92 protein-coding genes and 2 pseudogenes are annotated in these 85,448 nt (G+C 37.4%); 35 read left to right on the forward strand and 59 right to left on the reverse strand.

What is annotated here, in order from left to right; all coding sequences use genetic code 11:
• Window positions 1–208 precede the first annotated feature (208 nt).
• The 7 genes and pseudogenes from HYG88_RS06780 to argC form a co-directional block, all read right to left on the reverse strand.
• Complete coding sequence (locus tag HYG88_RS06780; RefSeq protein WP_005160067.1) at window positions 209–1,246, reverse strand: 3-deoxy-7-phosphoheptulonate synthase; 1,038 nt, start codon at window positions 1,244–1,246, stop codon at window positions 209–211.
• A gap of 399 nt (window positions 1,247–1,645) precedes the next feature.
• The gene (locus HYG88_RS06785; RefSeq protein ID WP_005160065.1) at window positions 1,646–2,008 is read right to left on the reverse strand and encodes a YnfA family protein; all 363 of its coding nucleotides are present in this window, start codon (window positions 2,006–2,008) and stop codon (window positions 1,646–1,648) included.
• Window positions 2,008–4,293 carry an ATP-dependent Clp protease ATP-binding subunit ClpA gene (gene clpA / locus HYG88_RS06790; RefSeq protein WP_005160063.1) on the reverse strand — a complete coding sequence of 762 codons (2,286 nt, stop codon included), beginning with the start codon at window positions 4,291–4,293 and terminating at the stop codon, window positions 2,008–2,010. Before clpA ends, HYG88_RS06785 begins: the two co-directional genes overlap by 1 nt.
• Before the next feature lie 41 nt (window positions 4,294–4,334).
• Window positions 4,335–4,493 (reverse strand): annotated as a pseudogene (locus HYG88_RS15425) (ATP-dependent Clp protease adaptor ClpS); the annotation flags it as partial.
• 458 nt (window positions 4,494–4,951) lie between these two features.
• The gene (gene clpS, locus HYG88_RS06800; protein WP_005160061.1) at window positions 4,952–5,365 is read right to left on the reverse strand and encodes an ATP-dependent Clp protease adapter ClpS; all 414 of its coding nucleotides are present in this window, start codon (window positions 5,363–5,365) and stop codon (window positions 4,952–4,954) included.
• Window positions 5,366–5,384: 19 nt separating this feature from the next.
• A complete protein-coding gene (locus HYG88_RS06805; protein WP_005160059.1) occupies window positions 5,385–6,134 on the reverse strand; it encodes a DUF6776 family protein in 750 nt (249 codons plus the stop codon).
• A gap of 81 nt (window positions 6,135–6,215) precedes the next feature.
• Window positions 6,216–7,265 (reverse strand): N-acetyl-gamma-glutamyl-phosphate reductase, encoded by a 1,050-nt coding sequence (argC, locus tag HYG88_RS06810; RefSeq protein WP_005160056.1) that lies wholly within the window; start codon window positions 7,263–7,265, stop codon window positions 6,216–6,218.
• A 248-nt stretch (window positions 7,266–7,513) separates the two neighbouring features.
• Between argC and HYG88_RS06815 the strand changes: the two are divergent.
• Window positions 7,514–7,810, forward strand: a pseudogene (locus HYG88_RS06815) (hypothetical protein); the annotation flags it as partial.
• 1 nt (window position 7,811) lies between these two features.
• On the opposite strand, the gene HYG88_RS06820 reads toward HYG88_RS06815, so the two are convergent.
• Entirely contained in the window at window positions 7,812–8,498 is a 687-nt protein-coding gene (locus tag HYG88_RS06820) for a M48 family metallopeptidase (RefSeq protein ID WP_005160053.1), read from the reverse strand.
• Complete coding sequence (gene rpiA / locus HYG88_RS06825) at window positions 8,498–9,169, reverse strand: ribose-5-phosphate isomerase RpiA (RefSeq protein WP_005160051.1); 672 nt, start codon at window positions 9,167–9,169, stop codon at window positions 8,498–8,500. Before rpiA ends, HYG88_RS06820 begins: the two co-directional genes overlap by 1 nt.
• A gap of 98 nt (window positions 9,170–9,267) precedes the next feature.
• Between rpiA and ilvA the strand changes: the two genes are divergently transcribed.
• The 3 genes from ilvA (at window position 9,268) to HYG88_RS06840 (ending at window position 12,961) form a co-directional block, all read left to right on the forward strand.
• Window positions 9,268–10,812, forward strand: a complete 1,545-nt coding sequence (gene ilvA, locus HYG88_RS06830; protein WP_171063558.1) for a threonine ammonia-lyase, biosynthetic — start codon at window positions 9,268–9,270, stop codon at window positions 10,810–10,812.
• A 159-nt stretch (window positions 10,813–10,971) separates the two neighbouring features.
• The gene (locus tag HYG88_RS06835; protein WP_005160048.1) at window positions 10,972–11,622 is read left to right on the forward strand and encodes a TrkA family potassium uptake protein; all 651 of its coding nucleotides are present in this window, start codon (window positions 10,972–10,974) and stop codon (window positions 11,620–11,622) included.
• 1 nt (window position 11,623) lies between these two features.
• On the forward strand, window positions 11,624–12,961 hold the full coding sequence (locus tag HYG88_RS06840) for a TrkH family potassium uptake protein (protein WP_005160045.1): 1,338 nt from the start codon (window positions 11,624–11,626) through the stop codon (window positions 12,959–12,961).
• On the opposite strand, the gene HYG88_RS06845 is transcribed toward HYG88_RS06840, so the two are convergent.
• The 4 genes from HYG88_RS06845 to HYG88_RS06860 all read right to left on the reverse strand — a co-directional run bounded on the left by HYG88_RS06845 (window position 12,949) and on the right by HYG88_RS06860 (window position 18,548).
• The gene (locus HYG88_RS06845; protein WP_005160040.1) at window positions 12,949–13,476 is read right to left on the reverse strand and encodes a cysteine peptidase family C39 domain-containing protein; all 528 of its coding nucleotides are present in this window, start codon (window positions 13,474–13,476) and stop codon (window positions 12,949–12,951) included. The two genes, HYG88_RS06840 and HYG88_RS06845, sit on opposite strands and share 13 nt — an antisense overlap.
• Window positions 13,477–14,646: a phospholipase A gene (locus HYG88_RS06850; RefSeq protein ID WP_005160038.1), complete on the reverse strand. Its 1,170-nt coding sequence runs from the start codon at window positions 14,644–14,646 to the stop codon at window positions 13,477–13,479. It lies immediately after the preceding gene.
• Window positions 14,647–14,666: 20 nt separating this feature from the next.
• Window positions 14,667–17,606 carry an insulinase family protein gene (locus tag HYG88_RS06855; RefSeq protein ID WP_005160037.1) on the reverse strand — a complete coding sequence of 980 codons (2,940 nt, stop codon included), beginning with the start codon at window positions 17,604–17,606 and terminating at the stop codon, window positions 14,667–14,669.
• Window positions 17,607–17,768: 162 nt separating this feature from the next.
• Entirely contained in the window at window positions 17,769–18,548 is a 780-nt protein-coding gene (locus HYG88_RS06860; RefSeq protein ID WP_005160030.1) for a hypothetical protein, read from the reverse strand.
• Window positions 18,549–18,729: 181 nt separating this feature from the next.
• On the opposite strand from HYG88_RS06860, the gene HYG88_RS06865 reads away from it, so the two are divergent.
• From HYG88_RS06865 to HYG88_RS06900, 8 genes are all read left to right on the forward strand, one after another.
• On the forward strand, window positions 18,730–19,743 hold the full coding sequence (locus tag HYG88_RS06865; RefSeq protein WP_005160027.1) for an adenosine kinase: 1,014 nt from the start codon (window positions 18,730–18,732) through the stop codon (window positions 19,741–19,743).
• Between the two features lie 16 nt (window positions 19,744–19,759).
• On the forward strand, window positions 19,760–20,065 hold the full coding sequence (locus tag HYG88_RS06870) for a Rieske (2Fe-2S) protein (RefSeq protein WP_087545480.1): 306 nt from the start codon (window positions 19,760–19,762) through the stop codon (window positions 20,063–20,065).
• Window positions 20,066–20,087: 22 nt separating this feature from the next.
• On the forward strand, window positions 20,088–20,699 hold the full coding sequence (locus HYG88_RS06875; RefSeq protein WP_171062101.1) for an OB-fold-containig protein: 612 nt from the start codon (window positions 20,088–20,090) through the stop codon (window positions 20,697–20,699).
• 567 nt (window positions 20,700–21,266) lie between these two features.
• Entirely contained in the window at window positions 21,267–21,458 is a 192-nt protein-coding gene (cydP, locus tag HYG88_RS06880) for a cytochrome oxidase putative small subunit CydP (RefSeq protein ID WP_005160022.1), read from the forward strand.
• Window positions 21,458–23,035, forward strand: a complete 1,578-nt coding sequence (locus tag HYG88_RS06885) for a cytochrome ubiquinol oxidase subunit I (RefSeq protein WP_005160020.1) — start codon at window positions 21,458–21,460, stop codon at window positions 23,033–23,035. The genes cydP and HYG88_RS06885 overlap by 1 nt, the downstream gene beginning before the upstream one ends.
• Window positions 23,032–24,177: a cytochrome d ubiquinol oxidase subunit II gene (cydB, locus tag HYG88_RS06890; RefSeq protein ID WP_005160018.1), complete on the forward strand. Its 1,146-nt coding sequence runs from the start codon at window positions 23,032–23,034 to the stop codon at window positions 24,175–24,177. Before HYG88_RS06885 ends, cydB begins: the two co-directional genes overlap by 4 nt.
• A gap of 14 nt (window positions 24,178–24,191) precedes the next feature.
• A complete protein-coding gene (cydX, locus tag HYG88_RS06895) occupies window positions 24,192–24,293 on the forward strand; it encodes a cytochrome bd-I oxidase subunit CydX (RefSeq protein ID WP_002120988.1) in 102 nt (33 codons plus the stop codon).
• A 4-nt stretch (window positions 24,294–24,297) separates the two neighbouring features.
• Window positions 24,298–24,594: a cyd operon YbgE family protein gene (locus HYG88_RS06900; protein ID WP_005160016.1), complete on the forward strand. Its 297-nt coding sequence runs from the start codon at window positions 24,298–24,300 to the stop codon at window positions 24,592–24,594.
• A gap of 141 nt (window positions 24,595–24,735) precedes the next feature.
• Here HYG88_RS06900 and HYG88_RS06905 read toward each other — a convergent pair whose 3' ends face one another.
• The 6 genes from HYG88_RS06905 to HYG88_RS06930 all read right to left on the reverse strand — a co-directional run bounded on the left by HYG88_RS06905 (window position 24,736) and on the right by HYG88_RS06930 (window position 29,026).
• Window positions 24,736–25,257, reverse strand: a complete 522-nt coding sequence (locus HYG88_RS06905; protein ID WP_005160014.1) for a GNAT family N-acetyltransferase — start codon at window positions 25,255–25,257, stop codon at window positions 24,736–24,738.
• Window positions 25,258–25,318: 61 nt separating this feature from the next.
• Window positions 25,319–25,996, reverse strand: a complete 678-nt coding sequence (locus HYG88_RS06910) for a DUF2057 domain-containing protein (RefSeq protein WP_005160013.1) — start codon at window positions 25,994–25,996, stop codon at window positions 25,319–25,321.
• 223 nt (window positions 25,997–26,219) lie between these two features.
• Complete coding sequence (locus tag HYG88_RS06915) at window positions 26,220–26,816, reverse strand: nitroreductase family protein (protein WP_004662314.1); 597 nt, start codon at window positions 26,814–26,816, stop codon at window positions 26,220–26,222.
• A 175-nt stretch (window positions 26,817–26,991) separates the two neighbouring features.
• Window positions 26,992–28,110, reverse strand: a complete 1,119-nt coding sequence (ftsY, locus tag HYG88_RS06920; protein ID WP_005160012.1) for a signal recognition particle-docking protein FtsY — start codon at window positions 28,108–28,110, stop codon at window positions 26,992–26,994.
• 119 nt (window positions 28,111–28,229) lie between these two features.
• On the reverse strand, window positions 28,230–28,559 hold the full coding sequence (locus tag HYG88_RS06925; protein WP_005160011.1) for a hypothetical protein: 330 nt from the start codon (window positions 28,557–28,559) through the stop codon (window positions 28,230–28,232).
• A gap of 107 nt (window positions 28,560–28,666) precedes the next feature.
• Complete coding sequence (locus HYG88_RS06930) at window positions 28,667–29,026, reverse strand: hypothetical protein (protein WP_005160009.1); 360 nt, start codon at window positions 29,024–29,026, stop codon at window positions 28,667–28,669.
• 233 nt (window positions 29,027–29,259) lie between these two features.
• Here HYG88_RS06930 and HYG88_RS06935 point away from each other — a divergent pair, with 233 nt between their 5' ends.
• From HYG88_RS06935 to HYG88_RS06945, 3 genes are all read left to right on the forward strand, one after another.
• Complete coding sequence (locus tag HYG88_RS06935; RefSeq protein ID WP_004662320.1) at window positions 29,260–29,493, forward strand: hypothetical protein; 234 nt, start codon at window positions 29,260–29,262, stop codon at window positions 29,491–29,493.
• A 300-nt stretch (window positions 29,494–29,793) separates the two neighbouring features.
• The gene (locus tag HYG88_RS06940; protein ID WP_005160000.1) at window positions 29,794–30,165 is read left to right on the forward strand and encodes a DUF2750 domain-containing protein; all 372 of its coding nucleotides are present in this window, start codon (window positions 29,794–29,796) and stop codon (window positions 30,163–30,165) included.
• 139 nt (window positions 30,166–30,304) lie between these two features.
• Window positions 30,305–30,736 (forward strand): CBS domain-containing protein, encoded by a 432-nt coding sequence (locus tag HYG88_RS06945; protein WP_005159997.1) that lies wholly within the window; start codon window positions 30,305–30,307, stop codon window positions 30,734–30,736.
• 62 nt (window positions 30,737–30,798) lie between these two features.
• Here the strand turns inward: HYG88_RS06945 and HYG88_RS06950 are convergent, their stop codons facing one another.
• A complete protein-coding gene (locus tag HYG88_RS06950) occupies window positions 30,799–32,013 on the reverse strand; it encodes an aspartate aminotransferase family protein (protein WP_005159994.1) in 1,215 nt (404 codons plus the stop codon).
• 163 nt (window positions 32,014–32,176) lie between these two features.
• On the opposite strand from HYG88_RS06950, the gene grxD reads away from it, so the two are divergent.
• Window positions 32,177–32,518 carry a Grx4 family monothiol glutaredoxin gene (gene grxD / locus HYG88_RS06955; protein WP_004662328.1) on the forward strand — a complete coding sequence of 114 codons (342 nt, stop codon included), beginning with the start codon at window positions 32,177–32,179 and terminating at the stop codon, window positions 32,516–32,518.
• Window positions 32,519–32,569: 51 nt separating this feature from the next.
• Here grxD and HYG88_RS06960 read toward each other — a convergent pair whose 3' ends face one another.
• Window positions 32,570–32,893 (reverse strand): hypothetical protein, encoded by a 324-nt coding sequence (locus HYG88_RS06960; RefSeq protein ID WP_005159991.1) that lies wholly within the window; start codon window positions 32,891–32,893, stop codon window positions 32,570–32,572.
• 81 nt (window positions 32,894–32,974) lie between these two features.
• Here HYG88_RS06960 and HYG88_RS06965 point away from each other — a divergent pair, with 81 nt between their 5' ends.
• Window positions 32,975–33,403, forward strand: a complete 429-nt coding sequence (locus HYG88_RS06965) for an HD domain-containing protein (RefSeq protein WP_004662331.1) — start codon at window positions 32,975–32,977, stop codon at window positions 33,401–33,403.
• A gap of 54 nt (window positions 33,404–33,457) precedes the next feature.
• Window positions 33,458–34,375, forward strand: a complete 918-nt coding sequence (locus tag HYG88_RS06970) for a LysR family transcriptional regulator (protein ID WP_005159989.1) — start codon at window positions 33,458–33,460, stop codon at window positions 34,373–34,375.
• A 26-nt stretch (window positions 34,376–34,401) separates the two neighbouring features.
• On the opposite strand, the gene map is transcribed toward HYG88_RS06970, so the two are convergent.
• The gene (gene map, locus HYG88_RS06975; RefSeq protein WP_005159988.1) at window positions 34,402–35,196 is read right to left on the reverse strand and encodes a type I methionyl aminopeptidase; all 795 of its coding nucleotides are present in this window, start codon (window positions 35,194–35,196) and stop codon (window positions 34,402–34,404) included.
• A gap of 351 nt (window positions 35,197–35,547) precedes the next feature.
• On the opposite strand from map, the gene brnQ reads away from it, so the two are divergent.
• On the forward strand, window positions 35,548–36,858 hold the full coding sequence (gene brnQ, locus HYG88_RS06980) for a branched-chain amino acid transport system II carrier protein (RefSeq protein WP_005159986.1): 1,311 nt from the start codon (window positions 35,548–35,550) through the stop codon (window positions 36,856–36,858).
• Between the two features lie 402 nt (window positions 36,859–37,260).
• Entirely contained in the window at window positions 37,261–37,503 is a 243-nt protein-coding gene (locus tag HYG88_RS06985) for a hypothetical protein (protein ID WP_005159983.1), read from the forward strand.
• Between the two features lie 32 nt (window positions 37,504–37,535).
• Here the strand turns inward: HYG88_RS06985 and HYG88_RS06990 are convergent, their stop codons facing one another.
• Entirely contained in the window at window positions 37,536–37,991 is a 456-nt protein-coding gene (locus tag HYG88_RS06990) for a hypothetical protein (RefSeq protein ID WP_005159981.1), read from the reverse strand.
• Window positions 37,992–38,124: 133 nt separating this feature from the next.
• Here HYG88_RS06990 and HYG88_RS06995 point away from each other — a divergent pair, with 133 nt between their 5' ends.
• Window positions 38,125–38,982, forward strand: a complete 858-nt coding sequence (locus tag HYG88_RS06995) for an alpha/beta fold hydrolase (protein WP_005159979.1) — start codon at window positions 38,125–38,127, stop codon at window positions 38,980–38,982.
• 699 nt (window positions 38,983–39,681) lie between these two features.
• Window positions 39,682–40,146: a MarR family winged helix-turn-helix transcriptional regulator gene (locus HYG88_RS07000; RefSeq protein WP_004662340.1), complete on the forward strand. Its 465-nt coding sequence runs from the start codon at window positions 39,682–39,684 to the stop codon at window positions 40,144–40,146.
• Between the two features lie 45 nt (window positions 40,147–40,191).
• On the opposite strand, the gene HYG88_RS07005 is transcribed toward HYG88_RS07000, so the two are convergent.
• From HYG88_RS07005 to HYG88_RS07020, 4 genes are all read right to left on the reverse strand, one after another.
• On the reverse strand, window positions 40,192–40,860 hold the full coding sequence (locus HYG88_RS07005) for an SOS response-associated peptidase (RefSeq protein WP_005159978.1): 669 nt from the start codon (window positions 40,858–40,860) through the stop codon (window positions 40,192–40,194).
• Window positions 40,861–40,921: 61 nt separating this feature from the next.
• Window positions 40,922–43,084, reverse strand: a complete 2,163-nt coding sequence (locus HYG88_RS07010; protein ID WP_005159964.1) for a malate synthase G — start codon at window positions 43,082–43,084, stop codon at window positions 40,922–40,924.
• Between the two features lie 285 nt (window positions 43,085–43,369).
• Complete coding sequence (zapE, locus tag HYG88_RS07015; RefSeq protein ID WP_005159962.1) at window positions 43,370–44,515, reverse strand: cell division protein ZapE; 1,146 nt, start codon at window positions 44,513–44,515, stop codon at window positions 43,370–43,372.
• A gap of 120 nt (window positions 44,516–44,635) precedes the next feature.
• Entirely contained in the window at window positions 44,636–45,655 is a 1,020-nt protein-coding gene (locus HYG88_RS07020; protein WP_005159957.1) for an AraC family transcriptional regulator, read from the reverse strand.
• Window positions 45,656–45,810: 155 nt separating this feature from the next.
• Between HYG88_RS07020 and HYG88_RS07025 the strand changes: the two genes are divergently transcribed.
• Together HYG88_RS07025 and HYG88_RS07030 are read left to right on the forward strand one after the other, a co-directional pair.
• Entirely contained in the window at window positions 45,811–47,325 is a 1,515-nt protein-coding gene (locus HYG88_RS07025) for an NAD(P)/FAD-dependent oxidoreductase (protein ID WP_005159954.1), read from the forward strand.
• 47 nt (window positions 47,326–47,372) lie between these two features.
• Window positions 47,373–48,290 (forward strand): lysine exporter LysO family protein, encoded by a 918-nt coding sequence (locus tag HYG88_RS07030; RefSeq protein WP_005159951.1) that lies wholly within the window; start codon window positions 47,373–47,375, stop codon window positions 48,288–48,290.
• A gap of 22 nt (window positions 48,291–48,312) precedes the next feature.
• Here the strand turns inward: HYG88_RS07030 and pyrF are convergent, their stop codons facing one another.
• The 28 genes from pyrF to HYG88_RS07170 all read right to left on the reverse strand — a co-directional run bounded on the left by pyrF (window position 48,313) and on the right by HYG88_RS07170 (window position 71,143).
• A complete protein-coding gene (gene pyrF, locus HYG88_RS07035) occupies window positions 48,313–48,993 on the reverse strand; it encodes an orotidine-5'-phosphate decarboxylase (RefSeq protein WP_005159948.1) in 681 nt (226 codons plus the stop codon).
• Between the two features lie 758 nt (window positions 48,994–49,751).
• Window positions 49,752–50,105, reverse strand: coding sequence for a lipopolysaccharide assembly protein LapA domain-containing protein (locus tag HYG88_RS07040; protein ID WP_005159942.1), 354 nt, complete (start codon window positions 50,103–50,105; stop codon window positions 49,752–49,754).
• Window positions 50,106–50,123: 18 nt separating this feature from the next.
• Entirely contained in the window at window positions 50,124–50,426 is a 303-nt protein-coding gene (locus HYG88_RS07045) for an integration host factor subunit beta (RefSeq protein ID WP_005159938.1), read from the reverse strand.
• Between the two features lie 156 nt (window positions 50,427–50,582).
• A complete protein-coding gene (gene rpsA / locus HYG88_RS07050) occupies window positions 50,583–52,262 on the reverse strand; it encodes a 30S ribosomal protein S1 (protein WP_178882809.1) in 1,680 nt (559 codons plus the stop codon).
• Between the two features lie 115 nt (window positions 52,263–52,377).
• The gene (gene cmk / locus HYG88_RS07055) at window positions 52,378–53,058 is read right to left on the reverse strand and encodes a (d)CMP kinase (RefSeq protein WP_005159932.1); all 681 of its coding nucleotides are present in this window, start codon (window positions 53,056–53,058) and stop codon (window positions 52,378–52,380) included.
• Between the two features lie 9 nt (window positions 53,059–53,067).
• On the reverse strand, window positions 53,068–53,508 hold the full coding sequence (locus tag HYG88_RS07060) for an SRPBCC family protein (RefSeq protein WP_005159930.1): 441 nt from the start codon (window positions 53,506–53,508) through the stop codon (window positions 53,068–53,070).
• Window positions 53,509–53,574: 66 nt separating this feature from the next.
• Entirely contained in the window at window positions 53,575–54,099 is a 525-nt protein-coding gene (gene tadA / locus HYG88_RS07065; RefSeq protein WP_005159927.1) for a tRNA adenosine(34) deaminase TadA, read from the reverse strand.
• Between the two features lie 5 nt (window positions 54,100–54,104).
• Window positions 54,105–55,229: an enoyl-CoA hydratase/isomerase family protein gene (locus HYG88_RS07070; protein ID WP_171063574.1), complete on the reverse strand. Its 1,125-nt coding sequence runs from the start codon at window positions 55,227–55,229 to the stop codon at window positions 54,105–54,107.
• Window positions 55,226–55,939: a uracil-DNA glycosylase gene (ung, locus tag HYG88_RS07075; RefSeq protein WP_005159919.1), complete on the reverse strand. Its 714-nt coding sequence runs from the start codon at window positions 55,937–55,939 to the stop codon at window positions 55,226–55,228. The genes HYG88_RS07070 and ung overlap by 4 nt, the downstream gene beginning before the upstream one ends.
• 45 nt (window positions 55,940–55,984) lie before the next feature.
• Window positions 55,985–56,581: a 6-carboxytetrahydropterin synthase gene (locus HYG88_RS07080; protein WP_005159917.1), complete on the reverse strand. Its 597-nt coding sequence runs from the start codon at window positions 56,579–56,581 to the stop codon at window positions 55,985–55,987.
• Between the two features lie 110 nt (window positions 56,582–56,691).
• Window positions 56,692–57,648: a type II secretion system minor pseudopilin GspK gene (gspK, locus tag HYG88_RS07085; RefSeq protein ID WP_005159915.1), complete on the reverse strand. Its 957-nt coding sequence runs from the start codon at window positions 57,646–57,648 to the stop codon at window positions 56,692–56,694.
• The gene (gspJ, locus tag HYG88_RS07090; RefSeq protein WP_034602826.1) at window positions 57,645–58,274 is read right to left on the reverse strand and encodes a type II secretion system minor pseudopilin GspJ; all 630 of its coding nucleotides are present in this window, start codon (window positions 58,272–58,274) and stop codon (window positions 57,645–57,647) included. The genes gspK and gspJ overlap by 4 nt, the downstream gene beginning before the upstream one ends.
• The gene (gene gspI / locus HYG88_RS07095) at window positions 58,274–58,660 is read right to left on the reverse strand and encodes a type II secretion system minor pseudopilin GspI (RefSeq protein WP_034602687.1); all 387 of its coding nucleotides are present in this window, start codon (window positions 58,658–58,660) and stop codon (window positions 58,274–58,276) included. Before gspI ends, gspJ begins: the two co-directional genes overlap by 1 nt.
• Window positions 58,647–59,198 (reverse strand): prepilin-type N-terminal cleavage/methylation domain-containing protein, encoded by a 552-nt coding sequence (locus HYG88_RS07100; RefSeq protein ID WP_005159908.1) that lies wholly within the window; start codon window positions 59,196–59,198, stop codon window positions 58,647–58,649. Before HYG88_RS07100 ends, gspI begins: the two co-directional genes overlap by 14 nt.
• Window positions 59,199–59,206: 8 nt before the next feature.
• Window positions 59,207–59,818, reverse strand: a complete 612-nt coding sequence (locus tag HYG88_RS07105) for a TetR/AcrR family transcriptional regulator (RefSeq protein ID WP_034601445.1) — start codon at window positions 59,816–59,818, stop codon at window positions 59,207–59,209.
• 40 nt (window positions 59,819–59,858) lie between these two features.
• The gene (locus HYG88_RS07110; RefSeq protein WP_005159901.1) at window positions 59,859–60,632 is read right to left on the reverse strand and encodes a TatD family hydrolase; all 774 of its coding nucleotides are present in this window, start codon (window positions 60,630–60,632) and stop codon (window positions 59,859–59,861) included.
• 17 nt (window positions 60,633–60,649) lie between these two features.
• Window positions 60,650–60,994, reverse strand: coding sequence for a PilZ domain-containing protein (locus HYG88_RS07115; RefSeq protein WP_005159897.1), 345 nt, complete (start codon window positions 60,992–60,994; stop codon window positions 60,650–60,652).
• A gap of 338 nt (window positions 60,995–61,332) precedes the next feature.
• The gene (locus HYG88_RS07120) at window positions 61,333–62,316 is read right to left on the reverse strand and encodes a DNA polymerase III, delta' subunit (protein WP_005159891.1); all 984 of its coding nucleotides are present in this window, start codon (window positions 62,314–62,316) and stop codon (window positions 61,333–61,335) included.
• 2 nt (window positions 62,317–62,318) lie between these two features.
• Window positions 62,319–63,080 (reverse strand): 3-deoxy-manno-octulosonate cytidylyltransferase, encoded by a 762-nt coding sequence (gene kdsB / locus HYG88_RS07125; protein WP_178882810.1) that lies wholly within the window; start codon window positions 63,078–63,080, stop codon window positions 62,319–62,321.
• Between the two features lie 9 nt (window positions 63,081–63,089).
• Window positions 63,090–64,097 (reverse strand): tetraacyldisaccharide 4'-kinase, encoded by a 1,008-nt coding sequence (gene lpxK, locus HYG88_RS07130; RefSeq protein ID WP_005159886.1) that lies wholly within the window; start codon window positions 64,095–64,097, stop codon window positions 63,090–63,092.
• Between the two features lie 2 nt (window positions 64,098–64,099).
• The gene (msbA, locus tag HYG88_RS07135) at window positions 64,100–65,827 is read right to left on the reverse strand and encodes a lipid A export permease/ATP-binding protein MsbA (RefSeq protein WP_005159885.1); all 1,728 of its coding nucleotides are present in this window, start codon (window positions 65,825–65,827) and stop codon (window positions 64,100–64,102) included.
• Complete coding sequence (locus tag HYG88_RS07140) at window positions 65,824–66,252, reverse strand: biopolymer transporter ExbD (protein WP_005159883.1); 429 nt, start codon at window positions 66,250–66,252, stop codon at window positions 65,824–65,826. The genes msbA and HYG88_RS07140 overlap by 4 nt, the downstream gene beginning before the upstream one ends.
• Window positions 66,253–66,266: 14 nt before the next feature.
• A complete protein-coding gene (locus tag HYG88_RS07145; protein WP_005159881.1) occupies window positions 66,267–66,896 on the reverse strand; it encodes a MotA/TolQ/ExbB proton channel family protein in 630 nt (209 codons plus the stop codon).
• A 47-nt stretch (window positions 66,897–66,943) separates the two neighbouring features.
• Window positions 66,944–67,831: a ParB/RepB/Spo0J family partition protein gene (locus HYG88_RS07150; RefSeq protein ID WP_005159879.1), complete on the reverse strand. Its 888-nt coding sequence runs from the start codon at window positions 67,829–67,831 to the stop codon at window positions 66,944–66,946.
• On the reverse strand, window positions 67,828–68,610 hold the full coding sequence (locus HYG88_RS07155) for a ParA family protein (RefSeq protein WP_005159877.1): 783 nt from the start codon (window positions 68,608–68,610) through the stop codon (window positions 67,828–67,830). Before HYG88_RS07155 ends, HYG88_RS07150 begins: the two co-directional genes overlap by 4 nt.
• An 18-nt stretch (window positions 68,611–68,628) precedes the next feature.
• Window positions 68,629–69,264, reverse strand: coding sequence for a 16S rRNA (guanine(527)-N(7))-methyltransferase RsmG (gene rsmG, locus HYG88_RS07160; protein ID WP_005159868.1), 636 nt, complete (start codon window positions 69,262–69,264; stop codon window positions 68,629–68,631).
• Window positions 69,265–69,440: 176 nt separating this feature from the next.
• Complete coding sequence (murU, locus tag HYG88_RS07165; RefSeq protein ID WP_005159865.1) at window positions 69,441–70,130, reverse strand: N-acetylmuramate alpha-1-phosphate uridylyltransferase MurU; 690 nt, start codon at window positions 70,128–70,130, stop codon at window positions 69,441–69,443.
• Window positions 70,130–71,143: an aminoglycoside phosphotransferase family protein gene (locus HYG88_RS07170; protein WP_005159863.1), complete on the reverse strand. Its 1,014-nt coding sequence runs from the start codon at window positions 71,141–71,143 to the stop codon at window positions 70,130–70,132. Before HYG88_RS07170 ends, murU begins: the two co-directional genes overlap by 1 nt.
• 118 nt (window positions 71,144–71,261) lie before the next feature.
• On the opposite strand from HYG88_RS07170, the gene HYG88_RS07175 reads away from it, so the two are divergent.
• Both HYG88_RS07175 and HYG88_RS07180 read left to right on the forward strand, forming a co-directional pair.
• Complete coding sequence (locus HYG88_RS07175; RefSeq protein ID WP_005159861.1) at window positions 71,262–73,727, forward strand: LPS-assembly protein LptD; 2,466 nt, start codon at window positions 71,262–71,264, stop codon at window positions 73,725–73,727.
• Window positions 73,727–75,037, forward strand: a complete 1,311-nt coding sequence (locus tag HYG88_RS07180; protein ID WP_005159859.1) for a peptidylprolyl isomerase — start codon at window positions 73,727–73,729, stop codon at window positions 75,035–75,037. Before HYG88_RS07175 ends, HYG88_RS07180 begins: the two co-directional genes overlap by 1 nt.
• Window positions 75,038–75,136: 99 nt before the next feature.
• Here HYG88_RS07180 and fba read toward each other — a convergent pair whose 3' ends face one another.
• The 3 genes from fba to HYG88_RS07195 all read right to left on the reverse strand — a co-directional run bounded on the left by fba (window position 75,137) and on the right by HYG88_RS07195 (window position 77,838).
• Entirely contained in the window at window positions 75,137–76,174 is a 1,038-nt protein-coding gene (fba, locus tag HYG88_RS07185; protein WP_004662410.1) for a class II fructose-bisphosphate aldolase, read from the reverse strand.
• 199 nt (window positions 76,175–76,373) lie between these two features.
• Window positions 76,374–77,525: an ATP-dependent RNA helicase RhlB gene (rhlB, locus tag HYG88_RS07190; RefSeq protein ID WP_005159857.1), complete on the reverse strand. Its 1,152-nt coding sequence runs from the start codon at window positions 77,523–77,525 to the stop codon at window positions 76,374–76,376.
• Between the two features lie 100 nt (window positions 77,526–77,625).
• The gene (locus HYG88_RS07195) at window positions 77,626–77,838 is read right to left on the reverse strand and encodes a cold-shock protein (RefSeq protein WP_004653893.1); all 213 of its coding nucleotides are present in this window, start codon (window positions 77,836–77,838) and stop codon (window positions 77,626–77,628) included.
• 564 nt (window positions 77,839–78,402) lie between these two features.
• Here HYG88_RS07195 and HYG88_RS07200 point away from each other — a divergent pair.
• From HYG88_RS07200 to HYG88_RS07240, 9 genes are all read left to right on the forward strand, one after another.
• Window positions 78,403–78,642, forward strand: a complete 240-nt coding sequence (locus tag HYG88_RS07200; protein WP_005159855.1) for a sulfurtransferase TusA family protein — start codon at window positions 78,403–78,405, stop codon at window positions 78,640–78,642.
• A 131-nt stretch (window positions 78,643–78,773) separates the two neighbouring features.
• On the forward strand, window positions 78,774–79,643 hold the full coding sequence (gene rpoH, locus HYG88_RS07205) for an RNA polymerase sigma factor RpoH (protein ID WP_004662417.1): 870 nt from the start codon (window positions 78,774–78,776) through the stop codon (window positions 79,641–79,643).
• Window positions 79,644–79,750: 107 nt separating this feature from the next.
• Window positions 79,751–80,116 (forward strand): DUF423 domain-containing protein, encoded by a 366-nt coding sequence (locus HYG88_RS07210; protein WP_005159854.1) that lies wholly within the window; start codon window positions 79,751–79,753, stop codon window positions 80,114–80,116.
• Between the two features lie 9 nt (window positions 80,117–80,125).
• Window positions 80,126–80,323, forward strand: a complete 198-nt coding sequence (gene thiS / locus HYG88_RS07215; protein WP_005159852.1) for a sulfur carrier protein ThiS — start codon at window positions 80,126–80,128, stop codon at window positions 80,321–80,323.
• A gap of 23 nt (window positions 80,324–80,346) precedes the next feature.
• Complete coding sequence (locus HYG88_RS07220) at window positions 80,347–81,132, forward strand: thiazole synthase (protein ID WP_004639328.1); 786 nt, start codon at window positions 80,347–80,349, stop codon at window positions 81,130–81,132.
• 424 nt (window positions 81,133–81,556) lie between these two features.
• Complete coding sequence (sstT, locus tag HYG88_RS07225; protein WP_005159847.1) at window positions 81,557–82,756, forward strand: serine/threonine transporter SstT; 1,200 nt, start codon at window positions 81,557–81,559, stop codon at window positions 82,754–82,756.
• Between the two features lie 9 nt (window positions 82,757–82,765).
• Entirely contained in the window at window positions 82,766–83,446 is a 681-nt protein-coding gene (locus HYG88_RS07230; RefSeq protein ID WP_005159845.1) for a YoaK family protein, read from the forward strand.
• 3 nt (window positions 83,447–83,449) lie between these two features.
• Window positions 83,450–83,989, forward strand: coding sequence for a DUF2058 domain-containing protein (locus HYG88_RS07235; RefSeq protein ID WP_005159842.1), 540 nt, complete (start codon window positions 83,450–83,452; stop codon window positions 83,987–83,989).
• Between the two features lie 117 nt (window positions 83,990–84,106).
• Window positions 84,107–85,327, forward strand: coding sequence for a mechanosensitive ion channel family protein (locus HYG88_RS07240; RefSeq protein ID WP_178882811.1), 1,221 nt, complete (start codon window positions 84,107–84,109; stop codon window positions 85,325–85,327).
• 24 nt (window positions 85,328–85,351) lie between these two features.
• On the opposite strand, the gene HYG88_RS07245 is transcribed toward HYG88_RS07240, so the two are convergent.
• Window positions 85,352–85,448 (reverse strand): transposase domain-containing protein (locus tag HYG88_RS07245; protein WP_151711067.1); only part of this gene is annotated, 97 nt, incomplete at its 5' end.

Genomic DNA, 85,448 nt, shown 5'->3' on the forward strand with positions numbered 1-85,448 from the left:
CTTTTTTTGCGTTGGTGCACTGTCTATAACTGTCTTTAAATCCATAAATAGGTGTCCACTTATTGGTTAGTGGACACTATCGGGGGATTGATCCACTAAAAATAGTGGTGATTCACTGGAGGCTTACAATGCTCAATCTAAACATGCTGCCTAAATCAACATAGATATAAAAAAGCCAATCTCAATGATTGGCTTTTTTATATAAATTTTACTTTCGCATCCGCTCAGCAATATCCAATAAAGCTTGTGCTGTTTTATCCCAGCCTAAACAGCCATCGGTTACTGATTGCCCATATGTCATATCGCAAGAAATCTTTTGATTCCCATCCACTAAATGACTTTCAATCATCACACCACGAACTTTCGACTCAGCACGTTCTGCAATGATCTGCTTTAAAACATTCGGTTGTTGTAATGGGTCTTTGCCACTATTGCCATGACTACAATCAATCACCAGTGCCGGTAATTGCTTATGTTTGAAATGCATGGCTTGGATCGAAGCTAAATCATAATTAGTTCCATGATTTGAACCACGTAAAATCAAATGTGGTAAAGGATTTCCATTGCTATGCAAAATTGCAGGTAAACCTTGTTGGGTCATACCTAAGAATTGATGACCATGCAGTGCAGACTGAATCGCATCCAAAGCAATTTGGATTGAACCATCTGTACCATTTTTGAAGCCGATACTGTACGGCATATGGCTAGAAATTTCACGATGAATCTGTGATTCACTGGTACGTGCACCTATTGCACCCCAAGCCAGTAAATCATCAAAATAACCTGTTGCCATTGGGCTTAAAATTTCGCTGGCAATCGGCAAGCCTTTTTCGATGAGTTGTAAGTATAGCGCACGAGACTTTTCTAAACCGAGTTGTAAATCTGATGATCCATCTAAATTTGGATCATATAAGAAACCTTTCCAACCCACTGTAGTACGCGGTTTTTCAATATATGCACGCATCACCAAGAATATTTGATCTTTTACTTGTTCTTGTAGTTGTTGGAGGCGATCAGCATATTCGAGTACCGCGATAGGATCATGAATCGAACAAGGACCCGTAATCACCATTAAGCGATGATCATGTCCAGATAAAATATTCTGAATCGTTTGGCGATGTTTTGAAATTTGCTGCGCTAAAGTTGCAGACAAGGGATACTGTGCTTTGAGTTGTGATGGCAAGCTAAGTATTAATTCTTTTGAATGAGTGTGTGGTTGTGTCAAAGCAGTATTTAAAGCATTCATTTTCAATTCCTTTGGACTGACCTTCTTCGCAGTCCTATCATTTATTTGAGCAAGTGTGATCTAAGTGATGTTGATTTTTTTGCAAAGTAAAACCAAGAAATCTTGCTAAAATATGAATAATTAAATGTATACATGGTATTTCTCCTAAAATCATGATTGTTAAAGCATAAAAAAACCTGATCGGTGTTGCCGATCAGGTATTAACTGGTTGGGCAACCCTTTTTTGCTGCCCAAAACACATCAGGCAACTACATATATTGCCAAAAATAAAAGTATGCGTTTGTGTTTACAGTATGCTTTAACATGTTTATTTCAAATATCTAAAAAACTGTTCCTAACACTTAAATTACGCACTATTTCGGCATTTGACAAGTGTTTTTGAAAAATATTTTGTAGCATTTAACGAACCAAACCTTGCGGTTGTAAAATGATTAGGCAAGCACCACAAAGAACAACAATCCCACCCAAAATATCCCAATGCGTTAGCATGACTTGATCGACATAACGCAACCACATTAGGGCAGTAAAAATATAAATCCCGCCATAGGCTGCATAAATACGACCTGATGCCGCAGGATGCAAAGCAAGTAACCAAACAAAGACTGCTAAGCTTAACGCCGTAGGAACCCATAACCAATGCGACTTTCCTTGATTCAAAATTAAATAAGGAAAATAACAACCTAAGATTTCAGCGATTGCTGTCACGAAAAATAACCCAAATACTTTAAGTACTTGGGTTATAGAGAAAGAGAGTTCAAACATTAAGCAGGTTCAGCACTCGGGTTAATATGATCTTCAAATACTTCCAATTTTAAACCAATGTCTTTGCCATTTTCTGTTTTCACAGAAACCGCAACGTTACCACCATGCTCAGCAAGCTCACCAAATAAAATCATCTCAGCAAGTGGCTTTTTCAGATGCTCTTGAATCAGACGTTGCATTGGACGAGCACCCATCAGACGGTCATAACCATTAGCTGACAACCAATCACGAGCGCTTTGATCAACATCAAGTACCACTTGTTTCTCATCAAGCTGCGCTTGCAACTCAGTCAAGAATTTATCTACAACTGAGTCGATAATCGTAGTCGGAAGTGCTTTAAATTGAATAACACCATCCAAACGGTTACGGAATTCTGGCGAGAATGCACGTTTCATTGCATCCTGATTGTCTGCACTATGATCTTGTTCAGTGAAACCAATACTTGCGCGAACAATACTTTCTGCACCGATGTTAGTCGTAAGAACAATGATCACATTTCTAAAATCAGATTTACGGCCATTGTTATCTGTTAAAGCACCATGATCCATGACTTGTAACAACAAGTTGAATACATCTGGATGTGCTTTTTCAATCTCATCAAGCAAGAGTACACAATGCGGATTTTTATGAATCGCATCTGTCAGCAAACCACCTTGATCATATCCAACATAGCCTGGAGGCGCACCGATCAAGCGAGAAACTGCATGGCGCTCCATATATTCAGACATATCGAAACGAACCAACTCTACACCGAGCAATTTCGCCAGTTGTTTCGTAACCTCGGTTTTACCTACACCTGTTGGACCTGCAAAGACAAAACTTCCCACTGGTTTATCTGGTGCTTTCAAGCCTGCACGAGATAATTTGATCGCTGATGCAAGTGCTGTAATCGCTTCATCTTGACCAAATACAACACGTTTAAGATCACGTTCCAAATTCTCAAGTACAGACTTGTCATCTTTAGATACTGTTTTCGGTGGAATACGCGCAATCTTAGAAACGATGTCTTCGATATTTTCAACCGAGATGGTTGTACCATCGACTTCAGCTTTCAAACGGCGTTGTGCACCAGCCTCATCAATCACATCGATCGCTTTATCTGGTAAAAAACGATCATTGATAAATTTAGCTGACAACTCAACAGCAGCAACAAGAGCTTTATCATCGTATTCAACATGATGAAAATCTTCGAACTTACTTTTCAAGCCACGTAAAATTTCAATCGTTTCACCAATACTTGGTTCATTCACATCGATCTTTTGGAAACGACGAGACAAGGCATGATCTTTCTCGAATACCTGACGATACTCTTGGAAAGTTGTTGAACCAATACAACGCAAAGTACCATTCGCTAATGCAGGCTTAATTAAATTCGATGCATCCATAGTGCTGCCCATACTCGAGCCTGCACCAATGATCATATGAATTTCGTCAATGAATAAAATCGCATTTGGATTCTTTTTCAAAGCATTCAACAACTGTTTTAAACGTTTTTCAAAGTCACCACGATATTTAGTCCCTGCAACCAAAGCACCAATGTCTAAGCTATAAACTTCAGCATTTGCAAGTGGTTTTGGTGCTTTGCCATTTACAATCAGCCAAGCTAAACCTTCCGCAATTGAGGTTTTACCTACACCCGGATCACCAACAAGCAACGGATTATTTTTACGACGTCGACATAAAATTTGTGCTGCACGCTCAATTTCTTTTTCACGTCCAATTAAAGGATCAGTTTTGCCCTTTTGTGCTTCGATATTTAAGTTAAGCGTGTATTGCTCAAGTGGCCCAGCATTTGCTGAAGCTGCACTTTCACCTTCAATATCTTCAACTTCTTCTTCAACTTGAATCTCATCTTTACGAGTGCCATGAGATAGGTATTGAGTCAAAGTTAAACGGTTAATTTGATGACGTTTAAGTAAATAAACCGCGAACGAATCTCGTTCTGAATACATTGCAACTAGAACATCTGCACCTTCAACCGTACGGTCACCACCACTCGATTGAACATGGAAAATTGCACGTTGCAAAATTCGATCAAAGCTCTCAGTTGGATGAGGCGCCTGTTCACTATTATCACCAAGTTTTGGGCTATGTTGCTCTACATATTCCTCTAATTCTTTACGCAATGTAACGATATCAGCACCACATGCTTTTAACGCATTGACTGCTGAATCATTATCAAGTAAAGCAAGCAACAAGTGTTCAACTGTCAGAAACTCATGTCTCTTTTGACGAGCCATGCTAACAGCCAAACGTAACGATACTTCTAATTGACGACTGAGCATGCAACCCCCTTATATTTTGTGCTTCATCTAAAAGGATAATATTAGAATAAGCTGGTATTAACTTGGTTTGTCTGAGGCTTTAAAGCGTTATCTAGTATACGTTTACAATAACACTTTACTTCATAATCTACAGTTAGCATTACTTGAGTATCTTGGTCAAGATTCAAAACAAAGTATTGTTGTAAAATTTCGATTACAAAGAGAATAAGACTTACCTAGTCGCTCAAAAAGACAGCAAATCTATTCTTTATTTATGAAAGCGTATTCAACCTATGAGAAATTTTAATATGCTATGATCTTAGTTAAAACCTAACAAATCATGTATAGGTTGAATATAAAGATTGTCAGTATATTGATTCATATTTTTAGCACAAAACAATATATGTCTTAATTTACCGCTTAAATCACATATCGAAAGATAGCCTTGTTTTCTAAAGACCCATTCGCGAGATATGGTTACTGAAAGTGATATTCAGCAGCTTTTTTACGCTTTCACTCTTAGCTCATGAGCCATATATGACGCAAGTGCATTGCTTTTTTAACACTGTTACTCGCAACAAAGTTGCTCGTTTTGCGCTCGGAACAAAGCTTTGCTTTTTTAACGCTTTCACTCCCAACACAGTTGCTCGTCTTGCGCAGCTAAAAAGCTTCGCTTTTTTTAACGCTGCTCAGGTTCGATCTGACACAATAATGGATGGCCTTGAGATCGTGCAAAGTTATTCACTTGATTCGCTTTTGTTTCTGCAATATCACGTGGATAAATACCTGCTGTTCCTTTGCCTTCATAATGAACTGTCAACATCACCTGACTTGCTTGATCAAGATTCATTCCAAAATAACTTTGTAGTACCTCAATAACAAAATCCATCGGTGTGTAATCATCATTCAGTAAAACAACAGCGTATAGTGGCGGTTTTTTTAATTCAGGTGGTGCTGTCTGAACAATGACTTCGCCATCATGATCCTCTTGCGAGTCACTTAAACGTGGATTTAAGTGCCAATCGACATATCCAGATTGATGAAAGGCATTTTTCACTTCACTTAAATTCATTTGACGTTTATATCTTCGCATATCCAGTTCTTACTAAATTTTATTGGGCATTTGCTTCAGCTTGAGGAATTTCTGATACAAAAGCAGAACTCACATCAACAGGTTGACCACGTTGCCAACTAAAGCGTTTAATCACTGGTGTAGCTGAACCAGATAAGCGAACTTCAATAAACTGAGGTGTGAAACCTTTAGGCATGGTCCAGCGCCCAGTCAACCGTTCAAAATCATCGAAATTAAAATTGGCATCTTCTAATGGCACAACCAAAACTTCAGTATCTTTAATTAATCTTAACTCAACACTACCAACAGCTCGACGTTTATTTGGGCTTACTTGAACCAAGTCCAGTTGATATTCAAAAGCATTTTCGGGTAAAGATTTAATCGCTAAATTTTGTACAGTTAAGCTAACACCACCACGCTGTCTTAAAATTTCACGATAAATGGCGTTCATACTTTCAAACTGAGTTTTATCAGCATTAGCTTGATTAATACCTTTAAATAACTCATCAGCATTACTAACCGCAATATCACGTTCTTGAACAGCAGCATTTAAACTCTTACTAACAGAATCCAAAGTGGCTTTTTGCTTTTGTAGAACATCAACAAGTTGTTCAGCATCTGCATCATAACCAACAACAGTCAAACCTTGACGATGCCCAACAGTATAACCCAACATAAAACTACTACCAATCAGTAATGTAGCAGCAATCACTAAGGGCAAATTCGTCTTGAGGAATTTATTTTTTTTAACGGAACTTTCTGGTGAAGTAGTCGGTTCAGCGTTTTCCATCATCATCTCTATCGTTATGATTTACATCAAAGCACACATTTAAATCCAAATTTAAATGTGTGTGAAGTAAAAAAGCGTTTTTTATGGTAATAAACCAATGCCTTCTAAACCCGCAGCCTCATCAAAATTGAACATTAAATTCATATTTTGAATCGCTTGACCGGCTGCACCTTTCACTAAATTATCTTGCGCAACTAATATAATTAATTTATTCGGTTGAGGTTGATATAAAGCAATACGTAGCTCATTTGCACCGCGCACACTACGTGTTTCAGGCGAACTATTTGCTGGCATTACATCAACAAAACGTTCATTTTCATAGAAACGCTCATACAATGCTTGTAAATCTATATTCTGAGCTTGCTCAGTTAAATCGACATATATTGTACTCAACATACCACGAATCATCGGTACAAGATGTGGAACAAAAATAAGATGATTAAATTGTCCCTTTTCACCCGAAATGTTTTCTAAAGCTTCAACAATTTCTGGATGATGACGATGTCCAGCGACACCATAAGCTTTAAAATTATCAGCATTTTCACTATAAATCATGCCTAAACTAGCTTTGCGACCTGCGCCAGATACACCAGACTTTGCATCGATGATAATACTTTGCGGATTGATCAATTTTTCTGAAGCTTTTAGTAAAGGAGCTAAACCCAACTGTACTGTTGTAGGGTAACAACCAGGATTACCAATCACTTGAGCTGTTCTAATTTTTTCACGATTTAGTTCAGTTAAACCATACACTGAATCGACTAATACATCTGGACAGCTATGTTGCATGCCGTACCATTTTTCAAATTCAGATAGATTTTGCAATCGAAAATCTGCAGCAAGATCAATTACTTTAACATTAGAAGCTATCAACTCTTCAGCATGTTGCATTGCAACTCCATGTGGCGTTGCAAAAAAAACAACATCACACTGCTTTAATGCATCTAGGTCAAGATCGGAGAACGCTAAATCTGTATGCCCTCTTAAGCTTGGAAACATATCTGCAACACGTTTTCCTGCTTCAGTTCGAGATGTTAAAACACGTACTTGGGCTTGTGGATGCCTTAATAAAAGACGTAATAATTCGACGCCTGTATATCCAGTTCCACCGACGATGCCAACAGAAATCACGTGCTCTACCTCAAACTATAAATACTGGTTGTAGTATGGCAGTTTGACGCCATTTCCACAATCCATAACCCTATAAGTTATATAGCATTTCTAAGTTACAACTTGAGGAATTGATTTTGTATCTAGCTAAAGTTAGTAAAAATATAAAAATTTCTAAAAACAAAAATGTAAATTTAACAACTTATTTTTCACTTAACTGGTCGCTATAACATTAAAAACAGTGTAAAAGTTCTGTCAAATTGTTTTATAACGATTGCAAACTAAATATCAGAGCTAACGGTGTTTTAGAACTACAAAAAGGTACTCAAATCTTCACTTCAAAACTTGATGGCGATAGTACTGATAATTTAATGCTGATAAATAATACAGGTCAAGATTACCTACTCAATAGTAGTTCTACTGACATCGACTTTACTTTACAAAAGTACAAGTTTATTCAAATAAAATTAAATGGAAATCAAGTAGTAAGTGCTAGTGCAGGTCTAGATACTCGCAAGGCACCAGATCAACTACAAACAACCCAACTTGAATGTAGTTTTATTTGATTTAGTACCACCACGCAGGCAATTGAATACTTTTTAATTGCCTGCGATTTTCGATATAACTTTCATCATACTTCGCTACTTCACCCCAAAATGCTGCACTATGATCAAAATACTTCGTATGTGCTAATTCATGTATACACACTGATCGTACATTATGCATCGGCATTAATACTAATCCCGCGTTAAGCATAATGTCATGTTTTGAACTACAACTTCCCCAACGTGTCTTTGGCTTTCTCACCGTGCATTCGCCATATTGTAAGCCCGTCTGCTCACTTATTAAGTTTAAATATTCTGGTAAAAACTGTTTCGCATATACTAATACAGCAGCTTTTAAGGCTAATTCAGGGCTTTCATTTCGAATAAATAAAATATGTTGTTCCCAGTTAAATTTAAAAATATGACGTTGCTGTTGCTGAATAATTTGAAATGGTTGCAAATGATAAAATAAAACAAGTTGTTCAGGAAAATTTATAGTCTGATTAAATTGTTCTTGTTGCTTGCTCCATGTCTCTAATAACCATTGTTCAGACTGTTGCAGAAATTGCTGAATCTGCCGCTTTGTACAAAAGATAGGGACTGTTAAACGAATACCTGTAGGTTCAACACGCAAACGCAAATTTCTCGCTCTTGCATGTCGAACTACTTTAATTTCAGGCAATTGTGTTTCAAGCGAAACTGATTGCATTACTGTGCCGTACGTTCTTCAATACCATTATTGGTTGCAACAATCGCAATACTAGCTGCATTCAAAGCAAAAATTCCATTGGTTACCACACCTGGAATATTGTTGATCGTTTTCTCTAAATCAAGTGCGTTCAAAATATTTAAATTAAAAACATCTAAGATAACGTTACCATTATCAGTAACAACACCTTCGCGATAAACAGGATCACCACCTAAAGCTACGATTTTACGTGCAACTGCAGAACGCGCCATTGGAATTACTTCGATAGGAAGTGGAAAATCACGTCCTAATTGATCCACCCATTTAGAATCATCAACGATACATACAAATTTCTTAGCAATAGAAGCAACGATTTTTTCACGAGTTAATGCAGCACCGCCCCCTTTAATCATATGCATATGACGGTCAATTTCATCTGCACCATCGACATAGGCATCCAAACCACCTACCGAGTTCATATCAACCACTTCGATACCTAATTTTTTAAGACGTTCAGCTGTTGCATTAGAACTTGCTACGGCTGCTTCCAATTGCAACTCTGGTAATAGATCAATTAAAAAATTAACAGTACTTCCAGTTCCTACGCCCAAAATGCCGCCTTTAGGCAAATGTTTCAAAGCTGCTTTTGCCGCAGCTTGTTTTTTTTCATCTTGGGTTGCATATAGACTCATGACTTCACTCAACTATTTTGACATTTGCTGCAAGAAAACAGCGCAAATGCACAGGGGTTTGCTACAATGATTGCCTATTTTAAACTGTTATAGGGAAGATGAACATGCTGTCTCGTGTGGTACGACAAATTTTACAAGCAACGGTTTATGACGTTGCGATTGAAACACCGCTTGAAGCAGCTCCACGAATTAGTCAAAAAATTAACAATAACATTCGATTTAAACGTGAAGATTTACAACCTGTATTCTCTTTCAAGCTACGCGGTGCTTACAACAGGATTAGCCAACTTCCTAAAGATCAACTCGATCGAGGTGTGATTTGCGCATCAGCAGGTAACCATGCACAAGGTGTTGCACTCTCTGGAAAAAAATTAGGCATTCCAGCCATTATTGTCATGCCAAGCACGACCCCTGACATCAAAGTACAAGCGGTTAAAAACTTAGGTGGACAGGTTGTTTTACACGGCGATAGTTTTGATGTTGCCAATAAATATGCCAAACAACGTGCAGAAGATGAAGGATTAGTTTTTATCCCACCTTATGACGATGAACTCGTGATTGCTGGTCAAGGAACGATTGCCAATGAATTATTGCGCCAATGGCGTGATGTTGAATATGTTTTCGTTGCTGTCGGTGGTGGCGGGCTCATTGCGGGTGTTGCAGCCTATCTTGGTGAAGTTGCACCACATGTCAAAGTCATTGGTGTTGAATATGAAGAATCTGCGTGCCTAAAAGCTGCTCTTGAATCTAATGAACGCGTGATTCTGCCACATGTGGGTTTATTTGCGGATGGTACAGCCGTTGCTCAAATTGGTGAATTGCCTTTTGAAATGATCCGCTTATCTAAGTCAGATAATTCTGGTCCAATTGTTGATCCAACAATTGTTACGGTCAATACCGATGAAATCTGTGCCGCGATCAAAGATACCTATGATGAAAATCGTAGTATTGTCGAGCCTTCTGGTGCGATGGCTTTGGCAGGTATCAAAAAATACGTTACCGAACACCAGCTCACTGGAAAGAACATGGTTTCAATTGTTTGCGGTGCAAACATGAACTTTGATCGTCTCCGTTATATTGCTGAACGTACTGAATTGGGTGAACGTAAAGAAGCAATCTATGCCGTCACAATTCCTGAGCAGAAAGGTGCATTTCTTAATTTCTGCCGTGCTCTACAAGGTCGTAATATTACTGAGTTTAACTATCGTGCCAGTGATGATAGCCAAGCTCAAGTATTTGTTGGGATTAGCTTGAAAGGTGGCGAAGTTGAACGTCACGAAATCCATGAATTACTCAAGCAACAATATGATGTCGATGATTTATCCGATGATGAAGTTGCAAAACTGCATATTCGTTACTTAATTGGTGGTCACGCCAATCTTGAAAATGAACGCTTGTTCCGTGTTGAATTTCCAGAGCGCCCAGGTGCCCTACTGACTTTCTTGGAGCGTCTAGGTCCAACGCATAACATTACCCTATTCCATTATCGTAATCATGGTGCAGCCGAAGGTCGTGTTTTAGTCGGTTTACAAGCAACTGATGCAAAACAAAATCCAGATGGTTTGATCGAAACTTTAGAGAAAATTACTTATCCATATGCTGAAATCAGTGACAATACTGGTTATAAACGTTTCCTTAAATAAATCACCTCATCATTTAAAGCCGACATCATGTCGGCTTTATTTTTACCCAATGATTTTGATCTTTTATATGTGATCGCAAACAAAATCATTACAAACAGATCAATTAATCCACCTTAAAATGAATAAAAAGACATTTTTATCATTTAGTTAAGGACAGTTATGGCACAGTTTGCAGTCATTGGTTTAGGTAGTTTTGGAGCAACTGTTGCCTTAGAACTGACCAAACTCAATCATGATGTGATTGGGATCGACACCATTAAACGAAATGTAGAGAGCTTAGCTGATCGCATTACCCATGCCGTGATTGCAGATGCAACCGATGAACATGTATTAGAAGAACTGAATATCCAAAATTGTGATGCCGTCGTGGTCGCGATTGGTGAAGATATTGAAGCCAGTATTCTTTGTGTTTTAAATCTAAAAAATTTAGGGGTGGATAAAATCCTCGTTAAAGCCAAAACTAAAGCCCACCACACTATCCTCTCCCATTTAAACGTCAGTAAAATTATTCACCCTGAAGAAGATATGGGTGTACGGGTTGCTCAAGCGTTAAATTATCCCATGGTTAGCCGTTATATGGCTTTGGATGATGATCGTTATATTGTCAAAGTTCCAGTACAAGCAAAGCTGAATCATGTGAATTTATCGGGCATCTTAAAACAAGAACCCAATATCAAACTTTTATTACTTAAACGTGATCAACAGATTCTATATGAAACCGATGTGAATTTTACTCTACAGGCTGGAGACGTACTTATTTTAGAAGGCTCGCTCAGCCATCTCCGAAAGCTCTCAGGATGTTTTGTATAAAATGACGATAAAAATAAATACTCAAAAAATTTTTAACTTAAGTCCACCCTCCTTATTAGCGATTGGGTTTCTAAGTTTTATTATCATTGGAACACTATTACTCAAACTCCCTATCGCCAATAAAGGCAATTTGAGCTGGATGGATGCCGTATTTACAGCAACATCGGCTGTAACCATTACAGGTTTATCTGTAGTGAATTTAAATGAGTCTTTTAATCATCTTGGGCAAGTTATTATTCTTTTATTAATCCAAACAGGTGGTTTGGGTTTTATGACTTTTGCTATTTTGGCAGCCTTAAGTCTAGCGCCTAAACTCGGGCTCAAACAACAAATGATGGCACAAGATAGCTTAGGTCAAACCAGCTTATCTAAAGTTACCTTTGTGGCAAAAGGTGTGGTGATTTATACACTTTTTTTTGAACTGATTGGCGCTATTATCTTAAGTACTTCTTTTATACCTATTTATGGCTTTGACCGTGGATTATATTATTCAATTTTCTACAGTATTTCTGCATTCAACAATGCGGGTTTTTCGCTATTCAATAACAGCTTAATAAATTTCCAAGGTCATTATCTTATCTGTTTAACCATTAGTACGCTATATACGTTAGGTGGAATTGGTTTTCTTGTTTTAATTGACGTTAAACAAAATAAACGTTGGAATAAACTTACACCGAATAGCAAGCTAATCCTCAGTGCAATCGCAACACTAAATATTGTGGCTTTTATTTTGATTTGGCTTTTAGAAGCCAACAATCCACTTACTTTAGGTTCAATGAATATTGGTGAACAAGCCATGAATGCTTGGTTCCAAGCGACAGTACCTCGTTCATCGGGATTCAATACTATTGATACAGGGTCGATGGAACACAGTACAACACTGCTCACGATGCTATTGATGTTTATTGGTGGCGGTTCACTGAGTACCGCAGGTGGTATTAAAGTTGGTACTTTTGTAATATTGCTGTTGTGTGTGATTTCATTTCTACGGCGTAATGAAGAAATTCGTATTTTCAATCATTCAGTTTCGCAGGAAACCACCTATAAAGCGCTTGCCGTGACAGCAATTACAGGTATGTTAGTGTTTATCGGCTGTTTCACAATTTTCTTACTTGAACCTAAACTGGATGTTTTAGATCTTATGTTTGAGGTTGTTTCGGCTGCATGCACTGTTGGTTTATCTCGTGGTGTTACAGGTGAATTGCATGATGGTAGCTTATTTGTTTTGAGCTTACTGATGTACACAGGTCGACTTGGGCCATTAACACTCGCCTACCTGATTGCTACACCAAAGAAAAGTCGTTTGAAACATGCAAATGCCAATATTCAGATCGGATAAAACTCTGAATATTGCTCAACCACAATCACCTGCCGACAAATTCCATCGGCTTGGCGTTGTTGTTCAAACATACTTTTTGACATCGCTTCAAAATGATCACAGAAACTAATCTCTTGTTCGTCTATTGAATAAATCAAGGATTGGTTCCCTACGCCCAGTAAAGTGTCATAGAAAACGATGACAAACTTACCATTTTCAAAAGCATTTTGAATCTCTGCATACGTTAAAGCAACGTGAATCGGAATATTAAGACGTTGTGCATCAACATAACTTTGTTTCTCTTTTTCATCGATATTTGGATCGGGATCAGTATAAAAAGAGACAGCAAAATCTAATTTTTTCAGTGCAACGGCTAATGCAATGGTGAACGTTCCTTCGTCTTGGTCATGACCACATAATTGAATCAAGTCAGCAATATCAATATGTGTATGATATTGCTTCAAGATCAACCAAAGTGCGAATACGCCACAATTTGCTTCAAGCTGCAACAATGACTCAGGAATATTTAAACTCATTTAATACCAATTCATCAAAGAAACGCCTAAACCCGCATAGGTCGCACGATGGTTATAATCGATCAAGCTCTCACCATATCCATCAAAGAGTTGTAAATGACCACGTAGCTTGCCCTTGATTGGAAATGCCCAGTCAAACTGCACCGCGCCATGTGATTTATCACCACCTTTAAGGGAATGGCGTAGCATAAGAGAAAAGTCATTTTCTCCCTTGCGATAAAATGCGGTTAAATCACCACGACCAATATAATCCTTAATATCAGGATTATTATCATCCTTTGCTTCTTCCTCAATGCGATACCAAGGGCGAAGCATCAAAGCAAAGTTGTCTTTTTCAAAACCCAGATTAAAAATCACCCGATTCCAGCTACGCGACAATGGATCAGAACGACCATTGGATTGATGGTTTAGGGTAACCCCGAGCAAACGTGCGTTTAGACCTAAAATTTCATAATTGGTTCTAAATATTAAACTTGCCTCAGGTTCATAATTGGTCTCACGAAATGGACGTGATTCCTCAGAGTTGTAAACCTGCCAACGTGAAGACTGGGTATAACCCACCCATAAATCGCCATTATTACCCAGAATGTTTTCCCACGCCTTGGTCTTAAAGGAAATCTGGAACTTTGCCTCACTAGAGGTTAATTCCTGTTTATCCTTGACAGTGTTTTGTGGATTTGGACTGCTTGGAAATTCATTCTTGTCACTAGTCCAGAACACTGGCAGTAAATAAACGGGTTGATAGGCACGAATATTCCATACGCCCAACTTACTTTCTTCCGACAACTCCCAACGGCGGTCCAACAAGGAAACATTCGGATCAAACTTAGGCGCAGCACCCAACAAATGTAGCTCACTGACTTTTTGAACCACCTTGTCTTTTAAAGATTCAGGTTTGTCTGGTTCATTCGACTCGACCACAGGCACAGCGGCTGTGACCACAGGTGCGGCATCTGTCTGAACTTGTATTGGAATAATGGTCGGCGCCTTAAAAAGGCTGTCATAACATGCTAAACGCTCTGCACTAGAAGCCAAGGCAACACAAGCATCAACAGTTGCTGGACTAGCAGGTGTAGTTACCTGAGCATTTACACCAGACGTAGCAAAAGAACCAAGTATAGCGACTATACTTAGTTCAAGATGACCACGTTCAAATGATTTGAACGCCATAAATGTCTCCAATTTTTCTTTTAATTTACTTGTTGAATATTAAAGCCAAGTTTCTGTAACTCTTCACGCTTAGCAAATGGCGCAACCACTGCCTTCACAGGCTTTTGTTCCACCAGATACTGTTTTGCCACACGGTTTAAATCTTCCAGAGTTATATTCAACAGGCGTTCACGTAGCATTTTACGGAATTTCGGTGTGCGGGCATGCAGCAATGCATAACACGCTGTAATTGCTTCACCAGCAGGTGAGCCAGGCTTATCCATACTTGCAACCAGACCTAAAATCGCCTCTTCAAGCTGATGTGGCTGTTGTTCAGTATTCAGCAACCATTGCACACTGGCTTCAAAATCATTAAATGTTTCCGCCAATCGTGGATCACGGTAGCTATAGAAACGGAATGAGCAGGCATTGCCATCATAACTGGCTCCACCACCATACGCTCCACCTTTTTCACGAATGGCACTATGTAAGAAACCATTACGTAAATACGCAGCCAATACCATCAATGGTGCTGCATCTGCATGAGCAACATCAACCGCCTGATAGGCGGAAGCACAGAACTGTACATTGGTCTGAATGAGCCATGCTTCATCATTTTCTGTATTGACGTGTTCAACTTCGGTTAGGCTTACAGGTGATTTATCAACAGCCAGTTTATCCCAAACGTTTTGAATCTCTTCAACTAAACGATCAGACTGATGTTCTTCGCAAACCAATAAAAACTGTTTAGGTGCTTGTAATAACTTACGATGAATTGCCTGTAATTCAGCGATTAAAGCTTCATAAGCCGTATCATCCTGATCAATCTTATTGACCAAGTGAGTAAGCCAATTCAATGCGCCTAAACCAGTATTATGATAGTCACGTCGAGCTAATGCACTCATTTGACGAGAAGCAATTTGCATTGCATAACTATGTCCAGAACCTGACAAGCGTGACTGCCAACGGGTTTTTCGTTGTTGCAATAATTCGATAATGCGATCTTTTTCATCAAAACGAAGCTGCTCAAAGGCAAGTTTCAACAACTGAATAGAATCTAACTTTTGAGTCAATGATTTAGTCGTCAACGTCAACCAAGCACTAATTCGATCTTTATCATCCACTTTGCTACGTAAAGACGCTCCCATTCCCAAACCGCCACTTACAGCCGTTTGGATTTGTTGGAATTCTAAATAATCATGCTCACCTGCACCAACCTCACCCATCAAGATAGAAAGTAAGTTGAAATAAGGCGACTGTACGATTTCGTCTGGAATCTGAATCAAAACTTGTTGATAGTAAATACCATTGGTACCTGCATGATAAAGATTTAATGGTGTATCCAGACCATTACAGATAATCTCACGCAATTGACCTTGAACAATATGCAAATCCGCAGGCACATCTTCCAAACCAACTTTAGGAAGTAACTCAAGATCATCAGCTGTGTCTTGACGTTGTTTTAATGCTTCAGTTTTTTGCTGAATTTCAATTTTTTGATCTTCTGTCAAATTAGCAGTAATTTCAGCCAAACGTGCTTGCTCAGCCTGTTGCTCTTTTACTGATTTGGTCGCATCTGGCACTAAGGTCATTTGTACACGATGCGGATTATCTAACAAATGAGTTTGAATTAAATTAGACAACCACATTGGATCTTTCAATTCTTCTTTCACTTGCTCAATTGCAGAATCCACATCCCAAACATGGATTGGATCATTATGGTGAATTGCACTACCTAGACCATTCAAAATAAGGCTTAAACCATAAGGCGTACCATCACCATTGATCTCACGTTGATGCAATTCAATTTGATGTAAAATCGCATCAACCAAATCACGGTCAATGGGTTTTGAAGCAGCCTCTTTCAAAATATCTAAAACACCATTTTTAAATGTTTCAGCATGTTCTTCATTCGAGCCTTGTACGCCACAATAGAACGTCATTTCGAAGTTACTATCATCAACTCCCATCAATGGACCCGTTGACTGTGCATAACCACAAGTTTCTAAATAATGACGCAATGGCGACGCTGAATTTTCTAATAAAATCCCTTCTACTAAACGCATACCTAAACGTAATTTAATGTCACTGGTTTCAGGGAGTAACCATGACATCACATGATAAGTTTTATCTTTTAAGTCTTCGCTATCAACTGCATAGCTTTCAGTCACTTCTATTGGTGCCAATAAACGTTTTTCAGGTTTTGAATATAATGTTGTACCCTGAGAAAACTTATTTAATGCTAATTTTTCAAACTGCTCCTGTAAATCATAGGCAGTTTGATTACCAAAAGTCATAAAGACTGCATTACTTGGGTGATAATGTGTTTTATAAAAATCAACAAGCTGTTCGTAGGTTAAATCAGGAATGTCTTTAGGATCACCACCTGAATTATAGTGATAGGTCGTTTCAGGGAATAAATGATGTGCCAATTGGTGATAGAGCTGATCTGTAGGTGAACTCATCGCTCCTTTCATTTCATTGAACACCACACCTTTATAAACGGCTTGATCATTCTCTAATTCAATTCGAATCCCTTCTTGAGCAAAATCTAAAGGATTCAAATTTGCAGCGAATGCAGCATCTAAATACACTGACAATAAATTCTGAAAATCTTTTTTATTCTGTGTCGCAAATGGATAAGCTGTCCAATCTGCTGCTGTGAATGCATTCATAAAGGTATTTAATGAACGGCGAATCATTAAAAAGAATGGGTCGCGTACAGGAAATTTTTCAGAACCACATAAAGCTGTATGCTCTAAAATATGAGCTGTTCCTTTAGAATCCATCGGTTGAGTTCTAAATGCCACCAAAAATACATTTTCATCGTGATTTGTGGCCAAATGGTAGTGAACAGCACCAGTTACTTTATGCTTATATTCTGAAACTTGAATATCGAGTGCTTCTACATGGTGTTGACGTAATAGCTGAAACGCGGGATGAATGGTTTGAGTAATGCTTTCAGTAACATCTACAGTCATGTGATCTCCAATTTATCTATTTAAATAACACTAATTTAATATAGAGAGTCTACCGAAGAATACACATGGATATCCATGTAAATTGGTATGTTTTTGTAGAAAAATGCGCCAACCAAAATTCAACGCATTTTTTCTCTGTGATTTCATCGAATATAAAAATGTTTACGTTGGATTTAAGCGAGTGTGCTTGTGTTTCGACCAATATACACACCCAAGGATAATCACCAACAATACGATAGAAGCTGTAAAACGGCTCAAGTCCAGCCCTCCAGAACTGAGTGGCTTGTCCAAAAAATCTCCAACTACGGCGCCCAATGGACGAGTCAATACAAAAGCAGCCCAGAATAATAAGGTTTTCGATACTCGTGTTAAAAAGTGCAGAGCAACAAGCAATAAAATCAATCCAGAAAATAAAGCAATTCCACCTGTATAACCCAAACCAGCAGTATCAGCAGACCAATCACCCAAAGCTGTTCCGAGTGTTTGTGAAAAAGTGATTGTGATCCAATAAAACCATTCGGTACGAACATTATTGATAGTATCTGGTGAAATATTACCTTCAGATGTGTTCCATACCCATAAAGACAACAAGACCAACAACAATAATAATGAACTGCCACCGATATAACCAATCCCCAAAGACCGATCCATAAAGTCAGCCAATGTCGTTCCAACTGTTGTACTCGCAATGATCGTGAACCAGTATAGAAATGGTTGGTACGTTTTTGCACGAATCTGAAAAATAACCAACGCAATAAAAATGAAAGCAAAAATAAAAGTGCTAATCAAATAACCTAGATTGAGTGACATGGAAACAGCATCTCCAGCCGTCTCTCCAAATGTTGTGGCAAAAATTTTAGTCACCCAGAATAAAGCTGTGACTTGTGGAACTTTTGACAAAAGTTCATGTGAACTGGAAGTTGTCGCCTGAAGTATCGCCATAGAATTTCGGCTCCTTGTTCATTAAATATTTTTATTCTTGATTGGTCCGCTTAAATAAAAATTAAAACAGATCAACGCAACAATTAACTATTTAGAACTACGCTAATTTTTCCAACAAACTACTGTAATCCAGAGCATTAGTGTAAACTTTGCTTTTTGATTTTTTAATGTGATGACAAACATGACAACTGTTGATCTTTTTGCAATTGGTAATGCGCTGATTGACCAAGAATTTAAAGTCTCAAATGAGTTTTTAACACAGCAAGCTTTGCAAAAAGGCACAATGCAGTTGACCGATGGTGAAACTCAGGCTGCTTTATATCAAGAATTACAAGACACCCAAAACTATAAAGGTCAAGCAAGTGGTGGGTCGGCTGCAAACACAACTGTTGCATTCAGTGCTCTAGGTGGTACAGCTTTTTATGGATGCCGTGTAGGTAACGACGAACTTGGTTCAATTTATCTGAATGGTTTAAATGATGCTGGTATCCAGACCACAACCCAATCAATCAGTGAAGGCGTAACAGGAACTTGTATGGTACTGATCAGTCCTGATTCAGAACGTACCATGCATACCTATCTAGGCATTACCGCTGAATTAACTGCTGAACAAATCGATTTTGAACCGTTGAAAGCTGCAAAATGGCTCTATATCGAAGGATACTTATCGACAAGTGATACTGCTCGTGTCGCGGTTAAACAAGCACGTGAACTTGCCAAAGCACATGGCGTTAAAATCGCCCTCTCATTGTCTGATCCTGCAATGGTGCAATATGCACGTCAAGGCCTAGAAGAACTCTTAGATGACGGCGTTGACTTGTTATTCTGTAATGAACAAGAAGCGCTAATGTTCAGTAATACTGAAACACTTGATGCAGCTATTGAAGTTTTAAAATCAAAGAATCAACATATTGTCATCACTCAAGGCGCAAATGGCGCAGTCATCATTGACCCTGAACAACAATTCCACGTTGCTGGTCGTGAAGTTCATGCCGTTGATACTAACGGTGCTGGCGATGCTTTTGCTGGTGCATTCTTATATGCCATTAACGCTGGTTTAACTTTAAAAGCTGCGGCTCAACTGGCTATTTTAATTTCTAGTGAAGTTGTTGCACAATTTGGTCCACGCTTAGCCGTTGAAAACTATGCCAAATTATTTGAACAATTTAAAAATTCTCAACAGGAATATGCTTAAAATGGAAAAGATTTGCATGACTGAAGAAGTTCCAGATCGTGAGTCTCGTGCATATGACACCATGAAAGGAACAACAATCTTTATTACTCAGAAAGATGGTAGCTTTTACGCTTATCAAAATGTTTGCCCACATTTGCAAACTGAACTTGAGTATTTAGAAAATCAATTTTTAGATCAGGATCGTGAGTATATCCAATGCTCAACTCATGGAGCATTATTCTCAGTAGAAACTGGTGAATGTATTTCAGGACCATGTCTAGGTGAATTCCTTGAAAAAGTAAATTTGGAAGTACACTCTGATGGTGGTATTTATATTGACTAATACCTAAATCATGAATTCTGCGATGACTGAGTTTTTTTTAAATTACTACCTTATGCCATTTCACATGAGCGTAGTTGCTTTGATTTTGCTCAGCATTGCAGAAACAATTGGTATTTTTATTGGGTTACGTCCAAGTCATCTCGTAAAGAAAATGACACCAGAGTGGTTATTAAATTCACCGCTATTAGATGTAAAATTTTCTAAATACTTAATATTTGTATTTTTACTCATCAATTTTAGTTTTGCAGGTTATTTTCTAGAGCTTTCATTTTTTGCTTTACAACACTACTTTATCTCGCCTTACTATCTTTTTGTTCCTGCTTTGATTATCGACATCTTTTTTACAGTGTTTATGATTAATTGTCTTGACCAAGTGATTAAACCTAAAGTCACACATACTCACATTAACTTAGTGGGTCGTTTAGCAACAATCTCAACGGGAAATGCACGTCCAGGCTTCTCTGCACAAGCACGTGTTCGCAATGAATTTGGTCAACTGTATTATGTACAAGTAGAGCCAGAATATGGTGAATTAGAGTTACAATCTCAAGTGTTGTTGATCAGTCAGAAATCCAATTCATACTATATTGCTAAAAAAATCTCTATTTCAAATAAACTATTTACCGCAGACTGAACCCAAAATCCGTTGAAATCTAATTGAAGCGATTAGAATTTTTTTCATTCATTATTAAAATTACAATTTGTTACATAAAGAAAAAGTAAAAAACGTGTAATCACCTCTTCCATTTCTATCAACTTATTGATCTAACTTTCAGACTAAAATGAAGGATGATATTTCACATATTTTTAAACCAGACTCTACAAATACACTAGGTTTTGCGCAGAATCCATTATAAAAATTACTTAATTGCACAATGAACTCTTTAAGTGATTGTAAATATTATATTTTTATATTCATACTATTTTAGTTGGTTTAAATTTTTTTTAATTAAATATAAATCAAACCTTTTTAATCAGATTTAAAAATATAAATACAACTGTTTTAATCAGTTTTTTAAATTAATTCATATTATTTTAGTTGGGTAATAATAATATTTTCAAAATTTAACCAAAATTTATTTAAACAATTGATTTTTATATAAAATAAAAATTAATTCAATTTAAAAGCCTTAAAGGTTTATTTTTAATGAATTTTATTTAATAATGTTTTACATGTTTTTTAAATATGAGGCGAAGTTCTATGAACATGAGTTCTCAAGATCAAAATCGAAGATTAATCAGAGAAATTACGATTATTCTTATTATTAAAGTTGCCCTTCTCATGGTGATTAAACATATCTGGTTTGATGCCCCAACGATTCCAAAAGATTTTAACAATGAAGTTGCCGAGCGTATTGCTGGTGACATGTCCAAAACTCAGGAGACACGTTGATGATTTCTGAAAGCGTGGTCGATCTTTCGCGGTTCCAATTTGCAATGACCGCAATGTATCACTTTCTTTTCGTCCCTCTAACTTTAGGTCTAGCTTTTATTCTTGCCATCATGGAAACCACTTACGTGATTTCTGGTAAAGAAATTTACAAAGATATGACCAAATTTTGGGGGAAACTCTTCGGGATTAACTTTGCCTTAGGTGTAACTACTGGTTTAACGATGGAATTCCAGTTTGGTACCAATTGGGCTTATTATTCTCACTATGTAGGCGACATCTTTGGTGCACCGCTTGCAATTGAAGGCTTAATGGCTTTCTTCCTAGAATCGACTTTTATTGGTCTATTCTTCTTTGGCTGGGATCGCCTTTCTAAAGTTCAGCACTTAGGTGTAACTTGGTTAGTCGCGATTGGCTCAAATATGTCGGCATTATGGATTTTGATCGCCAATGGTTGGATGCAAAACCCAGTTGGTGCTGCGTTTAACTACGAAACCATGCGTATGGAACTTGTGGACTTCGGTGCATTGATTTTTAACCCAGTCGCTCAAGTAAAATTTGTACATACCGTTTCTGCTGGTTATGTCACAGGTGCAGTTTTTGTACTCGCCATCTCAAGCTATTATATGCTAAAGAAACGTGATATGCCCTTTGCTCGTCGCTCTTTCGCGATTGCTGCAATTTTTGGTTTAGCTTCAACTTTCTGCGTCATTTTACTTGGTGATGAATCAGGTTATGAATTGGGTGATGTGCAAAGAACTAAACTCGCTGCAATTGAAGCTGAATGGCACACTGAACCCGCACCTGCCGCATTTACTTTATTTGGTATTCCTAACCAAAAAGAAATGCGTACCGATTATGCAATTAAAATTCCATATGTTATGGGTATCATTGCAACTCGCTCGACAGACAAAGAAGTTACTGGCTTACATGACTTGATGAAAGAGCATGAAATCCGTATTCGTAATGGTATGGTGGCGTATAGCGAATTAACAAAACTCCGTGCAGGCGATCAGTCCCCAGAGTTACTTGCATCATTTCAAAAAAATCAAAAAGACTTAGGCTATGGTCTGCTATTAAAGAAATATACACCGAATGTTGTTGACGCAACTGAAGAACATATCAAAGCAGCAACTAAAGATACCATTCCAAATGTCGCTGCATTATTTTTCTCGTTCCGTGCGATGGTGGCTTCTGGTGCATTAATGTTATTACTTTTCCTACTGGCTGCGTGGTCAGTCGCTAAACGTAATGCCGAAACAAAACCGTGGTTACTTAAATTTGCTCTATTTGCTCTTCCACTACCATGGATTGCAATTCAAACAGGTTGGTATGTAGCTGAAGGTGGTCGTCAACCATGGTCTATTGGTGAAGTTTTACCAACACATCTATCTGCATCTTCTTTAAGCACAGGTGATGTATGGGGATCAATTATTGCACTTGCTGCGTTCTATACGGTACTGCTCATTATTGAAATGTACTTAATGATCAAATTTGCTCGTTTAGGTCCAAGTTCGTTGCACACTGGTAAATATCATTTTGAAAAACTAGCTGCAAAAACTGGGGAGGCTCAATCATGATCGAATATGAACTCCTAAAAATTATTTGGTGGGTATTGGTTGGTGTATTACTGATTGGCTTTGCCCTCACCGATGGTTTTGATATGGGCTCAATGGCGCTGATGCCATTTGTAGGTAAAACTGATTCTGAAAGACGTGCTGCAATCAATACGATTGCACCACACTGGGATGGTAACCAAGTCTGGTTTATTACCGCTGGTGGTGCACTTTTTGCTGCATGGCCAATGGTTTATGCTGTCGCTTTCTCTGGAATGTATTGGGCATTACTACTCGTTCTATTTGCGCTATTCCTCAGACCCGTTGGATTTGACTATCGTTCTAAATTAGAAAACACCCAATGGCGTACTTCTTGGGATTGGGGTCTATGCATTGGTGGTGCTGTACCAGCACTAGTATTCGGTGTTGCATTTGGTAACTTATTTTTGGGCGTACCATTTAGCTTAGACGACACCTTACGTTCTGAATACACAGGCAGCTTCTTTGCATTATTGAATCCATTTGCGTTGATTTGCGGTATCGTGAGTTTGTCAATGTTATCTGCTCATGGCGGCGCATGGTTAATGCTTCGTACTGATGGTGATTTACATAACCGTTCGGCTAAAGCAACTCAAATTATGGCAATCGCATTCCTTGTATGTTTCTTAGCGGCTGGCGCTTGGTTATTGTTTGGAAATATCTCAGGCTATAGTTATGCTACTGCTGTTAATACTAATGCTGCATTAAACCCACTTGCAAAAGAAGTGGTAACAAATGCAAACCATGGTTGGTTGAATAACTACTCAACTTACCCAATTACTATGGCTGCACCAATTGTTGCAATCCTAGGTGCATTATTGGTTATTCTTAGTGCTGGAAAACGTAAGGCAGCTGCAAGCTTTACAGGTACGAGTCTGATGATTGTGGGTGCTATCTTAACTGCTGGTTTTGCATTATTCCCATTCTTATTGCCATCAAGTATCAACCCAACATCAAGTTTAACGATGTGGGATGCTGTTTCTAGTCACAAAACTCTTGGTGTAATGACTGTTGCTGCTTGTATTTTTGTTCCTCTCATTTTGATCTATACCTCTTGGTCTTATTACAAAATGTGGGGTGTCATCACTAACAAACACATTGAAGAAAATTCACATAGTTTGTACTAATGAGGAGATGTGAAATGTGGTATTTTGCATGGATTCTAGGCATTTTGATGGCATGCTTCGCAGGTGTACTCAGTGCACTCTATATCGAACACCATCAAGATTTAGATGAGGAATAATAAAATGGCTGAAGCAATGACAACACCGAAGAATAGTAAAGCTCAAGTGCTTGCAATGACCGTTTCGTTTTTGTTGGCATTGCCACTTGCTGCTATTTTATTGGTACACCCATCATTAATGTTAGATGCCAATGGTCACTACAACCACAGTATGCTGATGCTCGTCATGGTCGGTATTTCTGGCGGTTTTATTCATGGTGTTGGGTTTATACCAAGATTTTGGTTATGGAAATGGTTATTTAGTCCTTATATTGCATGGCCTCTGATGATCTTAGGCTATTATATTTGGATTGGTAATTAATCTTTAACAAATCAAATATAAAGAGGAAGCATGGCTTCCTCTTTTTTGTGTCGTTTTGAATGATCATTTAATAACATACAAAGTAATTACAATGTAATTTAAAATATTGAGTAATAAAATTTTTAATTTATAATCAATAGACTATATGATCGTCTTTTTCATTTCAATTAACTGAATTGGCACCAACGGCTGACCTACATTTGCATTTACAGGATAAGGCTCTGTATGACCTGTAATTTGATAACCACGACGCTGATAATATGCGATTAACTCAGAGCGAACATCCAAGACATACATAATTAAATCTCGAACTTCCGAACAACTCTGTGCAACATATGCTTCAACATAATTGAGCATTTGTTTGCCATATCCTAAGTTTTGAACCGATGAATCTATCGCAAAAGTTCCAATTTCAACAGAATTATGATAAAGACTGAGTCCAATACAAGCAACTAACAAACCTTGTTCATTCTCACCAACAAACAGTTTAAAATTGGATCGGCTCAAGTCTTCACTCAATTGCTCATTAGTAATGCGTGTTCCATCTACAAATGCTTTTTCGGTGGTCCAACTTCGCTCAGATTGAGCCCGATAAGCCAAATTGATTAATTCAACCAATTGCGCTACATCATCATTTTTTGCAGTTCTAATGTTTAAAGACATTTCTATTTTATACGCTCAATAAAAAACCGATGATAACATCGGTTCTTTTACAGTGGAGCAATTAGTTCGTTTGCCCTGCTAACCACGCCATAAATTTTTGACGCTCAGCTTTTGATGCTTTTTGCCACAAGTCTACGAGTTGCTGATCTGTGGTTTTTATATTGCCCGATACTGCCGTTGTTGCTGTTACAGCAACAGGTGCTACACTTGTTGTCGAAGCTGCATATACGGGTGCAGGTTGATTCACGACATTATTTTTGTTTTTTTGGGTTAAATCTAAAGTACGACCTAGTAAACTATTACCTGAAAACCACGGTTGAGCTTCATTATTTGCACCTGTTTGCTGTACTACAAGTTTTTTGCTTTGATCATATAAAGCAACCGTAGGCTGTTCAGCAAATTTTTTTGCTTCACTAAAGTCTTTTGGAGCATTTACCAGTGCCAACGTATAAGACCTATTATCTTGTAGGTCAGATGCCTGAATAGTGACAACACCTGACTTGACAATGTCATGCTCACCATTTAAATGTTCAAAATATTCACGGTAACGTACATTCAGTGTCAAATTACCAGCATCAACCTGATAGTTGTTTTTCTTTGAAGGAATTAACCCATTATTTACTTCTTGACCATTTACCGCAAGAATCACGATTTCTTCAGGTGCAGTGATTGTGACTGCCGAAAAAACTGAACTACTCAATAATAACCCGAAAGCAGCAACACCAACTCTTAAAGACATTAGACTCTTCTCGATATAAACAATTTATGAAATCGTAAGAACTATGCTCTGCGATTATGACCATTTTATGACATAAAACAAAACTGTCTATTCCAACAATTTGGCTTTTTTAAGATATATACATCAATTCTAATGCTAAGCGCCATAGTTCTTTTGGCGAATACAAACCCTTAAATAAAAAAAGAGCACATTGAGTGCTCTTTTTAATCATACGTATATTTACTTAGTTAAAAGTTTTGAAACGTGCAGCATCATCCATATAGGTTTTTTCACCAGCAGCCGCTTCAATAGAACCGAATACTAACTGTGCACGTAGTTTCCAGTTTGATGGAATATCAAAAGTTTCAGCCACTTCGGCATCCACGATTGGATTATAGTGCTGTAATGATGCACCAACACCAATTTCAGATAATGCAGTCCATGTTGCGAACTGTGCAATTGCACTTGAATGTTCAGACCAAACTGGGAAGTTATCCGCATACAATGCGAATTGCTCTTGTAAACCTTTTACAACATCTTGATCTTCATAAAATAACGCCGTACCAAAACCTGCTGAGAAACTATCAATTTTCGCGCTAGTATTTGCAAATGCTTCTGCTGGAACCATTTTACGTAAAGTTTCGCGAACAATTTCCCAAAATTTATGATGTGATTCACCATATAAAGTTACAACACGTGAAGTTTGAGAGTTGAATGATGATGGGCTTTGTTTTACTGCTTCGCGAATTGTTTCTTCAATCGTTGCTTGGTCAACTGTAAGATTTTTACCAATTGCATAAATGGTACGACGTGATTTAATGCTATTTAGAAAGTTACTCATGTTGTTATTCCTACTATACCTTTAAGGCGTTATCTTGGATTGAATGTAGTGTATAACGATACATTTTTTAGGAATAGTCTAAAAAATATGACATATCGTTTTATTTTTGAAACAATACTATTTGTGAACTATAAAAAAACTCCACATTGAGTGGAGTTCTTTTAACATAAACTAATTACTTATCAGTTTCAAATAATGCCGCAACAAATGATTTTGCTGAGAATGGGCGTAAATCATCAATCTTTTCACCGACACCGATATAACGAATTGGCACATGGGTACGACTCGCGATATTAAATAACACACCACCTTTCGCTGTACCATCAAGTTTAGTAATCGTAATACCCGTTAAGCCAACCGCCTCATCAAACAGTTGTACTTGGTTAATTGCATTTTGACCTGTGCCCGCATCTACAATTAACATAATTTCATGCGGTGCCGTTGCATCAATCTTCTGCATCACACGTTTAACTTTTTTCAACTCTTCCATAAGATTTGATTTATTTTGCAAACGACCTGCTGTGTCAGCAATTAGAACATCAATGCCTTTCGCGCGCGCGCTTTCAAAAGCATCAAAGATAACCGACGCACTATCAGCACCATGCCCCTGAGCGACAACTGGAATATCGTTACGTTCACCCCAAATTTGTAGTTGCTCAGTCGCTGCAGCACGGAAAGTATCACCCGCCGCTAGCATGACTTTTTTTCCTTCACCTTGTAAACGTTTAGCCAGTTTACCAATCGTCGTCGTTTTACCTACGCCATTTACACCCACCATTAAAATCACATAAGGCGATTTATTTGGATCGATATGTAATGGTTTTACACGTGGCGCAAGTAATGCAACCAACTCTTCTTGTAATGCTTTGTAGAGCGCATGCGAATAAATTAAATCTCCACGCGCAGTTCTTTCAGTAAGATTCGCGATAATAGTTTTGGTCGCATCGACACCAATGTCGGCGATGAGTAGCTGTTCTTCAACTTCTTCTAATAACTCATCATCAATTTCTTTGCCACCAATTAAGATATTGACCATACCATCGGTAAAACTACGACGCGTTTTAGCCAAACCATCCTTCATACGACCAAAGAAACCCGTTGACTTGGCTTCTTCTGTAATAGCAGGAACAGATGTTTCTTCCACAACTACAGGTGATGGCGTTTCAACAGTATTTTTAGCTACTGGCTCAATAATGGGAACATCGACAGCAGGTAAACTTGGTAATGTGACATCGTCATCTCCGATATCGGCATTTATCAAGAATTTATTTTGCATATTCGATTGCTGTTGCATGTCGATTCCTTGAGAAAAAAAGCAGCTTTTTTAAAGATGGTCAGTCTAGCACAAATTGATTTCTTTTTCCTGACTAAGGCAAACTGTTCATTTATAAATAGAAATGAGTCGATTAAAACTTATTCATCTTCTTGTGCCATCGCTGGGTACTCTTTGATTCGACTAGATTCAAATTGATAAGCGTTCAAAAGCTTTAAATAATCTTCACGGCGAATCTGAGAATTTTCCAGTATATGTACTGCCATTTGTTGTGTTTTAGGATGACTGGCTTGCTGTGAAAACTGAAGTACTTGTTGATATTGCAAAGGATTGACAGGAAGTTTCAATGCATAAAATGCAAGGATAAAAATAGACAAAATAATGATACTGACCAAAGCATTATAAAATTGGTCAATTTTCAACCCTAATTTGGATTGTAAAAATTTATGTTTAGAAATTATAGACAGCATAATCTACCTCGAATTAGATGTAGTGTATGTGTCTAGCTCGCTTAGGACAAGTGTAGCGTTCAATAATTCACCGCTAGTAAGTTTATTGAACGCACATATGATATTAATCAACTCATCAGCGAACGGACAAAGGCGAAATATAAAATAAATGCAATAATCACAAGTGCCAAAAATATTGCAAACATCCCTACACCACTTTCAGCATCAGCTGGATGTAAATCATCATCATCAGCAATACGTTTCAACTCGCCATTGTAAATATCATAAAACCGATCTTTTTGTTCAGGGCTTAAATGACTTGCGAAATCGTAAACTCTTTTGCGCTGTGCTAAACAATAGTCACCTAAGTGAATCTCCTGATGAAAGATTGCCTCATCGAGTAATTTACGGTGATGGTGAGCTAAAGCAATAATTTGGCTTTCTGCTGGCGGTACATCAAAGCTGAAGCCATCAATTACATTTGACATATTATTCTCCTTATCTATTTCTATTATTTTCACTTTGATTTTACTTAAAAATATTTGCGAGAAGTGTTTAATCGTGTAAGCTTACAAATTAAATAATGACACGCGATATACTTGACAATTCAAGTAATGTTGTCATAATTATTTCATAATTCAGAGTTATAGTGACTTAAGTTCAAAGTAAAGTATCTTTGAATAGAATCTGAAGTAATCATAATTAAAATAAGGAGTTATATATGATTCAGCATTTTACACAACATGAACTAGAGCATGTGTATGCCAATGCAGTAAATACAATTCAATCGCAAAAAAACTTTCTAGATGCTGTGAAAGAGCTTGAACAAGTAGCTCAAGCAGGTCACGGTAAAGCAGCATTATTTTTAGCGGAACTGTATTATCAAGGTTTTCGAGTAGAACGTGATTCTTTGAAAGCTCAATATTGGCAAAAGTTAGCAACAATGCAAGCATAAGAAAACGTCACTCAGGTGGCGTTTTTTAATACCTCCTTAAAACGTACAACCTCACTCCCTCCCACGGTCTAACTTGCGCTGCATCAAAGCTTTGATTTGCTCAGGTAGCGTTAACTTTAATAAAAAAATATTTCTAGAGTCTTTCTGAATTGCTTTTATCTGATGCAAAGATTGAATAATCAAGATGATATTTTGACCCAAAAGAATATTTGCTTACGATTTAGATCAATTGTTTAAACATAAATGCCATATAAATTTCTTATAATTAAACATGAGTTTAAATAAAATTAGTTTACGAACATGTATCGTTTTAATAATTTCCAACCAGTATCACGCGAGTTGATGATTAAAATTTCAATTCTAAAAACAATGATGTATTGTGGCGTACTTTGGGGTTTATATCATCAAGGTTGGGCAATCAAGTCCGATCACGATGGTCATGTATTCCCATTTTGGTTGAATGGCGTACAAGCACACCGTTACGCAAAATCAAATTGGAAAAATTATAAACCACGTAAAATTACACCTAAAGATTTTCATGAATCACTATTACCAACCTTAACGCGTTTACAAGTAGAGCCTGCTTTATTTAATTCTTCGCATCGCAAATTCAAACTTTCGACACAACAAATGCAGCATTTCTTTTTTATGCAAGAACCAGTTATGGCGTAATAAATTTGCCCACCAATCATGATGACTTTTTAGACATTCACAAGAGAAAGTTATCATTGTTGTGCATTTAGGACTTTGCAATTAAAAAAAATACCGTTAAGTTAAATGAAAATGACAATACAACAGAGGTAGATAAACAATGACAAGCGTTGCCCAAGTCATCAAAAATAAAGCTGTACAATCAATTTTTACAATTTCGCCAAATGCGACTGTACTTGAAGCAATTAAAATTATGGCGGACAAAGGTGTAGGTGCACTGGTGGTTGCAGAAGATGAAAAAGTGGTTGGAATTTTCTCTGAACGTGACTATACCCGTAAGATCGCCTTGATGGAACGCACCTCAGAAAGCACACTTGTCTCGGACATTATGACATCCAAGGTCATTTCAGTCGGCTTGAACCATACGGTAGAAGAATGTCTACAGCTCATGACCGATCGTCATTTACGTCATTTACCTGTATTGGATCAAGAAAAGTTGGTGGGTTTTATCTCAATTGGTGACTTGGTGAAAGCAGCAATGGAAGATCAACGTATCCTGATTGAACAGCTTCAACAATATATCTCTGGTTAATTCTATAAAAATAAAAAAACAGGGCAATTCACTACCCTGTTTTTTATTTTAAAAACCCAGAACTATGCCTTTAGAAATTTCTGGATTGCAGGCACAAGACGTTGCAACAGCTCATCTGCCTGAGCTTGAGTCATGTTGAGTGTGGGTAACAAACGAACCACAGAACCCGCCGTGACATTGATAATCAATTTATATTGATCACGGGCAATCGCAACAAGTTCAGCACAGTCTTTTGGTAGCTGAATACCAATCATCATACCAAAACCACGCACCTGTACATTGTAACCAGCCAATTGCGCTTTGAGTTGATTCACGATATAGGCACCGACAGTGGCAGCATTTGCGACCACATTCTCTTTTTCAAGTGTATCCAGTACCGTATAGACCACACGCGAGCCCAACACTGTGCCACCATAGGTTGAACCGTGGCTGCCTGCACCCAGTAAACCGATCGCTTTACCCTGAGTCATCACCGCCCCAATTGGAAAACCATTACCCAAACCTTTGGCTGTGGTCATCACATCAGGAACGATACTGGTGTGCTGATAGGCAAAATATTTACCTGTACGCCCATTTCCAGTCTGGATTTCATCCAGCATCATCAACCAGTTATGCTGATTACATAACGCGCGGACTTCTTCCAGATAGCTAAAGCCTTGCGGTGCTGTATTGACACCACCTTCCCCCTGAATCGGTTCAATCAGGATTGCAACAATATCAGGATGATTGATAGCTGCCTCTTGAATCGCTTCAACATCACCAAATGGCACACGAATAAAGCCTTCAACCAAAGGTGCAAAACCTTCTTGAACTTTTTTATTGCCTGTCGCAGATAAGGTCGCCAAAGTACGACCGTGAAAAGATTGTTCAGCAACAATAATTTTAGGATTGCTAATGCCTTGTTTAGAACCAAATTTACGTGCAATTTTGATCGCACCTTCATTTGACTCAGCGCCACTGTTTGAGAAGAAAATTTCTTCCATTCCAGAAACTTGTGCAAGTTTTTGAGCTGCAGCAGTTTGCCAAGGAATTTCGAATAAGTTACTGGTATGCACTAAAGTTGCAGCTTGCTCAGCAATCGCTTCCGCAATCACTGGGTGTGCATGCCCTAAACCACAAACAGCAATACCTGTTAAGGCATCCAAATATTCCGTACCATCCGCTGTATATAAATACGCCCCTCGTCCTCGTACAAAGCTGATCGCTTGGCGACCATAAGTTGCCATAAGATGTGATGGTTGATCAGGTTGCACAGGAGCAAGAGTGATATTAGTCATAACAAACTCAATCTATCATTAGTTGTGGTGAAAAAAGTTATATAAGCAAAAACTTGAGTAGATTGAAAGCTCAAACTCACATTTATATAAGAAAAATCTTTAGCAATAGCCGCAAAACTGTTTTTCAGTATATAATTTACGGAGATTAGTTGAGGATCTATCTATGACGGAACAAGCGCGTGATACAGTAGCGTTAATTCGTGATCAAATTGCGAAACACCCTGTTTTACTTTACATGAAAGGCACTCCACAATTTCCGCAATGTGGTTTTTCTGCACGTGCAGTTGAAGCACTTAGCCAAATTGGTCGCCCATTTGCCTATGTAAATATCTTGGAAAATCAAGATATTCGTACAACATTACCTCAAATTGCTAACTGGCCTACTTTCCCACAATTATGGGTAAACGGCGAGCTCATTGGTGGTAGCGATATCATGCTTGAAATGTTCCAAAATGGTGAGTTAAAGCCATTAGTTGAACAGTATAGCCCTGCTCCTGAAGCATAAGCTAAAAAATGAAAGCCAATCAAATGATTGGCTTTTTTATTGCAATGAGTTTTAGTTTAAGCTAAAACCAACATACCGAAACATACCTTCTACCCCTAAATCGGCTTTGTAAATTTGTAGATTTGGATAGTTCACCTGAATAATGGTCTTATAAATATTCATACTTGGATCTTCATGAATTTCATCAACCGACTGTGGTAGAACTTCTTCAAAACGATCAGCAATAAATTCAAAACCTAAATCCATAGCCATGAATAAAGTATGCTCACACGGCTGAACATACTGTTCTTGTTCCCAATCTAAAACAGCTTGATGACAATATGGACATGCAATGTTTTGAGTCGCATCGATCACGTTTATAAGTTGGTATGTCATAATTTTTAAAGCATAGAAAATTTGGATTTAGTTTAAAAGAATACTATCTGTGAATCTATCCGAATAACAGGGATTTAAATTATGGCAACACTTGAACAAGCGATTTCACTAGCTGCAAAACAACATGAAGGGCAAGTAGATAAAGCAAATGCCCCTTATATATTGCATCCATTAAGAGTCATGTTAAATGTTCCTACAATTGAACATAAAATTGTGGCCGTTTTACATGATATTTTAGAAGATACAGAAACAACGATTGAAGATTTATACCAATTCGGTTTTCAAGAGCATATCATTGACGCAATCGTCGCACTCACTAAAAAACAAGGAGAAACTCGTCTAGAAGCAGCTCAACGAGCGCGACAAAATCCAATCGCACGTGTTGTTAAATTAGCAGATATCAATGACAATATGGACTTATCTCGCATTCAATCACCAACAGTCAAAGATTTTGAGCGTTTGAAAGAATACCAACAGGTTCGAGATTTATTATTACTCCAAAATGTTTAATAATCTCTTTTATAATGATTCACCCTAATCACAAAAGCTGGAGTTTATAGCGTAATGCTAACGGATTTAGATGATTTTTATTGCTTTGCCCTTGTTGTCGAACATGGTGGTTTTAGTGCGGCTGAAAGAGCAACTGATATTCCTAAATCCAAATTAAGTCGCAGAGTTTATAATCTCGAAGAACAGCTGGGTGTACGCTTAATTCAACGTAGTTCACGACACTTTGCCGTTACCGATATTGGTATGGATGTTTATCGTCATGCTCAAGTGATGATGAATGCAGCCCAAGCTGCACATGATGTTGTCAATCACTTAAGTAGCGAACCACGCGGTGTAATTAAAGTCAGTGTTCCAGTTGATATTGCACAAAATCAAATGGCGAAAATATTACCGAGCTTTTTAAAGAAGTACCCTGAAGTTCGGGTTCAAATGATGGTAAGCAATCGCAGAATTGATGTAATTAACGAAGGCGTTGATCTCGCCTTACGTGTTCGCTCTAAGCTAGACGATGACCCTAATTTAGTTTTGCGTCAGTTTACAGCAATTGAGCAACGTCTATTTGCTAGTCAAGCTTATTTAAATGAATTCGGTCATTTAACAACGCCAGAACAATTATCTGAGCATCGTATTATCAGTATGTCCGAAGAACATCTAGATCAACACTTTTTATTATTTGGACCTGAAAATCAACAAAAGAAAATTAAAGTAAATCCTGTCATTATGGGTTCGAATTTGTTGATGCTTGCGGAATTGGCAAGTCAAAATTGTGGAATTGCTTTATTACCAGATAGTATTGCACAAGATTTCACAAAATCAGGGCAATTGGTCAAAGTTTTACCTGAATGGACTGCCCCACATGGTATTTTCCATGCCGTTTATCCGTCACGTAGAGGTCTATTACCCGCTGTACGAGTCTTTATCGATTATTTAGTAGAACAATTAACAGAATCAACGAATAAAAAAAGAGCTTGAATCATTCAAGGTCTTTTTTAAATACATTACACCGCTGGATAGTGTCCTGTTCCATTTGGCCAAGGTGTTAACAACTCAAAACCATCATCAGTAACAACAACCATATGTTCCCATTGCGCTGATAAGGACTTATCTTGTGTCACCACAGTCCATCCGTCATTCAGTTCTTTCACATGGCGTTTACCAGCATTCACCATCGGTTCAATCGTAAATACCATACCCTTTTTCAAGATCATGCCCTGTCCTTTTTGACCATAATGCAAAATATTCGGCTGTTCATGATAGATTCGACCAATACCATGACCACAATATTCTCGGACAATACTATAACCTTCACGTTGCGCAACGGATTGAATTGCATAACCAATATCACCGAGTGTCGCACCTGGTTTTACCGTATGAATCCCTGCAAGCATGGCTTCATAAGTTGTTTCCACCAGTTTCTTGGCTTCTGGGCTCGGCTCGCCCACAAAATACATGCGGCTGGTATCCCCAAAATAACCATCTTTGATTACAGCAACATCGATATTTAATATATCGCCTTCTTGCAAAATTTTCTTTGCGGAAGGAATTGCATGGCACACTTCTTCATTGACTGAAATACATGTCGTCTTGGTAAAACCATGATATCCCACATTGGCTGGAATCACCTGCAAAGTATTTACGATATAGTCGTTGCAAATATCGTCTAAATATTCAGTTGAAACGCCGGGCTTAATATAATCACCAATCATTTCTAATACTTGTGCCGCTAAACGTCCTGAGATACGTAATTTCTCAATATCTTGCTCAGATTTAATCGTCACAGTAGAAGCTCTCATTCGAGATTTTCCTTATTTAAATATAGGTTAATGCAACATGCAGATTCATTTTTGTACTGCATCTCGTATTTCAACAGTTGTACGCTGTCGTACAAAAATCTTCAATCGTTTTAAGATTGAACGGTTGCTATTATTTTACATTTAATTTCAATCGGCATCATAGTAAAAAAGTATAAAGGGCTATATTTTTTACTTTTAAAATCTTTTCAATAAATTAAGTTTACCAATGCTAATTATATGATTTTAATCAGTTCTTATTAGACAAAAATAAACCAAATTTCACATAAAATTAGTTTCAAATGACTACAAATTTGTTCTAGAATCCGCACTTTTATTTTATACCTCCCTTTTATGAACCATCTTCGTACAGGAGATATTATTGCTCTCGGTTTCATGACCTTTGCACTTTTCATTGGTGCTGGCAATATTATTTTCCCCCCTATCGTTGCGCAACAAGCAGGTGAGCATGTTTGGCTCGCTGCTTTTGGATTCTTAATTACCGCAGTCGGTCTACCTGTAATTACCATTATGGCTTTGTCTCGTATGCAAGGCTCTATTGAAATTATCAGCTCGCCACTTGGACGCTTTTTTAGCTTACTCCTCACGATTGTCTGTTATTTGTCTGTCGGACCATTATTTGCCACACCACGTACTGCAACTGTTTCTTATGAAATAGGATTTGCTCCATATTTTGGTACATCAAATAGCAGTCTACTGATTTATAGTGTTATTTATTTTACACTTGTCACTGTGATCTCGCTTTACCCGAATAAATTATTAGATACAGTAGGTCACGTCTTAGCTCCTTTAAAAATTGCTGCTCTAGCGGTTCTTGGTATTGCAGCAATCCTTATCCCTACTGGCTATATTTCTCCACCAATCCATAAGTATGTGACTCGTCCTGTTTCTGAAGGCTTCGTAAACGGCTATTTAACGATGGATACTTTGGGTGCCTTAGTATTCGGTATTGTGATTATTCAAGCGATTCAGTCTCGTGGCGTGACAGATTCAAAGCTGATCACCAAATATGCGATTATCGCGAGTTTAATTGCTGGTGTAGGTTTAACCCTAGTATATATCAGCCTATTTAAACTTGGATTAGGTAGCCATGAAGTTGCGGCGAATGCAGCGAATGGTGCAGTAATTCTGCATGCTTATGTACAACACGCCTTTGGTGATCTAGGTTCGTTGTTTTTAGCTGGTTTGATTTTTCTTGCCTGTATGGTAACTGCAATTGGCCTTACCTGTGCATGTGCAGAATATTTCACTGAATTAACAGGCTTACCGTATAAATTATTAGTTTTTATCTTAATTGGATTTTCATTATTAATTTCTAATTTAGGCTTAACAAAACTAATTGCGTTCTCTGTTCCAGTGTTGAGTGCAATTTATCCACCAGCGATTGTTGTGATTATGATGAGTTTCTTCTGGAAATATTGGAATAAACCTTCAACTGTCGTGAGCTCTGTTACTGCTGTTGCTTTTCTTTTTGGCATTATTGAGGCACTCAAAGCGGCTGGATTCTCTGAACAACTCCCTCAATTCATTAATAATTTACCGTTGAATGAACAGAACCTTGCTTGGTTATTGCCTTCATTGGTCGTACTCGTTATCGCAATTGCTGTAGATCGATTCTCTAGCAGTACTGCTTCTCAAAATTAAAATGATTTGTCGTTAAAATAATGTTTTACCCAAATATAATTTTAGCTATACAAAAAATGTTCTTTTATCCAACTTACATTTTTTGTTTACGACAAATTATTTTTTATCTTATTTGTATCTACCTCTACCCGTATTATTCACACTGTATTTGATCTGAATCACAAAAACATCTTTTCAGCAACTTTTTCAAATTGTAAAAAACCAACACCACTATTCATAATAAAAATAACCTTAATACACCCAAAAAATGTTCAATCTATATAGAAATCAATACATCCATAAATTTATTTAAAAAATAGTGAAGTTAGCTATTGAAATACTGAAAAAATCAAAGTACAACTTTAATCTTAATTCTGACAAAAACGATTAGCTTTTGTCATCACTACTCAAGGAGGGATGGAGATGTTCTCATTACATTTCAACAAGCAAGTCTTCATTGACACTCTAAAGACCAATGATTCCATCGTATATGCAATTACGACATTTGCATTAATGGCGACGCTGTTATTGCAAGGCACTATTAAGGGTAATTTAAAACCTGAATATTTTGCATACGCTTTAATCGTCTCTTTAGCCTTTTGTACGTGGGGGATTATCGATCGAAAGTTTCGACAGATAAGTGCTGAGCGCCAAAAGAATTTTTAATATAAGAAATGGATGAGTAATCATCCATTTTTCTAACTGGTAAATTTTAAGATTGTTCCTAATAGTAATACTGCTGTAGCACCTAATTCGACCATTATTAAACTCAACATTAAAAATGTCATACACCATCTTGGAATCGACCACTGTCCCAACTTATGCGGTTGCTTAAACTGATTCGTTGTATCTTTTAACATTCCATGAATGATATAGACCAAAATCGACATTGAGAAAAAGAATAAATTCGCCACAACGCAAAATAGACTCAAACTATCCGATAAACTTGTAAAATAACTTAATGCAGCCAAGATTAAACTCGCAGCGGCATAAAGCAAACTACTGCGATGTGCAATATCGACATAATAATGTGCACGTGCAAGCTCTGTATTTCTAATTTGATAATACTTCCAAACGCCAGTTAACATCCCTACCCAAAGAAATATTCCACTAAAAATGATCGCCAATTTGGTTGCACTGGTTAAAATTAACATTCCCTTTTCCCCAAATTGTTTTTCCAAAAATAGCTATATTACATAAAATTTGACTTTTAAGTCATTTTTTAAACGAGTTTCTTTTTAGAACTTGTATAAACTGGAAATATGTCTAGACAAGAGTATTTCTCAAATGACTACATTTGAATCATTTTGGATCAGTTGTAAAGATGGTTACCAACTTGCAGCACAGTATTATCCAGCAAGTGATGCCACCAAACCATTTCCGATTCTAATTTGTCCAGCAACAGGTATTACCAAAGGTTTTTATCACTCATTTGCTGAATGGTTAAATCAACAAGGCTACAAGGTCTTAAGTTTTGACTTTAGAGGAATAGGTCAATCTTTACATGAGGCACTGAAAAATTCGAATGCCAGTATCAATGATTGGGGTTTATTAGATATTCCCGCAGCCATCGAAACACTCTTGAATCGTGCTCAAGCTAAACAAGTGATTATTTTGGGACATAGTGCCGGTGGTCAATTACTTGGAATCAACCCTAACCATCAAAAAGTTGCTAAAGTTGTCGCAATCGCTGGTTCAACGGGTCATGTAAAAGGCTTAAAAGGAAAAACTAAACTTCTTGCTCCATTAATGTTTAATGTCATTTTTCCAATATCCAGTGCTATTAAAGGATACGGTGCAACACAATTTATTGGTATGGGTGAAAATTTACCTAAAAATGTAGCAAAACAATGGGCTGAATTTTGTAGTCAACCTGGTTATGTCATGAATGCAATTGGTAAAAGTATTTTTGCTGATTATCACCAAGAGATTGTCTGTCCGATTACATCAATTTGGGCAAGTGATGATGAAATCGCAACACAGGCAAATGTTAAAGATTTACTCAGACTTTATCCTAATGCCCAAACCAATTTGATTGAATTGAAACCACAACAATATGGTTACAAACAAATTGGACATATGCTGATGTTCAAAAAATCACATCAGAAATTATGGCCCGTATTAGAAAAAGAACTGAGAATGTAATCCCTAAACTCACAGCTTTACCCTTTTGCGTATCTAAGTTTGTAATCCTATTTAGATGCGCCTTTTTAATTTACAATTATTTACATAAACGATAAATGACATAACTAAGTAGAAGTTTTTTACAATGAATTATTTTTTAACAATATAAAGTTAAATAATAAAGCTACATTTGTATTCTTTTTAAGCAAATTAATTAACTAATAATGATTAAATGTGATAAAGAATGTATTTATTCAACTTTTTAGCAGCACTATGGATTTTAATTTTTAACCAAATGTTAAATTCAAATATATGTATTTAATTTGTTTTTTCGATTATTTTATTTTACAAATGTAACAATTTTAAAGCTATATGACATTTTAGACAGAATCTTTTATAAAAAAGTCACGTCATAATTTGTATTTATTTTCTACAATACATTTGTTCTACAAATAAGCTACAATGCAGCACTGTAGAAATACAATTGGGGTAAGATGGATAGGTAAGACCATCATTAATAACAGTTTTATATAGTTTACATGATGATACCCCTATCCTAAGCAAAGATGGTTATACAACCATTTTTAGGAAGATTTGTTATAAATGGAATGTTAGAAAAATTAGATTTCATCATTTTTCTAGCGTATAAATTGTAGACATTTCATGGAATTTAGGAGTTGCATCTAACAACTCTGTGTAACAAGCATAGGAAATAACTTAATGCCTAAAAAATATGCGCGTTTTTTACCTACATCAGAAACATTTAACTTAGAAGACTTTCCTTATTTCTGGATTTCTCAAGTAAATGCACAGTACGTTCAAAATATCGATAACGTACTTAAGAAGTATGGTTTAGACAACTCTCGCCGTCGTATTTTAATTGCATTGAATGTCAAACCACATGCAAGCGTGTCTGAACTTTCAGACATGGTGATTTCTAAAATGTCTACAACCACAAAAATCGTATATCGCCTTAAAGATGAGGGATATATTGAAACTTATTCATGTAAAGAAGATGGTCGTATTACCCGCGTTTATCTTACTGATAAGGGTACAGAAATGATTACTAAAATTAATGATCTAACCTCTGTAATATTAGAACAATCATTTGATGGATTAACACCGTTGCAAATTGAAAAGACGATGGAAATTTTAAAACATATGTTTAAAAATCTTGCTCGTTGATTGATAAAATATAAAAAAAGGTTTCTTATTAGAAACCTTTTTTATTTAGAAAAGATCAAACATATTTAACTGAGGTGTTTGTTTTGCTATTTTTGCCTTAGGTACATGTGAACATTCAAACTCTTCGACTGGAAACCCTTGCATAAATTGAATCATTTGATGTGGTTGTTTTAAACTCAACCAATCATCAAGACGATCATGTGGAATGATGACAACTGATCTTTTTATATCGCCAGGTTCATGAAATTCTTTCATCATCGGATGGTCGACTGCGTTCATTGTGAGCATCGCTGCTGAACGAATAATTTGATTATTGATTTTACAAATTTCATAAAGTGCAGCAATAAAAAAGGCTCTGCCATCTTTACGCCTTACACCCCATCGTTGAGGTTTATTTCCAGTATATTTACTTTCATAAAACTCAGTGACTGGAATTACACCGAACTTGCATTTATAAGCTGCCTCCTGAAAGCTTGGTTTCTCAAAAATGGTCTCATGTCTAGCATTATAAGCACGTTTAGAGCTGTTAATATCCTCTGCCCATTTCGGCACTAAACCAAATAATACTTCTCGCCACTCCAATCCATGTTCAGATTTAAATAATAACGGTGTTTTATAACTTGGATAAATCTCATCGAGATAGTTAAAAGGAACAAGTGGTAGTTCAAGTTGTTGTAATTGCTCAAGTGTTACTGGTTTGTAGTTAGCACACATAAAATCACAAGCACCTTACTTAATAAAAAAGCCTCCGAGGAGGCTTTTATTTTAGATGAAATTAATCACCTGTATAACCTTTAAGTTTTAAACGTGCAGCGTGTAACAATGGCTCTGTATAACCAGAAGGTTGCTCAGCACCTTTGAAGATCAAATCAGCGGCAGCTTGGAATGCAATACCATCAAAATTTGGTGCCATTGGCGTATAAAGCGGATCATTGGCATTTTGCTGATCAACAATCACAGCCATACGTTTAAGCACTTCTTCAACTTGTTCTTTCGTTACGATACCGTGACGCAACCAGTTTGCAACATGCTGAGAAGAAATACGTAAAGTTGCACGGTCTTCCATCAAACCAACGTTGTTGATGTCTGGCACTTTAGAACAACCTACACCTAGATCAACCCAACGTACAACATAACCCAAGATACCTTGACAGTTATTTTCAAGTTCGTTATTCAACTCTTCAGCAGTCCAGTTTGTTTCTGGTGCAAAAGGAGGCGTTAACAAATCATCCAAAGTCAACATATCTTCAGCAGCCAATTCGTCTTGACGTGCTTTTACATTAATTTGATGATAATGCATTGCATGAAGTACAGCACCTGTAGGTGATGGAACCCATGCACAAGAAGCACCCGCATTTGGATGCGCTGTCTTAGTCGCCAACATATCTTTCATGCTATCTGGTTTTGGCCACATGCCTTTACCAATTTGCGCTTTACCTTGTAAACCACAAGCCAAACCAATTGCAACGTTACGATTTTCGTAAGCAGCAATCCATTTCTGAGCTTTAACAGCTTCTTTACGTACCATTGGCGCTGCTTCCATAGACGTATGGATTTCATCACCCGTACGATCCATAAAACCAGTGTTAATGAAAATTGTACGGTCTTTTGCAGCTGCGATACAGTTTTTCAAATTAACTGAAGTACGACGTTCTTCATCCATGATACCGATTTTGAGAGTTTTTGCAGGTAAACCGAGTGCTTGTTCTGCACGCTCAAATAATTCAACTGCAAATGCAACTTCTTCTGGACCATGCATTTTTGGTTTAACGATATACATAGAACCTTTACGAGAGTTCTTATTTTCGTTTTCGCCACGAATATCTGTAATTGTAAGTAATGGAGTAACTAATGCATCCATAATACCTTCAAATACTTCTTGGCCATCTACAAGGATCGCAGGGTTAGTCATTAAATGACCAACGTTACGAAGAAGCATTAATGAACGACCATGTAGCGTTGTAGTACCGCCAATTAAGTTCTGAACTGTACGGTCTTTGTTTAATGCACGAGTAATGGTTTTACCATTTTTCTCGATTGACTCTTGCAAGTCACCCTTCATTAAACCTAACCAGTTACGATAGCCTTCAACTTTCTCTTCTGCATCAACAGCTGCAACTGAGTCTTCTAAATCTTGGATCGTTGTAATAGCAGCTTCTAGAGTTAAATCTTTAACGCCAGCCGCATCAGTTTTACCGATTGGGCTATTTGCATCGATATCAATAATAACGTGCAAGCCATTATTTAATAAAACGATTTCAGTTGGGTTTGCAGCATCGCCATTAAAGCCAACAAATTGAACTTCATGAGCCAAAGAGGTTGTTGAACCATCTTTTAAAGTTACAACTAAACGATTGTGATCAACTGCATATTTAGTTGCATCGGCATGAGAGCCTTGAGCAAGTGGGAATGTTTGATTAAGAAAATCTTTAGCGAAAGCAATTACTTTATCGCCACGGACTGGGTTGTATCCCTTACCTTTCTCTGCACCATTTTCTTCAGAAATTACATCAGTACCGTAAAGTGCATCATATAATGAACCCCAACGTGCATTCGCAGCATTTAAGCAATAGCGTGCATTACGTACTGGCACAACAAGCTGAGGACCAGCTAATAATGCAATTTCTTCATCTACATTTTCAGTCGTTACTTGGAAATCAGCAACTTCTGGTACTAAGTAACCAATCTCAGTTAAAAATGCTTTATACGCATTTAACTCAAATTGATTATTACGATGCCATTCATCAATCTTAGCTTGAATTTCATCACGCTTAGCTAATAGTGCTTTATTCTTTGGGCTAAGATCGACAACGACTTGCTCGAAATTTTTCCAGTAAGTTTCACTGTCTAAACCAGAGCCTGGTAAAGCTTCATTTTCGATGAAATCGTAAAGTTCTTTAGCAATCGCTAGCTTGCCTTGTTGAATACGTACAGTCATTGTCTTTCCTGATGATGCTAACTTTTTATAACAAGAAACCTAGTATACCGATTTATACTAGCCTGAATAGTAATATCACATTGCTAAATAGTAAGCATTTTCTTAGTCTAAGTATTGACAAATATAATTTTTATAAACACCAAAACCAAGTTTTGATCTAGCTACTTCTATTCTGCGACATACTCACTTTTTAAAACTCATTTAGTTATAACAAAATTCAATTAAGAATAAAGCTTTCTCTATATGAATTTATAAAAAAGACATTCCTGAGAATGCCTTTATAATTTATGAAGTTTTTGAAACCTGAATTTGACGATGCTCTGAATGCAGATAATCATCGGATTGCATTTCTAATAAACGTGAACGTGTTCGTTCAATTTCAAATGCTAATTTTTGACCTTCATAAAGATCAATAATTGAATCTTCTGAAGTTAAAAGTAATTTCACACCACGATCATAAAACTCATCCACTAAATAAATAAAGCGACGGGTTCCTTCTGAGAGAAAATCAGTTAAATGCGGCACGTTACTTACCAGTACCGTGTTGTAAATATTAGCAATTTCAATGAAATCAGCTGGACTACGTGGTTTAAAACATAACTCAGAGAATTCACACCATAATACATCTTCTGTATGCCCAAGCGTTTCTACAATACGATTGTTAATCATGATAGGTGTATTAAAGAGCGTTTGTGTCTGTGTCAGCGCTTGAAAACGCTCATACATCCATGATTGAGCATCATTACTCAATGGATGTTTGAATAATTGAGCCTGCTTCAAAACACGCAAACGATAATCAACACCAGCATCTACATTCAGAACCGTACAGTTTTTTTGAACCAATTCAATTGTAGGAAGAAAACGGTCACGATGGATACCATTTTTATAGAGACCTTCTGGTGCAATATTAGACGTTGCAATCAACGTGACGCCACGTTCAAATAACTTTTGAAATAAATCACTAATAATCATTGCATCGGTCACATTTGATACAAAAAACTCATCAAAACAAATGACAACCGCATTTTTATAAATCTGATCAGCAACAGAATCTAATGGATTACGTTGACCTGAAAGCTTATTCAATTCTTTATGGACATGTTGCATAAAATGGTGAAAATGCATGCGTGTTTTGCGGCGAAATGGAACTGACTCATAAAATTGATCCATCAACCATGTTTTCCCACGCCCTACGCCACCCCACATATATACCCCTTTTGGATAGGTTTGACGACGGAAACGTCTAAACGCTTTCTTTGAGGCTTTATAACGAGTAAGCAACTCTTTCCATACTCGATCTAACTCTTGCACTGCCTGAGCTTGAGCTTCATCTGGCATAAATTGACCTGATTCGATTGCTTGAGCATAACGCTCCGCAGGTGAGATCGGCATAAATGAAGTGCTATGTGAGTCTGGTTTAGAATTTAACATAAGGTGTTATTACAATTTTAATTGGTGAAAATTATATCGAACATTAAGTCCAAAGGCATTAGATTTTAGGCTTAATTATCATGGAGTTTAAACATCATAATGTACCATTTTTTAATCATTTTAATGATTACGATTATATTGTCTTGGACTTTGACCAAACCATCGTTTAAACGCATGATTAAATGCAGCAGGTTCAGAATAACCTAACATTTCCGCAACTTGCCCAATTGAATATGCACTATTTTCAATAAACTTTAATGCTTTCTGCTTAATGAGCCTTTCGCGTATTTCCTTATAACTTGTTTGTATTTGCTGCAATTTATGTCTTAGAGTCCTCTCAGGAATCTTTAATGCACATGCTGTTTCAGACATTGTAGGTATTACACCATTTTGCATTTCAAGATATTCCTCGACATATTCTAAAATGGTCAACTTTGCACGGCTACTTCGTTCTAATTTCTTCAGATCTTGTAGGCATTTTTCTTCATAGACACGGTAAGTAAGAACATCAGCAGATGGTATTTTTATATTTAAAATGTCAGTATTTTCTAGAATAAAAGAGGCATGCTGACATTCAAATTTTACATCCTGACCATAATAGTCTTGATAAGCCACTATTAATTCTAATTCTTTAGGTGCTTTAAAAGGTAATTCAATACGAATATTAGGGATTTCAAGCCCCATCATTTTAAAAATATCTTGTAAGAACTTATAAGTACCTGAGATTTCACATTGAGCACGAAACAATCCTAAATGTGTATTTAAATCAATTGGTTGATAATGAAAATGGATGTGATCTTTTTTAATATTTAGTTGTAATGAACCAAACAGATGTGTCAATTGCTGAAATCGCACACCATTTAACAGAGCTTTATGTAAAGTATCGCTTGTAACAAGCAGCATCAAGAATGGGCCATACCCTGCAAGCGCATAATGTTGACCAATGATTAAGCCTTGTTCAGGAGAAATATCTTGACTAATATACTGTAAAATATCCCATTCAATTTCATCTGGAATAATTGAACTCGGATCTAAAGCTTCGGCTTGTATTCCCATGTCTGCTAAACGAGCATCAACATCAATGCCCACATGACGCATGCCTTGAATTAAATACATCAATCCGAGGATAGATCTCTTCATAATTCCGAATGTAATTCCTAAGACTTTAACGTTGTACTATAAAAATACGAATAAATGAATTGCCGAAATGATCAGGTTTTGCGTCTATACAATCATATTTAATCTCTACAAAACCTTTAAACTTGCATAAAATTTAGATGTGTAGGGCGTGGACTATGCGTGATGTACCCCAAAATGCTATTCAAAAAACTAAAGTTGCAATTATTGGTGCAGGTTTTGGTGGTTTAGCAATGTCTATTCGACTATTACAAAGTCAAATGAATGATTTTGTAATTTTAGAAAAAACCAATGACGTTGGTGGCACATGGCGTGAAAATCAATACCCGGGTGCTGCCTGTGATGTTCAATCACACATGTATTCACTTTCGTTTGCTCCCAAAACAGATTGGTCAAAACGTTACGCTGAAGCTGATGAAATTTTTGAATATATCCAAGATATTACTCAGCAATATAGATTAAAAGATTATTGCAAATTCAATCATGAAGTTACTCATGCTGAGTTTGATGAAAATCGTAATGTTTGGTCATTAGATTTTAAAGATCAACCATCCATTGAAGCTCAATTTGTTATTTTTGCTTCTGGTCCCCTACACGTTCCACAAATTCCTCACTTAAAAGGAATTGAAAAGTTTAAAGGTAAAGTCTTCCATTCTTCACAATGGGATCATCAATACAGCTTAGAAGGTAAATCTGTTGCTTCTATTGGTACTGGTGGTAGTGCAATTCAATATATCCCCGAGATTGCACAAAAAGTGAAACAGCTTTATGTATTCCAACGTACTGCCGCATGGGTCATTCCACGTGATGAACGTAAATATTCACAATTAAGCAAATCTTTATTTAAAGCTTCAAATATTTATCGTCAAATTCATCGTACTCGTTTGTATTGGAGCAACGAATCACGTGTCGTACCTATCGTACAACCACAGATCATGAAATATGGTCAAAAGCTTGCAGAAGCATTTATCCGCTTTCAAGTCAAAGACAAAGAGCTCGCTAAAAAACTTACACCAGACTTCGTGATGGGTTGTAAGCGTATTTTGATTTCAAATAAGTACTTCCCAACGTTCAACCGTAAAAATGTTGAATTAATTACTGATGGCGTTCAGGAAATTACAGCTAACGGCATTATTACCAAAGACGGTAAAGAACGCCAAATTGACTGTTTGATTTATGGTACGGGATTCATTACTGACCCACGTATTTACTTAAAGCATTTCGATTGTGTTGGTCGTAATGGAATCGAACTTAAGCAAGCTTGGAAAGATGGTGCAGAAAGCTACTATGGTGTTAGTACGAAAAACTTCCCTAATCTATTCCAACTATTAGGTCCAAATACGATTTTAGGTCATAACTCTATTATTTTTATGATTGAATCTCAAGTGAATTATATTTTGCAATTGATTCAAACCGTAGATAAAACAGGTTCTCAAGCTGTTGAGATTAAACAACAGGTACAAGATCAATTTAATGAGCGTGTGCAGAAACAACTCAAAGGAACAGTTTGGCAAGCAGGTGGATGCAGTAGTTGGTATCAAGCAGCCGATGGTAAAAACTTCTCATTATGGCCAACATATACTTGGAAATATTGGTTAGAAACACGTAAAGTAAATGTCGCTGACTATAATTTTATTCATACAGCAACAAATGCAAAAAACAATGCAGCCTAATCAATAATTCTTCATAATAAGCAGGTTATTCGTAACCTGCTTTTTTTATGCAATCTTTTGTTCTTATCTTCCAAATTTTTATCGCAATAAGCTTAGGCTATTTTCTCGCCCCAAAACTATCACAGCGAATTAAACAATTTGTATTTAAAATTTTACCCTATTTTTCTTATTTATTATTAATGAGTGTTGCCTTTGAACTGACTCAAGCTTTGAATCATATCTCAGATCCAGCAGCAATATTACCACCTGCATTATTAATTGCATTTACTACATCAGTTGGTTCTTTCTTTATCTGTCTGATTACTTACAAACTGATTGATCGTCAAAGCATACAAGGAAAAATTTCATTACACCTCTTTATCAATGCACTCAAAAATATCGCTAAAGCATTTCTAGCATTAGGTTTAGGGATTTTACTTGGAATACTAGTCACTCAATCTAATCTACAAATTGCATTTAATAGTTGGTATTTATTACTCATATTTATCTTTTTGATTGGCATTGAGCTTGCTTTTACGCAATTTGATCGTAGTTGGTTAAGTTGGAAAGTACTATTGGTTCCCGCTGCAGCCTTTGTTGGTTCATGCTTAGCAGCAATCGTGAATTATTTAATCTTATCTAATCACTTTAACTTAAATGAAATAATGGCTTTAGCTCAGGGATATGGATGGTACTCAATGTCTGGCATTCTATTCACTGAATTACATTCAGCACGACTTGGTGGCATTGCCTTATTAACCGACCTCTTCCGAGAAATTTTCGCCATTCTTCTTATGTATTTTCTAGGCTGGCGTTTTCCACGTTCAGCGATTTCGAGTGCTGGAGCAACCTCAATGGATGTCACCCTTGCAATGGTTAAACAGTCATGTGGCACGCATTACGTACCACATGCAATGATGAGCGGATTAATTTTATCGCTTCTTGCACCTTTATTAATCAGCCTATTCTTAAATCTCAAGTTCTAAGGTATTTATACACTAAATAAACTTAGATAGACGCCAAAATTGACTTCAACATTTCTGTTGGACGTTCAGCCTTTGTAATCGGGCGACCAATCACTAAATGCGTCGAACCATCAAGCATAGCTTGTTTAGGTGTAACGATACGTTTTTGGTCATCTGCATTTGAACCTTCTGGACGAATGCCCGGGGTAACTAATGCAAAATCAGCATTCAACATTTCACGAAGAATCTTAGCTTCTTGTGCTGAGCAAACTACGCCATCCAAACCACTTTCTTGAGTCAATTTAGCTAAACGTTTGACATGCTCTACCGGTTCGATGTCTAAACCAATATCACGTAGATCTTCACGCCCCATAGAAGTTAACACAGTAACTGCAATTAGTTGTGTTTGATAATTGCCTGCTTTGAGTCTTTCAACACAAGTTTCCATCATTTTTCGACCGCCAGACGCATGAACATTGACCATCCACACACCTAGATCTGCCGCAGCACAAACAGCTTGAGCAGTTGTATTCGGAATATCATGAAATTTTAAATCAAGGAAAACTTCAAAGCCTTTATCTTGTAAAGTTTTAACAACACTTGGACCTTCATGAGTAAAAAGTTCCTTGCCCACTTTGACACGACATAAAGCAGGATCAAGCTGATCCACAATCGTTAAAGCGTCATATTCGCTTTTTGCATCTAGTGCAACAATGATACTCAAGAGCGTTTCTTCCCAGTTGATTCAAAGTCGCTATTATAAATAGGTTTTAATTTAAGTGTAAAATTTCATTCAACACATTTTTACTTCTTACATTTAAGTTGCAACAACAGAACTAAAACATACCAAATAGTAAAATTTTATTAAATTTTAATCTTAAAATAAATTAAAAACGATTAAAACTGCAATAGGCATAAAAAGGCATCAATTTAGTCACCATCATTTTTTAAGATTTTGAAAAATCAAGAAATACCCATACAACAACGCTTAAAACTCTTGCCCAATCTTACTCACTTTATAATGAGCTTTGCGGATTTAAATAAATATGTACAGCCCTTTAATTTTCCACAGAATGAATATGAAGAAGCAATCAATGTTCACTGTAAAGAGGATGCTAATCATTGGCCTTGGTATTTGCATGACCTAAAAACACTCGAGCTCAACAATAAAGAAGAACTTACCAACACCCTTAGATTTATTTGGTGTGATGACATGTCACCTAGCCGTAAACTATCTTACGAATTAATAGACTTGGTCTCGAATCAAACGTTTTTGAAAACATGCCTATAACGCGAGAAATGAATGAAACTGCATTAATCGTAGTAGAAAAAAGTTTTAATGCTTTTAATCAATTTATGGATCAGCTTGAATTGAACTTGAAAAATGAAATTAAAATTAATTAAGTGTTTTTTAATCAAAAACTAAAAGGGCTACTTCAATTGTGAAATAGCCATTTTCAATACTAAATAGCAATTCAACTATTAAATCTTATCATTCGGATAAACATCTAAAACAGTTTTTTCATGTCTTACGCTTGCAGCAGCTTCTGCGGCTGCTTGCTGAGCAAGTTGGATCTGCTCTTTTCTGAGGTGGTCAATATCTTTACGTAATCGTTTAATTTCCCAATTCGTTTGGAAAACACGAAATACTTGAACACCTAGAAGCAAACCGACCACGACACCTAATGCCAAAGTCAATAAAAGCAATAAACCTAAACGCATTGCAGGAACTTGAGTAAACAATAGGTTTACTTCTAATTCTGCTGGATTTTGTAAAACTAGAGCAAGTGAATAACCAAAAATGGCGATGAGTAATGCTATAAGAATATAACGCATGAACACCTCAATTTTTTATTAATCAAAAGTCTCGTTTACTGCATCACGAAGTGCTTTACCTGGTTTGAAATGCGGTACAGCTTTTGCTGCAACATCAACTGATTTACCAGTTTTAGGATTACGCCCTAAACGTGGCTCACGATGATGTAATGCAAAACTGCCAAAACCACGAATCTCAATACGATCGCCACTCGAAAGTGCTTCAATCATTTGATCAATCATAATTTTAACTGCATCTTCGACCAACGGTTCTGCCAAATGAGGGTTTTTAAGGGCAATCCGTTCAATCAAATCAGATTTGTTAAGTGCGTCAGTAGTCATCGTTGACCTCTTTAATTATTGCTACTTTTCAATATTTTAATAATAACCTGTTTAAATACAAAACGGTAGCGCAGTACATCGATACTACGCTACCGTTTGCAGTATTTTTGTATAAAAAGGTACATCTCTGTTACAAGAAATGTACCTTTTAACAAATTACTTCATTTGAGCTTTAATCAAATCACCAATAGTCTTAGGACCATTAGCTTCTGAAACTTGAGCTGCTGCTTGACGAGCATTGTTCACAGCTTCTTTCTCTTCAGCTTCGTCTTTCGCTTTGATAGACAAGTTGATAGAGCGAGATTTACGATCAACGTTGATGATCTTCGCTTCAACTTCTTGGCCAACTTCTAAGAATTTAGTTGCATCTTCAACGCGGTCACGGTTGATTTCAGAAGCTTTAAGCGTTGCTTCGATGTCATCAGCTAATTTAACTGTAGCACCTTTAGCATCAACAGCAGTTACAGTACCTTTAACTAAAGCACCGCGCTCGTTCGCAGCTAAGAAATCATTGAATGGATCGCTGTTTAATTGCTTGATACCAAGGCTGATACGGTTACCTTCAGCGTCTACAGATAAGATAACTGCTTCAACTGTGTCACCTTTCTTGTAACGACGGATAGCTTCTTCGCCTTGTTCGTTCCAAGAAATGTCAGATAAATGTACTAAACCGTCGATACCACCAGATAAACCGATGAAGATACCGAAATCAGTGATTGACTTGATCGTACCAGAAACTTTTTCGCCTTTTTCATTTGCTTTAGCAAACTCTTCCCATGGGTTAGCACGAGTTTGTTTGATACCCAATGAAATACGACGACGTTCTTCGTCAACTTCAAGAACCATAACATCAACTTCATCACCGATCTGAACAACTTTAGATGGGTGGATGTTTTTGTTTGTGTGGTCCATTTCTGAAACGTGTACTAAGCCTTCAACGCCTTCAGCGATTTCTGCAAAGCAACCGTAGTCAGTTAAATTAGTTACACGTGCTTTAACGATAGAACCTTTAGGGTAACGGCTCATGATCGCTAACCATGGATCTTCGCCTAATTGCTTAAGACCTAAAGATACGCGGTTACGCTCGCGGTCAAATTTAAGTACTTTAACAGTAACTTCTTGACCAACTTCAACAACTTCTGAAGGGTGCTTGATACGCTTCCAAGCCATATCTGTGATATGTAGAAGACCATCGATACCGCCAAGGTCAACGAACGCGCCGTAATCAGTAAGGTTCTTGATAGTACCTGTAACTGTTTGACCTTCTTCAAGTTGAGCAAGTAATGCTTCACGGTCAGCTGAAGATTCAGCTTCCATAACTGCACGACGAGAAACTACAACGTTGTTACGCTTAGCATCAAGTTTGATTACTTTGAACTCTAACTCTTTACCTTCAAGGTGAGTTGTGTCACGGATAGGACGAGTGTCAACTAAAGAACCTGGTAAGAATGCACGTACAGGACCAATGTCAACAGTGAAACCACCTTTAACCTTACCAGAGATAACACCAGTAACGATTTCGCCGTCTTCAAAGATTTTCTCAAGTTTAGTCCAAGTTTCAGCACGTTTCGCTTTTTCACGTGATAAAACTGTTTGACCCATACCGTTGTCAAGCGCTTCAACAACTACGTCAACAGTATCGCCAACTTGAACTTCAAGTTCACGTTGTTCATTTAAAAATTCAGCACGGTCAACTACGCCTTCAGATTTAAGGCCAGTGTCAACAGTAACCCAGTCAGAATCGATACTAACAACAGTACCTTGGATGACTGCACCCTTTTCAACGTTGAGGTTTAATTCACTTTCTTCAAAGAGGGCTGCAAAAGATTCGGTCATGATATACCTGATAAAGTCCGCGGTCTTGGATCAGACAAGGCCGGTTTAGTTAAGTTGTTACATTGTCCAAAAAATCTGATCAAGCAATGCTTCAACTGAAAATAAAATGGTCTATCTATTGAATACGGCTATCGATATAGTTCACCATTAACTGAAATACTTCATTGATGCCTATTGTAGAACTATCAATGATATACGCGTCTTCAGCTGGCTTGAGCGGAGCAACAGCTCGCTCCATATCTCTTTTATCTCTAGCCTGTATGTTAGATAAAATGTCGCTTATTTTAGCATCAAGACCCATACCCTGCAACTGTTTTACTCTACGCTCTGCTCGAGATTCAGCCGATGCTGTTAAGTATATTTTAGCTTGAGCCTCTGGAAAAATTGACGTCGCCATATCTCGTCCATCAGCTACCAAACCAGGGGCTTGAATAAATGCACGTTGGCGCGCAAATAATGCTTTTCTTAATTCAGGAACAGTTGCAACTTTAGAGGCATATTCTCCGACCTGTTCAGTACGAATGGTATTTGTGACATCTACACCTTCTAGTAAAACAAGGGTCGCAGCCTCAGTCGTTTTAAATTCAATATCTAAATTCGTTGCGTATTCAACGCATTGACCTAAATTAGAGTCGATTTGATCAAGTAAGCCACGTTGAAATAATGACAGCCCGAGTAAACGATATAAAGCACCAGAGTCTAATAGATTAAAACCATAATAAGCAGCTATTTTGGCTGCCAAGGTCCCTTTACCAGAACCACTAGGACCATCAATCGTAATAATATGAACTGTCATTCCCGTCTCTTATGAAGCAACTGACTTCGCTAATTTTGAAAAACCTAGTGTAATCGCTGCTTTGAGTTGTGCAAGAACTAATTTACTTACAAAAGGCGCTTTTGCTGTAAATTCAATCTTGTAAGTCACTAAAGTAATAAACGGTGTGATTTCTTTAAAATCAATTTGCCCGAGATGGTGTTTAACCAAAGGATTATTAATCAATTTATATTCGATACGCTTATTCTCTTCTAGTAATGTAATTTCTTCTTGAAGAGGCTTGATTGGTCCAAAGCCCATACGGCGAATTGAACCGATTCCATCTGGACGCTGAGGATCAGCAGAATCTTTTACACGTACAACTTGTAAAGGAGCAAATGCTTTACTATAAGTTGCGTGCTTTGACAATAAGTCAAAAACTTCAGAAATTGGTGCGTTGAATTCTTTTTGTATGGTGATTGCGTTACGCATAACTTTGCCTTTTTGATTTAGCTAAAATCTTCGGAGGCATAGTTTGCCACAACTAATGAGACATTTTTAATCATTTAAGGACGTTTTTAATAGCCGAGTTTTCTTTTTTTCTTCTCGTCTTTGTTTAAAAAATTCACTTAATTGCAATGAACATTCAGCTTGCATACAACCTTGTTCAAATACGAATTTATGATTGTAATAGCCATTTTCTAATAATTGTCGAGCACTGACCAACGAACCAGCCTTAGGCTCTGTCGTGGCAAACACTACTTTTTTGACACGAGCATGAATGAGTGCGCCAACACACATCGTACAAGGTTCAAGCGTCACATATAATATGGCATCATCTGGTAAACGATAGTTATTCAATGATTGACAGGCTGCACGTAAAGCTTGAATTTCAGCATGAGCGGTAGGATCAGATTGTTTAATTGGTGCATTATAACCAGCACCAATAACTTTCTCTTGACTCACTATCACCGCTCCAACAGGAATTTCACCCTGCGAAGCAGCTAGTGCAGCTTGCTCATAAGCAAGCTGCATCCAATATTCATCATTAAAGTTTTCTGAAGTTGTGACGTCTATACTCATCGATTTTAAGCAATAACACCATATTGTCTTAATAAAGCATTCCAACTATCAATTGTAGTTACTGGAGCACAATCAGATAAAATATCTTTCAATGTAATCTTTTCCGCTGCTTTCCATTCTGGTGATAAGTCTTTATCAACTAAACGTGCACGGACACCCTCAACAAAATCTGGATGGCGGATTTTCCAATCAGAGATTTGTGATTCTAGTGCAAAAACTTCATCCCAAGCATGTCCTTGCTTACCCCATTGCCATAGCAACCATGTAATCGCAGCAGTACTTGGAGAACCTTTTTGCAGATTCTCACTTGCCTGACGTAACCAATCACTACTTGCATCACTCAAACCAATAATCGCTTGATAGTCATACTCAAAACTTTGACCACGACATACGCTATGAATCACATCGATTGAATTTTGTAACGGACCTGATGATACAGGGCGATGTAGACTATTTAAAGTATCATCGATTGCACGGAAAGCACCCGCAGGATAATGATTCCAATCCACATTCAAAACTTTTTGAAGAACATTATCTCGCTGTGCCTCACAAATATGAGTTGCCCAACCAATGCTAAAAGCACCAGCTGAAGTCATGATTGAACCCGTTAAACCTGTAAACAGCCCAATTTGACCACGATCAGCAAGGAAACGACTCCCCCCTACATCAGGATAGAGACCAATATTGATTTCAGGCATTGCAAGACGTGAATAAGGTGTAACTAGACGAAATGGCGCAGCCATGAATAGGCCTAAACCACCACCCATGACATAACCTTCACCCCAAACTACAATTGGCTTAGCATAGTTATGAAGCAATAAATCAAGCGCATATTCTTGTTCAAAAAACTTATTTGCCGTATCTACTTCATTATTAATGACAAGTTGACGGAGTTTACGAACATCACCACCTGCGCAAAATGCTTTCGGTGTGGTTGAATCAAACCAAATTGCTTTAACACTGTCATCTTCATGAAAATATTCAAATATTTTCAATAAAGCGCTCACAATTGACTCATCAAGTGCATGTAAAGATTTTGGTCGGTTTAAACGAACAATACGCCAACCATTTTTAGCGTTTTCGATGATTAAATCTGGGTGATAACTATTTAAATCGGGAGAAGTCATTATGCGTCCAGTTGCCAGTCTATTGGCTCAATGCCATGTTGTTTCAAATAATGATTTGTTTTAGAAAATACTTTACAGCCAAAAAAACCACCTCTGTTTGCAGCAAGCGGTGATGGATGAGCTGCTGTTAACACTAGATGTTTATTTCGATCAATGCGCTGTCCTTTACGTTGTGCATAAGCACCCCATAAGATAAACACAACATGCTCACGCTGTTCATTTAACACATCAATTACAGCATCAGTAAATTCTTCCCAGCCTTGTTTTTGATGAGAAGTTGGCTGTCCTGCTTCAACAGTGAGTACACTGTTTAATAGCAATACCCCTTGAGCAGCCCATTTACTTAAATCCCCATGACGTGAAATCGGGACTGTGAGATCAGTATGCAATTCATGAAAAATATTACGCAAAGATGGTGGTAATGCAACCCCTCTTTGTACAGAAAAGCTTAGACCATTAGCTTGATTAGGGCCATGATATGGATCTTGACCCAATATCACGACTTTTACATCCTGTAATGGGGTTGTATTCAATGCATTGAAAATTTGCTTGCTAGGTGGATAAATCGTTTTCTGAGCAAGGATTTGTTGCTGTAGAAACTCTCTTAAATGATCCATTTTCTGACTGAGTAGAAATTCTGACAAAGAGATTTTCCAGGACTCATCCAACTGAACTTTATTAAGTTTTTTCTGCTGCTGTTCAGTAAATTGCATCAACATTCCTTGAAATAACGACTCCAACATTTAAATCTTGCTGACCTAAATGTTAACTTGTAACTCTACATTTGGATTTTGGAATTTAATTCCATTTTTCAGATTTTCATACATTTGAGGATCACTCCACTCAACTTGTACTTGCTCTGAAAAAATAATTTGGTCTAGGCTAAGTAAACCCATTTGCTCATTTTCAATATCTTCTAAAAAACTTTGTGCGTAACCTGTATCAGTTTCATGCACGATCACTGAATAGACCTCAACATCACCCTCACCATTCTGTGTTGTGGTTGAAGCGAGCACCTGTTGCGCTAGATAAAAGAAAATCCTTGAAAACTGTTCAGCTGATGGTGAAACTGGCAAGGCAACCCAACGTGCACTAAAAGTTTTACACGCTTGAATATATTCAGGATCATCTTTTTGCCAATAACAAATTGCGTGATCAAAACTGTCAAAAAGCTCTTTAATCACACCTTTTAATAGACCAAAATCATAGACCATTTGCCCATGATCTAATTTTGAGGCTTTTAACAGTAATTCAACTTTATAACTATGCCCGTGAATCGAACGCTTACAGCGATCTGATGTACAATTACGTACAATATGAGCATTTTCAAACTTAAATAATTTACGAATTAACATGCACCAAGCTGATCTATATCTGCAAACAGATTTTATTATAAAGCAAAAAAATCATCGGTGGGATTGATTTTAAGCCTTGTGACTATTCAATAATCCAATCTATACAAAGACTAGAATGGTGCAAGACTTCTTGAATACACAATCACTTGTTTATCTTTTCTCATCATTAAGCTGTTAAATTGGCGCTTACGCTCGCTTAGCATCACTTCAATTTGAGCCGTAAAATAATTTGATTTACTATCTAATAAAGACGCAGCATCGGTTTTACTCTGCTCATCAATCCCAGAAAAAGCACTTAATTTCCATAAATCATCTACATTATTAAAATGCGTTAACTCAGTTTCCTTGATTTTTAATTGTTGTTCGATAGCTTTGACATCTACTTTAGGATCAATACTGGCTAATAGTAATGCAGGTGCTGTATTCATATTCACCTTCGTCTGTTCAGGTAATGCCGTGACATAAGGTTTGATCAAATCGTAGTTTTTGCCTTCAAAACCTCGTACAAGTTTTAATTCTTCTATACTATGAAACTTGGTATTCGGCGTTAAATATGCAGGATTTAGTCCTTGGTAATAGCTACTCTCCGCACCCATTGCGCCAGTCACTTCATCATTTGTGTCTTGCCAATCAATCACAGCTTGACTGAGTTCAGCAGGCAGACCTACACGTTGCAATAACTTTTCAAACCAACGTCGAGCAGAATCATCAACTTGATTGCCATCAGCCTTAACCAAATTATTTAGATTAAACTTTCCTGACTCATCTAGTAGTTTTCCTGAGACTGATCCATCTTCTACGGGAAATGATGGCATCGGCTTTGCCCAGTTTTCCTGTAAATGATCAATACTACCACCATTATCGCTATCTTGAATGAGTAACTCTGAAAAAAAAGCTTCTGCACTTTTTGCGTACAATAACGATTGATCCTGACGCATCAAATAGCCCGTATTTTCAGCGGTATTGGTTTGCCGTTTTGCAATTGTTGCAGCCAAAATCGTTGCTAAAGCAACCATGACTAAAATCGTTAATAAAGCTACGCCACGCTGAGATGAATAGTTTTTCATGGTGGTGAGTTATTTCCCAACAATTGATTTGCATTCACTAGACTATAAATCCACTCGTAATCCGTACCTGCAACACTAAGCTGTATTTTTATGCCTAATGGTAATTTTTTTAACTCATTAATATTATTAGGATCACCAATATTTTCAGGCCATTGTGTCAGTTCCTGTGGATTCATGACGACCACTTTAAATTGATCTACATTTTCTAATAAGGTACTTGAGATGGGTTGTACCCGATTTGGAATATTTAGATTTGAATATTTGAGTCGATAAACTTTTTTCTGTGTTGAATCGTAGCGATATTCAATACGTTCATAAGGTGACAAACCTTGTTTCAACGGATCGGACACTCCTGCTTTACTAAACATAAAACCACGATCATTTAGCACCAAAGCGGCTTGTAATTGTCGACCATCATTTGCCGTTAATGGAATAATTTGCAGACTATCTCTTAGAATCTGCTGATAGGCATCTTGTAACGCAAATAAATGTGTTTCATGCTCTGCATTACGATCTTTGACTTTTAATAAATAATCAAAAACTTTCCAACCAAGCATTGAAAGTACGGCAAAAATAGCAATTGCAACCAGCAATTCAACAAGGGTAAAACCCTTTTTAATTTTCATCATGTTTTAGCTTTTGCTGGATAATTAAAAAACACCATATTGGTGATGCCCGCTTCAACTTTACCATGCTCAGTATTAAATAAACTTACTTGTAATTCGATACGTTGTATTTTGGGGCTAATTGTAGCCTGTGCTTTTTTATCAATCTGCCAAGTCTCACCTTGAGAAGTCACCTGTTTCGATTGCGTTCCATCTAACCATTCTTGATTCATTTCCATCATTGCAATCTCATTCATTGCAACGAACTGTGCTTTTGTTCGCAAAATCGCACTCGATGTAGATTGTGTATATTGCATGGCAATTTTTGTTAATGCAATTGCAGCGACAGCAAATATCGCTAAAGCAACCATTACTTCCAACAGGGTAAATGCTTTAATCTTCTTCATTTATTTTACCCAAATGATCTATTTCAAACTCATGTCCAATTGGCTGTTGCTCATAATAAAATTGAATACGGACAGGCTTAACTTCACCATTGCCAAACCATATGAGTTGCGGTGCTTTACCACCTAATAAGTCCTCATTTCTCGCTTTTCGATATTCTTCAGCATTTAAAGTTTGAATACTAAAAGATACGCTAGTCGGTAGCTCTCGAAGTTTAAACTCTTTATATGGCTGCCAAGTCCGATCAGCTTGCTGAATTTGCTCATGGCTCTGATCATGATATTCAAACAAATTATAGCGAAATGGTGCAACGTCAGTCGCATTTTGAGTATTTAAGGCAAAAACTTTAGCTTGATCCGTTGATTCTTTATTAATCTTTTTTAAATCAAGTATAAACATTTCTCTGGCTTGCATCGCTCGACGTTGATCTACACCACCAATATTCAGAACAACCAAAGATGTCATAATCGTCATGATTACAATCACCACCATGATCTCAATGAGGGTAAAACCTTGTTGTAATCTATGTGGTGATTTCATTTTATTTATCAGCCATTCGCTAAATATTCAATTTGTTTTGGCAAACCTAAAGCTTGATCAATATAAGCCACACGTAAACTATCACGTGAACCTAAATAACGCTGATAAAAGCTCGAATTCAGAATAACTGCTGCACCATAAGTCAGAGACCAAATCGAAGCCAAATAATCACGCGTTGTCATCGTGCTATTTATATCTAATAAATAACTTTCTGTCATACGAATGATAATACGTAAACGTTGACGACGAACTTTATACAATTCGCTAAATAATAACTGAATACCTTGACCCGTCGTAGAGAGGCGTTCTTCAATTTGATGAAATAAAGCAGTACGTTCAGGATGATGTAAATGGTGTAGCATGAAAAAAGCTAGATGCTCAGGGAAAGCTTTCTCTGTATCCTGAATCATTTCAAGCAGCATTCGTTCATTACGAATAATCAGCAACATATACAATTCATCTTTGCTCTGAAAGTGCTTATATAATGTGCCTTTAGCAAGATCTAATTCCGCCGCTAAAGCGTCCAAAGTCATGCCTGCTTCACCATTTTCTAATAGGAGTTGCTCAGCGATCTGAAAAATTAAGGCTTCTCGTGCTCTAAACTGAGCTTGGCGATCCATTTTCACGTGATAACTCTCTTTGCTAATACAACTAAACCGTTTACTTCAAACGAAGAAGATTCTCAAAATTCTGTGTGGTAATCATACCTATTTCTTCAACTGACTTGTTATATACATCCGCTAACGCCTTTGCAACATAAGGCACATATTTAGGCTCATTGGTTTTACCCCGATAAGGCATAGGTGCTAAATATGGGCTATCCGTTTCAATTAACAACCGATCAAGCGGCACTTGTTTAGCTACATCACGTAATTCTTGTGCATTTTTGAATGAAACAATACCAGAAAAAGAAATATAGTAACCACAATCTAAAACAGACTTCGCTGTTTCCCAATCTTCGGTGAAACAATGCAAAATACCATGTGTGGACTGCTCTGCTCTTATAATATCGACGGTATCGTGTTTGGCTGATCGTGTATGCACAACCACAGGTTTTTTTACAATTTTTGATGCATGAATATGACGGGCAAAACATCGTTTCTGTTCTGCAATAAAATCTGTACTGTGATAATAATCTAAACCTGTTTCCCCTAATGCCCATACCTTATCAGACTGTGCTAGCTCTACGAGGTAGTCTGTTGTTGCTCGCGCCATATTATGATCATCCTCGCATGGATGAACACCTACAGAATAACCCACGTCATCATGTCGAGAAGCGATTTCAGCCAATTTAATATGATCATCCAAATCAACTGAGATGCCCATAAATTTTGAAACACCTGCAAGGCGAGCTTGGGCAAGCGCTTGATCTAAACTCCCATCGTAAGGACTCAGATCTAACATCGTTAAATGACAATGGGTATCAACAAACACGCTTATTTCCTATCAACTTACATCGTAAAACTTGGACGATCCATCGCTTTTGAACCAGCCAACAATCTCTCAGCCTCATTTTTGTAATACACACCTTTTTCACCAGCAAGCTGAATTGCAAAACCTTGTGGTTTAAAATGTGTTTGTTTATGCGAAATCCAAATTACCTTACCCGTTAATGGGATTTTTTGTGACTGCTCTGGTAAAGTCGCTAACACAAAAACTTCCTGTCCCATTTTTACGGCTTGTTTCGTGGAAACAAATAAACCGCCACCTTGCACAAAAGGCATATAACTTGATTGCAAAGTTGCTTTATCAGGAATATTGACCTGTATAATTCCGCCCATCATTTGTGGTTGCATAACATTCCCCTGTCAAATACAAATAGTTTGAAATATCTATATTTTCATAGCATTAGTAAATTTTTAAGCATATTTACATGCCTCTCAAATTCAATATTTTCTACCGTCAATTTAAAAAACTATAATTACTGCCATTTTAATTATAGGAAACAATCCGACAAACAACAAATAATGTTTGAGGAAAACTGTTCGAAAACAAACAAAAATGGTTTTTATTTAAACAAATATAGCCTTCGATGAATCACGATTTCAGAGGTGATCACCATAACGAAAGCAAATGCTTTTTGGCTATTACAAAATCAAGCATTCAATCAACATAAAAGATTTTAATACCCTATCTAAACCACATGCATCAATTGAATAAACAACTGATCTAGTATCAACTGTGTTTGTACATTTTGCTCAACCATCAATTTTTTCTGTTGCAGGTCAGAATAAATTTGAAATAAGCTTTCTAAGTCATAAAGCTGTGCAAGCTGTGTTAAATCTAAGTCTTTATTTCTCAAAGATTGATTTAATTTTATAGCGACTAAATCGGTCAATAAATATTCAAACATTGTCATAAATTCAGAGAAACTCAACTCTTTCGACCACTTGCTTGAATAACTTAAAGGCATATTTTTTTCTGAGACCAACTTAAACCAATCTTTCAAGAATAAATCTCTTTTATGCAACCAATCGCTCTGATTAATTTCAACGGCAGTCAATGGCATGCCATTTGCGAGATTAAGCAACAAATCAATGTGTTCAGCTGAAATATTCGCTATTTGCTGCTGAATAAAGTTTTGTGCATCTTGGGTATCTAGACGGTCTAAAGCGAAATGCTGCAAACGGCTTCGAATCGTTGCTGGTAATTTCAAGTAATGATCGGCCAATAGAATCAGAATAACCCTTTCTCCAGGTTCCTCTAAAGTCTTTAGCAATGCATTTGCGGATGCTATATTCAAAGCCTCCGCTGGCTCAATCACAACGACTCGCCATCCATCACCAGTCTGTTGAACAAATGGTAATAAATCACGAATCTTTTCGATTTTTATCTTGGCATTTTGCTTTTTATTTTCTTCATCTGTGGTGATATGGACATAGCGAGGATGTGTATTAGACTTCAACCAAAGACAACTTGTACATTCACCACAAGCTTGTTCGGCTTGTTTGTTTAAACATAATACCCATGCCACAAAACGCTCAGTAAATTGATGTTTCGCGCAGCCATGTTTACCATAAAAAAGTAAACCATGACCTATATCGGGAAAACGCGTTGTCAACAACGCCCATGTCTGCTTGTGCCAAGGATAAACGGTTGTTGACTGCATACTCATCATAATTATTCAAATAAACTTACTGGTAGCGCATTTAAACGCTCTAGATCAGCTTGTGTATCTACACCCGGAGGCAGATTGGCTTCAGCAATATCGATCGCAATACGATGACCATTTTCTAATACGCGTAATTGTTCAAGACTTTCTAATTTTTCAAGATCGCCTTGTTCCCATAACACATATTCTTGCAACAATTTCACACGATATGCATATAAACCCAGATGACGAAAAGCACGATCATGCAGCTTTGGCTGCTGTAATTTTGCGCCATCACGATCATAAGGAATAGTTGCTCGACTAAAATATAATGCTTCTTTACGATTACTCATCACAACTTTGACGATACTATCGCGCTGAAATTCATCTAATGCGTGAATAGGCTCGCATAAAGTAGACATTGAGCAATGCGGTTGATCAACTAAAAGCTGAGTAACTTGTTGAACCAATTGAGCAGGAAGTAATGGTTCATCACCCTGTACATTGACAATAATATCGTTTTCTGCCCAGCCTTTTAGACGAGCAACTTCACTCAAACGATCTGTGCCTGACGGATGATCGGCACTGGTTAAAACCACATCAATTCCTTCCGAACGACACACTTCTGCAATACGCTCATCATCAGTCGCAACACATAAATCATCAAAACCTGCAACTTTCTTCGCTTGATCTACGACACGTAAAATCATTGGGCGACCATGAATAAGCAAAAGTGGTTTTGCAGGTAAACGTGAACTCGCAAAACGAGCAGGAATGACAATATGTTTCATGTTAGAACTCTAAGAAAATTGGATACCGACTTGTTGCAATTGTTGTTTCAATAAATCATAACAGTCTGCAGATAAAACCGCTTCAACAGGCACAACCCAAATCGGAATATTAAATTCTGGGTATTGTTTCAATAAAACCTTAAGCTTTACCGCATCTTTTTCTGTGGTAATAATTGCATCTTGATTATTGAAGGTGAGATCATCGATCTGATAATCATAATGATCAGCAAACTCATGTGTTTGATATTGTTTCACATTCAATTGATTTAAAGTTTGATAAAATCGTTGTGGGAAACCAATACCAACAACCACATTAAAATACTGATTTGGATCAAACACATTTAAATCTGTATTTAAATTTAACAGATATGGCTGACCAATCACTAAATGCATATTCCTTTGTGATTGGGCAATTTTAGTATGTTCAATAACCGTACTTCTATTCAAGCGCGATTTAGGCTCACGTAGGTACCCTTCGGGCAACAACTTCTCATTCCCTAAACCACGATTTTGATCTAGAACAATCCATTCAATTTGACGTGCTAATGCCCAATGCTGCAAACCATCATCGCTAATAATTAAATCGAGTTTTTCAGATTTCAATAATAATTCAATTGATGCTTGACGATTTGGCCCAACCGCCATGGGTACATGAGTAGATTGAACAATTAAGCATGGCTCATCACCAGCAAAATCTGGTTCAGACAAAGCATTCACCAAAACTGGAAAAGGTCCTTTGCCACCATATCCTCGACTAATTACACCAACGCGAACACCTTGTTGCTGTAAATATTTAACGAGCTGAATTAATAAAGGTGTTTTCCCACTTCCTCCAACCGTAATATTACCAATAATCATCACAGGAATTGGGGCAGTGTATTTTTTCTTAAGACCAACCGTATATAAGGTTTTATTTAATTTAAAAATTAAGCGATACAATAATGATAAAGGACGCAACACGATCAACCACGACGCTTTTTTATTCCAAGCATCTTGTACGTGTTGCGCAATAGACATTATTAATTTTCCTCAAAATTACGTTGATGCAATTGATAATACACGCCATGTTTATTTAGCAACTCAGTATGTGTGCCCTGCTCGATAATTTGTCCTTTGTCCATTACCACAATAAGATCTGCATTTTCAACTGTAGATAAACGGTGCGCAATTACTATCGTCGTACGACCTTGCATCGCTTCATCAAAAGCTTGTTGGATGAAGTATTCAGACTCATTATCAAGCGCACTGGTTGCTTCATCTAAGATTAAGATTGGAGAATCTTTTAAGATTGCTCTGGCAATCGCGATACGTTGACGCTGACCGCCTGAAAGATTTAAACCTTGCGCACCAAGTATTGTGTCGTAACCCTGTGGCAAATTCACAATAAAGTCATGCGCATAAGCAGCTTTTGCAGCTGCAATAACCTGTTCATCACTTGAGTCTTGAAGCTGACCATAAGCAATATTGTCACGCACTGAACGATTGAATAGCACAACCTGTTGATTGACTGTCGCAATTTGTGAGCGAAGATAAGAAAGCTCTATCTCTTGTACAGGAATATCATCAAAATAAATTTCCCCTTCACTTAATTCTTGAAAACGCGGCAGCATATTCACTAATGAGGTTTTCCCTGCACCAGATCGACCAACCAAAGCAATGGTCTGACCTGCTTCAATATTTAGACAAAAGTCCTTAATTGCATGCGTACCATCTGTATAACGCAGATTAGCATGATCAAATTTAATATTGCCTTTCAAAACTGGCTTAAGCTGACCATTATTTTCTTCTTCTGGCATGTCAAGTAGTTCAAATACCGAATGTGCAGCTGCTAAACCACGCTGAAGTTTCTCATTAATATCAGTTAAATTCTTCACTGGTTTAGAGATCAGACCTGCCGCAGTAATGTAGGAAACAAACTCTCCTGCTGAGGTGTCACCTAAAACCTGTGGGCGAAGCGCTAACCATAAAATAATTGCCATTGCCATAGACAATAGTAATTGTATGATCGGGCTATTAATATTCTGCACCACAACCATTTTTAGGCCACGACGAAGGTTTTCCTCAGAAGATTTGTAAAAACGTTGCTGCTCAAAAACCTCACCCGTAAAACTCTTAACCACCGAGTTTCCATTAATCGTTTCTTGTACCACATGGTTCACATCGCCCATCGTGTTTTGCACTTGAATTGACAACTTACGCATTTTCTTAGATGCGATTCTGACCAATATCCCAATGAAAGGCATGAAAACCACGATACATAGAGTCAAACGCCAGTTGGTATAGAGTAAATAACTCAACAAACCAATAACAATTAAACCATCTTTAACTAATGTTTGTAGAGATTCAGATGATGCTGCTGTGAGTTGTTCGACGTTATACATCAATTTTGCACTGATATGACCTGCACTGTTATCAAGATAATATTGCGCAGGTAAGCGCAGTAATTTAGCATAAACTTCTTGACGAATACTAAATACCAAACTACGTGAAATAACTGCTGAAAAGTATCCACCTAAGAACAAACCAAGGCCACGGAAAAACATAAGTAAGACAATTAAGACCGGGAACCAATCTAAATTTTCGCGACTACCATTTTGGATTGCATCAATAATATATTTCAATAACTTTGCGACAGAAACCTCTGTCGCAGCGTTGATTCCAAAACCAAGTAAGACGAATAAGGCAACGCCCCAATAAGATTTTAAATATGATATTAAACGGACATAAACCTTAAAATCCTGATTCACTCAGTAAAACCTCTAGTTGGAACTTTGGTGCTAATATTGACATTAACAAAGCCGAGTTGACCTGCCACATCCATTACACGAATCACATCTTCATGTTTTGCTTTTGCATCAGCTGCAATAATAAACATAAAATCACGACGATCCTGTGCAGCCTGTTTAATCGCAGTACTGAGATCGGCACTATCTTTGGTCGATAATGCTTGACCATTCACAGAATAATGTCCCGTGGAGTCTACCATGATTTCAATTTTGTGATCGAATTGTTTAGGCGGAACACCTTGAGCATCTGGTAAAGTAAGATTTATACGGCTTTGCTGACTAAATGTGGTAGATAATAATAAAAACACCAAAATGAATAACATACAGTCAATCATTGGCGTCAAATTGATATGAATATCTTCAACTTGAGAACGTTTAAATTTCATAATGTCACCTATGCTCAGCTTGCACGGCGATTTTCTTGCACATGAGGTGCTTTTTTGTAGAAAAGTGCAGCATGAAATAATGTTGATTGTTGTTCTAACTCAGCAATATATTCATGTACTACACGTTGAAAATAACGATAAGCAATCATTGCTGGAATCGCTATCAGCATACCTACAGCCGTAGTAATCAATGCTTTAGAAATACCAGGCATCATCATGCTTGCATTTCCAGCAGAACCGATATCAATCACTAAAAACGATTCAATAATACCAAGTACTGTTCCTAACAAACCAAGTAAGGGTGCAATCGCGCTCAATGTACCTAAAAAGTTAATATTTTTTTCTAGATAGCTGATTTCTTGGGAAGCTGTTGCTTCCATTTGTGCACGCGCAAACTGCTCACCTTGATCTTGATGATCATAACCAGCTTTTAAAATACGACCTAACGGACTTTTTACAACGTCTTCTTGCTCTAAATGTGAAATAACATTATCCACATTTGAGCCTTGAACCAGTAATGCTTGAGGTAAAACTTGTGACCGTCTTAAGCGAATATATCGCTCAATTGTAATAGCAACCGTAAAAATTGATGAGAGAATAAGCGGTAGCATTAACCAACCACCCGCTTTCACAAGTTCCCACATATTATTCCCCAATAATATTTAAAATATAAAAGGACGCACCTTAAATATTAGTTAGGTAAACAAATATTTAAAATTCCATCCAACTCATCCAATGAGTGATAATGAATGACCATTTTTCCTTTACCTTTTTGGTTATGGTCAATTTTAACATTTGCTCCAAAACGTTCCGATAGTTTCTGAGTCAATTGTTCAATATCAGGAGAAACCTGCACCTTTTCCTTTGCAGGCTTTGGTTCACTCCACTCACGTACTAACTGTTCAGTCTGACGCACTGATAATGCTTTTTCAATTACGATTTTAGCAACATCCATTTGCTCTTTTGCTTTTAGGGTCAGAATGGCACGAGCATGTCCCATATCAAGTTGACCTTGTTGCATTAAGTCCTTAATTGGATCAGCCAAACTTAATAACCGCAATAGGTTACTCACCGTAGTACGAGCCTTACCTACTGTATCCGCGATTTCTTGATGACTTAAACCAAATTCATCATGGAAACGCTGCAAAGCTACCGCTTGATCAATTGGATTGAGATCTTGTCGCTGAATGTTTTCAATTAACGCCAATGCGATTGCAACTTGGTCATTTAAGTCACGTACAATTGCTGGAATTTCAGCCAAACCTGCTAATTGGGCAGCACGCCAACGGCGTTCACCTGCAATAATCTCATAAGGGTGTTCTTCATCATCCACTGGACGAATCACAATCGGTTGCATTACGCCATGCTTCTCAATTGATGAAGCAAGTTCCTGTAAATCTTGTTCTTGAATAAAACGACGTGGCTGATATTCGCCACGTTTCAGTAAATTGACATCAATTTGCTTGAGTTGACCATGATCCAAAGCCTGTGCTTCAAGTTGCAATTTCTCTTTTTGAATTGAACCCAATAGTGCATCTAAACCACGACCTTTAGCCAATCCGCGTTTTTTGATGCTCATACAGCACTTCCTTTTTTCACTTTACTTTTCTTCAACATTTCTGCAGCTAAATTCAAATATGCAACTGCACCTTTTGAGCTTTTTTCGAAATAAATCACTGGTAAGCCATGTGCTGGCGCTTCAGCCAAACGAATATTCCGAGGGATCACCGTTTCGTATAACTTTTTACCAAAATATTGCTCTAACTCAGCAGACACGTCACGGGTTAAAGCGTTACGAGCATCATACATCGTACGTAACACCCCTACAATTTCCAAGTTTGGATTCAGGGCTTTTTGTATACGATCAATTGTTTGTGTCAAATCTGCCAAACCTTCCAAAGCATAATATTCACACTGCATCGGAATAATTACACCATTGACCGCAGCCAAAGCATTCACAGTTATCAAACTTAGGCTTGGTGCACAATCTACAATAATATAATCAAATGCTGAATCTACTTCTTGTAACGCATTTTTGAGAATAAACTCTCGCCCTTCTTGCTCGGCAATTGCTAACTCAACGCCAGCAAGTTCACGATTTGCACCTAAAACTTTATAACCAACGTCAGCTTTCTGAATTGCTGTTTCAATTGGCACTTCACCCAACAACACATCGGTAATCGAGTAAAGTAAGTCATTCTTTTGAACGCCAGACCCCATAGTGGCATTACCTTGAGAATCCATATCAACCAATAAGACACGTTTCTTCAAAATCGCCAAAGAAGCAGCAAGATTAACGGCTGTTGTGGTTTTTCCCACGCCACCTTTTTGGTTTGCAATCGCAATAATTTGAGCCATGATTACCCTTAATATTTTTTATTGAATTCGTTGAAGTAAAAGTAAATGACGTTGTTCATCTAATCGCGGCACACGCAACTCAATCACTTTGCATGAATACTGTTCTTTGATCTGTTCCATTTCATCAGTTGGAACCAAACCTTTCATTGCAGCAATAATACTCTGCTCATGCATATAGGGTTGCGCTGCATCTACAAAATCAGTTAATGAAGCAAATGCACGACTAGTAATGACATCAAACTGACCAAGTTCATCAATAGTGTCTTCATTTTCTACACGTGTTTGAACTGCAACAACATTATCCAATTTTAAATCGGCAATAAATTGCTTAAGAAAACGAATTTTTTTTCCATTTGAATCTAATAATACACACGAGCGCTCTGGTTGACATAATGCAATGATCATGCCCGGCATTCCACCACCCGTGCCAACATCTAATAAACGTCCTTGTGGCAAATCATTTAAAATACTTAAGCTATCTAATAAATGTTTAACCAGCATTTCTTTCGGGTCACGAATCGCTGTCAGGTTATATGCTTTATTCCATAGCACGAGAGCATCTTGATATTTCAATAAGAGTGTTAGCGTTTCCTCACTTAGGTTTAAACCTAACGCTTGACTACCTTGCTTTAATTCTTGAAAAAAAGGATGCATAACAGTGCGACATCTCGATAAACTTGCCGTGCAGTATACCGATTTCTGATGCAAGGCACAGTAGGACTTGTTGAACGATTATGCAGTTAAACATTTTCAAACCTGATAAACTGCACAATCTATTCAGTTTTTTGTCGTTCCTTAGACAAATTTAAGGTAAATAAGACAATAACCTATTACGAAAACTTATTTTGCTTAATTTGTTGATCTAGCTGTTCCAAACGTTCAGGTGTGCCAACATCCACCCAAATCCCTTGTAATTTTTCAGCTGACACTTGTTGTTGTTGCATCGCTTGCTTTAATAATGGCGCTAGAGGTCTTTTACCATTTTCCAAACCATTAAACATCTGCGGAGCTAATACTGCAACACCACTATAAGTTAAGGCTTCACCTATTTGTCCCTGCTCAAAAGTGTGGGCCAAATTATTAGACAAGATAAAATCACCTTTCTGGTGCTGCGGTGGATTTTCAACCAATACTAAGTGTGCTTGCTTATCTCCCAAATGCACATTTAACAATGACGAAAAATCCATCGTGGTCCAAACATCACCATTCACCAAAATAAAAGGTTCATCACCCAGTAATGGTAAAGCATTGATAATACCACCTGCGGTTTCAAGCCCTTCTCCTTCATGAGACCACAAAATCGTCACACCGAATTTTGAGCCATCTCCTAAAGTAGTTGCCAGTTTTTCACCCAACCAAGCGGTATTAATGACAATCTCTGTAACACCAATCTTTTGCAACTTTTCAATATGCCAAACAATCAGTGGCTTTCCACCTACTTCAAGCAAAGGTTTAGGTGTATGTAAGGTCAGAGGACGCATGCGATTCCCTAGCCCTGCAGCAAGAATCATCGCTTTCATTATGCTGCAACCTCGTAATCGCCATATTTCGCAATAAATTTAGGCATGACCACATCACGAATAAACTGCATAAATTCATTCAGCTCATCATAGCCTTGGCTTTCTTCAAGCAAATACCACATTACTCGTGGTAAGTCTTTTAAGTACCCAGATTTACCATCACGCTCAAACAGACGGACAAAGATACCTAGAATTTTCAGATGGCGTTGAATCGCCATCAAATCTGCATCTCGCTTGAATTGCTCGAAACTACGGTTTTCTTTCGCTACAGCTGGTAATAAGTTATAGAACACCTCAAACCATTCGTAGACACGCTCAGCATTCCACTGTACATAAGCATCACGTGTAATCGAGATCAGATCATAGGTATCTGCACCAATGACTGCATCTTGGAAGTCGATCACTCCTAATGCTTGCTCGTTTTCTATTTTCATCAAATTACGACTATGAAAATCACGATGCACAATCACTTGTGGCTGATGCGTCGCCTCAACAGCTAAAAAGTCAAAAGCTTGTTCAATTGTTTCTAACTGCTGCTCTGTAGGCTGAATATCTAATGAAGGCAACATCCACTCTGTCAGCAAACGCATCTCAGTCATTAATTTTTCATAAGAGTATGCGGGTAGTTGTTCAAGACCGTCGATTTGTTGTAATTCAATCAACTGTTCAAAGCTTTGTGCATAGTATTGGTCAACAGTTTCATCTGTTAATAACGTTGAAAGTACAACATCACCAAAATCTTCCAATAGTAACAACCCCAAAGTCAGGTCTTTAGCAACGATATGCGGAACACGCACACCATTTTTGTCAAAAAACTCATCAATACTTACAAATGGTGCACAATCTTCTTTTTCAGGTGGTGCATCCATCAGCATATATGTTTTGTTTTGTAACTTAATTCGCGCATAACGGCGAAAGCTTGCATCTCCAGCCAAATAATTGATCTCGAATTGATCAGATTGGAGAGTGGCTTGGAGCCAAGTTTGTATCAATTGTTCACGTTGTGTATTCATTTGCAATAAAATCTAAAACTAGCTGAGATTTTGAAAGCTTAAGTGTAGCCACTTATCAACTTTTTCTCTATGATGCGACAATAATTAATTGTGAATTAGCGTACTGGTTAATGAGACAATGAAACATCAGTTTAAATTTAATCCTTTAGCAACAGCTATTTTGACACTCTTGTGTGGCGGCTCGATCCAATCAGGTTTCGCAGCTCCAGCTGATGCTGTCTCTACGCTTGACAATAAACAGCTGAAAGCCACTATCCAAAAAAACCAAGATCAAGACAGTTATCCTGGTGAAAAATTTTTTCAGCAATATTATGTCGACAAATCTGCACCAGAGGCACAATTACGAGACAATCGTTATTTAAGCTCTTCTTTTTGTCAGGGAACATGGGTCACACCAATTAATCCCGAAACAAAGGCAAGCAATTCCAATACAACGACCTCCGTGATTACCGCTGATTATGGGCATTACAACCCAACTGGCGATTCTGTTCTACAAGGTAATGTCGTGATTGATCAAGAAGGTCGCACAATTCGTGCAGATCAAGTTACGATTGACTCAACCCAGACGCACGCCTCCGCTCAAGGTCGAGTACAGCTTGCTCAATCAGGCCTACTCACTCAAAGTGATGCAATAAATTATAATTTAAAAACTCAAACAGGTGATTTGAACAATAGTTTTTATATTTCTGAACAGCAACATGCCCACGGACATGCAAGCCAGATTAAACGACAGAATGAAAATTTAGTTGTTTTAAAAGATGCAAGTTATACCGCTTGCCCTCCTGAACAAAAACCAGCTTGGAAAATTCAAGCTAAACAAATTGAACTTGACCAAGCAACAGGTCGTGGCGTAACTCGCGGAACAAAACTGTATGTAAAAGACGTGCCTGTTTTAGCCGTACCATATTTCAACTTTCCAATTGATGACCGTCGTACCACTGGTTTATTAAGTCCAAATTTCGGTTATAGTAACGAAGGTGGCGTTCAACTGACTACACCTGTTTACTTAAATCTTGCACCAAATTATGATCTTACCCTCACACCAAGTTATATGAGCAAACGCGGCGCAAAATTAGATGCCGAATTCCGCTATATGACTGAAAATTTTGGCTCTGGTCATATTTGGGGTGGATATTTACCAAACGACAATCATTACGAAGATAAAGATCGAAGTGATTTGCATTTTCTTCATGATTGGAAAATCAATAACCAATGGTCAACCAACTTAGAGTACAACTACGCTTCCGATAAAGACTACTTTGCAGACTTCAATAATAACCCAAACACACGAACAGATCTTAACTTACGTCGCGCATGGGAACTTAATTATCGCAATGGTATTCCTGGACTTAAGGCCCAATTAAAGGTTGAAGACTTTCAAACGCTAGATCAAAATATCAAAGATGCAGATAAGCCTTATGCACGACTTCCACAGTTTTTATTAAATTATGTAGGCGGGAATCCTCAAGGCTTACAATATGAGTTTAATAATGACACTGCTTATTTTAAGAAATCGATCAATGATGGTTCTGCATTAGAGTCAAGTGGTACACGTATTTATAACCAATTTGCCGTTCGCTATAACTACCTAACTCCATCGTGGTTTTATGCTATTCCAGAAATATCTGTTAGAAGCATTAATACTTTTTACGATCAAGACTCTAAAGAGGGTCGCGGTCTTTCAACATCAGATGATTTAGAAAAATCCGTTGCGGTACCTCAATTTAGTTTTGCAACAGGTGTTACTTTCGAAAAAGAAGGTAAATATTTGCAGAGTATTTCTCCTCGTGCGTTTTATGCCTATTCTCCTTATAAAAAACAAGATGATTATCCTAACTTTGATTCCACCACAGCATCAATTAATTACGATCAACTTTTCAACCCGTATCGATTCTATGGACACGACCGTTTAGATGACAATAACTTCTTGTCTCTGGGTGTAACTTATAGCCTACTAGACACAGAGGGCTTGGAACGTATTAAAGCAAGTATTGGGCAAAGCTATTATTTTAGTGATCGACGTGTAACATTAAATCAACAACCAGATGAGTTCGATACACAGCGCCGTACGGGTCCAATTGTAAGTGTTTCAAGTCAATTGAATCAAAACTTTACCATAGCTGCAAATTCTGCGTGGATGTCAAATGGCGACAATGCTCAACGTGATTTCCAAGCCTACTATGCTGGAGAAAAAGGCAACTTATACAATGTAGGTTATTTCTATCGTAACAATATTCCAGATCGTCAAAGTTCATACGACCAAGCTGTTGCATCGTTTATACAACCAATAAAAGATAATTGGCGTATTATGGGTCATGCTCAATACGACTTAGATAATAGTTTAATGCGAGAATACTTACTTGGTGTGAATTATGAATCTTGCTGCTGGGCAATTTCAGTTTATGGCAGATCTTACTATAATGATTTAGATGATCCAAACTCACCAGATGTTCATAGAAAACGCGCTGTTATGGCTGAGGTAACACTTAAAGGTTTAGGTGCACTCAACAATAAGCTCGCCTCTCTTCTTGAAAATAGAGTTTTAGGTTTCAACAAAATTAATCAATCTTGGACACAACGTTAATGAAGATAAAATCTTTCCAACATATCTTTAAAGCGACTGTTCTCGCTACACTTATTTCTTCATCAATGCAAAGCTTTGCGCAACCTACGGATGAGGTTGTTGCAATAGTTGATAGTAGTGTCATTCTTAAAAGTGATTTAGAACAAGGGATTGCAGAAACAGAACATCAGTTAAAAGCACAAAATAAAACTGTGCCACCCCAACAGTATTTACAAATGCAAGTGCTTGATCAGCTCATTATCCGTCAGGCCCAATTAGAACAGGTAAAACGTTTTGGCATCAAAGCTGATGAAAAAAGTTTAAATACTGCTGTCTTAAAAATTGCAAATCAATCAGGTGCCAATACACTAGAAGCATTCCAACAAAAATTGGATGCGATTGCACCAGATACTTATGAAAATTTACGTAATAGGATCGCGGAAGATTTAGCAATTGGTCGTTTACGCCAACAACAAGTCATGTCTCGTATTAAAATCAGTGATCATGATGTTGAAAATTTTTTAAATTCACCAGAAGGCCAAGCTGCACTTGGCACACAAGTCCATGTGATTCACATGCGTATTTCTGGTGAAAATAGCGAAGAAGTTAAAAAAGTTGCACAAGAAGTCAAACAAGCACTTGCAACTAGTGATGATCCTAAAGCGATTAGTGTCAAGCTTGCAACCAGTGCAATCAAGGTTGATGGTGCTGATATGGGATTCAGAGCACTATCAGACATTCCTACTGAACTTGCAGCACGTATAACACCATTACAAACTGGTCAGACCACAGAACTGATCAATGTCCGCGATGGCGTTCATGTTTTAAAACTTTTAGAACGCAAACAAAATGATCAAAAAGCACTTGTATCACAATATAAAACTCGACATATTTTGATTCAACCATCTGAAGTTGTCAGCTTAGATCGTGCAAAACAAATGATTGATAGTCTTTATAATCGTGCGAAGGCGGGCGAAGATTTTGCAACCCTCGCTGCAACCTATTCAAATGATACTGGTTCAGCACGTGATGGTGGCAGTTTAGGCTGGGTAAGTCCTGGTGTTATGGTGCCAGAGTTTGAACAAGTCATGAAAGAAACACCAGTTGGGCAAATCAGTAAACCTTTCCAGAGCCAATTTGGTTGGCACATTTTACAAGTGACTGATACTCGCCAACAAGATATGACTAAAGAAGTGCAAGAACGTATGGCTCGTCAAATTTTAGGTGAGCGTTTGTTTGATACTGAAGTAGACGGTTGGATGCGTGAACTTCGGGCTAATGCTTATGTTGAAATTAAAGATGCAAATCTAGACACGAAAGCACCGAAATAATCCAAGTTAAAACTGCCGGTTATCGTAGGCAGTTTTATTTTAACTATATTCAAAATAAAAATAGCGGCAATTGCCGCTATTTTTTAGATTACAAATCAATTATTTGTAACGATCAACCATTTTCTCTAAAGAAATTGGGCGGATCTTATCTGCATTACCTGATGTACCAAATGAATTATAACGATCTACACAGATTTGCTTCATCGCTTCAACTGTTTCACCAAAGAATTTACGCGGATCAAATTCGCTTGGTTTTTCAGCCATCATACGACGCATCGCACCTGTAGATGCTAAACGCAAATCGGTGTCAATATTAATCTTACGTACGCCATGTTTGATTGCTTCCACTAGCTGCTCAACAGGAACACCGTAAGTTTCCTTGATATCACCACCATACTGGTTAATCACAGCCAACCACTCTTGTGGTACAGAGCTTGAACCATGCATTACAAGATGCGTATTTGGTAACGCAGCATGAATTTCTTTAATGCGATCAATTGCCAAGATATCGCCTGTAGGTGGACGAGTAAACTTGTACGCACCATGTGAAGTACCAACAGCAATTGCCAAAGCATCTACATTCGTATCAGCGACAAATTGAGTTGCTTCTTCAACAGAAGTGAGTAATTGAGAATGATCCAACACACCTTCAGCACCAACACCATCTTCTTCACCAGCCATACCAGTTTCAAGGCTACCTAAGCAACCAATCTCACCTTCAACTGAAACACCACACGCATGTGCCATTGCGACAACACGACGAGTAACATCAACATTATAGTCATATGATGTTGGAGTCTTACCATCAGCACCCAATGAACCATCCATCATCACAGAGCTAAAGCCCAATTGAATAGAACGTTGACAGACATCAGGACTCGTCCCGTGATCTTGGTGCATTACCACAGGAATATGTGGCCATTCTTCAATAGCTGCCAAAATCAAATGACGTAAGAAAGGTGCACCTGCATATTTACGTGCACCTGCCGAAGCTTGCACAATAACAGGTGAATTCGTTGCATCAGCAGCGAGCATAATTGCACGCATTTGTTCTAAATTGTTTACGTTAAACGCTGGTACGCCGTAGTTATGTTCTGCAGCGTGATCCAAGAGCTGGCGCATTGAGATGAGTGCCATAATATCCTCCCAGGTAATGCGCCATATTCTACATGTTGATTTACTTCAATTCAGCAACTAATCAATGGATTTCCGCAAAAATCATGAATCTTTTGTATAATTTAGCAAATGAAAGCCTTTCAAAATAAAAAAAGACTAAATTAAGAAAAAATTTAGTCTTTTTAAATGTTATGTGAATATCAAAAAATCTTGTTTAGGCTTAACAATATCCATCTAAACGCGTTAAAGGTAACTTTTTACCAATCGCTTTTTCAATTTCTGGCAAATAGAAAGCATCATCTTCCGATAAGAAACTAATACTAACACCTTGAGCACCAGCACGACCTGTACGACCAATTCGATGAACATAATCATCAGACTGCTCTGGCAAAGTAAAATTCACCACATGCGATACGCCGTCAACGTGAATACCACGACCAGCAACGTCTGTTGCGATCATAATGTTGTGCTTACCTTGTTTGAACTGGTCGAGCATTTTCAAGCGTTTATCCTGAGCGATCTCACCAGATAACATACCGACTTTATAACCATCACGCTTTAAGTGATCATATAAACGACGGACCTGATCTCGACGATTTGCGAAAATCATAACTTTATCAATTGGTTCATCACGCAAAATTTCTTGCAATAATTTGTACTTATCTTGTTTCGCAACCACATAAACACGCTGCTCCACATCATTATTGGTTTTTTGCTCAGGCTCAATTTCAACCGTTACAGGTTCAAATAACCACTGACGAGCAAGATTAAGCACATCGTAGCTAAAAGTTGCAGAAAACATTAAAGTTTGACGTTGTTCTTTGAAGGGTGAATAACGCACAATCCGTTTTACCGATGGAATAAAACCCATATCTAATAAACGATCGGCTTCATCAATCACAAGGAATTCGATCTTATCCAACCAAACTTCTTTTTGCTCGACAAAATCAATTAAACGACCAGGCGTTGCAACGATAATATCAACAAAATTACTATCCAACATTTTCTTTTGCTTATCAAAATCCACACCACCAAGTAGAGTGACAAGATGTAAGTTTGAAAATTTTGTTAAAGCTTGTGCATCACTCTCAATCTGTAGTGCTAACTCACGTGTAGGAGCCAGAATCAGCGCACGTGGTTCGCCACGAAAACGTTTTTCTTGTAGCGGATTATTTAATAGATCATTGATCACACTAATCAAAAAGGCTGCTGTTTTACCTGTACCAGTTTGCGCTCGACCAATGGCATCATGCCCTGCTAATGTATATTTCAAAACCTTTTGTTGAATTGGGGTCATTTGTGTAAAACCCAAAGCATCAATTGCCTTCTTCAACTGCGGATGTAAATTTAAGGTTTCAAAACCAGATGTCATATATGCTCTCGAACCATCAATGATCAAAAGAAAGTGGCATTATAAACAAAAACGCCCCAAATAACATTGGAGCGTTTTTATATTGCGTTAAAGCAACAAATTAGTCTAAAGGCTGAACGTTTTCAGCTTGGAAACCTTTTTGTCCTTGAACTACGCTGAATTCAACGCGTTGGCCGTCACGTAAAGAACGGTGACCGTCACCCATAATTGCGCGGAAATGAACAAATACGTCATCACCACCATTACGTTGAATAAAACCAAAGCCTTTAGTGTCATTAAACCACTTTACTACGCCTTGTTCACGAGCTGTCATAAGTCAATCCTCAGATATTGAAAGATAAGGACCTTCCGGTGTTGCAAACAGCAGAGCCAACAAGGTTTTAAAATATTTATAATTTCAAAGCTTGTAATCATTCTGTAAAACTATCAACAATTTCCGGTTACATCCATTTGTTATAGGTTTTTTTAACGATCTTATCGTATAGCATACATCCTAAAACGCATCGAGCTTAACATGGGTTCATGATAATTAATAGATTTATTTTGAGTTATTTCCAATGTTTCTATCTGTTTTTTTCAATAATTTAGCAGTTTTTAAGTGCTTTTTTTAGTATAAAAATGCACTGCTTTATTGCCATAAAACGAGAAACAATTTTAGATAAAATTAATCAGAAAAGAAAATCAAAGCGATTCATTTGCATTCAACGCTATTGAGCTAGTTATTAGGTTTAAAAAACATTCACAACCATTTTTAAGATTAAAAGCTCAAAAGAGAAAAACCGAATTAATATAACTTCCCAAATAATTCAGAGTAAATCCTCAGTAATCACCATATAAGTTTGTTAAAATCATATCAAACTCAATTTATTAAAACTTTATGACACAAATATCCGCATGCCCTGAAGTGATTGATGCACTTGGGCAACCCTGTCCAATGCCACTATTGATGTTGAAACGTGCTTTAAAAAAAGCTGAAGGATCTAAACAGTATTTATTGAAATCATCTGATCCACATAGTGAAATTGATGTAACACGATATTGCCAAATCCAGCAACTTCAATGCCAGACACAAAAAATTTCAGAGAATGAGTTTCACTATTTAATTGAATCTATGTAATTCTTTGATAAACTCTAGCTAAAGATAAACTAGATAACTTTACATTTTTATACTCAAATTTTCTTAGTGATGAAGAACATTCGCATTAAGATGAAATTGTTGACTTAAATACCATCCTATAAGGAGACTCCATGACTACTGACAGCAGCAATCAATTGATGCCCCTGTCATTGTCTGCGCCAGGTGTAAATCTTGGTGCATATATCAGTACTGTCAATCAAATTCCAATTCTAACGGCCGAGCAAGAAAAAGAACTTGCTGAACGTTATTATTATGACCAAGATCTTGATGCTGCCAAACTATTGGTAATGTCACACCTACGTTTTGTCGTACATATTGCACGTAGCTATGCAGGTTACGGATTGCCACAAGGCGATCTGATTCAAGAAGGTAACCTTGGATTAATGAAAGCGGTCAAACGCTTCGATCCCAATATGGGTGTTCGCTTAGTCTCTTTTGCAGTGCACTGGATTAAAGCTGAAATTCATGAATATGTGATTCGTAACTGGCGTATTGTCAAAATCGCAACGACCAAAGCACAACGTAAATTATTCTTTAATTTACGTAGTCTTAAAAAATCAAGCAAACGACTCACATTAGAAGAAGCGAAATCAATTGCCAATGATTTGAATGTAACACCAGAGCAAGTGCTCGAAATGGAAGGTCGCCTAACCGCTTATGATGCTGCTTTTGAAGCTCAAGGTGATGATGATGACGATACCCCACATACAGCTCCTGCACTTTATCTTGAAGATAATCGATACGACCCAGCTCGACTGATTGAAGAAGAAGATTATGAAGAGCAAAGTAGTTCTGCCTTGCACGAGGCAATGGAACAGCTTGATGATCGCTCTCGTAATATCTTGCAACGTCGTTGGTTAGATGATGATAAATCGACTTTGCATGAACTGGCTGCAGAATATAACGTTTCAGCAGAACGTATTAGACAGCTTGAAAAGAATGCAATGGAAAAAATCAAAACTGCCATGTCTGCAAGCTAAAATCGAATCAAACACAAGGGCTTTAATGCCCTTTTGTTTTATCTGGCTTTGTTTAAGCACCCGAATATGTTAAGTTTGTTCATCAAATTTCCAGTTCCATTATCATTATGTGGATAGCTATCTCGGCGCTTAATCTTGCACTTGCAGTTATGTTGGGTGCTTTTGGTGCTCATGGACTCAAATCTTTTGCAACCCTAGAACAACTCGCTTGGTGGGGTACAGCAACTCAATACTTTTTCTATCATGCAATTGGTTTGCTTATCTTAGGCGTCCTGCATAAAACCACAGCAACATTTCCAATAAAAATTCCTTTTATTTTGATCCAAATTGGTATCATCTTTTTCTGCGGTTCGTTGTACATTATGGCGCTCGGACTACCGCGTATTTTAGGTGCGATTACACCGATTGGCGGTGCGTTTATGATAGCGGGCTGGCTGTTACTCGCATGGCAAGCAATCAAGCATGCGAAATAAGGATTAATCATGCACATCTATTTAAATGGCGAGTCAATCGACACGTCTTGTGAAAACCTACAGCAATTGATTCAGAATTTAGCCTTAGAAGGCAAACGTTTTGCTGTAGAGAAGAACCAACAGATTATTCCGAAAAGTAGACTTGAGCAAACGACAATTGCTCCTGAAGATCGTATTGAAATTATTCAAGCTGTTGGTGGCGGCTAATCGGCTAAAAATGGAGTAAGCCCATGCAAGATTCCCCTTTAATTATTGGTTCTCGTACTTTCCAATCCCGTTTATTGGTCGGAACTGGTAAATATAAAGATCTCAATGAAACTGATTTAGCCATTCAAGCCAGTGGTGCTGAAATTGTCACAGTGGCCATTCGTCGTGTCAACATCGGTCAGCATGCCGATCAACCAAATCTACTTTCTGTGATTCCACCTGAGAAATACACAATCCTGCCAAATACCGCAGGTTGCTTTGATGCAGATAGCGCAATTCGGACTTGTATGCTAGCTCGTGAACTGCTTGATGGTCACAATTTGGTGAAGTTAGAAGTCCTTGGTGATGAAAAAACTTTATATCCAAATGTCACTGCAACACTTAAAGCGGCGCAAACCTTGATTGATGATGGCTTTGAAATCATGGTCTATACCTCAGACGACCCTATTGTTGCGCAAGAACTTGAAAGTATGGGCTGTGTTGCCATCATGCCTTTAGGTAGCTTGATCGGTTCTGGTCTTGGTATTTTGAATCCACATACTATTTCCATCATCAAAGAAAATGCCAAAGTCCCTGTTTTAGTGGATGCAGGTGTGGGTACTGCCAGTGATGCTGCAATTGCAATGGAATTGGGTTGCGACGGCGTATTAATGAATACAGCGATTGCGGCTGCTCAAAATCCAATTTTAATGGCTTCAGCGATGAAGAAAGCGGTTGAAGCAGGTCGTGAAGCATTTTTAGCAGGTCGTATGCCACGTAAGCGTATGGCCAATGCAAGCTCACCTGAAACAGGATATTTTTTCAAGTAAGAGAAAGAAGGGACTAAATAAGTCCCTTCTCGATTTGTATTAATCACTATTTGCTTAATGCAATAATTATATGGATAAGACCAAATTCTTTAAAAACCACTCATTTGTACAATAATTTTTGAGATAAAATGATTTATTGTTCCTAGAATTATCAATAAGTTATCAATCTAAATTTTAAGCACTAGATAGAAGAATACTGACTTTTTACTTATAGTTTTTTAGTAAAACCATAGAGATAAGATCTTTTTTTACACAAAAAGATTCTGTATTTTTAAATAAAATACTTTTAAAAACATTATTTTAATTTTTATGGTATTTTTAAAGTAATTCGTTCATCAAAAAAATTTAAAAAAATACAGTGCTTAGGTATAGAATACGGCGCTTGTTTAACCTTAAACCACATATAGGTTTATAAGGCTTTTATATGTTTAATGTATTGTCTCGCTTGAGCTTAGTCAGCAAAATTATTATTGCTATTTTTTTAGGGATTGGCGTAGCTTTGCTTTTTCCTAACTTTACACCTTATTTGAGTTTATTAGGTGAATTGTTTATTAAAGCATTAAAGTCGGTTGCCCCGATTCTTGTTTTTGTTTTAGTGCTTGCTTCGATTGCTAATTTCAAAGTTGGGCAAAACTCAAACTTAAAACCTGTTATGATTTTGTATGTGGTTGGAATGCTACTCGCAGCATTTAGTGCTGTTGTAGCAAGTATTGCCTTCCCAAGTCAGCTATTTCTTAATTTATCAACTCAACCAGCTCTACAAGCACCCGGTAGTTTGGCTGAAATTTTAAAGAACTTATTATTAAGCTTTATTGCCAATCCTGTACAAGCGATTAGTGAAGCAAACTTTATTGGTATTTTGGCCTGGGCAATCGGCTTAGGTTTAGCATTACGTCATAGTTCTGAGACTACGAAACAAGTGCTTACTGATGTAGCTGATGCAGTGAATAAAATTATTCACACCGTGATTGGTTTTGCCCCCGTGGGAATTTTTGGCTTAGTCGCAGTCACTTTTGCGGATGCAGGTTTAGCAACCTTATCTAGCTATGCACATTTGTTAATTGTACTAATTGGAACAATGCTTTTTGTTGCATTAGTGATTAATCCAATCCTAGTCGCATTGACGATGCGAGCAAACCCTTACCCATTAGTGTTCAAATGTTTAAAAGAAAGTGGAATCACAGCATTTTTCACGCGTAGTTCTGCTGCCAATATTCCTGTGAATCTAGATTTAGCACGACGCTTAGGTGTAAACGAAGCAACCGCAAGTGTATCTATTCCACTTGGAGCAACAGTCAACATGGCAGGTGCAGCGGTTACAATTACAGTATTAACGCTTGCTACTGTTCATACATTAGATATTCATGTTGATTTAAGCACGATGATTATCCTTTCAGTCGTTGCGACCGTTTCAGCATGTGGTGCATCAGGTGTTGCAGGTGGGTCATTACTGCTTATCCCTGTTGCTTGTAGTTTATTTGGTATATCATCTGAAATTGCGATGCAAGTAGTTGCGATTGGTATGATTATCAGTGTATTACAGGATTCGACTGAAACTGCGCTGAATTCGTCAACTGACGTTTTATTTACTGCTGCTGTAGATTTCCGAAACCGAAAAAACTAGTAGATTGTTATGCCCTTACAGCGTTTACCAAACTGGATTCAACTTGGTGCTTTTTTACTCGCACTAAATGCTGGTATGGTTAACGTATTGGGGCTATTTACTGTTCTACATCAATCAGTTTCACACATGACTGGCAACGTCAGCATGCTGGCAATGAGTTTGCTACAATGGCAACCAGAGCATTTTATTTATCTCAGTTTAGTAGTTTTATGCTTCGTGATTGGATCGTTTTACAGCGGTCTCATTCTTGGGGATAGCAATGTCTCTTTTGGTCATCATTACGGTTTCCCACTTAGTTTAGTTGCTGCATTTCTATTTTTAACTTGGCTTTTGTTACCTTACTTCCCGCGTTATGGTTTGTTGTGGGCATGTGTCGCCATGGGCGTACAAAATGCGATGGTCAGTCACTATAAAGGTGCAATTATCCGTACAACACATTTATCAGGCGTTTTAACGGATATTGGTTTAACCTTAGGTTATAAAGTTCGTGGTCTAAAAATTGAAAATAGGCGTATTTTTTTACACTTGCTCATCTTTCTAGGATTTTTTATCGGTGGGCTTATTGCGAGTTTGCTTTATCCTTATTTAAAATTACAAACTTTTCTAATACCAGCAAGTTTAAGTCTGACCATGAGTATAGCTTACTGGGTAATTTACTTTCGCTCTTTATCAAACTCGAATTCGGATTGAATTATGGTTAAAAATGCATTACAAGCTCAGTTACTCAAAGCGGGTTTGGTCGACAATAAAAAAGCCAAAAAATTAACCAAACAGGTGCAACATGAGCAACGCACTGGACAACATGATGATGCCTCATTAAAAGCTGAAATCGATCGAGTGAATCAAGAGAAATTAGCCAAAGACCAAGCACTGAATTTAGAAAAACAAAAGGTTTTAGAAGAAAAAGCGCTTAAAGCTTCAATTATTCAAATGATCAAGCAACATAAAATTTTGCAAACAGAAGGTGATGTTACCTATCAATTTATTGATGAGGGGAAAATTAAAAAGGTTTATCTTTCACAACAAGTTTATAATGCGTTAGTGACGGGTTCTTTATTTATTGCTAAAGATCAAGATAAATATGCTTATCTCCCTAAAGCTCTTGCAGAAAAAATTGATCAGAAAATGCAAGGATTTATTCTGGTTAACAATAATACTGAGAAAAATGATCAAGCAACTGATGAAGAAGATCCATACGCGGCTTATGTCATTCCAGATGATTTAATGTGGTAAATCACACCTCATTAATGTAATACAATCTTACAGATCGTATTCAAAATGTGATCAACTCATCATAATATCTTTTAACACCTTACAATTAACAAAGTGAAAATTGTAAGGTGTTATGATTTGAATTATTTAAGTTTTATTAGCGAAATTAGAAGTGAATTAAGCCAATACCCTTGGTTAGAAATGCTCATTTCATTCGCAATTTTGATTTTTCTAGCGGCTTTAGCAAATTTTATTGCCAAAAGAATTATTGTGCGTGGTATCCGCCATATCATTACAAAGCTTAAGTCACCCCATCAATCAATTTTTGCCCAACACAGCGTTACACGTCGATTTGCAAATATCGTTCCTGCGATAGTCATCATGAATGGAATCAGTGCAGTTCCCCATCTTCCATTAAAAGTAATTACATTAATACAAATGGGAGCGCAGGCATTTATTTTTCTCACGCTTGCTTTATCAATTAGTGAAGCACTGAATATTTTTAACTTATTGTATCAACGCAATCCAAAATCGAGAAATAAACCCATCAAAGGTTATTTACAGCTGATCAAACTGATTTTATTCGTTGTCTGTGGTCTTATGATTTTAGGTACTTTTCTTAAAAAAGATGTGTTTACTTTACTCGCAGGCTTCGGTGCAATGGCAGCAGTTCTCATGCTGGTCTTCCAAAATACGATCCTCTCTTTAGTCGCAAGTGTACAAATTGCCTCTTATGATATGGTTCGCATTGGAGACTGGATTGAGATGCCCTCTTTAAATGCGGATGGCGATGTGATTGATATATCTCTGCATACAGTGACCGTACAAAATTTCGATAAAACACTGACCACCATTCCGACCAACAAACTTGTCACTGATACATTTAGAAACTGGCGTGGTATGAGTAATTCAGGCTGCCGTCGTATTAAACGTTCAATATTTCTTGATCAAAGTAGTGTTCACTTTATGACTGATAGTGAACAGCGAAAATTAAAAGACTTTTTACTTTTAGACCATTATCTTGATGCAAAACAAGATGAAATTAATAAGTTTAATGATCATTTAAGCAATCAATCAGAATGCAACCAACGTCGTTTAACCAATGTGGGAACATTCCGTGCTTATGTAGAGTTCTATTTACGCCAACATCAAGGTATTGCGCAGAATCAAACTATTTTAGTTCGTCAACTACAACCCACTAGTGAAGGTCTATCTTTAGAAATTTATGCATTTACAAATACGACAGCATGGGCATCTTACGAAGCAATTCAATCTGATATCTTCGATCATTTGATTGCAATTATTCCTGAATTTGGTTTGAGAATTTATCAAGCACCGTCAGGATATGATTTTAAGTAAGCATCCAGTGAAGCCCACTTGAACTCAAGCAGGCTTCCAGTTATGCGGCAGCAGCGCTTCGATATCTTTCATTTTATGTGTTGGCAGCCTTTTCAACACATCACTGAGATAGGCATACGGA

Origin of the sequence: Acinetobacter sp. SwsAc4 (genome assembly GCF_013391535.1) — a bacterium.
Classification (GTDB): domain Bacteria; phylum Pseudomonadota; class Gammaproteobacteria; order Pseudomonadales; family Moraxellaceae; genus Acinetobacter.

Bases quoted from the DNA above. Each gene is read 5' to 3' on its own strand.
- HYG88_RS06780 (WP_005160067.1), bottom strand. From the start codon at position 1,246: ATGAATGCTTTAAATACTGCTTTGACACAACCACACACTCATTCAAAA.
- HYG88_RS06785 (WP_005160065.1), bottom strand. From the start codon at position 2,008: ATGTTTGAACTCTCTTTCTCTATAACCCAAGTACTTAAAGTATTTGGG.
- clpA (WP_005160063.1), bottom strand. From the start codon at position 4,293: ATGCTCAGTCGTCAATTAGAAGTATCGTTACGTTTGGCTGTTAGCATG.
- clpS (WP_005160061.1), bottom strand. From the start codon at position 5,365: ATGCGAAGATATAAACGTCAAATGAATTTAAGTGAAGTGAAAAATGCC.
- HYG88_RS06805 (WP_005160059.1), bottom strand. From the start codon at position 6,134: ATGGAAAACGCTGAACCGACTACTTCACCAGAAAGTTCCGTTAAAAAA.
- HYG88_RS06820 (WP_005160053.1), bottom strand. From the start codon at position 8,498: ATGCAATCAGTTTCGCTTGAAACACAATTGCCTGAAATTAAAGTAGTT.
- rpiA (WP_005160051.1), bottom strand. From the start codon at position 9,169: ATGAGTCTATATGCAACCCAAGATGAAAAAAAACAAGCTGCGGCAAAA.
- ilvA (WP_171063558.1), top strand. From the start codon at position 9,268: ATGAACATGCTGTCTCGTGTGGTACGACAAATTTTACAAGCAACGGTT.
- HYG88_RS06835 (WP_005160048.1), top strand. From the start codon at position 10,972: ATGGCACAGTTTGCAGTCATTGGTTTAGGTAGTTTTGGAGCAACTGTT.
- HYG88_RS06840 (WP_005160045.1), top strand. From the start codon at position 11,624: ATGACGATAAAAATAAATACTCAAAAAATTTTTAACTTAAGTCCACCC.
- HYG88_RS06845 (WP_005160040.1), bottom strand. From the start codon at position 13,476: ATGAGTTTAAATATTCCTGAGTCATTGTTGCAGCTTGAAGCAAATTGT.
- HYG88_RS06850 (WP_005160038.1), bottom strand. From the start codon at position 14,646: ATGGCGTTCAAATCATTTGAACGTGGTCATCTTGAACTAAGTATAGTC.
- HYG88_RS06855 (WP_005160037.1), bottom strand. From the start codon at position 17,606: ATGACTGTAGATGTTACTGAAAGCATTACTCAAACCATTCATCCCGCG.
- HYG88_RS06860 (WP_005160030.1), bottom strand. From the start codon at position 18,548: ATGGCGATACTTCAGGCGACAACTTCCAGTTCACATGAACTTTTGTCA.
- HYG88_RS06865 (WP_005160027.1), top strand. From the start codon at position 18,730: ATGACAACTGTTGATCTTTTTGCAATTGGTAATGCGCTGATTGACCAA.
- HYG88_RS06870 (WP_087545480.1), top strand. From the start codon at position 19,760: ATGACTGAAGAAGTTCCAGATCGTGAGTCTCGTGCATATGACACCATG.
- HYG88_RS06875 (WP_171062101.1), top strand. From the start codon at position 20,088: ATGACTGAGTTTTTTTTAAATTACTACCTTATGCCATTTCACATGAGC.
- cydP (WP_005160022.1), top strand. From the start codon at position 21,267: ATGAACATGAGTTCTCAAGATCAAAATCGAAGATTAATCAGAGAAATT.
- HYG88_RS06885 (WP_005160020.1), top strand. From the start codon at position 21,458: ATGATTTCTGAAAGCGTGGTCGATCTTTCGCGGTTCCAATTTGCAATG.
- cydB (WP_005160018.1), top strand. From the start codon at position 23,032: ATGATCGAATATGAACTCCTAAAAATTATTTGGTGGGTATTGGTTGGT.
- cydX (WP_002120988.1), top strand. From the start codon at position 24,192: ATGTGGTATTTTGCATGGATTCTAGGCATTTTGATGGCATGCTTCGCA.
- HYG88_RS06900 (WP_005160016.1), top strand. From the start codon at position 24,298: ATGGCTGAAGCAATGACAACACCGAAGAATAGTAAAGCTCAAGTGCTT.
- HYG88_RS06905 (WP_005160014.1), bottom strand. From the start codon at position 25,257: ATGTCTTTAAACATTAGAACTGCAAAAAATGATGATGTAGCGCAATTG.
- HYG88_RS06910 (WP_005160013.1), bottom strand. From the start codon at position 25,996: ATGTCTTTAAGAGTTGGTGTTGCTGCTTTCGGGTTATTATTGAGTAGT.
- HYG88_RS06915 (WP_004662314.1), bottom strand. From the start codon at position 26,816: ATGAGTAACTTTCTAAATAGCATTAAATCACGTCGTACCATTTATGCA.
- ftsY (WP_005160012.1), bottom strand. From the start codon at position 28,110: ATGCAACAGCAATCGAATATGCAAAATAAATTCTTGATAAATGCCGAT.
- HYG88_RS06925 (WP_005160011.1), bottom strand. From the start codon at position 28,559: ATGCTGTCTATAATTTCTAAACATAAATTTTTACAATCCAAATTAGGG.
- HYG88_RS06930 (WP_005160009.1), bottom strand. From the start codon at position 29,026: ATGTCAAATGTAATTGATGGCTTCAGCTTTGATGTACCGCCAGCAGAA.
- HYG88_RS06935 (WP_004662320.1), top strand. From the start codon at position 29,260: ATGATTCAGCATTTTACACAACATGAACTAGAGCATGTGTATGCCAAT.
- HYG88_RS06940 (WP_005160000.1), top strand. From the start codon at position 29,794: ATGTATCGTTTTAATAATTTCCAACCAGTATCACGCGAGTTGATGATT.
- HYG88_RS06945 (WP_005159997.1), top strand. From the start codon at position 30,305: ATGACAAGCGTTGCCCAAGTCATCAAAAATAAAGCTGTACAATCAATT.
- HYG88_RS06950 (WP_005159994.1), bottom strand. From the start codon at position 32,013: ATGACTAATATCACTCTTGCTCCTGTGCAACCTGATCAACCATCACAT.
- grxD (WP_004662328.1), top strand. From the start codon at position 32,177: ATGACGGAACAAGCGCGTGATACAGTAGCGTTAATTCGTGATCAAATT.
- HYG88_RS06960 (WP_005159991.1), bottom strand. From the start codon at position 32,893: ATGACATACCAACTTATAAACGTGATCGATGCGACTCAAAACATTGCA.
- HYG88_RS06965 (WP_004662331.1), top strand. From the start codon at position 32,975: ATGGCAACACTTGAACAAGCGATTTCACTAGCTGCAAAACAACATGAA.
- HYG88_RS06970 (WP_005159989.1), top strand. From the start codon at position 33,458: ATGCTAACGGATTTAGATGATTTTTATTGCTTTGCCCTTGTTGTCGAA.
- map (WP_005159988.1), bottom strand. From the start codon at position 35,196: ATGAGAGCTTCTACTGTGACGATTAAATCTGAGCAAGATATTGAGAAA.
- brnQ (WP_005159986.1), top strand. From the start codon at position 35,548: ATGAACCATCTTCGTACAGGAGATATTATTGCTCTCGGTTTCATGACC.
- HYG88_RS06985 (WP_005159983.1), top strand. From the start codon at position 37,261: ATGTTCTCATTACATTTCAACAAGCAAGTCTTCATTGACACTCTAAAG.
- HYG88_RS06990 (WP_005159981.1), bottom strand. From the start codon at position 37,991: ATGTTAATTTTAACCAGTGCAACCAAATTGGCGATCATTTTTAGTGGA.
- HYG88_RS06995 (WP_005159979.1), top strand. From the start codon at position 38,125: ATGACTACATTTGAATCATTTTGGATCAGTTGTAAAGATGGTTACCAA.
- HYG88_RS07000 (WP_004662340.1), top strand. From the start codon at position 39,682: ATGCCTAAAAAATATGCGCGTTTTTTACCTACATCAGAAACATTTAAC.
- HYG88_RS07005 (WP_005159978.1), bottom strand. From the start codon at position 40,860: ATGTGTGCTAACTACAAACCAGTAACACTTGAGCAATTACAACAACTT.
- HYG88_RS07010 (WP_005159964.1), bottom strand. From the start codon at position 43,084: ATGACTGTACGTATTCAACAAGGCAAGCTAGCGATTGCTAAAGAACTT.
- zapE (WP_005159962.1), bottom strand. From the start codon at position 44,515: ATGTTAAATTCTAAACCAGACTCACATAGCACTTCATTTATGCCGATC.
- HYG88_RS07020 (WP_005159957.1), bottom strand. From the start codon at position 45,655: ATGAAGAGATCTATCCTCGGATTGATGTATTTAATTCAAGGCATGCGT.
- HYG88_RS07025 (WP_005159954.1), top strand. From the start codon at position 45,811: ATGCGTGATGTACCCCAAAATGCTATTCAAAAAACTAAAGTTGCAATT.
- HYG88_RS07030 (WP_005159951.1), top strand. From the start codon at position 47,373: ATGCAATCTTTTGTTCTTATCTTCCAAATTTTTATCGCAATAAGCTTA.
- HYG88_RS07040 (WP_005159942.1), bottom strand. From the start codon at position 50,105: ATGCGTTATATTCTTATAGCATTACTCATCGCCATTTTTGGTTATTCA.
- HYG88_RS07045 (WP_005159938.1), bottom strand. From the start codon at position 50,426: ATGACTACTGACGCACTTAACAAATCTGATTTGATTGAACGGATTGCC.
- rpsA (WP_178882809.1), bottom strand. From the start codon at position 52,262: ATGACCGAATCTTTTGCAGCCCTCTTTGAAGAAAGTGAATTAAACCTC.
- cmk (WP_005159932.1), bottom strand. From the start codon at position 53,058: ATGACAGTTCATATTATTACGATTGATGGTCCTAGTGGTTCTGGTAAA.
- HYG88_RS07060 (WP_005159930.1), bottom strand. From the start codon at position 53,508: ATGCGTAACGCAATCACCATACAAAAAGAATTCAACGCACCAATTTCT.
- tadA (WP_005159927.1), bottom strand. From the start codon at position 54,099: ATGAGTATAGACGTCACAACTTCAGAAAACTTTAATGATGAATATTGG.
- ung (WP_005159919.1), bottom strand. From the start codon at position 55,939: ATGCAATTTACTGAACAGCAGCAGAAAAAACTTAATAAAGTTCAGTTG.
- HYG88_RS07080 (WP_005159917.1), bottom strand. From the start codon at position 56,581: ATGTTAATTCGTAAATTATTTAAGTTTGAAAATGCTCATATTGTACGT.
- gspK (WP_005159915.1), bottom strand. From the start codon at position 57,648: ATGAAAAACTATTCATCTCAGCGTGGCGTAGCTTTATTAACGATTTTA.
- gspJ (WP_034602826.1), bottom strand. From the start codon at position 58,274: ATGAAAATTAAAAAGGGTTTTACCCTTGTTGAATTGCTGGTTGCAATT.
- gspI (WP_034602687.1), bottom strand. From the start codon at position 58,660: ATGAAGAAGATTAAAGCATTTACCCTGTTGGAAGTAATGGTTGCTTTA.
- HYG88_RS07100 (WP_005159908.1), bottom strand. From the start codon at position 59,198: ATGAAATCACCACATAGATTACAACAAGGTTTTACCCTCATTGAGATC.
- HYG88_RS07105 (WP_034601445.1), bottom strand. From the start codon at position 59,818: ATGGATCGCCAAGCTCAGTTTAGAGCACGAGAAGCCTTAATTTTTCAG.
- HYG88_RS07115 (WP_005159897.1), bottom strand. From the start codon at position 60,994: ATGCAACCACAAATGATGGGCGGAATTATACAGGTCAATATTCCTGAT.
- HYG88_RS07120 (WP_005159891.1), bottom strand. From the start codon at position 62,316: ATGATGAGTATGCAGTCAACAACCGTTTATCCTTGGCACAAGCAGACA.
- kdsB (WP_178882810.1), bottom strand. From the start codon at position 63,080: ATGAAACATATTGTCATTCCTGCTCGTTTTGCGAGTTCACGTTTACCT.
- lpxK (WP_005159886.1), bottom strand. From the start codon at position 64,097: ATGTCTATTGCGCAACACGTACAAGATGCTTGGAATAAAAAAGCGTCG.
- HYG88_RS07140 (WP_005159883.1), bottom strand. From the start codon at position 66,252: ATGAAATTTAAACGTTCTCAAGTTGAAGATATTCATATCAATTTGACG.
- HYG88_RS07145 (WP_005159881.1), bottom strand. From the start codon at position 66,896: ATGTGGGAACTTGTGAAAGCGGGTGGTTGGTTAATGCTACCGCTTATT.
- HYG88_RS07150 (WP_005159879.1), bottom strand. From the start codon at position 67,831: ATGAGCATCAAAAAACGCGGATTGGCTAAAGGTCGTGGTTTAGATGCA.
- HYG88_RS07155 (WP_005159877.1), bottom strand. From the start codon at position 68,610: ATGGCTCAAATTATTGCGATTGCAAACCAAAAAGGTGGCGTGGGAAAA.
- rsmG (WP_005159868.1), bottom strand. From the start codon at position 69,264: ATGCATCCTTTTTTTCAAGAATTAAAGCAAGGTAGTCAAGCGTTAGGT.
- murU (WP_005159865.1), bottom strand. From the start codon at position 70,130: ATGAAAGCGATGATTCTTGCTGCAGGGCTAGGGAATCGCATGCGTCCT.
- HYG88_RS07170 (WP_005159863.1), bottom strand. From the start codon at position 71,143: ATGAATACACAACGTGAACAATTGATACAAACTTGGCTCCAAGCCACT.
- HYG88_RS07175 (WP_005159861.1), top strand. From the start codon at position 71,262: ATGAAACATCAGTTTAAATTTAATCCTTTAGCAACAGCTATTTTGACA.
- HYG88_RS07180 (WP_005159859.1), top strand. From the start codon at position 73,727: ATGAAGATAAAATCTTTCCAACATATCTTTAAAGCGACTGTTCTCGCT.
- fba (WP_004662410.1), bottom strand. From the start codon at position 76,174: ATGGCACTCATCTCAATGCGCCAGCTCTTGGATCACGCTGCAGAACAT.
- rhlB (WP_005159857.1), bottom strand. From the start codon at position 77,525: ATGACATCTGGTTTTGAAACCTTAAATTTACATCCGCAGTTGAAGAAG.
- HYG88_RS07195 (WP_004653893.1), bottom strand. From the start codon at position 77,838: ATGACAGCTCGTGAACAAGGCGTAGTAAAGTGGTTTAATGACACTAAA.
- HYG88_RS07200 (WP_005159855.1), top strand. From the start codon at position 78,403: ATGACACAAATATCCGCATGCCCTGAAGTGATTGATGCACTTGGGCAA.
- rpoH (WP_004662417.1), top strand. From the start codon at position 78,774: ATGACTACTGACAGCAGCAATCAATTGATGCCCCTGTCATTGTCTGCG.
- HYG88_RS07210 (WP_005159854.1), top strand. From the start codon at position 79,751: ATGTGGATAGCTATCTCGGCGCTTAATCTTGCACTTGCAGTTATGTTG.
- thiS (WP_005159852.1), top strand. From the start codon at position 80,126: ATGCACATCTATTTAAATGGCGAGTCAATCGACACGTCTTGTGAAAAC.
- HYG88_RS07220 (WP_004639328.1), top strand. From the start codon at position 80,347: ATGCAAGATTCCCCTTTAATTATTGGTTCTCGTACTTTCCAATCCCGT.
- sstT (WP_005159847.1), top strand. From the start codon at position 81,557: ATGTTTAATGTATTGTCTCGCTTGAGCTTAGTCAGCAAAATTATTATT.
- HYG88_RS07230 (WP_005159845.1), top strand. From the start codon at position 82,766: ATGCCCTTACAGCGTTTACCAAACTGGATTCAACTTGGTGCTTTTTTA.
- HYG88_RS07235 (WP_005159842.1), top strand. From the start codon at position 83,450: ATGGTTAAAAATGCATTACAAGCTCAGTTACTCAAAGCGGGTTTGGTC.